Below are 115343 nucleotides of genomic sequence, written 5' to 3' on the forward strand. Positions count from 1 at the left end.
TAGGTATTCTTCCTTCATTAAATACACCCGATGATCGAGCATTGTTTACAACTGTTGATTATGCTTGGGCGGTTCATGAGACAACCGATGATCATAAAGAGATAACGGCCATACTTGTTAAGCCAAAGTCACTTCTTGGAGCACAATCGTTAAAAACAGAACTTGATCAATATGATAAGGTGCAAGCCGTTTATACTAGTAAAGCTGTTGCTGATGTTGTGAATTTAGTGGATAGCGGTGCACAAATTGTAAGTGTTGTAACTGGACTGTGTATTGTATTAGCGGCGATTTCTGTACTATTATCATTAATTGCTGCAGTAAATGAACGAACGAAGGATGTTGGTCTACTTCGGTTACTAGGGAAATCTAAGTTGTACGTATGGATGACTTTGATTGGTGAAGGAGTTCTTTTGACGACTACTGGGTTGATTATCGGACTGATCATGGGACATATAGGTGGGTTCGTGTTGAGAGAAGCGCTATTTGAGTATGGAGGAATTCAGATTAATCCATTGTTGTGGACGACTAGTCATATTTATATTGTTATAGGAACGATAGCCATTGGTTTACTGGCCTCAATCGGCCCAGCGTATAAGACATATCGGATGAATCCTCTCACATTGTTTAAAGCATAGGAGGCAGAGATGAAGAGATTTGGACTTTTAATGATGTTGTTAGTTACTTTATTTCTACAGGCTTGTGGTCAGTCCGCAAAAGGGGAAGAAACAGCACAATCATTTTCTTCTTTTACTCAAGAACTTTCAGTAGATGTAGGGATTGAAGATGAAGTAGTGGTAGAAGAGCAAGCTGTAGTTGAGCAAGTGATAGCCAAAGAAACATTAAAAGATGAAGAAATTATAGAAAAAACAGAAACTACCAAACCGAATGATATTGTAACAAATGAAGCTACAGACGAAGTAGTAGATGAAGCAATATCAAACGAAGTATCTAAGCAAGTAACTAAGCAAGCAACAACAGAACTAGTAAAGAAAGATGTGGTGAAACAGGAACTGACTGAAAATAAAGTGAGTCAAGATTCCAAGCTGACTGAAGATTCGGAATCGATAACGAAGGAAGAAGACATGATTGAGCCAAGTGACAAAGAGCAAACGGTATCTAAGAAAGAGATCCAATCTGGCGTAACCCCAATTGGTTGGTCGGAATTCTTTGACGGGGAAGATCAAACAACTCCTTCAGATCGATTCTGGGATTTGAAAGGTTCAACAGTGACGATCAAAGGGTTCATGGGCGAGGTACTTTCTTTCGATAAGCATTGGTTCCTACTCATTCCCGAACCCGGTGCTGAATGCCCGTTCGATAATGGAGATGAGACCTATTGGAACAAAATCATGATCGTATTTGTACCTGATGATGTGAAGCTAAGATATCATTCTGGACCTATAAAAATAACGGGCCGACTTGATACGGGGATCAAAATCGATGAATCAAGTTATAAGACAATGTTTAGAATTTATGACGCTACGTTCGAAGAGATTAAAGAGTAAATATTGGTGAGTATTTCCGTGAATATCAACAAGAAGCCCCGAGGTACGGATGATCCGTATCACGGGGCTTCTTGTATTGTGCTGAATACCTGGTATTAATATTGACCAATCATTTGATCTGTCTTACCTTGAAGTGTAACGAGTTTCATAATAACCGTAGCAGCCTGTGCTTTTGTGATTGTTTGTTGAGGATTGAATTTACCATTCTCACCTTCCAATAGACCTAATTTGAGGGTCAGAGCAACAGCACCTTTATTACTTATAGCTTGGGCATCACTGAATTGACTTACTGAAGTATCACTTTGTATATGTGAAGCCATTTTCTCATAATTCACAATGGATGTCAGCAGAACAGCAAGCTGTTCTTTTGTTAATTCCTTATCTGGTTGAAAAGAATTGTCGTTCTTAATCCATTGACGTTCCACTGCAAAAGATACAACGTTATAAATTGTATCGTCCGGATCAACGCCGGCAACGGATTTGTTTTCCATGTTATTATAATAACCTTGGCTCGCAATGTAAGGTGATATGGATTTTACCATCATAGATAACCAATCGCTGACAGTGATCACTTCATCGGGTTTGATGTTCCCCTCTTCATCAGGGGTTATAATACCATAATTCACGAGTGTAGTAAGTGCACTTTCTGCCGAGTGTCCTTTCAGATCTGTTGGTGTGATTGTATTGGTTGCTTGCCCCATGTAATCATATTGAGATACCCATTTACCTGTGACAGCATCTAGGACTTGATATGAAGTAATAAGATTGGTTGGTTCAGGAGTATATACTAGTTGTATCTCGGGTTTTATTTCTATATTACCAGTGTAGTACCCACCAAATTGTGAATATTGTAATTTCATTGTATACAGATTTCGGTATGACTCCAAAGCTTCTTCTTTGCTTACCTTAATGACAGGGTTATCTATGATTTTTTCTAATCCAGCGGTTCGATAGGCAGCATAGGATTGTAATCTTCCATACTGATCAAAGGTAATGGTTACTGTACTATCACCCACTGGAGTTCCTTTATAGAAACGTTGAAACTCATATCGATATTGATTATTTTCTTTGATGAAATTCCAGCTATCCTCATGATTGATTATCTTTAAATCACTGCTAGCGTTCGCATATAACTGGTTGACTAAGTCGATAGATCGTTGTTTGGCGGATTCTTTAGATAGCTTAGTAAGTCCTTTGGGGATCGTAGTATCCTGATTAGAAACAGCTCCGCCGTAATTATCAATTCGGAATTCTAATATCTCACCGGTGTCTGCGTCAACCTGAGCCGAGTAATGAATTTGATAGCCAGAATAGGGAGTACCCTTGCCCCAATTAAGGCTCCATGTTTGCTGATCAGGGTTGAAATAATATTTAGAGAGCGACTGGTTTTGCAGTTTGTAATCTGCTGGTAATGTTACGATTTTCTGTACCAGTTGCGCTGCTTCTTCACCAGTGAGTTGGGTCATATTGGTTCTTGTAATAAATTGGTCTTTCGTTTGTGGAATATCTGAATAAGTGACAGGTGAGGAAGGGACCGTTGTACCATCGTAGGAGATTCTCTTACCTGTTGATGCGTCCATGGAATAGGTAGAACTGCTATCTGGTCGATAACCTAGGATCCAGTCTGTAATCTGATTATTCTTCTGAATTGGAATATAGTATAATCCAACATCTAATTCATCTTTAAATTTCTTATTTGCTTCTGCTTCGCTAATCTTGGCAGTAGTTGATGGATAACTCAAAGCATTTGCAGATTTGGAGAAATGCATTATATCACCGTTAGAATTAATGCTAATATTCATTGCATCGGCTTGAGAGGGGATACCATTCTTATTTAATGTGAAATAGAACGAATACTGAACGGGGCCGAATAATGCTTGATTCGCATATCCATAATCCACATCATTGATTTTAAGATCTTCCACTGAAATCGATGTAACGGCTTTTGCAATGAATTTTTTGGCCTCAATTAAAGCTTGTTCTTTAGATAACTTCGGAGGATAATATGATTCTTCACTCTCAAGTGGGAAAGAGATATACGTACTGATTAAATCCCCTGTAATGGCATCTACTTGACTATTAAATCCATAACCGGAATTACCAATCTGATAATTCCACTGAATATCCCAGACCATCTGATTCTCAGGAGCAGGGTAGACATTGGTAATACCTAGAGTTGTATTAGACACTTCGGCATCTTGGAGTATTGGGAACAATTCTCTTACTTTTGCTACTGCCTTCTCTTTAGCAAATTTTACTTTTGCAGGATCTGCCGCTGTTGATGTAGATTCTGAACCTTGAATTTCACCTGAAGCGATGCGTAATTTCATTTGATCCGTCATGCTGACATCAGATGAAGCTACAGGTACAGACACAGATACCTTTGTAGCATCCGCAAAAACTAACCCGGATGGCATCAGCAGAGTGCAGGATAGCGCACCGAGTATAACCACTTTTGAACTGCGACGAATTGAACGAGTATACCTTTTTGACACAATTTCTCATCCTCTCAAAGTAAAATTTTTGATGTGAATCCAAGTTATATCTACATAAACGCTTCTCCCAGCAAATGGTTACGCCAAATGTATATATATTGTTAAAATATTTATGTATTCATGAATCAATAGATTCCGTGCAATTGAGAACAATTCTCATTTATTGTGACTGGAATCACAATAGGAATTTGATAAAACGGATATGATAAAATCAGATCATAAACAAACACTTATATACCTCATGAAGTTATGAAGAGTAAACAATAAATTGGAGGTTTTCAGCATGGAAAAGAAAGAACTACAACCCGTAAAAGAATACAATGAGAATAAATTTACAAAAAGAATATTGTTCAAATCAAGTGAAAGTGTAGTATTTGTACTGAACTTTATGCCAGGTCAAGAGCTTCCTAAACACCAACATCCTGGATCAGAACTGTTCGTGCTAGTAACCGATGGTAGTGGGATAGTCACAATTAATGGGGAAGATACTCTCTTAGTGAAAGATGATGTCATCTCTTGTGAGGGAGAAGAGCATTTCTCTTTCAAAAATACAGGCGACACTCCAACAAGTCTCTATGCTGTTCTTAGTAAAATTCCAAGTGAAGATTATGCTCAGAAGATTTAAAAATATAGCTAGACCTATGTAAGGGAGTATTATTAATACAACATGATGCCTTGAAGAATAGGTGTCATGTTTATTTTTATATCATCATGAAATGTTTGTGGAGGAAAATGGATGTCATTAAGGTGGATTCAACTAACATTTGCCTATTTACTAATTACCGCATGTGTCGGAGTTCTTATGAGAAGTATGGCTATTGTTCCAATACCAGTGATTGAATATGAAAGGGAGTTGTTATCCCAAGAAAGCACTTTTATATAGTTTATAGATTTCAGGAAAGAGATAAAGTGATTCCAGTCATATTAGGATGAATTGATGACAATGTTGGTCGTAGTATAAAATCCTGTATAATAGATATGATTTAGGAAATGGATGAATCTAATACAATGTACAGATAAGGAGAAACTATGTTCCTTCGTAGCGTTGAATTATTAAAAGACAAGATAGAGCAAGTGAATCAATACCCCTTCTCAATTCCTACCATTCAAACTATGGGGAAATTGATATTGAGTAGTAATGTAACTTTTTTGGTGGGAGAGAATGGTACGGGTAAATCTACATTACTTGAGGCTATAGCCTACCAATGTGGATTTAATACGGCTGGGGGTGGAAGGAATAATAACTATCAACTTGAGGCTTCGGGATCGGCACTAGGGGATCATATTCGAATGGCTTGGTTACCGAAAGTTACAAATGGTTTCTTCCTGAGGGCAGAATCGTACTATAACTTTGCTTCACATATAGACTCAGTAGGTGCGAATGAATACTATGGTGGTCGATCTTTACATGAACAATCACATGGTGAATCTTTTTTCAGTTTATTTATGAATCGATTTAATGATAAGGGTATTTATCTACTAGATGAACCTGAAGCAGCCTTATCCCCAGCAAGACAATTAGCTTTTCTTAGAGTTCTTTACGATCTACGGGATACTTCACAGTTCATTATTGCAACGCATTCTCCCATTATCCTGGGGTTCCCCGGCGCACAAATTCTTAGTTTTGATCATGCACGAATTCATGAGATTCAATATGAGGAAACAGAGCATTATCAGATCACTAGAAGATTTCTTGAGAATAAGAAGCAATATTTGAATGAGTTATTTGATGATGAACACTAGGTATGAGTAAGCTCATCTTTTGAGAATAGTTATGAAGTTGATATAATTAGGGCAATTTACCTGATTAATTATAATGAATCTTGCTGAATTTTTTTGGAGGGAATATGATGATTACTGAAATAGTAGTGCTTTTTATACTTATTTTATTGAATGCATTTTTTGCTGCATCTGAGATGGCGTTAATTACTTTAAATGACAATAAAGTTAAAGCAATGGCAAATTCAGGTCACAAGAAATCAATTCTTTTACTAAATCTATTGAGTGAACCAAGTAGGTTCTTAGCAACTATTCAAATCGGTATAACATTAGCTGGATTTATGGCGAGTGCCTTAGCAGCAGATAGTTTCGCTGGAAGATTAGCTGAATTTCTTAATGGAATTGGGGTACCAGTTCCTTTATCAGTCTTAGAGACCATCTCTCTTATTGTGATTACATTGGTTTTGTCCTACTTCACATTGGTCCTTGGTGAGCTAGTACCTAAGAGAATAGCTATGCAGAAGGCAGAACCTATTTCCATGTTTGTTGTAATGCCACTGACTATACTATCCAAGGTGACAGCTCCTTTCGTTAAATTTCTGAGTGTATCCACGAATCTATTCGTGCGTTTGCTTGGAATTGATCCTAACGCAGATAAAGAGCAGGTGACGGAAGAAGAAATCCGTATGATGGTAGAGGTAGGAAATGAGAATGGTACGATTCAAGGTATAGAAAAAATGATGATTAACAATATATTTGAACTCGATAACAAAATAGCATCTGATATTATGATTCATAGAAATCGTATTGTTTCTATTCCGCAACATTTCTCACTACATCAAATTGCCAATCTAATCAATATGGAGAAATATAGCCGGTTTCCTGTGTATGAACATGATATAGATAATATTATTGGAATTCTCCATAGTAAAGATTTGATTAGATATCTTGAAAAAGATGTAACTGATAACGAGCAAATTTTTGATATCAAGTCGATCATCCGTAAGCCATATGTCACGCTTGAATACAAGCATGCGGATGAATTATTTAGAGAAATGCAGATCAACAAAGCGCATATGGCTATTGTGATGGACGAATATGGTGGTACTGCAGGAATCATTACGATTGAGGATTTACTCGAGGAAATTGTGGGTAATATTTTGGATGAGCATGATGTGGAAGAAATACAAATCGAGCAAATTGACGAGAATAGCTTTATAATGAATGGGCTCCTTCACTTGAGAGAAGTAAGGGATTTCTTGAATGTGGAACTATCCAGCGATGAATATGATACCTTAAACGGTTTCTTGATTGGTCAATTTCATGGACTGCCAGATAAGGATGAGCGACCAAGCGTTGAACTAGAAGGGTTTATTTTTGCAGTAGAAGAAATGGATGACAAGATTATTAGCAAGGTGAGAGTGAGTAGAGTGGTGTAATTCGAAATGTTATTCCCTTAAAAAATTGAGATGACACCTTACAGGGTGTCTTTTTCAAAATAAAAGTAAGTGAATCAATTTTATAATTTCAAGCACCAAATCTTAGATATCACTAATTTACATATGATTTCCTTTCAAATTAACATGGTATTTTTGGTAAATATTATATGCTAATCTTAATTGGATAGCGCTTTCAAAGTATAAGAAGGTATTTTGAAAGCGTTTTCGAAACAACCTGTACTGCATTAAGGCTATTCATGAATTCAAAATTTATCTAACAAAGGAGAACTCAATGACTACGAAAATGAACAAATCTTTCTTATCACTCACCCTTGTCACTGCCCTTCTGCTATCTCTGTTCTCATCCGTTGCTGCCGCTGCTCCCAACGATGACCAACAAGTTGAAGTAGCACCCAAAAGTAAGATGCTAAAATATGTAGACAACATGCAACCTGGATGGAACCTTGGCAATACATTAGACGCAACAGGTGACGATGAAACATCCTGGGGTAATCCACGTGTAACCAAAGAGCTTATTAACAACATCTCCGCACAAGGCTATAAAAGTATTCGACTTCCCATCACATGGGATAATCACATCGGTGAGGCACCAGATTATACGATTGAAAAAGCCTACCTCGATCGTGTTGAAGAAGTGGTAGGCTGGGCGCTAGAAGCAGACTTGTATGTGATGATTAACATCCATCATGACTCTTGGTTATGGGTAAGCCATATGGAAGAGAAACATGATGAAGTTCTGGCACGTTATAACGCTGCCTGGACCCAAATTGCTGATCGCTTTAAGAGTCAATCGGACAAGCTGATGTTCGAGAGCATTAATGAGCCACGCTTCACTGATGGAGGAAGCACTGATGAGACAAAGATGGAAGAAATGCTAGTGGAACTCAATACATCCTTCTATACCATTGTCCGCAAATCTGGTGGCAACAATGCAGAGAGACCACTAGTTCTTCCTTCATTAGAAACTACTCCTTCGGAACCAAGAATGAATGCACTTTACAATACCATTACAGCGCTGAACGATCCAAATCTAATCGCAACCGTCCACTATTATGGCTTCTGGCCATTTAGCGTGAACATTGCGGGTCACACTACATTTGATAAAGATACAAAAACCGATATTACCCAAACTTTTGATAATGTATATAACACATTTATTGCTAAAGGTATTCCGGTAATCATCGGTGAGTTCGGTCTACTTGGCTTCGATGTAGATACAGGTGTTATTGAACAAGGTGAGAAGCTGAAATTCTTCGAGTACCTAACCTACTATGCCAAAGAGAAAAAAATTACGACAATGCTTTGGGATAATGGTCAGCATTTAAATCGCACGACTCATAAGTGGTCAGATCCTGAGTTACATAACATATTGATGTCAGGTTTAAAGGAACGTTCATCAACTCTTGAATCTGATCAAATCTTCCTTAACAAGAATTCTAAAATTAAGGACACGAATGTTAATCTCAATCTGAATGGTAATAAATTCAAAACAATTAGTGCTAATAATAAATATTTGATTGAAGGAAAAGATTACACCTTGAAGGGCGAAGCACTTACCTTAAAGGCAAGCAAGCTTTCTGCACTCACCGCTTCCAAGAAAATAGGTGAAGAGGTCATTTTTACTGTCAAATTCAACAAAGGCGTAACTTGGAAGCTGAAACTGATAGTGTCAGACACAATCAAATTAAGTAACGCAAAAGGCACAACCGAGGCTTTTGCCATTCCATCTACCTTTAACGGCAATCAGCTTGCGACTATGGAAGCAGTATATCCAGATGGAAGCAATGCAGGGCCACAAGACTGGACTTCATTCAAAGAATTCGGCTATACATTCACACCTTCTTATGACACTAATGAGATCAAGCTGCTCCCGAACTTCTTTAAAGATGTAAAAGACAGCGATGTGACTTTGAAATTCCATTTCTGGAATGGTGATGTTATTTCCTATAAGATCACGAAGAATGGAACGAACGTTGTAGGTACAGCTTTGTAATAGCAATTCATGCCAAGTAGAAACGGCAATGCCGTCCTTTTTCAAAGACGACATCCGTTTCAGCGGAAATATAAGGATTAGAGTATTAAGTGAAACTTATACTTTCTTATATTTGAACAAGTAAAAGGCGTTCTCCAGAGAGGTTTCTGGAGAACGCCTTTTTATTTAAGAATAGTCATGCCAATGAAATGTAGAATTTTCCTGTGGATTTTTTTATAATAGTAGAAGGTACATATAGAGAGGATGAGAAGTTCAATGAAATTTAATGAATATCCTTACGAGCGTCCAGATGCACAGATGATTGAACAGCAATTCAAGTCACTCTTGAATGATTTTAATGCGGCAGAAAGTTTCGAACAACAAGATTTGGTGATGGCATCCATAAACAAGCTACGTAGTGAGGTGGAGACACAGGGACAACTGGCCTATATTCGCCATTCTGTGGACACCAATGATGAATTCTACAAGGCAGAGCAGGATTTCATTGATGATTTCGAACCGATTTTCCAGGAGTACGTGACAGATTACTATCGAGCGTTAGTGAACTCGAAGTTCAGAGTCGATCTAGAGAAGAAATGGGGAAGTCAGCTATTTCAATTGGCAGAACTCTCGTTAAAGACATTTGCACCTGAAATTATTGAAGATCTGCAATTAGAGAATAAATTAACGACAGAGTATGCACAGTTGATTGCTTCCGCTAAGATTCTTTTCGAAGGGGAAGAACGTACACTACCTCAATTGGCGCCTTTTGAACAATCTACAGATCGTACAATGAGACAAAAAGCAGCAGAGGCAAGATACACATACATGGCCGAGAATGAAGAGAAGTTGAATCGTATTTATGATGATTTAGTTAAAGTACGTACGAAGATGGCGAAGAAACTAGGATATACTAATTTCACTGAGCTAGGCTATGCACGTATGGGTCGCACTGATTATAATGCGGAAATGGTCGCGAATTTCAGGAAACAAGTGCTCGAACAGATCGTTCCCGTTGCTACTAAGCTTAGAGAACGTCAAGCTCACCGAATTGGTGTTGACGAAATGCACTATTATGATGAAGTGTTTAGCTTTAAAACAGGGAATGCCACACCAAAAGGAGACCCGGATTTCATTCTTGCTAATGGTGTGAAAATGTACCAAGAATTGTCACCTGAAATGAATAAATTCTTTACCTTCATGGTAGATCATGAATTGATGGACTTAGTAAGTAAGAAAGGCAAACAAGGCGGAGGGTATTGTACTTTTTTGACTAAATATGGTGCACCATTCATCTTCTCTAATTTCAATGGGACTTCAGGTGATATTGACGTACTTACACATGAAGCGGGGCATGCTTTCCAAGTGTATGAGAGCCGACATTTCAGTGTTCCGGAATATAACTGGCCTACATCTGATGGAGCTGAGATTCACTCTATGAGTATGGAGTTTTTCACATGGCCTTGGATGGAATTATTCTTCAAAGAGGATGTAGATAAGTATCGTTTCAGTCATTTAGCCGAATCGTTACTCTTTATCCCGTATGGTGTGACTGTCGATGAATACCAGCATTACGTGTATGCTAACCCTGATGCAACACCAAGCGAGCGCAAAACTGCATGGCGTACTATTGAGAAGAAATACTTGCCACATCGTAATTACGAGAATAATGAGTATTTAGAGAGTGGGGGCTTTTGGCAGAAGCAATCACATATTTATCAAACACCATTCTATTATATTGACTATACATTAGCACAGATCTGCGCATTCCAATTCTGGAAGAAGATGAATGAGGATGCGCAATCAGCATGGGCTGATTATTTAAAACTATGTCAACAGGGAGGAAGTCAATCATTCTTAAACCTTGTGAAATCGGCAGGTCTAATCTCTCCATTCGAGGATGGTTGTATAGCTTCGGTTATTGGTGATATTGAGAACTGGTTGGATGGGGTAGATGACAATAATTTATAACTCTAGATAAATACTAAAAAACAATGGCTTGTATGCTTTGTGAACTTAAGTTAGATAAGAAAGGCGATTTTTCGTTCGATTACGAACAGAAGATCGCCTTTCTTTTAATCATTATCCGTTTAAGAATGGTGGAAAATATAGTAATTTATTGTACTCCGTTATCGTTGGTCTCACTAACAACTATTTTTTAACTTTTTCAGTTGGAATAGATAGGATATTGACGGAAATAGAATGGACATATATTATTAGGAATAATGATTTAAAGGTAAGGATTGATAGATTTCTGCCATAATACTTTAGTGCGTTGTACGGTAACAGCGGTGACGCTTAAGCGGATTATATTGGCAATGTTTATAGCTTGATGTGTAATGAAATTTAGATAATAAGGGGGATTTATATGTTTAAAAGAAAAATTGGACTGTCGATCATATTAACCGCAATTATGTTAACGGTTGTAGCCTGTGGGAATAACGCTGCCAAAGGCACGAATACCGTCAGTGAAGGTAGTAGCGAACCTACCGCTGACGACAAATCGTATACTATTGCCATCTCACAAATCGTAGAGCATCCATCGTTGGATGCCACTCGTGAAGGATTCTTGCAAGCACTTAAAGATGCAGGTATTACAGAAGGTGATAATCTTAAAATCGATTATAACAATGCACAGAATGATATGACGAATAATATGACGATTGCACAGAAGATTGAATCCAGTGATGCTGATCTAGTGCTTGCTATTGCTACACCTTCTGCTCAAGCGGTTGTACAACAAGTGAAGGATAAGAATATCTTATTCGCATCCGTTACCGATCCTCTTGATGCTAAGATTGTCACGAATCTAGAGAAGCCCGGTGGTAATGTATCTGGTGGTTCGGATACGAACCCAGAAGCCATCACTAAACTGATGGATTTCATTGCTGGAAGTTTTCCAGAGATTAAGAGTATTGGTTTAGTTATTAATGAAGGTGAGCCTAATGCGGTGATGATGTCTAAACTGGCAGAAGAAGCACTTTCTAAACATGATATCAAGTTAGTTAAGGCAGCTATTACGAATACATCTGAAGTGAAGCAAGCAGCGGAATCATTGATTGGTCGTGTAGATGCGTATTATATTACACTAGATAATTTTGTGGTAAGTGGTGCGGATACGATTATTCAAATTGCTAATGAAAAGGATATGCCGTTCTTCTCTAGTGATCGTGATACGGTTGAGAAGGGTGCTTTTGCAACTGTTGGATTTAAATATTTCGACCATGGTTATCAAGTGGGTGAAATGGCTGTTGATATTCTAAAGAATGGTAAGAAACCAGGTGACTTACCTGTAGGAATGCAAGAAAAATTAGATCTTATTTTGAATTTAAAAGCAGCGGCAGAACAGGGAATTGAAGTGACTGATGAAATAAAGGCGCAAGTGGAAGATGCAGAGACGAACATTATTCAGTAACAAATGTTTAGGGTACTACTCAGAAATTTACTTATGGAGTGGTCGATGTAAATCGTCCACTCCCTTGACGTTCAAGAGGAGGAAATCGTCATGTACGATTCGTTGTTGGGTGCAGTTGAATCAGGTTTACTATATGCCTTTATGGCATTAGGAGTATATATTACGTTTCGAATTTTAGATTTTCCTGACTTAACAGTAGATGGTAGTTTTACGACAGGAGCAGCCATCGCTGCGGTGATGATAACCCATGGATATTCACCTATCTTGGCGAGTTTATCAGGATTTGTAGGAGGTCTTATAGCAGGAGCTTGTACAGGTCTATTGCATACTAAGGGCAAGATCAATGGGTTAATGTCAGGTATTCTGATGATGATTGCGCTGTATTCCATTAATACGAGAATTATGGGAAAACCTAATATTTCTGTGTATGGAACAGATACGATCTTTACTTCTATTGAACCACTTGTGATTATACCGATTGTAGTTATTATCGTATTAGCACTATTAAATCGTTTTTTATATTCAGATATGGGCTTAGCACTAAGAGCTACTGGAGATAACGAGCGAATGATTCGAAGCTTTGGTGCAAATACCGATCTCACAAAGATTCTAGGTATTAGTTTGTCGAATGGATTGGTAGCACTTTCGGGAGCACTTATTGCTCAACAATCTTCTTTTGCCGATCTTAATGGTGGTGTAGGGATGATCGTCATTGGACTTGCTTCGGTAATAATTGGTGAAGCTGTGTTTGGGGCTAAGAACGTTATTCATCATACGATTTCCGTAGTACTTGGTTCAATTATTTATCGGATTGTCGTTGCCATTGCCCTACGAGTGGAATGGTTAGATGCTTCCGACATGAAATTGATAACGGCAATTATAGTTATTGTAGCTCTTGTGGTTCCATCCACCCGTCGAGTGATGAATCAGAAGAAAATGGCGAAGAAACGTTCTGCTGAAATATTGAATTTGAACCAAGATCAAACAATGGGAGGTGGCGCATAATGCTTCAACTAAACCATGTCGCTAAATTGTTTAATCCAGCTACACCGGATGAGAAAATCGCTCTGTTCGATATACAGCTACATTTAAAACCTGGAGATTTCGTCACTGTAATCGGAAGTAATGGCGCAGGGAAATCTACGCTAATGAATATTATTTCGGGTGTCATGAAACCAGATACAGGAAATGTAAGAATTGATAATGAAGACATTACTCACTTGCCTGAACATCGTCGGAGTCGTTGGATTGGTCGAGTATTTCAGGATCCCATGGCAGGGACAGCACCATATATGAGTATTGAAGAGAATCTTGCTATGGCCTATGCGCGTGGCAAAAATCGTGGATTCTCTTTAGGGGTGAAGTCGAGTAAACGCACCTTATTCCGTGACAAGATATCAAGTCTTGGCATTGGTCTTGAAGATCGACTTCATGCAAAAGTTGGAATGCTCTCAGGTGGAGAACGGCAGGCGTTGAGCTTGCTGATGGCTACCTTCACAAATCCTCAGATTCTTTTGCTAGATGAACACACGGCAGCATTGGATCCCTCTCGTGCAGAATTAATCACCAGATTAACAGAAAGTATTGTTAGAGAGATGAACCTTACTACACTAATGGTGACACATAACATGGAACAGGCTATTCGTCTAGGGAATCGACTTATCATGATGGATGGTGGACGGATTATATTAGATATAGATGAAGAGAAGAAGAAAGATTTAACTGTCGAACAATTACTAGGTGAATTCGAACAAATTAGTGGACATAAACTAGCAGATGACCGAGTGGTACTAGGTTAAGCTTATTGATGAGTAAAACTCTTTCACGATATGAAATCGTGAGAGAGTTTTTTTGTATTAATGAAACGGATAAATTTGCTTGACAACGCTATCATCGCATGAGAAAATGTACGCGCGTACATAAAGTTTGAGGGAGGTTATGTTATTACATCTCGCAAGGAGGTTGCTGATCTAGCACAGGTATCAGAAGCCACCGTATCAAGAGTTCTAAATAATGTTGGTTCGATGAAAGAAGAGACAAAGCATAAGGTGATTGCTGCAGCTAAGCAATTAAATTATTATCCCAGTGCTCTTGCACGAAGTCTTGCTATGAATCGTAGTGGGAATATAGGCGTGATCCTTCCTTATGTACCAAAAGTAAATTTGTTCTCAACTTATTTCTTCTCAGAAATATTAAGCGGAATTGGAAGTGCCTCTCGTGAATTTGGTTATGATCTATTATTGTTATTCAGATCCGATGATGACGAGTTGAATTATTCACAATTATTCCAAACGCGTAAGGTGGATGCATTAATTGTATTAGGTTCTAAAGATGATGATATAGAAATCGAAGCATTACGGCGGTTAAAAGAAGAAGATAGACTTTTCTGTTTAATTAATCAGCATTATGAGGGTGAAAATTTCAGCGAAATAGATGCCACTCATGTGAAAGGTAGCTATGAAGCGGTCACACACTTGATTCAACAAGGATATAAGAACATTGCTTTTATTAATGGGCCAATTTCATATTCGAATAGTAGAGATCGCTTAGAAGGTTACCAACGGGCGCTGCAAGATCATGGATTAGAAATTAAACCATCCTTGTTGTTCAAGGGTAACTTTAGTCGTAAGAGTGGCTATAAAATTGCATCAGCCATCCACAAGATGGGGAATCAAATAGATGCTGTCTTTGTATCAAATGATCGAATGGCTATTGGCTTACAACAGGGATTGAGAGAGTTTGGAGTATCGTGGGACCAGCTGCCAGGGATAATAGGATATGATGATTCAGATTCAGCAGAATTGACAGCGCCTTCACTGAGCAGTGTAAATGTACCTTTTTATGATATGGGTAAGCTAGCTGTTGAGAATTTATTGAACCGTCTGCCGAAAGAAACTTTAGAAGAACAGGATCATTTTCGTATTCAGTTGCCAACTGAACTGATCGTTAGAGAATCATCAATAATGCCAACTCAAAGGAGGAATTGAAATGAATCAACTTCGTATTGGAATGGTTGGTTACAAATTCATGGGGAAGGCACATAGTAATGCATATCGTGCACTGCCTATGTTCTTTCCAGATGCAAATCTTAAGCCGGCTATGTCGGTCATATGTGGACGTGATAAAGATGGGGTTAACAAGGCAGCGGAGCAATTTGGTTGGGCTGAAGTGGAGACAGACTGGCGGAAGTTAGTGGAACGTGAAGATATTGATCTTATTGATATTAATGCGCCTAGTAATGTTCATAAGGAAATTGCTCTGGCTGCAGTACAAGCAGGTAAACATATTTTCTGCGAGAAGCCACTGGCCTTAACACTAGCCGATTCACGTGAAATGTTGGCAGCTGCTGAAAAAGCTGGTGTTAAGCATATGATTGGCTTTAATTATCGCTTTACACCTGCAATCCAACTTGCGAAGAAGTTAATTGATAGCGGAAGATTAGGAGAAATTTATCATTTCCGTGCGTGGTTTCTTCAAGATTGGATTATAGATCCATCATTCCCTTTAGTATGGCGTCTTCAGAAAGAGATTGCCGGATCGGGTTCGCATGGTGATCTAGGCGCTCATCTTATTGACTTCGCTCATTATTTAGTAGGTGATATGGAAGAGGTTATAGGAATGAGTGAGACTTTCATACGTGAGCGACCTTTAGCTAGTGCGATGACAGGATTAACTGCCAAAGGAAGCAATGATGGACCAATGGGTGAAGTAACCGTAGATGATGCAACGTTGTTCATGACTCGTTTTGTAAACGGTGCTATAGGTTCGTTCGAGGCTACTAGGTTTGCTGCGGGACATCGAAGTACAAATTCATTCGAGATTAATGGTAGCAAAGGTAGTGTGAAATTCGACTTTGAGCGTATGAATGAATTAGAAGTATATTTCACAGATGATGATGAGGATGTACAAGGATTCAGACGTGTATTGGCAACGGATGCTGCACATGCCTACTCTCAAGCGTGGTGGCCTACGGGTCACACAATTGGGTTCGAACACACATTTACACATGAAATGTTAGAACTTATGAATGCGATCGATGAAGGACGACAACCTTCACCTAACTTCAATGATGGGGTGAAATGCCAAGCGGTGTTGGAAGCAGTTGAACGTTCAGTTGAACAACGGCGATGGGTATCGATATCCGAGATGTAAATATAATGATGGGAGTGTTCAAATATGAAAAAAGCGTTAATTGTATGGGGTGGATGGGATGGTCATGAACCTGAACAAGTTGCTCAATTATTTAAAGAGATCTTAGAAAAAGAACAATTTGAAGTTGAAGTATCGGATACGTTGGAAGCATTTGCTGATCTAGAGAAACTTCTAGGTCTGGATCTTATTGTACCTGCATGGACCATGGGAGAAATCGCTAATGGACTTGTAGAGAATGTTCTTACTGCTGTACAGAGTGGCGTAGGGATTGCAGGTTGTCATGGTGGTATGTGTGATTCTTTTCGTACGAATGTAGATTGGCAATTCATGACGGGTGGTCAGTGGGTGGCACATCCAGGTAATGATGGAGTGAAGTACACAGTTAATATGAAATATAGTTCCAGTATGTTACTTGAAGGAATTCAGGATTTCGAAGTGAAAAGTGAGCAATATTATCTCCATGTTGATCCAGCTGTGGAAGTGTTAGCTACAACAAAATTCCCGATTGTTCCTGGACCACACGCAGCGAATGGGGCGGTTGAGATGCCTGTTGTCTGGACAAAACGATGGGGGAGTGGGCGAGTATTCTACAACTCACTAGGCCATCATGCGGATATCATTGAGATGCCGGTGGTTAGCGAAATCATGCGTCGTGGTTTCCTTTGGTCAGCGGAAGGGAAAGAAGTAGCTGGACAGCAGAATACTGTCTCAGCGTCATATACAGGCATGGCTGATAATAACTACTGATGCATACGGGAGGCATTTATTAATGAACAAAGTAAAAGTTGGGATCATTGGTTGTGGGAAAATAAGTAGTATATATATGGAAAATTGCAAGAAATTTGAGGTTCTAGATCTCATAGCTTGTGCTGATATCGATATCGAACGTGCACAAGAAAAAGCATCGGAATATCAAATACCTAGAGTATATACACCGGAACAATTATTAGCAGATCCAGATATTCAGTTAGTCATTAACTTAACGATCCCTGCTGCACATGCCTCTGTATGTTTACAAGCTTTGGAAGCAGGTAAGCACGTATATGTAGAGAAGCCACTTGCCGTTACCCGTGAAGAAGGTCAAAGAGTGCTACAGGTTGCTAAGGAGAAGGGACTTCTTGTGGGTTGTGCACCTGAAACTTTCTATGGAGCAGGAATTCAGACAGCTTTACAACTCGTGAATGATGGCGTAATAGGTAAACCTGTAGCAGCAACTGCATTTATGATGAGTCGTGGGCATGAAGGCTGGCATCCTGATCCTGAGTTTTACTATCAGGCGGGTGGTGGACCCATGTTCGATATGGGACCGTATTATCTAACAGCACTAATTCAATTACTTGGACCGATTAAACGGATCACTGGAATCACTGGTAAGGCACTGGACGAGAGAGTTATCAGTAGCGAGAAGAAACGTGGGAAAGTCATTCCTGTTGAAATACCTACTCATGTTGCAGGTATGATGGAATTTGAAGCTGGAGCTATCGGTACTCTAATTATGAGCTTTGATATATTTGGAGGAAGCAGCCTTCCCCCAATTGAGATTTATGGAACGAAGGGTACTCTTCTTGTTCCTGATCCGAATAATTTCGGTGGTGAAGTGAAATACCGTCTAATCGGTGATTCAGAATGGACGACTCAGCCTTTATTATTCGGCTACGAAGAGAATACTCGAGGTATTGCAGCAGCTGATATGGCATACGCTATACAAAGTGGGCGTCCACATCGAGCGAATGGTGAAATGGCATACCATGTGTTGGAAGCGATGTGGGCATTCCATGATGCATCAGAGGAACAGAAGCACTATGATATGCGTAGCACATGTACTCGACCGAACCCTATGCATAAAGGACTCTCTCCCTATACATTGGATTTCTAACGCAAGTTTGATGATCTGAAAACAACTGATTGAAATAGTTTATCATGTGAATAATTAATATCAATGTAATGAAACGTAACATATAGACCTAAAATCTATAATTTGATGTTATAATATATAACAATCATAATCTTATATTATAACATTTCTTGTTATTTGGGCGGAGGGTCTATATGAGTAGAATTTTAATTAAAGGTGCACAAGTTGTGACGATGAACCAGCAGGAAGAGGTATTCATTGGTGATGTCCTAATTGAGGATAATGTTATCATTCAAATAGCTGGGCATATCGACGAATGGTATGATCAAATAATAGATGGTCATGGCAAAATGCTTCTACCAGGATTTATTCAGACTCATATCCATCTATGTCAGACTTTGTTTCGCGGAAGAGCAGATGATCTGGAACTGATGGATTGGTTAAGAACTAGAGTATGGCCACTTGAGGCAGCACATGATGAAGAATCGGTGTATTATTCTGCGTTACTTGGAATTGGTGAGTTGATCTCTAGTGGTACGACGACTTTGTTGGATATGGAAACGGTCCATCATACAGAATCTGCTTTTATGGCCATGGATCAAAGTGGTATTCGTGTCATTTCAGGGAAAGTGATGATGGACCATGGAACAGATGTCCCAACGGCATTACAAGAAAATACACTTGTATCTCTTCAGCAAAGTGTTGATCTTCTGGAGAAGTGGCATGGATATGATGGTGGGCGTATTCAATATGCTTTTTGTCCAAGATTTGTCGTTTCGTGTACAGAACATCTTCTAACCGAAGTACGTGACCTCTCTAATCAATATCAGGTGAAAATTCATACCCACGCTTCGGAGAATCGTGGTGAAATAGCAATGGTAGAGCAAGAGAGAGGTATGCGTAATATTGTTTACTTGGATCATATTGGACTAGCTACACCTCGTCTAATATTGGCTCACTGTGTATGGTTGAATGAAGAAGAGAAACAAATCATTCAGAAGCGAGGCGTGAAGGTGACTCATTGTCCTGGATCTAATATGAAGTTATCTTCGGGGATTGCAGAAATACCGGATCTTATGAAACGTAACATTAGCATCGGGATCGGAGCGGATGGTGCGCCTTGTAACAATAATCTAGATATGTTCCAAGAAATGAGAAATACAGCACTGATTCATAAAGTAGATCATGGTCCAACCGTGATGGATGCGAAAACAGTTCTTCGCATGGCCACTATGGGTGGAGCGGAAGTATTAGGACTTGAAAATGAGATTGGGAGTATTGAGGTAGGTAAAAAGGCAGACCTAGTGCTACTGGATCTCAATGATTTTCACACCTTTCCCTCTTTCGATACTGACGTATACTCACGAGTTGTTTATTCTACAACCCGTAGCAATGTAGACACTGTGATCATTGATGGTAAAGTGGTGTTGGAGAACCGTCGGATCAAGACGATTGATCGCGGTATTGTATTACGTGAATCAGATCGATCTATTGAGAGGTTACTGAAACGAATATAAAAGGAAACTCTCAGACAAATTTAAATAATGGATATTACTTAAACAACCTCACTGCGGACTAGTAACCGACGTGAGGTTGTTCGTATGAAGTGTGTCTTTTTATTTGTGAAACGTGTATTACACGGTATTTTCCGCTATAATGAATGAACTATGCATGAGGAGCGACAACCGATGTTCAGACGGAATAAAATATATTGGGTGTTTAGTTCTTTTTTCTTTTTTTACTTCTTCAGTTTCTCTTCCTCAATGTCTCTATTTGGTATATGGCTTGGTCAAGCAGGTGGCTTAGATGGAACAGGAAAAGGAATCGTATTCGCCATTAATTCAATAGGTGCTTTATGTATACATCCGATCTATGGATTTATATCTGATAAAATTGGTCTGAAAAAGCATCTACTATCTGTCATCATTGGCTTGTTAATTCTAGCGGGTCCTTTCTTTCAGTTCATATACAGCCCTCTACTTGCCTACAATATTTATATAGGGGCTATCGTGGGAAGTATTTATCTTGGAGCGGCTTTTACTTCAGGGAATGCGGCGGTTGAGACATTTATTGAGAAGATTGGACGGAAGTATAGTTTTGAGTATGGGGAATCAAGAATGTTTGGTTCACTAGGGTGGGCCGTAGCTACTTTCTTCGCAGGTCAGACTTTTAATATTAATCCTAATCTTAATTTCTGGGTTTGTTCGGGTTCTGCTGTTATTCTCGCTGTATTGTTGTTTATGTCTAAAGTTGAACGGTCGGATTCTAATATCAACTTAACTGCGCAAGAAGATAGCAGCAAGGTTGAACCTTTCAGCTTTAAGGAAGTTGTTAAGCTTGTGAGAAGCGGGAAGTTCTGGTCATTCGTTATGTATATTTTAGGGATTACATGTATCTTTACTGTGTATGACCAACAGTTTCCAGTGTATTTCGCATCACTATTCGATTCACCAGAGACGGGTAATCGAATGTACGGATATTTGAACAGTATCCAGGTATTTTTTGAAGCTGCATTTATGTTTATGGCACCCGTTATTGTGAATAGAATCGGAGCTAAGAAAGGCCTCTTACTAGCTGGTCTACTTATGTTTACTCGAATCACATGCTCGGGACTTGCTGATGGAATTCCAATGGCAGTAGCGGCGACTAAATTAATTCATTCATTAGAAGTTCCTGTCATGTTTATTTCTATATTCAAATACATACGTGTAAATTTTGATGCTAGAGTAACCTCTACGATGTACTTAGTCGGGTATCAATTCAGTGGAGCATTAGGTGCAGCAGTCATCTCTCCCATTGCAGGTCGATTATATGACGTGATTGGGTTCTCACAGACTTATCTATGGCTAGGGGCATATGTACTACTATTTACCGTGATATCTATGTTTACCTTGAGAAACACCAATAAACTATCCTAAAGATATTTACTATAACTCCTATAGTGGTTGAAATCCGATGGCAAAGCATATGCTTTCGAAGTAGCTTTCCTACGGAAAGCTTGTAGGCGACATTCCGTTTCTTCAGGACAATTCCGTTCTCTTCGCTACTTCGAGCTTAATACGTAATTCCGGTTTTCAGGCATCATTCACACGATCTGTTTGTGTGATCGATGCCTATTTTCGTATAATTAAGGTATTAAATCGCAATGCGATCCCCATTCGTATGTTAAAATATTTATATTTGAACTCTATTTTCGCTATATCCGATGTAGATATCGTAGAACGATCAAAATATGACATGTCTTTCAAAGGTCTCATAGATATGGCTACTGAAGCTGGGTTACTAATCCGAGTAGAGTGAATGCTTCAAGAAAAGGCAAAAGAGAACTATAAAATAGAAGGTTAAATAGTAAATTAAAACATAGACACAGCTATAATGTAATATCATCTTTCGGATCACAGTTCAGCTCAAACAGTATATGGATGGAGGTAGTGTGGAAATATGATACTCACTAAATCTCGTTCGATTGCTATTGGAACATTCGCTTTAACAATAATATTGTTTATCGTAGATGGATTTCTTATCCACAGCAATCAATGGTTCGATGGAATTGGAATAATGTCTACTAATGTAATACCACCAATTGGTATTGTTTGTGCTACTGTTTCATTAAAAAGAACTGGTTCCAACAAAGATATAGTTCTTATAACAATCAATACTATCGCCCTATTTTTATTTTTTATCTATATGTTCTTTGGAACATTACTTTTTGGCCCATAATTAATATGAACTCAATTTAAAATATATGGAATTATCCAATCGTTATTTTACCTTCTGGATATCGGAATGATTCCTTTTGTGGTTTAGGTGTTAGAGCATAAGCCAGTGTCAGAGGACCTAGTCGTCCTAAGAACATTAGGAATGTGATTGTGACTCTTCCTATGGAAGAGAGTTCGGGTGTGAGACCCATCGAGAGACCACATGTTCCAAACGCTGAAGTTACTTCGAATAGCAGGGTGAGAAATTGACGATCTTCTGTGACTGACAATATCATTGTAAAGGCAATAATAAGTAGAAAAGACAATAGTGTAAGAGTTATAGCCTTATACACGACATCCTTAGAAATTCGGTTACGGAAGAAAACAACATCATCTTTTCCACGTGCCATGGCTATCACTGCACCAATCAGAACAGCAAAGGTGGTAACTTTAATCCCACCACCGGTTGAACCAGGCGCTGCACCAATGAACATCAATATGATCATAAAGAACTGTGTGGACTGACGTAGCATAGGAACATCTAGTGTGGTGATTCCACCAGAACGTGCCGTGACAGATTGCATAGTTGAAGCGACAATTCTGTCGAGCTGATTAAGGGATTGTAATGTATGTACGTTTGTGAATTCAAAAATATAAATGACAATCGTTCCAACAACAACGAGTACAAGGGACACCGATAGAACTACTTTACTGTGAAGTGATAGTTTACGGGATTTACGAAATCCCAGTAGATCTGAGATGACTATGAAACCAATACCCCCTAGAAAGATCAGAAGAATAATGACTATAGAGACAAATGGGTCATTAACATAAGGATTGAAACTGCTGTAGGGTCCATGAATGGTTCCAAGGATATCAAGTCCAACGTTTGTGAAAGAAGATATGCTATGAAATAATCCGTAATACATAGCCTTCATGACAGGCATGTCCACAGAAAAACGAATAGCTAGAAGCACAGCACCAACAAATTCAATCGTAAGGGAATAGACTATCACTTTGCGCATCAACCGCACAATTCCCTCCATACTTCCATGGTTCATAGCTTGTTGTAACACTAACCGTTCTTTAATTGAAATCCGTTTGTTAAATACTAAAGCAATCAGAGTGGCCATTGTGGTAAAACCTAAACCACCAATTTGGAATAGACTAAGAATTACAATTTCTCCGAACAGAGATAATTCTGTACCAGGGTCGATTACAGCTAGACCGGTGACACAAGTTGCAGAAGTTGACATAAATAATGCATCAATGAACGATAAAGCTTCACCTGTTGAAGAGGCGATGGGTAATGATAAAAGGATAGCCCCTATAAAAATAATCAAAGCAAAGCCGATCACTAAGATCTTTGGAGGGGTTAATAGGTAACGTAATATTTTTTTGTTCTGAATTGTTTGCATAAATAAGCTCACCTTCTAAAATGTCATCTTTATATTATAGTGTACCCACGAAAGAGATAACAGTCCTTGACTCTTGTAATTTTCTTATGTAAATTAAATTATCAGATCATGGCATGAAGCTTGGAGGGATTTATAATGTTAAGACCAGCAACAAAAGAGGATGCACCAAATGCTTCACGACTGCTATATGACGCATTACATGATATTGCGCACCAATTAACTGGGCAGACAAGTGAGCTGGATGCGATTGATGTTCTAGGACAGTTTTTCATTCAAGAAGAAGGTCGCTTAAGCTATCATCAAATCATCGTTAAAGAATTGGATGGGGAGGCCGTCGGTATTGCCGTATCCTATGCAGGTTCAGATGCGAAAAGATTAGATCATCCGATTGTACAATACTTAAGGAATTTAAAAAATGATCCAAGTATTGAGCTAGATCAAGAGGCTGATGAGGATGAATATTATATAGATACTCTATCTGTATCTCCAATGTACGAAAGACAAGGGATTGGAACTGAATTAATGCAAGCAGTCGAGAATGAAGCGAGGAGGCTACATTTCACTCGAATTGCACTAGCAGTTCTTGAAGATAATATCGGGGCTTGTGCTCTATATCAAAGATCAGGATATAAAGTGAATAAGGATATTGTAATTAATGGTCGCATATACCATCATATGGTTAAGAGAATATCACATGAAGAACTAGATTAGAATTCCAATATTTGCACGTCATCATCTCTACTTTTATTTGATAGGATAGAGGAGTTATCTATTCTATGAATAAGAGTGGGGTTTTTATTGTGAGATTTATGACATTCTATAAGGTAATAACACTATTTATAATATCAACGATTATTATTGGATCTAACATTACAAACGTTGTTAAAGCAGAAACATTGAACAACAAATACCCTTTTGACGATATTGCCAATAGTTATGCTAAGAAGGAAATAGTAAATTTAGCTAAGTTAAACTTGATTAATGGTAGAGGAAACCGTAAATTTGAGCCTCTACAACCCGTAACACGTGCTGAATTTATTACGATGATTGATCGAATGTTACAGTTAGAACCGGTTAATAATGAGATTGCTTCCTTTATAGATGTTCGTAAGAGCAAATGGTATTATGGCTGGGTACAAGCTGGATTCAATTTAGGCATCATCGATGGGACTAGTCCTGGTGTATTCCAACCTAACGAACTGATTAGTCGCCAAGAGGCTGCAGCATTGATAGCTCGAGCTGTGAAGATAGTTGAAGTTGATAAAGCTGGAACACCAACATTTACTGATTCTGATGAAATTGCATCGTGGGCCACTTCCTATGTAATGATGATCCAAAAGAATAAACTCATGACGGGAAACGGAAATAAATTTCGTCCAAATGCTGATATTACAAGACAAGAAACAGCAGTCGTATTGAATCGAATTGTTGAAAGTGCATTCGGAGTGAAGGTAATGGATGGACAACAGGATACTACAATCCAGATGGGTTGGCAGTATGATAGCACCACAGCAGAATTCATAGACCATGTCAATCATTCCAATATCAATACGCTGACACCGAGATGGTTTTTCTTAAAGGATAAAGGTAGAATCTCAGATCAAGTGGATCCTGAACTCATTTCCTATGCTAAAAAATATAACAAGAAAATATGGGCTATGTTTGGAAATCTTTTCGATGCTGATCTTACGCATACGGTGTTAACTAATTCTGTGATGAGAAATTCGGTTGTGCAGCAAATTACCACTTATGTTCAGAAATATAATTTGGATGGTATCAATGTTGATTTTGAAAACGTAAAGCCAGTGGATAAAATTTATTTCACAGCTTTTATTATTGAGTTAGCAGAGGCATTACATGAGGTGAATGCTGTTCTGTCAGTTGACGTATCCCCAGACTTAGGGACGGATTGGACTGAAGCTTTTGACTATGTGAAACTGGGTAAGGCTGCTGACTATATTGTTCTGATGGGATATGATGAACATTGGAATGGATCACCTAAGGCAGGATCCGTTTCTTCACTGCCATGGCTAGAGCGCGCACTTAATAAATTACTAATTGCAGTACCTGCCGATAAAATAATTGCGGCATTACCCCTATACACTCGGGATTGGTATGATTCTTCCCTAGCCGTTCTATCAGAGGAATTAACGCTAGAACAGCAGAGTGCCCGCATTCTTACATCCAATATTAAATTGTCATGGAATGATACACTGGGTCAATATCTGGCAACCTATACGAAACAAGGAACTCAACACCGGATATGGTTGGAAGAAAGCCGTTCATTTACATTGAAAGATCAAATGATAAATTCGAAGAACATTGCTGGAAATGCTTATTGGTATACGGGAGCTGAAACAAGTGATATTTGGGTTGCACTACGGAATAGTGATAAATTTTCATCATACTAAAGAAACCATACTGCCAGAAAGTGAAAGGAAAAACGAATAAAATGTCATTAGAAAAACCTTCGTCACCCATTCCCATCATTATTCCGCTTTTGATCGGAGTCATTGCAGTTTCTTTTTCATCTATATTTATTAAATGGTCTAGTGCACCCGCATCAATCCAAGGAATGTACAGACTTCTCTTCACGGTAATTCTAATGTTACCCTTCGGTGTTCGACGAATTTCCGAATTTCGGAGGATTACGCCCAAGAATTGGCTCCTTCTAGGATTATCAGGATTCTTTCTAGCGCTACACTTTCTATTATGGATGGGATCATTGAAATATACGACGGTGGCTAGCTCGACGATTATATTGGCCCTTGAACCGGTATTCATCTGGTGTGGTGCATACTTTCTATTCAAAGAGAGAATTTCTACCATCGCGAAGTTTGGTATGTTCATTGCCGTTGTAGGAGCTGGCCTTATTGGGTGGGGAGACATCGGTATTTCAAGTACTAATCTATATGGTGATCTATTATCATTTATGGGTACAATAGCAGTTGCCATTCATATGCTTATTGGACAAAAACTACTTTCGCAAGTATCACCATACGTATATAATTTATCCGTCTTTTCCGTAGCAGTTGTCGTATTTGCAATTTATAATATTTCCTTAGGGGTGTCTTTTATAAATTATGCTGGCCGAGAGTGGGGAATATTCCTCTTGTTAGCGATCGTCCCGACGTTATTCGGACATATGCTATTTAACTGGCTTCTTCAATACATATCTGCAACTAGGGTATCTATGAGTATCCTGGGTGAGCCTGTTGGTGCGAGTATTTTAGCTTTCATATTATTGCATGAAAAGTTATCCATTATGCAAATCAGTGGAGGGGTATTGGCAATTGCTGGCATGATTTTATTCATGAAAGTAACCCGTTCGGATAACAAAGCCAGAGTCAAGGAAAATTTATGATTGATGATTAAAAAGAGTAATCAAATGGTGTCTTTTTTCAGATTTTTTGAATACTGTGGGAAATAGGAGTATAATTTTATATTAGCGGCTTTAATAATGTTCACCATTTTGGTAAGTCTAGTTATAATAAGTAGACCATAATAGAATGAGGGATCAGATAATGATTACAATTAAAACGAAAGAACAGATCCAGAAGATGAAACTTGCTGGCGAAATATTAGCAGCCTGTCATCGCGAAATTAGTAAAATGATCGTCCCAGGAATTACAACCTTAGAGATCGATCGATTCGCGGAGGATTTTATAATTAAGAATGGTGCTACTCCAGAACAAAAAGGATATAATGGTTATCGATTTGCTACTTGTGCATCTGTGAATGACGTTATTTGTCATGGATTCCCTACACATACTAAGCTAAAAGAAGGGGATATCGTGACCATAGATATGGTCGTAAATCTTAATGGTTGGCTGGCAGATTCAGCTTGGTCCTATCCTGTAGGTCAAGTATCTGAGCAATCACAGAAGTTACTAGATGTAACGAAGGAATCGCTTTACAAAGGGATTGAGATGGCGGTTGTTGGGAATCGAATTGGAGATATTTCACATAGCATTCAAGTTTTTGCGGAAGCGCAGGGCTTCTCTGTCGTTAGAGAATTCATAGGACATGGAATAGGTAAAGATATGCATGAAGAACCGCAAGTGCCACACTATGGTCCACCAAATGTAGGTGCAAGATTGAAAGAAGGCATGGTTATTACCATAGAGCCAATGATCAATACAGGAACTTATCGTAGTAAGATAGATGAGGATGGTTGGACGGCAAGAACACTTGACGGAGGATTGTCTGCACAATATGAACACACGCTAGCCATTACAGCTGATGGACCTATTATATTAACAGATCAAGGGTGAGATAGTTAATTACATGGTTCAATTGTAATATTGTACATCTCTAAAGAGGGTGTCTCTTCAGCCTATTATAGTGGCTAGAGATACCCTCTCTTTAGTTGATTTGTGATATATGCACAATGTGCTTTATAATAAGGTTTACTCATATTGAATTATTGGATGTAGAATAGAGAGGTGGAAGAGTATGCAACTTATAGATCAGGAAAAAGTACAACGAATCATTGATCAATTCATAGATCAAGATCTTTATATTCATCTTGAGATGACTACGGGAGCTTATGCTTCCCATAACGATAATACTAAGTTTACAGCGTCAACGTTTATCACCAATGGATTGGTTAAGTATTCTTTAGGTTCAATTGAAGGCGATGGACCCTTTCGTGTGGGGTTAAAGATGAATCAAGGATGGATATATTCCCAAGGATTAACGCACTGGGACGAGAGCAATGTTGAACAACTGATTCTCGCTGGGCATGATCAGGATGGTAAACTAGTAGTATCATTACAATTAAGTAGAGAACCGTTTTAACTATTGAGAGAAGGTGAATTCAAATGGAACGACATATATTAGTTGTATTTCCTCATCCTGATGATGAATGTTTCGGAACCTCTGGATCGTTAGCTAAGTATATTAGTGAAGGTACTGCAGTCACCTATGCTTGTCTTACTTTAGGTGAAAGAGCTAGAAACATGGGTAACCCAATCATGGCCAATCGAGTCTCGCTCCCACAGATTCGTAAATTAGAACTACATGAATCATGCCAACATATTGGAATAACCGACATTAGAATGATGGGTTATCTTGATAAAACAATTGAATTTGAAGATCATGAGAAATTAGACAAGCGAATTAATGATTTAATAACTGAATTGAATCCATCACTTGTGATTACTTTTCATCCTAAATATAGTGTTCATCCAGATCATGATGCTACAGGAGCTGCTGTGATCCGAACCATTGCTAAGATGCCGAAAGAACAAAGACCTACTGTACATTGTTTGGCGTTCACGAAAGGCTGTGAAGAAATATTAGGGAAACCAGATGTGATTACCGATGTATCTGCCTTCTTGAAACAAAAACTCGGCTCAATCCAATCGCATCGTTCTCAATGGCAATTGCCTGCGGATCCCCAAATGGTTGAAAGTGAAGAAATGAAGGAAAGATTCGGTACAGAACGATTTTGGACTTACTCTTTTGAATAATAATGAATACAATGCGGATCTCCTAATATGGGGGATTCGCTTTTTTTGCGGAAATAGGTAGAATATAAAGATAACAAGTTAGCTAATAAATCTAATTGAAATTGGTGATCGTTTGAGCGCAAAACGGAACAGTCAGCTACAAATCGTTATGATCTTCATATGCTTTATCACCCTTCTCAGTGGTTGTAATTCGACAACCCAAGATGAAACTAGTCAATCGAAGGATAATAATTTGGTAACTGAGGATCAAATAGTTGCTCCTATCGTTCCGACAGAACCAACTGAACCAACGGATACTGTACAAGATCTCTTGAATTCTATGAGTACGGAAGAAAAGATAGGTCAATTGGTTGTCGTTGGTATGGATGGAACGATGAACAATGAGGATAACCAAGCATTTATTGAAGACTATCATGTGGGTGGGTTTATATTTTATAAAGATAATATCGAGACAATTCAGCAAGCGCTAAGTTTATTTAATGAACTTAAGTTAGTGAATGAAGTTAATAAAATTCCACTTTGGATGAGCATAGATGAAGAAGGTGGTCGAGTAACACGGATGCCTGACGAATTTCTTGAATTACCTACGAATCAAGTGATAGGTAAGAAGAATGATCCGGTACTTTCTAATAAAATTGGACAGATTCTTGGACGCGAGTTACTAGGGTTCGGGTTAAATATGAATTTTGCTCCAGTGTTAGATATTCATAGTAATCCTAACAATCCCGTCATTGGGAATCGTTCATTTGGAGATGGGGCCGAATTGGTTAGTGCTTTGGGTATTGCAACGATGCAAGGGTTACAGTCACAAGGAGTGGTACCTGTAGTTAAGCATTTTCCAGGACATGGAGATACATCGGTTGACTCCCACATCGGCTTACCTGTTATTGAACACGATCTCGAGCGGTTACGTAAGCTTGAATTGATTCCCTTTCAAAACGCTATCAATGAAGGTGCAGATGTAGTTATGATTGCCCATCTTTTGCTCCCGAAAGTAGACGCAGATTACCCAGCTTCATTTTCTAAAATTGTTATTTCAGATATTCTTCGAGATGAACTGGGCTTCAATGGGGTAATCATCACAGATGATATGACGATGGGCGCGATCGCCGAGAATTATGATCTTGGACAAACCTCTGTTCAATCGGTACTTGCAGGTACGAATATTGTACTCGTCGGCCATGATGTGCAGAAAGTGATAGCCGTCATACAAGCTTTGACAGATGCTGTGGAGAACGGTAAAATTTCAGAAGATGTGTTGAACAATCGAGTCTATGCGATACTAAAGTTGAAGGAAAAGGTAGGAATAAATAATGATCCTGCCGTAGGGCCAGATGTCGAGAAGTTGAATAAAGACATTCGCAACATACTTGATCAGATGAAAGAATGAAAGGGAGGCATCATTAATGGAATCTAAATCAAAAGAGTTATTCGTTTTTGTAGGGTCATATGCCGAATCAGCAGATAACGGTGTATATGTATATACTTTCGATGAAGGTAAAGGACAGCTAAAACTTGTAGACACGGTTGCAGGGTTGAAGAACCCAACTTTTTTAAATGTAGATGCTGATTCACATAAATTATACGCTATATCAGAATCGCACTCTGCGGAGGGTAATAAGATTGGTGAGATTGTGGCGTTCGCAATTGATTCTACTTCTGGTGCATTGAACAAACTTGATCGAAAGGATAGCGTACAATCGACAACATGCCATATTCAACGAGATTCAGAAGGGAAGTTTCTCATTGTTACTAGCTATCACGGGGGAATGATTGGTCTGATCTCCATTAATGAAGATGGTACCTTAGGTGAAGTATTGGATGTACAACAGCATGAAGGGCATAGTGTACATCCGAATCAAGATCGACCGCATCCACATTCCTCTTTCTTTAGTCCGGATGGGAAGTTTCTATTTGTGCAGGATCTTGGGTTAGATATCATTCAAGCATACAGTCTTAACTCAGAGACCCAACAGTTGCTGAAAAAAGGGACAACTCATCTCCATCCAGGCGCTGGACCAAGACATCTTACGTTCCATCCGAATGGGAAGAATGCTTTTGTAATTAATGAACTTGATTCAACGATTACTTCCTTTTTGTATCAAGAAGGTGATGGTGTATTAGCTGAACTGGAGACGGTACCTACCCTGCCAATAAATTTCACTGAAGAGAATGGTTGTGCAGAAATAGTTATCTCGCAAGATGGGAAGTTTGTATATGGTTCCAATCGTGGTCATGATAGTATCGTCGTCTATGCCTTTGATGAAGTGGCTGGTAAATTAACTTTGGTGGAGCATGTTTCGGTTGAAGGGCAGCATCCGCGTCATTTCGCTTTTACTCCAAAAGGAGATTATCTCATTGTGGCTAATCGCGATACGAACAATCTGACAACATTCCGTGTCGATCAAGAATCAGGTAGATTACAATATACAGGAATTAGTGTATCGGTATCTAAGCCTGTGTGTGTTCAACCTTATTATTTGTAAATCAATATGATGATGAGAGTCTCTTAAGTTAGCTATAACTAAAGAGACTCTTATTCAATTTTTATTAATAAAAAGCTGTATTAAAGGTAAAGGTTGATTTAGAAAATAAATATATAAAAATTAGAAATGGATATTTATGCTAAAATAAATATGAGGTTGTGAAAATTTCAATTACACTAACAAAGCAGTTTGGTTGAAGAAGAATATAACTTTAAGAGGTGGTTTAGTGTTTTGGCAATTGTTTATTTTAATTGTAATAATTTGTTTACCTGGTGTATATTTTATGCTTCAAACAGAAAAGAAATTGATGGAAAATGAAGATATTACCTATAATCAGCGATTATTTGCTCATTTAATTTTGGTTGGAATATTTGGTGCAGTTGGAGCATTCACCGTACCGAAAATAAGTATTTTACCTACTGATATAGAATTTTATAATGTTTTAAAATATGGATTTATACTTGGAGTAACTTGTTCGGTAGGAAATATTTTATTGTATTATTTCTACTTGACCAAAAATATTTCATACCATGATTATCTCGCTATTGAAGAACATTACAGTAAAATGGGAATTTTAAGTCGTGTTTTTTATGGTGGATTTGTTGAAGAAGTCATGTTTCGTTGGGGGATAATGAGCTTGGTTTTATGGCTTTCACAACTGATATTAAAGCAGATTAATTTTCATTCTATATTCTTTGCTATTGGTATTTCCAGTATACTTTTTGCTTTGGTACATTTGCCCTCAATTAAGATGGTAATAGAAGAACCTAAGCCCTCAGTATATGTATATACAATTTTGGGGAATGTTTGGGTTGGTATTTTTACTGGTTGGGCATTTTTAGAGGCGGGTATATTTTCAGCTATTATTGTACATGTTTTGTTTCACTTACTATGGTATCCAATTCAAAAAATATCTGCAAATCGTAGACTTTCTTGTTGAATTAACGGGTGCTTTAGCATGGACAGTAAAATATTGTGATCTTAGAGATACATTCCCAAGTTCCGTGAACACTCGCTAAGATAATCATTAGTTTTTTTTGCTCAAATCGCTTTCCATTTTCCTATTGTCAAGGAACTGAAACCAAACTAAATAGAACTGCAAATACTTCGTAGATACGCCATTAAATCGACTCAACCAATTCTGTTTGCCACGGACATTTGAATTACCCCTTTTGTATTAATTACAATCAGGAAACAACAAATGATTATGATTTATTCAAAATCAACCAAGAACTATAACATAGCCTAATAAAATTAAATGGATGTGATACGATGCAAAGTTTTAACAAAAGTAAATTAGATGACAATCAGTTGAAGGACATCATGGATCATGCATTTGGTCAATCGATACAATCATCAGAAGAACTAACTGAAGGTTGGGCTAATGTGGCTTATGAGATTGTTTTGGCGGATGGAAGAAAGGTTGTCCTTAAAGTAGCACCTTCAAAAGATAAGCGATTGATGAGATGTGAGAAAAATAATATGAGGACTGAGGTTGAAGCATTAAGAATCGTCACACAAATAGGTGGGATTCCAGTGCCACATGTATATGTATATGATCCTTCTTGTACACTCATAGACTCTGAATATTTCATCATGGAGTATATTGAAGGAATATCTCTTAATAAAATCAAAGATTCTCTGTTGAGTGAAGAATTACAGAGTATTGAAAAACAATTGGGTGAATATAATGCGTTAATTAATTCTTGCAAAGGTGAGAAATTCGGTTATTTCCATGACGGTGATGATCTGACAGTTTCATGGGCAGTAGCATTTCGAAAACTAATTAATGATGTGCTGCAAGATGGGATTGAAGCGGGTATTGATCTTTCAATTTCTTATTCTGAGATCGAAATAGAGATAGACAAAAGGATCACTACGCTGAATGAAGTATCTGAACCTTGTCTTGTTCACTGGGACTTATGGCCAGGAAATGTATTTATCCATGAAGGGCGAATTTCTGGGATTATTGATTTCGAGAGAGCTTTCTGGGGAGATCCTTTGATTGAGTACTATTTCGGGAAATTTGCTCAATCCGCTGCTTTTGAAGAGGGATATGGTAAAGGGATTACTTCAGAAGGTGAGCGAAATAGACGAGCATTATATGATTTTTATTTAGACCTTGTTATGGTTATTGAATGCGATTATCGTCAATATGAGAATCAGGAACATATTCAATGGGCTTTTCGTAACTTTGAAGAAGGATTTAATAAATTTAAGAAACACCTATAAGGTGCATAATTTCACAAAATAAACCTACACAATGGAATCATCATGTATAATGGTCTCATGGACTATCACGAAGGTAATTATTGAGCGAATAAAGGTAATAATTATTTGATTGGTTCCATATAATCCAGCGAAAGGTGGTGAGATCAATGGAACTATGGGCAATTTGGCTCGTCATCGGAATCGCATTATTTGTTATTGAAATGCTGACATTAACATTTTATCTGTTATGGTTTGGGATTGGAGCAATTACGGCAGCATTAGTCGCTTTAATTGTACCTGATTTGTACCTCCTTCAAGTGTTAGTTGGGTGTATCGTGGCTCTTGTCTTAACATTCTTTACGAAACCTTTGACGAAATTTATGCGACAATCTAAAGGGTACAGTGATGTCATTGATGAATTAGTTGGCAAACAAGGGTTTGTTATTGAAGAGATTGATGTAGGTAAGAACGGAGTCGTTAAAGTAGGCAATGAAACGTGGAGTGCATCATCTGATCAGCTACTGCGTAAAGATGAGATGATCATTGTTATTCACCGTGGTACTACCGTATTAGAAGTCCAAAAATGGGAAGGGGTTTCTTAATGGGTCTTATAATTACTATAACAATTCTAGTTATCGTCGTTGTATTTATTTCGTTGACTGTCAAAATCGTACCGCAACAACGAGTAGGCGTTGTAGAACGTCTCGGTAAATTCCATCGCTTGTTAACACCTGGATTAAATATTCTTATTCCAATAATCGATCATGTAAGGGTATATCATGATTTGCGGATTCAACAAGCGAATGTTCCACCGCAAACGGTAATTACAAAAGATAACGTTCAAGTTGAAATCGACACGATTATATTCTATCAAGTGGTTGGACCAGATCAGGCTACATATGGAATTTCGGATTATGTCTATGGTGTGCGTAACATATCTACAGCAACGATGCGTCAAATTATCGGTAAGATGGAGCTAGATGAGACTTTATCTGGTCGTGAGAAGATCTCGATGGAGATCCGTGTTGCCTTGGATGAAGCAACAGAGAAATGGGGCGTTCGGATAGAGCGGGTTGAAGTTATAGATATTCAGCCACCGAGAGATATTCAAGAAGCGATGGATAAGCAAATGAAGGCTGAACGTAGTAAACGTGCTATCGTTCTGGAGGCAGAAGCTGCTAAGCAAGACATGATTTTACGTGCTGAAGGGGATAAGCAAAGTAAAATCCTCAAAGCTGAAGGGGATAAAGAAGCCCGGATTCGTGAAGCAGAAGGACTAGGTCAAGCTCAAGAACTAGAAGCTCTCGGTGAAGCTAAAGCGATTCTAGCAGTCGCTCAGGCGGAGAAAAATCGAATTGAATTAATTCGTGAAGCTGGATTAGATGAGAATGTCCTTGCGTATCGTTCATTCGAGGCATTAACTGAGATTTCTAAAGGACCTGCTAATAAAGTGTTTATCCCTTCCAATGCAATAGAAATTCTTGGTAGCTTGGGGGCAATTGGGGAAATATTTAAATCAAAAGAAAAGTAGAATGTAGAAGTATAAATATGTATTAACGAAAGAAGCCAACCATTTATATAAAGGGTTTGGCTTCTTTCGTTATATCTTGTTAATATAAGGAATAGTAACTATGAAGTGTGGTAAAAAACTGGAGGACATCCGACATTGATGAACATATTAGAAATATCCAAATTGTACAAAACATATGGAGATCAGACGATATTAAATGATTTGTCAGCTACTATATCGATCCCTGAAAGAATCGCACTATTAGGGAAATCAGGGCAAGGGAAGAGTACTCTTCTACGTATATTATGTCGTTTAGAGACACAAGATCTGGGTGGGATTTCGTTTCAGGGGCGTTCATATTTAGATATGGATGTGAAGGAATGGAGAAAAAAGATTAGCTATGTATCTCAACAATCCTATATGCTACAAGGAAGTGTGGAGGATAATTTAAGGACTGTCAGTCAATTACATAGAACAGACTTTGACATTGCGTTAGCTAAGCAACTGATGGCAGCTTTAAATCTGGAACATCTTGACTGGAACAAGTCATCGTCAGAATTATCTGGGGGTGAGAAACAAAGAGTAGCTCTCGCTCGAACTTTATTGTTGAAACCCGAAGTTATCCTTCTAGATGAGGTGACAGCCTCTCTTGATATGGAGAGTAAATACGCGGTTGAGACATTATTGATAGATTGGCAAAGGGAAAAAGGAAATACATTCATTTGGATCACGCATGATCTTGAACAAGCTGAAAGAATAAGTAATAGAATATGGTTCATCGAGGGTGGATCATTGGTAGAGGATGGGGAAAGCTAATGTCTTATTTAGCTCTAAGTTTTACGCTTATATTTGTGATCATTACGATGCTAGTCTCTATGTGGCAAAAGCTTGATTTAGAAAAGGATATAGCCATTGGAACGGTTCGTGCAACAATTCAATTACTATTAGTTGGATATGTGCTATTGTATGTGTTCGAATCTAAACAACCGATGTTAATCATATTAATCATTTCGGTAATGATCACGGTCGCTGCTTGGAATGCAGGTAAACGAGGAAAAGGGTTAAAGGGTATCCGCTGGCGTATAGCACTTGCAATTGGTTGTACGGAAATTCTAATGATGACTTTACTGTTAGGTCTACATATTATTGAAGCAACTCCACGCTACATCATACCGCTTAGTGGCATGACAATAGGAAATGCAATGGTCGTGTCTGGACTCTTTTTAAACTTTATGAAAAGAGAGGTAGAAACAAACAAGGGTGAAGTGGAAACTTTATTAAGTTTAGGTGCAACTGCTAGACAAGCTATTCAAGAATCACTTAAACGTGCGGTGAAATCAAGTATGATCCCAACCATTGATGGAATGAAGACAGTCGGATTAGTACAATTGCCAGGTATGATGACTGGGATGATTATTGCTGGTGCTGATCCTGTCGAGGCCGTTCGATATCAGATCTTAATTATGTTTGCTTTTACAGCCTCAGCAGCCATCACAAGTATTGTACTTAGCATCATAAGTTATCAATTATGGTTCACTAAAGATTTACGCGTTATTTCTTTATAAGTTATAATGATTATATGTTTAACTCACTAATAAAGGGAATGGTGTAGGTATGAAACGAATACCCGATGGAATAAAGAAACGTTCGGAGTTATTTTTTAAACAAAAGAAATTAATGTTTCTTTTCGTAACACTCATGATTGGGTTAATTATCTTAGTATTCAGTCAAATTTCTTACATTTTTACCCCTATTGGAATTATTATCGGAACGATGTCGATCCCGATTATATTAGCTGCAGTAGCTTATTATTTACTAAATCCACTGGTGGATTTCATGGAACGTAGGAAGATCAAGAGGGGATATTCGATCCTGATTCTATACTTGTTGATCATTGGATTACTGACGATCCTTATCGTGGGAATTATACCAGTCGTTCGCGAACAAATTATGGGGTTTGTTGAGAACCTCCCATTGTATAGTGAAGAAGCACAGACTCTTTTTGAGGATTGGATAGGCAGTGATTTGTTCACACAGATTCAACAAAACCTTGGTTTTAATGCACCAGAATTAATGAGCGAATTATCTTCGAGAGCGGCAACTTTTTTTAATAGTACTTTCAAGGGGATAGGGAATGTTGTTGGGGCCGTAACTGAAGTTATGTTATCTATCATCATAGCGCCATTTATACTAGTATATCTGTTGAAAGATGGGAAAAAGCTTGCTCCATTCCTACTCAATTTCTTACCAACAAAGACTAGACCACGTACATCAAAGGTCTTAGGAGAAATCAGTCATCAGATTAGTTCCTATATCCGTGGACAGATTATTGTTAGCTTCTGTATTGGAGTATTGCTGTATTTCGGATATTTGATCATTGGATTAGATTATCCAGTAGTACTTGCAATCATAGCTGCTTTTACTAGTATTGTTCCTTATTTAGGTCCTACGATAGCTATTACACCGGCTATTATTATTGCCTTAGTAACATCACCGTTTATGCTAGTTAAGATGGTTATTGTATGGACGGTGGTTCAATTGATCGAAGGAAAATTTATTTCTCCACAAATCATGGGAAAAACGCTAAGTATTCATCCCATTACTATTATTTTTGTTATTATTGTAGCGGGTAAATTATTCGGAGTGGTTGGAATCATACTAGCCGTTCCTGGCTACGCTATTCTAAAAGTAATCGCCATGAATTTATTCGATTGGTTTAAGTCAACTTCACATTGGTATGATCCTGTTCCAGAAGTAATTGATCAAGTAGATGCACCAGATGAAGGAGAAAGGATATGAACCCTGCGATAGATATTATTTATGAAGCGCCTTTGCCTGAAGAATATAATGAATTACGAGTGAAAGCTGGTTTGAGTGCAAAAGACATTGCAGGAGCAAGCATAGCATTGGGCAACTCAATTTTTTGTATTATATTAAGACAATCGAATGATCTGATAGGGATGGGGAGAATTATCGGTGATGGAGGATGCTTTTATCATATTGTTGATATCGCAGTAGATCCTTCATATCAAGGAAAGGGATTAGGAAAGTTGCTCATGGCAGAAATAACGCAATTTTTAGATGAAAATGCATTTAAAGATTCATATGTAAGTTTAATTGCAGATAGCCCAGCCGATCAATTATACAAAAAGTTTGGGTTTGAATATACATATCCTAAGTCTGTTGGGATGTATAAGAAATATTAATGTGTGATGTGATAAGTGAACGAGGAGTGCTCATAAAGGAGATTCATAATGTGAACAAATGGTATCACATTCGCTGGTGGAAGCTACTTATACTTGTTGTAGTCTTTATAGGAATTGGGATGGGAGTTTATTTGAAGCCCTATGCACCAGATGCCACAGCACTTGAAGCTATGAAGAGTAGTAATGGTGTAACAGTGATCGAACAACGCCAGTGGATTCAATTCGATCCAAATAATACTGTGGGTCCAAGTGTCATCTTCTATCCTGGTGGATTAGTGGAACCTGAGAGCTATGCACCTATGGCTAAAGAGCTTGCTATACAAGGGCATCGTACTTATATTGTGAAAATGCCGTTAAATCTTGCTGTAATAGGTGGAGATAGAGCGGATGCCATACTTACGGCGGAGCCTAATGAAACCTTTGTGATAGGTGGTCATTCATTGGGCGGTGTAATGGCTTCTCGTTTTGCAGCTAGTCACCCAGATCGCATCGCGGGAGTGTTCTTTTTAGCGGCATATCCTGATTCGAAAGGGAGCCTACAGGAAAAGGATGTACCTGTCCTATCTCTTATTGGATCAGATGATGGTCTTGTAGAAGAGGATACTTATGAAACAGCGAAACAGTATCTCCCGTTAAATACTGAATATTACGTAATAGAAGATGGTAACCATGCTCAATTTGGTAGTTATGGTCCACAAAAGGGAGACAATCCTGCAAAGATAACGTATGAAGAACAACTTCAAACCATGATAGAGAGATTAACAGAGTGGATGGATATATTAGAATAGTAAACAATAGTTAAAAGCGAGGGGATATTAATCATATCCTGCTCGTTTTTTTATAAGCAAAATTGATCTAAATCAATTAATAATGATAATCATTATCATATAATAAAATGGAAATGTAATAAAGAGATCAGAAGCTAATCTTTATAAAGGGAATTTCACTTTGTATGTGTATGTATCAGTACTAGGGGGGGGTAATGATGTTAGTTAAAAATCTTGGACAAACACGATTGATGCTACTAGATAGTATTAAAGAGTTAACTGATAAACAACTTAATCAAAAACAAAGCTCAGAAAAATGGAGCATTTCTCAAGTACTATTTCATTTATATACTACTGAGAAGGAAATTGCGTTACTTATTTTCAACTCTCTTAACTCAGGAAGCAAGAAAATAGCGGAGAGAGATTTATCAATACTTGTTGAAAATTCAGTGAAAAATATGACAACAAACGAACCACCAGAAGAGTACATCACGAAGAATGAATTGATTGGTCTACTAGAAGAATCTAGATTTCAATATGTACAGGCTATTTTTAATGAAGTTCATGCACATGTTCTATTAGAAAAATCAGTTGAGCATCCGGAATTTGGTTGGATTAGTTCACAAGATTTACTGGAATTCATCTGGCATCATGAAAAAGGATATATTAAGCAAATAGAAGAAATCAAACAAGGACTTAATTGAATAACTTTTCAACCAACTGATAACTAACATGAGGAGGAAGTAACGATGGTAGAACAATTTACGTGTCATTTTGCACTTAAATACACTGCACGATGGAATGAACTTTCGGACCAAGAGAAAAAGGTAGCAATTAATGAAGTAGTATTATTGTTTAAGAAGTATGAGGGGAAAGTTGGACTGCGTGGTTCTTACGTATCTCAAGCCTTTCAAGCACATACAGATATTTTATTATGGATGTATGCTGATCGTTTTGAAGATATACAAGATTTACAATTAGAAATTCGTCGTTCACCATTAGGAAAATCTGTGGATACACCACATGCGTTTACAGGAATGACTAAGTCATTTGAGTTCTCGGAACATCCAACATCCTTCCAAATGGGAATTCCACCAAGGGACTATCTATGTTTTTATCCATTTGTTAGAACGCCAGAATACTATCTATTGCCTAAATGGGAAAGAGGAGCCCTTCTTAAAGACCACGGGCAAATAGGTCATGAATTTGTTCCGGGTATTTTAACGAATGGAGTTCATGCTTTTGGATTGGGTGATTATGAATGGCTTCTCTCGTTTGAAACAGATGACTTAGGATTACTGGTAGATTGTGTCCGTAAATTAAGAGAGAGCAAATCAAGACTATATATGCAAAATGAAACGCCATTTATTGTTGGACGTCTGTTCGATCTTGAAGAAGCATTGTCACAATTTTAACTAGATTAATATGTTGAATATTTCAATTCGAGTAGCTACTAAACGTAGCTTGCTCGTTTTTTTTGCGTAAAGAATGAAATGTGTAATAAATACGATAAAGAGATACTATACTTTACTAAGTTAACTAGAGTGACTAAAACGATATATTAATGTAATATTTACTATTAATATAAAGGTTGACTGGTTTAGGAGGAATACTTATGGATTCGTATAAATCACTGAAAAAACTACATATTGGATTACTATTTATCTTTGGTTTCATGATAGTAGTAGCTTGGAAGTCAGGGCTATTCGCAATACTCAATGTGCCTGAGAATATTGCATTGCAATCTTTTAAGACAATGTTTATTAGTATCGTTCTGGAATCTATCCCTTTTATATTAATTGGAGTCGTGGTCTCATCCATATTACAAATCTTCGTATCGGAGAAATGGATCCAGAAGCTTGTTCCAAAGAACCCATTACTAGGCATTATTTATGCATGTGTATTAGGAATTCTTTTTCCTGTATGTGAATGTGGATTGATCCCCATTATGAGGAGATTAATTACGAAAGGGATGCCTTTATATGTTGCAGTCGTGTCTATTCTTGTTGGCCCAATTGTTAATCCTGTCGTGTATGTAGCAACCTTCTCAGCATTCCGTGGAAGACCAGAAATGCTATACGCTCGAATGGGACTGGCTATAGCTGTGGGTACTGTGATTGGGTTAATTGTGTATTTCTTTGTACATCAGAATCAATTACGTAATAGTAAGTTGACGCTCTATGCTGGAACAAATGAGGGGACTACAGAACATGAACAGCAACATCGTAAGGGGAATAAAATTTTTGCCGTCTTAGAGCATTCGGGAAGTGAGTTTTTTGAGATGGGGAAATATTTGATGTTGGGTTCAGTCATCACGGCTGCCATTCAGACCTTTGTTCCGAGAGCCGAACTTGTTGAGATTGGTCAGGGACCGATGGTGTCCCATATCTTTATGATGGGTTTTGCTTACATCCTGTCGATATGTTCAACATCGGATGCCTTTGTTGCTGCTTCATTCGTGAATAGTTTCTCTGTAGGCTCTTTATTAACCTTCTTGGTCTTTGGCCCGATGTTGGATTTCAAGAGTACATTGATGTTGCTGTCTGTATTTAAAACGAGATTTGTTCTCTTACTGGGTTGCTTAATTATCACTGTTGTCTTAGTAGGTTCATTAATTGTAGAGCGATTTTATTTCGGTTATTAAGTTAACTAACATAGAAAGGATGACTTTAGAATGGAAAAGGAACACTCCAACAAGGCTCATTATTGGATCCGTGCAGTCATCTTATTAGGCTTCACCTTCTATATTACTCATCTAGTGAGTACGGGGAATATTATTTATTACATTGCTCCACGCATGACACCCTATGTCAAATATGCCTCGATTCTTTTGTTTGGGATAGCTATTTTCCAAGTGTATTTAGCGCTTCAGTCAAATAGAGAAGAGAACGAAGAGTCTTGTGATTGCGTACATATACCATCTAGATCTTTGATCGTTAATATAGGAACGTATTCATTATTTATATTGCCATTAGTTATGGGGTTCATGATGCCAGATACAGCAATGGGAAGTAGTGTAGCATCGATCAAGGGAATGAATCTAAGTGCGGATCAATCCTTATTGCAGACTTTGTCTACATCGAAGACACCGAAGACTTCTGCTCCATTATCTGAAGAGGATACAGAACTTACGAAGTTATTTCCATCGGATGAATATACAGAAGATTATGCTTTATTAGGAATGAGGTTATATAAGAAAGAAATGATCACGATTGAAGAAGAAGGGTATATGGAGCTCTTAACTTCGATTGACCTATATATTGAGAATTTCATTGGCAAAAAAATAAAGATGACAGGATTCGTGTATCGTGAGGATGATATGCTCTCGAATCAGTTTGTGATTTCTAGACTTACTATGCAATGTTGTTCTGCGGATACTGCGCCATATGGTATAATGGTGGAATCTGTAGACGCGACTAATTTCGCTGAGGACACATGGGTTGAACTGACAGGGACCATTGGTCAGACGACATACAATAGCAACGAAATTATGAAAATAGATGCCATAAGTCTTACACCTACAGATGCTTCGGCAACACCTTATATTTATCCGTATTTCGATGATTTCAATCAATTAGGGAATTAATTATTAACTAACAATAAGCAATTTCGATGAGAAAGGAAAGAATAACATGACAGAGCATGAACATGAGCATGAGGATCGTAAATCAAGAGTTAATCAAATGATTCATGTGATGACGACAAGTGGATGGAGAATCACGGAACAACGACGGAAGTTAGCAGAGATATTTACGGATGCCAATGGATATTTATCTCCAAAAGATGTGTATGATCAAATGACAGTTCCATATCCAAGTGTAAGCTTTGATACGGTGTATCGAAATTTACGATTATTGAGCGAAATGGGTGCTTTAGAACAATTTTATTTCATGGAAGGCGGACTGAAATTTAAAGCAAGATGTTCTACACATCATCACCATCATTTAATTTGTGTGAATTGTGAGAAAACATTAACCTTTGATTATTGTCCGATGGAGCAATCCTTGAAATTACCTGGCTCGTTTAAAATAATCAATCATCGATTCGAGGTATATGGATTATGTGAAGAATGCCAAAAGGAACCTGTTAACTCTTAATTACATTTGTAAACAAGTATAAACGCCTTCGGCGTCCTTTTAAGGACGGTAAGTGTTTAAGCGAGAAATATAAGAAAGTATAGCGTAAAACTTATACTTTCTTATATTTGAGACAAAGAAGAAGCCCTCTGTGTGGGGCTTCTTCTTTATTTCTATATTAGATGGATTTCCAATCGGATAAGATACGATCAATGTCTAATTCGATACCAATAATTACGATGTAAGCATCACCTAAGTAGGATGTTTCCTCCCAATAAGTGCGTTTACCAGCATGTTGCATTAATAGTGTTTTATTTTGATTAGATAAATACATATAACCCTTGGCTCGCAGCAATTTATCTTTCCATCGTTGAAGGAATCGTTCAATGTTCTCTTGTGTTACTGCCGTTCGTGATTCAATAGGTAACGTTAATGACTGAACACGAGCGAAAGAGCGGTATTCTTCAGCATGAGAGTCATTCACCCGTGATACAGTTGATTTAGCTTGGCTTAGTGACGCCGGATTTATCATACGGAATCGTTGGATATTTACCTTTTGTTCACCTGTTGATTTCACAATGCCAGAAAGAATAGAAGTATGGTCCACCCGGCTATGTGTAGCAAAAGTAATAAGCGCATTTTCATTATGTTTCATAATCATATTCTTTACTTTCCGCAGATGCGATTCTTTGACAAGATCGGTTTTATTTACAATAATCTGATCAGCTACTTCGATTTGTCTTCGTAGTGTCTGTACAAGTTGTTTATCTGATGAGAATACACTGTTATAATCCAATACATTCTCAGCATCCAATACGGTGACGATCTGCTTCAAAGACATATGTTGTATGAGTCCAGGTTCAGTAATCGCGTCTGCGATTTCTTCCGGATTAGCTACTCCCGTTAGTTCTATGAGTATAACATCTGGCTTACTTTTAAGAAGGGTAGTTAGACTGGAAATGAGCTCACTTTTTTTACTGCAACATACACAACCATCCAAAAGCTTCTCCATCGTCTCCCCACTATGCTCGTCCAAAATGATTCCATCTACATCTGATTTACCTAGTTCATTCATTAAGATCCCGGGCTGCAAATATCGAGATCTAATTTCTTTCAGTAGATGTAGCAGGTACGTCGTTTTGCCACTCCCCAGAAAACCACTTATAACAATGACTGGAATCCTCAATCGATAACCTCCTTATATACTTCATGTAATAGATGGATATTCATATGGTGAAGATATGATGCCATTCAGGAGTAATTTTTACGTAAAAGTAACGACCGCTACGCTTCAACAAGACAAATTCATTTTAGCCTAAAAAATTATTTTGCTATTGACTAAAAAAAAGGTAACTGCTAAACTACTTTAAGTGTAATGATTACGAATAAATAATTGTCTGCGTATTAGTTTTTAGATTCTCTTTTTATTTAATCTATTATCGTAAAAATTACTAATTAATACTACAGATATATTAGGATCATGAGTTTGGTTTATCTGTTGATTCATGATTATTCAGAAGGGAAGAGTTAGTTCATGATAGTTGCGTCATTAGAAGAAGTTGTATTTGGATATAGTGATGTTCCTTGTATTGAGGATGCCAGTATGGATGTTCACTCTGGAGAATTTGTTGCGGTAACAGGCCCAAATGGAGCATCCAAAACTACATTGCTAAAACTTATGCTTGGACTGTTACAACCATGGGAAGGGAAGGTTCATCTAGCTGCTACAAATACTGAGGGAAGAAAACTTGTTGTAGGGTATGTGCCACAGCAGATTGCATCATTTAATGCTGGATTTCCTAGTACGATTATGGAATTTGTCCGATCTGGTAGATTTGTTCGAGGATCTTGGTTACGAAGATTAAACACAGAAGACCATGAATGGACTGAACAAGTATTACGTCAAGTTGGTATGTGGCAACATAGACATCGAAAAATAGGAGAGTTATCTGGCGGGCAGAAACAACGAATTTGTATTGCAAGAGCCCTCGCTCAAGAATCTGATCTACTCATTCTAGATGAACCAACAACTGGAATGGATTTGGAGAGCCGAATTGGGTTCTATGAATTGATGCATCGTCTAGTGAAAGACCAAGGTAAGACCGTGATTATGGTTACGCATGGACTTTCAGAAGTGAATGATTATTTGGACCGAATTATCGAGCTTGAACGGAAGGAGGAAGGAGGATGGAAATGCTGCACTATGACTTCATGCAGCGGGCATTTTGTGCCGGTGGGCTAATAGCTCTGATCGCCTCAGTATTGGGTGTATATCTGATGTTGAGACGTCAAGCGTTGATGGCGGATATGTTATCACATGTTTCATTAGCTGGTGTTGCAGCAGGAGTCTTCTTTAATATCAATCCAACATTAACAGGTTTCGTTGTGGCAGTGATTGGAGCAGTTGCTGTGGAAGTCGTGCGAAAATTCTATACAACATATAGTGAAGTTTCGATAGCCATCATTATGATTGGTGGGTTATCGTTGGCTGTTGTACTTATGAGTATGAACACAGGTGTTAGCAAGAGTTTCACATCCTACTTGTTCGGCTCAGTCGTTGCAGTATCACAAACCGAACTATGGTTGATGGTATTCGTAGCTTTGATCGGTGGGGTATTCTTTTATCTATTCAGGCGACCTCTATATCAAATGACATTTGATGAAGAAACCGCCAAGTCAGCAGGGTTACCCGTTCAATGGTTATCCTTAGGATTCAGTATTATGACAGGAATGATCGTTGCAGCAGCTATGCCCATAGTCGGTGTTCTCTTGGTGTCTTCTTTAATTGTTCTTCCTGCAGCTCTAGCGATTCGCATTGCACGCAGTTTTAATACTGCACTCATCATCTCGATGGTGATTGGATTGATTGGTGTTTTTTCTGGCCTAACTGCTTCTTATGAACTGGGTACACCACCTGGTGGAACGATCGCGTTGTTGTTATTCATGATACTTATTATAGGAATTATGGTGAAGAAAATCGTTAGAAAGATACATTAATTATAAAGGGGAAATGAAAATGAAATCATATTATAAAATATCACTCGTATTCGTAGCATTAGCAGCAATTCTTGTCACAGGATGTGGAAAAAACAATGTGGTCTCAACCAATGCATCGAATAATGCTTCAACGTCTGAGGGTACAGTTCAATCTGAGCAGAAATTGAAGGTCGTGACATCCTTTTATCCGATGTATGAATTTAGTAAACAGGTAGCAGGGGATCATGCAGAAGTGGTTGTTCTTGTTCCAACAGGAACAGAACCCCATGACTGGGAACCAAGTGCGAAAGATATGGCACTCGTATCGGATGCAGATATTTTTGTATATAACGGGATTGTTGAGGAATGGGCAGATAAGGCACTAGAGAGTGCTTCTAATGATAAACGTATTGTGGTTGAAGCAAGCCATGGTATTGATCTGATGGAAGGCGAAGCTCATGACCACGGAGATGGTGAAGAAGCACATGAACATGAGGAAGGAGAAGTCCATGCGGATGAGGAAGCCCATGATCATGAAGAGGGAGAAGTCCATACTCATGAAGAAGCACATGAACATGAGCATATCCTAGACCCACATGTGTGGTTGAGTCCAGTCCTAGCTCAGAAACAAGTAACTGCAATACTTGATGCGTTTGTCAAAGCTGATCCTGCTAATGAAGAAGACTATAGGAAAAATGCAGAGGCATATATAGCACAGCTTCAACAACTAGATGAAGAATTCGAAGCGGGGTTAAAGGATATTAAGTCAAAAGAATTTGTCACTCAACACGCAGCATTTGGATATTTAGCTAAGGAGTATGGATTAACACAAGTTGCGATTGCAGGTCTTTCTCCTGAAGAAGAACCATCTCCGGATAAGATGGTAGATATCGTAAAATTTGCGAAAGAACATAACGTAACAACGATATTCTTCGAAACACTAGCAGATCCCAAAGTAGCAGATACAATAGCTAAAGAGATGGGTGTAAGGACAGATGTTCTGAACCCGATTGAAGGGTTAACGAAAGACGAAACAGATGAACAAATGGATTATATTTCAGTGATGAAGAAGAATCTTGAGGGTCTGATTATTGCTTTAAATGGGTAGATTCCCCACGGTCGTATGCAATAATCATCACTCATTGCTAAATAAGGTTTGTCTTTCCAGATCTAAAAGCAGTGTCTTCATTTCTAATCCGCCACGATAGCCGGTTAATGATCCATTCTTTCCTACTACACGATGACATGGCACGGTGATTAATACTGGATTAGCCCCAATCGCCGCCCCTACAGCCCGAACAGCTGCTGGTTTATTTATCTCATTTGCAATGTCGGAATAGGACTTAGTCTGCCCGTATGGAATTTCACAAAGTGCGTTCCAGACTGCGAGCTGGAACGCTGTTCCATTGTATTCAAATGGAACAGTAAAAGTTTTTCGTTTTCCTTCTAGATACTGGGTGATTTCAATCGCATAGGGTTCAAGCTTTGCATCATCTGCAACAAGGGGACTTCCCGTAAAGCGTTTCTTAGCCCATTCGGACAATTCCTCGAATGGTTTGTTCTGTGAACCGACAAATACAAGTCCCTTAGATGTTGAAGCTATATAAATATTCAACTCATTAAACTTTAGCAAAGACCAATATAGTGTTGGTTTATTCTTTGATTCCATGTTACAATTCCTCCATTTTACTCATTTGACGAAGCCGACGATATTGTGCTGGTGTATGTCCGGTTTTCTTTTTAAACAAAGTAATAAAATAGGGCGTGTTAGGTATACCTACACAAATGGAGATTTCCGCAAGAGCTTTATTTGTTTGAATTAAATATTTTTTAGCCGTGTTTACTCTTACTTGTTGTATATACTCAACTGGCGTGATGCCTTTAATTTTTTTAAACGTTCGATGCATATGATAGGGACTCCCATGAGCAATAGTTGCTAACGTTTCTAGAGTTAATTTTTCTGTGTAATTCTTATCAATGTATTCAGTGATAAGAGCAACCCACTCACTATCTGGCAGTTTCTCATTAGTAGGCTTGCAACGTTTACAAGGGCGAAAGTTTGCATTGAGAGCTTGTTCTGCTATTAGAAAAATACGTACATTTTCCTTTTTCGGAACGCGAGATTTGCATGACGGTTTACAGAAGATCCCCGTGGTCCTTACAGCATAGAAAAATTGATTATTGTACGAAGTATCATTGTCAATAATTGCTTGCCATTTTTCATTTGTCATCATGTCCACATCATTCAAAATTCCATGATTATGACTCTCTTGAAATCCATTACTGATACTATACGGCATTAATTCACCTCTCCTTACATTATATCCTTTATTATCTCAGAACGAATGATTCTAGGGATGAAACAGCAAGATAACAAAATTAATCAAGATTATTATATGATAAAGTATAAACAAGAGGTGGATGAAAAAATGACATGGTATGAAGTCAATGATGATATCATTATTACATTACCTGAAGAGTTTGACATGAATGCTAACCTAGGCTATCTAACAAGGGAAAAAAATGAATGTATGTATGGAATCGAGAACGGCATCATTACAAGAGTCATAGCCATTGGGGAAATTCGGTCCTTGGTACAGGTAAGAGTAATCGATAATAAACAAATGGTTATTCAGTTCTTAAATGATTCCAGACCTAATGAAGAGTGGCAGCGGGAAGAGATTGTAAAATATATTCGTGAATGGTTTGATCTTGATAACGATTTAACCCCATTTTATGAATTGGCAAAAGCAGATCCATTACTTAAAATGCCTGTTGAAAAATTCTATGGATTGCGAGTCGTCGGCATTCCCGACTTATTTGAAGCTTTATGTTGGGGAGTTTTAGGACAACAAATTAACTTAGCGTTTGCTTACACATTAAAGAAGCAATTTGTAGAAGGATTTGGTGATTCCATCGAATGGAATGGTAAAAAGTATTGGGTATTCCCATCGTACAAACGAATTGCACAGTTAACACCTACCGACTTAGCAGATATTAAAATGACGGTAAAAAAAAGTGAATATATCATTGGAATTGCCAGATTAATGGAAAGTGGAGAATTATCAAAGGGAAAATTAATGGAAATGAACTTTAAAGATGCTGAAAAAGACTTAATAAAAATACGAGGAATTGGTCCTTGGACAGCTAATTATGTTCTAATGCGCTGCCTTCGGTTTGGGGCTGCCTTTCCAATCGATGACGTGGGTCTTATAAATTCGATTAAAATTTTACGTTATATGGACCGTAAGCCTACGAAAGATGAAATCTTAGAATTATCAATTCCATGGAAGAACTGGGAATCATACGCTACCTTTTATTTATGGCGTGTCCTTTACTAAATAATTACAATTTGATCTGGAATGTATTTATTAAAAAAAAGAGGCAGAACCACCCTGACCTACGGTCCTTAAGCCACCTGAACGTCAGGAATGTGGATTGTATTATAACCTCAATTTAAAACACAAAATAAAAACTAAATAAGAACACTTGTACGTAGATGTAAATAAAGGTAAAATATAACTCACATTAATAATAACAGCAAGAGAAAGTAAAAAAACCACCCTAAGATTTGAGGCAGAGGTGGGTTTTGTTCCTACGACTTAGAGGGGAATAAACCATCCAAGCCAATTGTATTGACCAAGTGTTAGCGTACTTGGTCTTTATTAAATATATATTAACATATTAGAAAAGATGTATCAAAGCACTAAATTTATTAACTAATTTAAACAGTTACTCCTGCCATAGCAGTGAATCGAAATTAGTCTTGGGTATTATCCCTTCTTCAAATGCCCGATTAAGTAATGCCTTAATCGCACCGTAACCATCTTCACCTAAATTTGCACTGAATTCATTTACATATAAATCTATATGGGCTTGTGCAACATCAGGAGACAGCTCTTGGGAGTGCTCTAGAACGTAATCTTGTGATTCATTCGGATGATCCCAAGCATATGTAACAGATTGTCGGATCCATTGTGATATCTGATTTAGATCCAAGGATTTTCGAGCAATAATTGCTCCTAATGGAATAGGGAGATGTGTATCTTCTTCCCACCAATTGCCTAAATCGGTCATGAGTTGTAAACCATACTCCGGATAGGTAAAACGTGCTTCATGAATAACAAGTCCAGCATCAATTAAGCCATCACGTACGGCAGGCATGATCTGGTCGAATGGCATAACAATAATCTCACCGATGTTACCGGGGATGTTCTGTGATGCCCATAAACGGAACAATAAATAGGCAGTAGAAGTCTCACTGGGCACAGCAACACGACGTCCTGCTAGTGATGCCGGATCATTCGTGATCTCATTCCTCCCAGATGTAAGAACTAACGGGCCACAACCCCTTCCAAGTGCACCTCCACAGGGTAGTAACGCATACTCTTCAGATACCCAGGGTAATGCCCCGTAAGATATTTTTAGAATGTCTGGGCCATCACTTCCTTGTGCAAGATGGTTTGTGATATCGATATCTGCGTATGTCACATCTAATTTGGGAGCCCCAGCAATTAAGCCATGTACCCATGCATGGAATATAAAAGTGTCATTCGGACACGGAGAAAAGGTGATCTTCATGTTAGTACCTCCAGTAGTATTGAGCTTGCGGCTTCTAGCGCCTCAAAAGCTTCTTTCATCTTCCAAGCAGCCCGATCACGAGGACCCACAGCATTGGATATGGTTCGGACCTCTAAGATTGGAATATTATGAATTTGTGCTGCAATAGCTACACCATAACCTTCCATCGCCTCGGCAGTAGCCCCAGGTACACGTTTCTGCAGTTCCATTGCACTCTCTGATGTACCTGTCACTGTTGAAACGGTAAGAACAGGTCCCGTATGAACAGATAAACCGGTATGATGAAGTGCTTCTTCTAATTGTGTGACTAGTGTAGAGTCTACTTGAACACGCGAAGATCCAAAGCCTAGTTCATCTACGCTACAGAAACCTTCCGCTGTCTCTGCTCCTAAATCTGCTGCAATAATCTCATTGGCTATAACGATTGAGCCAAGCTCTGCTTGTCCAATAAATCCGCCACCAATGCCTGCACTGATGACTAGACAATAATCCTCTGAACTAAGTATTGTTGCTGTATTTGCAGCCGCGGCTGGTGAACCAACTCCAGCTAATCGAACATCAAAAAGATTCGATCCTCGAATCCCTCTAATTACGGCATCTCTTTCCGCGGAGACTGCAGTCATGACAAGTATACGTTTCTTGGATAGTTTCTGATTCTCATTGCTCAATGAACACACCTCACTTAATTCCACATTATTCATGAATAATAATCATAACGATTCATTCTGTCAGTATATGGTTGCATCTAAATAGGTTTGCGTAATTATGAAATTGATTCATTGTAAACATCATTATGTACATAACTCCTATATATAAAGGTACAGCGAACTGAATTAGAAGTAAAGAGGAAGGAAACCTTCCTTGAAGAAGACAAGATAATCGTTGGAGAATAAGCATATAAGAAGAATTGGGTGAATACACTTGTTCCATTACGTGATCTTGGCAGAAACCTTGGACAAGGAGTTGACAGGTAGTATGAACATTCAAGAAAATTCAAACATTTCTATACTGGGCATAGGAACAGCTCTTCCTAACCATCGATTTGAACAGGGAGAAGTATTAGAGAAACTAGAGGAAGCATTACAGAATTCCCCAAATTCTGTGAGATGGGCAAAGCGAATTTTCAAACAATGTGGCGTTGCAACGAGATATACATGTGAGCCTAACCTTATTGCACATGGCTCGGGAAGTCGTTATCTACCAACTGAAGGATCGGAGGATATTCCTTCCACCGCAGAACGTATGAGTATATATAAGAGAGAATCGGTTCCTTTAGGAGTTCAAGCGGCGAAAGCTGCCTTACTAGATGCTCAACTCGATGGCTCAGAGATTACACATCTAATCACGGTTAGTTGCACAGGTCAATTTCTCCCGGGACTGGATGCTATTCTTGTTAAAACTTTGGAATTATCTCCTCGAGTAAATCGCATTCCATTAACCTTTCAAGGTTGTGCTGCTGGGTTGAAAGCCATTCAATTGGCACGTACGTTGGTGGAGGGACAATCTAGCAGACAAATATTAATTGTTTGTGTTGAATTATGTACACTTCACTTCCAGCCTTCAAGTGATCGGGAGGCTTTATTTGGTGCGTCTTTCTTCGGTGATGGGGCTTCGGCATGTGTTATTGGGATAACGGATCAACTTAAAAACAATCATGGTTTATTCCAATTAGGAGAGGGTCATTCGGTTCTACTTCCAAACTGCAGCGAAGAAATGATATGGGAAGTGGGGGATTATGGATTCGACCTGTATCTATCAACGAACATCCCAAAATTATTAGGTCAGTATCTAGCTGGGGAAATGGAATCGCTCTATAGAGAAGAACCTTCACCTTACTTATGGGCTATTCATCCTGGAGGTCGAGGAATTGTTGACGTTGTACAGCAAATGTTTGAGCTAAGTCATCAACAGGTTCATTATAGTCGAAGTATTCTACATGACTATGGTAATCTATCATCAGCTACCATTCTGTTTGTTTTACAAGCAATGCGTGAGGATCTTCATAGGAAGCAATCGGATACATCAAGTGGTGTCGCACTAGCATTTGGTCCCGGACTTACTTCAGAATTGATGAAGTTTACGTATCTACCTTCAACTACTGTACAAGACGGGATGTCCTAACATGTCTATCGTTAAAAAGTTAAAGAAAAGAGCAGAAGAACCTGAGCTCATGGATGATTTCAGTATGGGTGGGGATGAACTTCACGAAGCATTACGAGATTTGAGACTGCTGAATCAAATATTTGGAGCTTCGAGTCCAACGATTTATGGAATTCAAAGACTCTGGATTCTAGCGAACAGCCCTAAACATTTATCTATTCTTGATGTGGGAGCAGGTTCAGGAGATGTGAATAGACATGTTCTTAGGTGGGCAGATAAGAAAGGGATTTCGATATCCATCCAACTTGTGGATGTTACAGTAGAGGCTTGCGAAGAAGCACAACAATTTTTCCATGATGAACCCCGAGTTAAAGTCGAATTAGTTGATGTGAAGAATCTTCCAGAGTTATGTGTTGATATTGTTACTGGTTCTCAATTTATTCATCATTTCATAGGGTATGAGCTTCATACGATCGTATCTCATATGCATAAAGCAGCCAAAATTGGTGTTGTAATTAATGATATTCATAGGCAATGGGTTCCTTGGATGGCCGTATGGCTTGTTAGTAGAGTCGTATCCAGTAATCGATATATTCATCATGATGGCCCCTTATCTGTAGCTAAAGGGTTCCGTGCTGAGGATTGGATCGAGTTGAGAGAGAAGCTTGGTATCCCCCAACTGATCTATTCATGGCGACCTCTGTTTCGCTATGCAGTTGTGATTCCACAGAATGAATTATTGGGAAGAGAGGATAAGAAGTAGATGGATGAGATATTGGATGCGCTTGTTATTGGAGGGGGAATTGCAGGTAGCAGTCTTGCTAAGGAATTAGCAACTTTAGGATGGAGTACTGTTTTATTAGATCGCAAAGAGTTCCCACGTCATAAAGCATGTGGTGAATTTCTTTCTCCAGAATCACAAGAGATGCTAAGTAAACTTGGATTAAATGCCCTTATGGAATCGTTACAGCCTGAGATCATTTCAAGAGCTAGACTGATATTTGAGAATGGTGGAACAGTAGAGATCCCATTATTAGGTCGGGCAAAGGGTATAAGTCGATATACACTAGATGCTGCTCTTCACGAAGCTATTATTCATGTAGGTGGAGTGGTTCGTACAGGAATGAACGTGCAATCGATTAAGCAAGTTGATAAAGGATATGTGGTTATGGTGAAAAAGAATGGAAAAATGGAATCTCTTTATGCTCGAACGGTATTTGCAGCATGGGGTTCGCATCGTCATGATAGCATATTCGATGATCCTTACATATTGGAGCCAAGTAAAACGTCATATGTGGGTATTAAATCTCATTATTCGGGGATCGAGCATGAACCTGTGACTGAGTTATATTTCGTAAAAGGTGGGTATATTGGGATTTCTCCCATTGAAGGAGGTCATTATAACGTAGCTGCTCTGTTGGATAAAAAAGTTGTGAAGGGTAGCGGGACTACAGTTCCTACTATGCTTGATGCTGCTTCAAAAGCCAATCCTCTACTTGTGGAAAGAATGAGAAATGCAGGTGCAATTGAAGGAACCCAGACCTCCATTGCACCAGTACATTTGTCTCACGAAGCATTGGCTTGGCATGTCATTCCACACGTAGGAGATGCAGCCGTCGTTATTCCACCACTCTGTGGAGATGGGATGTCCATTGCGTTACGTTCATCGATGATTTGTTGTACACTTGCCGATCGTTATCTCCGAGGAGAAATTTCTCTTACTTATTGGGAAAAAGAATACACGCGCGCGGTTCGACATGAATTCAGAGGTCTAATCCGACGTGGGAGACTTGCACATTATTTATGTTCAATGCCTAGTGTGACGCGATGGTTCCCGAAGGTGGTCAAACTCTACCCACCTTTGGGCGAATATCTCGTAAAGGCAACGCGATTAAAGCCTCTAAGAGTGCAAAAAACTATCCCCTAGAATCTATCACGATAGGGACAGCATCAATCCAAGATTGCTAATGAACAGATGATTGCTCAATCTTGTTCAATAAATATTTTACTGAATTGATGACAACATCAGGTCTATGGTTCTGAATAGAGTGCCAACTATCTTCTACGATAATGTGTTGGGTAATTTCAGTCAGATGCAATAAATCCTCCTGACTCTTTTTCCAATCCTCCGGTTGTTTCCCAGCACTCAGCACGATAACAGGTAAGTCATTTCTCAACGGCTGTGCTTGTTCTAATTGGACGCTACTTTCTTTTGTATGCAGATATTCCGAATAAGCGGACTTATAAGCAGTAGTTCGATATCCCAAAGCTTGAACTTTTTTCTGCATATCAATGGGAAGTCGTTTAGATCCGATGTGCATTTTTAACAAACGAGGAATCGCAATGGGAGATAACAAATAACCGAGCCTAATAGTTTTCAAATACTGCTTGTGTTGCTGTCTTCGGGCTTGATTATTTGGATTATGTAAGTATCTATTCTCATGTGTGGAATCCACGAGAACCAGACCTATTACTTCTTCCGGATAAGTCACAGCGAATAATCTCATGATCATTCCACCATAAGAGTGACCCACAAGCAAGAACGGTGGCTTTCTATCGATTTTAGTCAACAACAAGTGCAAATCATCGACATATTGTTGGCAGGTTGGTGATGTAGGTGAAGGAGTACTCCAGCCAAATCCGGCACGGTCATAAGAAATAACTGTCGCCATTTCAGCTAGTTCAGATTGAACTTGGCACCAATCTAATGAGCAACCACCCATCCCTGATTCTAAAATTATGGTGGGCTTGCCTTGACCAGTCACATTTGCATGAATTAAATGTTGATCGAGCTGAACCATTTGTCCAATAGGTTTGTACTGATAAGACTGATATCTAGATGATGCCAACTGAAATAAGGACAATGGAAAAGCGAATATAGATAGTGCCTTACGAATGAATTGATCTTGAAAAGATATCATTGGTTTAACCACCCCTTCATCCATTAAAAGGTAAAACCAAGATGATATAAATAGAAACTTTTTTGGATATTTTTCCTATTTATAATTAGGTGATTCTTTGCTCGTTCTTTATTTGTTATGATAGAGTAGATATGGGATTATTTCCTAAATATTTTGTGAATCAAGAAAAGACTAAGGGAGAAGATGTGAATGAAAACAATTGGATTAATTGGTGGAATGAGTTGGGAGTCGTCTGCGGAATATTACCGTTTAATGAATGAACTGGTTAAAAAACGTCTTGGAGGGCTACATTCTGCGAAATGCATCTTATATAGTGTGGACTTTGCCGAAATTGAACTATGCCAACATGAGGGAAGATGGGTAGATGCTGCTGACATACTTGTACAAGCTGCACAATGTCTTGAAAGTGCAGGAGCTGACGCAATAGTCCTCTGTACAAATACGATGCACCGGCTTGCCAATGAAATTAAGAGTCAGGTGCATATTCCATTTCTACACATCGCTCATGCTGCCGTTGAGGAGATTCAATTAAAGGGAATCAAGAAGGTTGGTCTGCTTGGTACAAGATATACGATGGAACAGGAATTTTATCGGGGGGAAATTGAAAAGAACGGGATTGAAGTTGTCGTACCTGATAAGCATGGCCGAGAAGTTGTCCATAAAGTGATATATGAAGAATTATGCAAAGGACAAATCATCCCCAATTCTCGAGATCTATATATGCGGATTATGAATCAAATGGTTGTAGATGGGGCTGAAGGCATTATTCTCGGGTGTACGGAGATCACTTTACTTATTAAGCCGGAGCATGCTACAGTTCCGATATTCGATACTACTTTTTTACATGCAAATAAAGCTGTGGATTTCTCAATAACGACGGAAGATATCTTAGCATCTCATTCTTATTGAACATTGAATGAGATGCTAGATCATGGTTAGGTTGTTTGTTTCCATTTATTCTCCACACCTTGCGGAATATAATTCTCCATTTGCTGGATGAGATCCTTCGGATCGCTTGAGCTAACGAATAAGTTACGATTAGTTTCGTTAGAGAACCCTGCTTGAATACTGTGATTAACCAAATTCAGCAGGGGATCATAGTAACCATTAACATTTAATATCCCAATTGGTTTGTTGTGTATTCCAATCTGTGACCAACACAGAACCTCGAATAATTCTTCATACGTTCCAAATCCACCAGGTAAAGCTATAAATCCATCTGCTAATTTACCCATCGTAGCTTTACGTTCATGCATACCTTCTACTTCAATGAATTGCGTTAGTTTCAGATGAGCGATTTCGCTACTAAATAGGCCTCTGGGCATAACACCAGTCGCTTCACCACCATTTGTAAGAACAGTATTCGCAATCTCACCCATCAATCCCATGTTCGATCCACCATAGACTAGGCGATAATCTCGTTGTGCCATATAAAGGCCTAATTCAGCAGCTTTTAACTGATATTCTGGGTGATTTCCGAGATTGGAGCCTGCAAATACACAAATTGTCTTCATTCTATTCACTCCAAACGATATGAGATTCATTTTATTTAATTATTATACAGAAGAAGTTCGCTATAAATGTTAAATTTGCGTAATCCACTGAAACATTCGGTCAACCGCGGTAAGATGAGCCTGCTGTGGAAGGTGATGGTCGCAACCATCATATTGATGAAATTCAGTAGTAACGCCCAATTCAACAAGTTTATTATACATATTTTGCCCTTGACTGAAATCTACTTGGGTATCTTGGTTTCCGTGCATAATAAGTACAGGGCATTTGATTTTGTCAGCCAGATAGATTGGAGAACGTATTTGAAAAGATTCTGGTGTTTTATTTGGTGAGCCACCAATGACTCGTTTCAACATTTTACGAAGATCAATCCTTTCCTCATAAGTTTGCGCAAGGTCGGATACACCAGCCCACAGGATTAATTTATGAACTTCAGAGACTTGTGTTGCCGTTTGTGTTGCATTGATCGATCCTCGTGAAAATCCCATAATTGAAATACGCTTCTCATCCACAAAAGGAAGGTTAGCTAGAAGATGATAAGCAGATAGAACATCTTCCTGATCACTTCCTCCGAATTCATCGCGACCTTCGCTACCTTCATTACCTCGATAAGTAGGAGCAAAAATAATATGTTCAAAATTCGAAAATTCCTCGATCCACGTTGTTTTGACTCGTCCTACATTTCCAATACCTCCCCGACAATAGATGAATACAGGCCATTGTTGAGAACGAAGATCTCTCGATTCAGGTTGAATAGAGCTAGCAACTTCCGTAATTGTAAGCTCTGTTGAGCCATAAAATTGTCCAATTAAGGACTCTAAGTCGGAGGTAGGAAGATGGTACCCATAAGGAAGGCTAAGATATCCTTTTACCTTTAATCCATCGGATAAATATGTGACGTGAAAGATCATATGTGTTATCTGCTCCTAATTATGAGTTGGGTTAGTTAGGGTTAGAGTATACCCGCACATTTTCGTTGTCGTCAATGGTCGCTAATATGACATCTCTGATTTCAGAATAAGTAGGTCCTATCTTTGTTGAGAGCCAGTTAAGGTCTTTCCCGAATTCTCTAAGAAGGGAAACGTTGGCTTTACCTTCTATGATAATGGGTCTTATCAGAGTGAATGGTTGTGTCGCTATATTCATATCTATTGGTGTGACCGGTTGGTATTGTGTATCAATGAACACGGATATGGTTCCTCCTGGTTTGCTTTGGACAGGTTATGAAATTGGATCTGTCCATTCTTGACAAGAGTGATCGGCGATGGATCGAGATATCGTCTGAATAAGGGCCATTTCAGGCTCAACCAAGTCGCAGCTATATATAAAATGATTAAAGCGACAGTAGTAATCATTGAGCCTTTCAGGCCTAATTGCTCATCTGAAAGGGGATGGGCAATTATATTGATGAGCGTCATGGCGATAATGAAATCGAGGAACCTTAATTGAGAAATGGAACGCTGTCCCATTATTTTAGTTACCAATATCAAAAAGATAAAGCTGACGATGGCTCTAAGATCCATTCACTTCCTATGATCGATCTGACGGGTAAGACCCGCTCAGACCTCTATAATAATAGGGAGGATGATGGGTCTTCTTTTCGTATTCGTATACAAGTAGTTTCCAACAGACTCCTTAATCGTTTGTTTATAAATACTCCATTGTGTAATTTTGTTCTCCTGCAACTGGTTGATGGCTTTCAATGTAATAGCGTTAACTTCATCTATCAAACGCTCAGATTCACGCACATACACAAATCCACGTGAAATAACATCTGGACCGGATATGATTTTGCCATCCATTTTATTGAGTGTGATTACAACAATCAGAATGCCATCTTCGGATAGTAGTTTGCGATCTCGAAGAACAATCGTTCCGACATCTCCTATACCTAATCCATCAACGAGAGTATTCCCATTCGATACTTTTCGAGTTTGCCTAGCTTCTTGATTATGAATATCTACAACATCACCGTTATTCACGATGAAAATGTTATCTTTGTCTACACCCATAGTTTCAGCTAGCAATCGATGTTGATGAAGCATTCGAAATTCACCATGGATAGGTATGAAGTATTTCGGTTTCATGAATGCAAGCATTAACTTCATCTCTTCTTGACTAGCATGTCCAGATACATGCATACCGGTTACAGAGCCAGATCCGTAAATGACATTTGCCTTTAATTGGAATAGATTGTCGACAATTCGTGATACATTCCGTTCATTTCCTGGGATAGCTGTTGCAGCAAGAATAACGGTATCCCCTGCTAGAATTTCTAATTGTCTGTGATTGGAACTAGCTAATCGTGATAAAGCTGCCATAGGTTCGCCTTGACTTCCAGTACAAAGGACGACGATCTCATGTGGAGCATACTTATTCACTTCGTTTACATCAATAATCATTCCTTCGGGGGCATGTAAATAACCTAATTCGATGGCAATCGAGACAACGTTAACCATACTTCTACCCAGCAATGCGACTTTTCGATGTGTTTTTATGGAAGCTTCAATAACCTGCTGCAATCGGTGAACATTAGAAGCAAAGGTTGAAATGAATATTTTCTGTTTAGCTTTGGTAAAAGCATCCTCGATATGAGCTCCTACTATACGTTCAGAGGGGGTGAATCCCGGACGTTCCGCATTGGTGCTCTCTGACAATAGAGCTAATACACCTTTATGCCCGATCTCGGCTAATCGATATAGATCTGGATGTTGTTCATTCACCGGTGTTAAATCGAATTTAAAATCTCCAGTATGTACAACGATTCCTTCAGGTGTATCAAATACAATACCAACGCAATCAGGGATACTGTGATTAATTCTAAAAAAGCTAAGGCCAATTGAACCTAATGTAAAATTTAATTCAGGATCGATTGGGTTCAATTCAGTATTTCTAAGTAACCCATGTTCTTTCAGTTTAATCTCGATTAGTCCCAATGTTAATCTCGTTCCATATATGGGGACATTCATTTGTTTCAAAATGTACGGTATCCCACCGATATGATCTTCATGACCATGTGTGACAATGATAGCTCTAACCTTGTCGCTGTTCTCCAATAAATAAGATATATCAGGAATGATTAGGTCAATCCCCAATAAACTCTCATCAGGAAATTTGGAACCACAGTCAATCACAATAATATCATCCTCGTATTGAAGCACATACATGTTCTTTCCAATTTCATTCACGCCACCTAATGCAAAAATTGACAGTGCATTTCCCTTTGTGACCATTCGTGACACCTCCATATGAAAATATGGAAGTAGTATGTCCGCATTGACAATTATTATTACGAAATATTAGTAGTTTGGCCTATTTAATAATTGTAACAAATGTTTTATTTCATGTCGTAGGACATTCATCCCATTAATATATTATTGGTAAAGGAGGTTTTGCCAACTGGCACAATATATTTATCGCTGTATCATCATTACGATTATTTTTCTTTTTGGAATGTCCTTAATGATCGAGGAGGTGCATGCCAATCAGATTAATTCAGAACTGATCGTTGTCAACAAAAAAATTAACAAATTAGCTTATTTCAAAGATGGTGAACTAGTAAGGGAATTTGCAGTAGCCACGGGTAAAAGCCCAAGTCTGACCCCTGAAGGGAAATTTAAAATTGTAAACAAGATTAAAAATAGACCGTATTACAAAGAGAAAATTCCTGGAGGTGATCCGCGAAATCCGTTAGGTGATCGATGGATCGGGCTTGAAGTGAATGGAACACTTGGAACGACTTATGCGATTCACGGGAACAGTAACAAGAATTCAATCGGTAAATATGTAAGTGCAGGATGCATTCGTATGTACAATGATGAGGTTCATTGGCTTTTTGACCAAGTGAAGAAAGACACCTTTGTTGTCATTACAACATCTGAGTTAACATTTGAGGAAATTGCGATTAAGAATGGCTATCAGATGGGGATTGAATTATTTGAAGGGAAAGTGATCATTAACGGAGTAGAGCGTGAGTTAAGCCAACCACTTCAGATTGTTGATTCACAAATCTTTATTCCGATGAGGGAATGCTTAGAGTTACTAGGAGCTAATGTACAGTGGAGTAATAGGAGTCAAATGGTCACAATTAAAATGGGTAGCCGTACAATATCACATAAGCCACTGACGAATAAAGCAACGGTTAATGGCGAATCAATCACCATTACAGCATCAAGATATCAGGGTACGTCTGTTATGCTTCCACTTCGAAATATACTAGAATTATCAGCAGTAGAAGTAGAATGGGATAACAAGAATAAAGTTATAACTCTAACAAATGAGTAAATAGAAAAGTCACTATATGTGGCTTTTTTTTGCTATTACGAGCATGAATTCGTAGTGTCGAAGATTGTAAACATCGTAATTTAGCGTTAATATATAGTAAATTGATGAAATGGTAGGAAGAAGTGATATCGTTGAAGGGTATAAATTATTTAACAATAGCTATACTGAATTTGTTAGCCGCTGTTTTGTTTGTAATCACCGTGGTAATCTCAGATCATAGCAATTTAAAAGTGACCATCGGATTTTCAGTTGTTGCTTTATTGTTTTGTTTCTCAGGAATAGGAAATCTATTGAAGCATTTTAAGAAGAATTGATCAAGTTCGAATGAATTAGAGTATTCAACCCTCAAGTCACCATGATTGAGGGTTGTTCCTATTTCGGAAGATATCGTTTACTTTCCTACGATTTATAATATACTATAGATAGTAGGAATTCGACGTTATTCGACTTATTAAATCTAGATTCGACAAATATTCAAAATGAATATGTAAGAATAATATAATGAATGTTATTACGCTTAAGGAGACAAATTGATATGAAGATTAAAGTTATGCTAGGGATAGGAATATGTATTCTACTAGCTACTTGTCTGATTGTATATGATCAGATGATTAATCATTCAAGTCACAATTTCATGACAACCTACAAGACTTCAAATCAATATGGATTGGATATTCCCAATCATGATAATAAACGTGACTTAATCCAATTTGTTGATAATCAAATGTTAGGTGAATATGGTGTTTATACGAATTACCAGGATAGTGAACAAATGATGGACGTAGCAACGGGCCATGAAGTACTGAGTGAATCAGAAGGCTTACTGTTACGTTATTATGCGTTTACTAAGCAGCAGAATGCATTTGATATGGCATGGAAGCAAGCTCAACAAACGTTAAATCTATCATCCGGATTTAGTTATCGATATAGCCCTAAATTAGATCAACGCTACTCTCTGAATGCAGCTGTGGATGATTTGCGCATTATCCGTGCCCTTTATGAAGCTGGAGCGGTATTCGAGGATCAGAAGTATACAGAGGAAGCAGATCGCTATAGCGAACGATTCTACGAATATAACGTAAAAAGAAACTATATGTATGATTTCTACGATGAGAAGTATCGCGTTACCAACTCTTATATTACTTTATGTTATATCAATTTATTAACACTTCAAATGTTTCCGAATAATTTAGATCATGATGAACAATTGTATTCCAATATGCTAGAAATAATTCAGAATGGTTATCTATCCGACAAGTTCCCAATGTATGAAACTCGCTACCGATATGACACAAATTCCTACACCTCCGAAAATATTAATACCGTGGAATCATTATTGACCATTCTTGCTCTTTCTGAAGCGGAGCAGCAGAATTCGCATAGTATCCGCTATCTCAAAGAACAAATTAAGAGTGGAACATTATATGGACAATACACTCCAGAAGGAACTCCAACGAATGAAATTCAATCTACCGCCATCTATGCCATTACAGCCATGATTGGATCTGTGATCGGTGATAAAGAGCTCTACGAAGGAAGTATTCAGCGAATGCTAACTTATCAGATTCATGATTCGGCAAGTCCTTTGAATGGAAGTTTTGGGGATGTAAGGACACAAACAGTATATTCCTTTGATAATTTAATGGCTTTGTTAGCCTTTGTGTACTAGAAGGAATTCATGTAAGGAGGAAGGCACACTTCATGACAGGAAGTGCAGTTAAAGGAGTCATCTTTCACAAACTTGCTTTAATAAGTCGCTGGTTGTCTCCGGCTTGCTTGGCATCAGTTAGTGTTTTACTAATTACCATCATGGCATTATTTACAGCACCTTATATTGGTATGGCCGATAATGGAGATTATTTCCATATCCTCGATAGCAATGGCTTATATTTTAATATTTCTGATTACGATAGCTATTACTACTCTTACTTTATTAAAGAATTCGGGATATTTCAATATTTTAATGAAAATAGTTCAAGTGTGGTCACATCGCAATCATTGTTTATTCAGTTAGCGTTATCGCTTAATAAGCTATTTTATAGTCATGAAGTATTTGATATTCGTTTTCAAGCTGCAATATATACATTACTTTATACGATTGCAGTATATCTTTTAGTGGAGAGCCTCACATGGAAAATACCCAAGAAATATGGATATTGGATTGCTATATTAGCTATTTTCATATTTGGTGATACAGGCTATACAGCATATTTTAATTCCTTTTATGGTGAAAGTGTTGTCTTAATCATGATGGTGTTCATGCTGGGATCAGGTTTATTATTGTGTCGACATCGGTATAACGATTATATATTGATGGCCATATTTACGTTTAGTGGAATCATATTAACAATGAGTAAACAAGAGAATGCGCTTGTAGGCGTTATTGTTGCGTTGACATGTATCAGGATGATTTTTATACGGAAGCAACAAACATTTCGCATATTGATGTCTATTTCTCTCGTATTCTTGTTACTTGCTGGAGTAAGTACTTATATTTTGACTCCAAAGGAATTTGTAAATATGAATAAGTTTCATGCGATGACCCGTGGTGTACTTATGGAATCTAGTGACCCTGAAGCTGCCCTGAAATCCTTTGGTATCGATGAGCAATACGCGATCTTGGATAAAACTAATTATTATGAACTTAACACAACAATGGATGTGAATTCGGATATTTTAAAGAATGAGTTTTATAGCCGGTATGGATTTATTTCTGTTCTGAAATATTACATAATGCATCCTGGCCAAGCAGGTGAAATGTTTAATCTTGCAGCGGAAAATGCATTTATTATTCGACCATCAGAAATCGGGAATTATGAAATATCTGCGGGATATCCGGCTGGAACTCAGACGAATTTCTTTTCTGGATACAGCCAAATAAAGAAGACACTTATCCCTAGAACATTTGGTTTCATTGTTATATGGATTATGGTGATTGTTGGATTATATTTACCAGGTTTTATTACGGCAATAAAGGCAAAGAACATCCGTGAGAGCACCAGAATACCACTTATTATTATATTTATACTCGTTGGTCTATTAGGTATATTCGGTTCAGTTATTATTGCTGGGGATGCAGAATTAGGTAAGCATGTCTTCCCATTCACGGTAGCATTTGATCTCGTAACCTTCTTGTTCATTGCCGATATTGTAGGACGACATTTATTTCGTGGACATCAAGAATAGGGTGGATAATATATTGTATATTACAAAAATAGTAAAGATATGGATGGTATTCTTGGCACTCTTCATCGGGCTTCCATCTTCGAACTTGAGTGCGCAAGATCACGACTCAACTCATGTGCTATTTCTGTATGATAGTTGGGGAGTTGGGACATCTAAAGAAGGTAACGTAGAATCGTTACAAAAATTACTCGCATCTTATGGTGTGAAGGTGACTTCAATGTCTTTCGATGATTATAACCAAGGGGAACTAGCACAATATAACAAGGTGATCGGACTACGGAATGTTGACGATCTTCCTCTGACCAATAAAGATTTCAATAATGATTTCGAAAAGTATACAGGAGACTATTTCCACATTGGGTCGGCAATATCGACGCAGCTTCAAGAGGAAATGAACCTTCAGATCGAGTTCGTTGGAGAACAAGTCATTCATATTTCTATAGGTCAATTCTCAGAGTCAAGGATTCAAGCAAAGAATATGTCTTACATTATGCAAGCTGAAGGTACTCATTATGGAAGTATTACACCCGTGAGTGGGAAGATAGAATCCCCTTTTGGTGTTCAGAATGAGCACTATGGGTATGTTCCTTATTATGAGAAAGGTAACATGAGTGAATTAGCTCTAGCTTATGTGTTGAAAGATTGGTTGAATGTTACAGAAGAGGGACAAACCTATCTTGTTTTTAAAGAAATATATCCATTCTCAGATTTGGAGCTGTTAGCAGAAATGTCGTTTGAACTCTATGATGCAGGAATTCCATTTATGGTTAGCATCAGTCCTGTGTTTAGTAATACAGACTATCCTGCGATGAAGCGATATCTAGAAACATTGAAGTACGTTCAATCTCATAATGGCACGATCATCGTTAATGCCCCATTCGTTCTATCAACCGCTAGCCAGAATGAAGCAACCCTTCAATCGCAAATGGCGTCCTTTATTGATATTTTAGCTGATAACGGTATTGCTCCTCTAAGTATTGGAGCTGAGATATATTGGTCTCAAGCCGATACGTCTCGATCGTTCGAATCTTCAACATACAGTGTCTCACCTTTCATTGTTCAACAGTTTGAGCATTCAGCGATGAATAAATATAAGTTACCGATGAATTCAGCAGTGGCTTATGATTTCACTGATCAACGTGAGGACTTACATAAGATAGTTCAGACACTTATCGATTCATGGATGATGTTTGCAGATTATAAATATGAGTCTCATATCGTTCAGACTAAGGCGAATATTATTTCATCCCAGAATGGAATCCTCACAATTAATGGAAATGCAGTAGATATCAATAATTCACCTCAATTGGTCGATTCTGAATTTAATTATGGACAAGTAGAACAGAAGAGTTTCGAGACATTATTTCAGGTTCAGAATACGATATTTATGTTCTTAATTGTCGTCACTTTGATCGTATTCGGCTTTCTATTCATTATCGGAAGACGTCTGTATAGACGTAAATATATCAACCAGAGGAGAAATCTATGACATTCGCAGACATATTAATGCTGATCTCGGTGATCTGTATCTGGTCTCTGCTCCTTGTGAATGTCGTTCTAATCATTGCGGGTTATCTTTATTATGTACAAGTTGAGAACGAACCAGATATGGAATTAGAGGGGGAGTTGCCTTTCGTATCTATCATGGTTCCGGCACATAATGAAGGGATCGTTATTACCAAGACGGTTGAATCTCTCTTAGCTTTAGATTATCCCCATGATCGATATGAAATTATTGTTATTAATGATAACTCTACGGATGATAGCAGCGAGCTGTTGGGTCAGTTGCAAATAAGATATTCAAAGCGTCAATTAATCATCATGAATACGGATTCAGTTACAGGCGGTAAAGGGAAATCAAATGCACTAAATATCGGCTTTGCGCAAAGTAAAGGAGAACTTATTGCTATTTATGATGCGGATAACACTCCGGAGAGGAAAGCATTGCATTATTTAGTGGCAGAGATTATGAATGACGAGAAATTAGGAGCCGTTATTGGTAAATTTCGAACAAGAAATCGAGATGCTAGTTTATTAACACGATTTATTAATATAGAGACTTTATCATTTCAATGGATGGCACAAGCAGGACGATGGAGATTGTTTAAATTGTGTACTATACCGGGGACCAACTTTATAATCCGACGCCATATAATTGAGAAAATTGGCGGTTGGGATGTGAAAGCGATCGCGGAGGATACTGAGATTAGCTTTCGAATCTATATGATGGGTTATCGAATCAAATTTCAGCCGAAATCAGTTACATGGGAACAGGAACCACAGACTCTGAGGGTATGGTTCAAGCAACGAACACGTTGGGCTAAGGGCAATATATACGTTATCGTGAAGAATGTAAAATTACTTTTTGACCGCTCGGCAAAGCGTGTTCGTTTCGATATCTTTTATTTCATATCCATCTACTTTTTATTGCTGTCCTCATTAATTACTTCTGATATATTACTAATTCTAAATGCGCTAGGTTATGTCCAAACAACGATTGCAGGATTTAGTCTATCTCTATGGATGTTAGCAATTGTTCTATTTATAGTTGGAACCTTTTTAACGATTATGACGGAAAAAGGTGAGATGGGATTCTCTAACTTTCTGATCATCATCCTAATGTACCTATCGTATTGTCAGTTATGGATGGTAGTTGCAGCATATGGAATGTATACATTTGTAAAGGATCAAATATTTAAACGAGAAGTGAAATGGTATAAAACCGAGCGTTATTAAGATAGGAGTGAATCTCATGATTAAACGATTAATGGTTGTGATGATATTCTGTTTGTCATTGGTATTCGTACAGTCTGGACAAGTTCTTGCGCAAGGCGTTGAAACTAATGTTCTACAGAACTATGATTTATCCATTACGAGTACAAATGTTTCATTATCAGGAAGAATAGCATCAAAGGATTTCTTTTTTCAGGTGCCAGATTATTGGAAGGTTGATCATTTAAAGTTCAATTTAGACTATAAAGTTTCACCATTAATCCTTAATAATCAGTCTAGTGTAACATTAACAATGAATGGTACGCATTTCTATTCCTTCAGGCCTTCTGGCAATGAAGCAAAGGAACAACAATTATCAATCACAATACCGAATGATCTTATCATTGCAGGTACCAATACATTGTCAATCGAAGGTCATATTCAAACGTCAGATAAGGAATTGGATGTTTGTACCAACGAAGATGATCGAGATAGCTGGTTACAAATATATAATACTTCAAGTATTTCATTACAACATACTAATATAGCCTTGGATGGGAGTATTAGTGGATTTAATAAATACTTTACGGGAATGGATGTAATGAAGTCTGGCCAGAGTGCCATTGTTGTCCCTGAACAAAGTGAATCCACGGAGTTGGAGGCAGCAGTCTATGCTCTAACAGGATTTACTAAAGCGAATAGCTTGGAAGATAAGATGATCCCTATATTGTCATATAACTCAAAAGCAATTCCTAGCAAGAAGGCTGTAGTTGTTGTTTCTTTATACGATCATCTATCAGATCAATTGAAGAATCTTTTGACTGACCAAGATTTCAAACAAACGGCCTTGATTCAATTAGTGAATAAGGATAAACAGCCGACATTAGTGATTACTTCTCAGAATTCTGAGTTACTTGTTAAGGCTGGAAGATTTGTTGCCAACACCTCTTTGATGGAACAAATAGATAGTCATATGAAAGTCATAACTCAGGATACGGTTGTTGCAACTCCAGTAACTACTATAGATAGAAATGTAACTTTAACTGAAAACGGAGATACCTTAAAGGGATGGGGTCATCAAGAGATAAGTTATTTTGTCTCTTTGCCATCTAATCGTACAATTTCGGATGCTAGTAAGATTAGTATTGATTTACGATATGCACAGAATCTCGATTTTAATCGATCTATGGTAACGGTTCTTCTGAATGACATACCCATTGGTAGCAAGAAGCTAACGACAGAATTAGCTGAGGGAGATACGATCACCTTACCTATTCCGAAAAATCTAAATATTTCAGGTAACTTTAATATTACAGTTGCTTTAGATCTAGAACTATTAAATGAGAAATGTTTCAGGAATCAAGATCAGATGCCGTGGGCTTTTATTACGAGAGATTCGTTGTTAAAGCTAAATACGACGGAGCAAACAGAACTACTATTTAATAACTATCCGTATCCATTTATCCGAGATGGTAGCTATAACCGAGTGGCAGTTGTGATGCCTTCAGATCGAGATGATTTTACGTATCTAGCGGTTTCTAATATTTTTAATTTATTAGGAAGAAGTATCGAAGGGAATATGGGAGAAGTTCAATTCTTCGAAAATACGGCAGAGGCAAGTGATTTGTCTGATCGTAACATTATCACGATAGGAACTTATCAGAATAATAAAGTAATTGCTGATCATAACCAAAGTCTATATTTTAAATATGGATCGGATGGATCTGGTTTTCTATCTAATGAAAAGGTAAGTATAGATGTTGATTACGGTAAGCGTATCGGTACATTACAGTTAATTCAATCGCCTTACGAAGCAGGACATGGTTTCATGGCGGTGACAGGTCCAAGCTCGGATGTATACTATCTAGCTTCAAAATTGATCGCTACTGATGAAGAGATCTGGAAGATCTATGGTGATGCCGTACTCACAGATAAGGATGGCAACATTGACGCTTATCGATTCAAGACAGAAACGGCCCCAGTACAAACATCTTTATTGGATCAAGTGACACAACGAGCAGATATCGTAGGTTTTATGGTATCTATGATACTGGTTCTAGTATTAGTATTGGTTTCACTAATTCTAATCATTCGCAAACATAGAAAGAAAGGGAGCAGAAGATCATGAAAAGAAATCAAAGTAGTCTTCTATCTGATGTCGCCTTCCTCTTGCTGTTTATCATTTGTTTCATTTGTATTGTGTTCACCTCAGGTGACCCAGATCATTATATTCAAAATATAATATTTTTAAATATAGCTTTTTTAATTGCGATCGTAACTTATTTTACGAGCCTTACGTTGGGGCTGATTCTGAGTATTATATTTATATTCGGTTGTGGTACCTTTACGTTATACCAGAGTTTGATTCAAGGGGTGTCTGTTGGGTATGGGAATTACTTTTGGTTGATCATGACACCAGTGATCACCGCAGTCACGTCGATACTTACTCGCACCAATAAATTATTACAGGAAGAAAATGAACTTTTGTTAAAAAGCAATAATTCACTTGCAACGATGGATGAGAATACCAATTTAAAAAACAGTAGATCTTTTCAACAAGATGCGACTGTTTTCATGGCACTTTCTACTCGTTACAACATCCCACTAACCTTGTTAGTCATCAACGTGAAGTATTGGGACGAGTTGCGGCGTTTGACGAGTGAAGAAGAAATGACATCATTGATGTATGATGTTTCGGTATTAAGTCAAACAAGTATTCGTACGAATGACACATTGTATATTTTTGAGAAGGAGAATCCGATTTGGGGATTATTATTATTTACGGATCGTCAAGGAGCTAATATTGTGATTGACCGGATTAAGCAAAATGTAGAGAATTTAAATTCTGGAGACTACACCAAAAAATATTCTGTGGAGCTGAACCTTAAGGTGGGAGCCATGGAATATGATTCAGATAACATTCTTACACCACTTGATTTCATTGTGTCGGCAAGAAAGCAACTTGAGTTCGATGTATAATGAATTATCAATGGACTAGCCCCAACTATGGATATATTAATACATTCAGATAGCATCTTGAATGACTGTGATAGAACGATTACCCCCGACGTAGAGCTTATTGGTTACTGGGTTTAGAGTGATATTACCTGCGACTGTGGGAAATACAGCGATCCGCTTAAGTGAGCTTGCGTTATAGACGATTAGCCTATTCTTGTCGAAGTCACTGATTATCAAATGATTCGTAATCGGGTTCACGAATAAATTTGAGAAAGTCGGTAAAGTCATCGTGGTGACGATTTTGTTGGTATGTCCGTTTATAATGAAGAGTTTTCCCGGACCTTCAACTTGTGCGCTTGACACATAAATTTGGTTCATTCGAGGGTTAGCAACGATATCACTTTGCAGATGGCCTAAATGTATATTCTGCATTAACTTGTTAGTGCGACCGTTAATGACCGAGAGAAACTGGCTTAGGTTGTTAGCGACATAAATACGATTGGTGATGATATTGAGTGCGGGTGGAATAACAGGATTTTTGCCTACTTTTATGGACGTAATTACAGCTTGTGTGTTGCCATTAATGGTAGATACGGAGTTCTTTACTGTATTTGTTACATAAATGCGATTTGTCTTCTCATTGATGGCAATTTCGGAAGGGCGGCCACCGATTTGGATCGTGTTTCGTACTCGGTTTGTTTTCCCTTCTAGTACAGAAAGTCTCCCAGATGCCCTCGTCACATAAATTCGATTTTTGCGAATGTTGATACCCATCGTATCAGGTCGGTAGCCCACTTTGACTGTTTTGATGACACGGTTTGTACGCCCGCTTATTACAGAGACAGTCCCATCGCGAAAATTGGAAATATATATACGATTTGTTCGCGGATTGATTTCCAGATCAGTCGGCATTCTTCCTACTTTCACACGGGCGATGATCCGATTTCTGTTAGCATCTAGAACCCCAACAGTTCCCACACCAGCGTCCTGGTTGGTGAAATATACCATGTTGGTTATGGGATTTAATTTGATGGTTCCGATCTCTTCAGTTAGGCGAATTCTGGTAATCAATTTTAGTTGTGCCATTAGATAACACCCCTCTCAAACAAATGGATGTTCTATCCTATTTAGATGTTAGTCTAAAGGTGCCTTCACTAGTAAATTCTATATGATTAAAATCTAGATGATCTGGGTAACCAAATGATGTTATTATTTGGTTATAACGAATTAGTATTATGGGATCTATGGATACAGTAGAAATTAATATCATGTACTAGGAGGGTAGAGAGTGCGATGATGGATGAAGAAGCAGCAACTCAAGCTAAGAAAGGGAAGATAATCCGTATCGAGGCAGAGGAAGGCGTATTAACAGGTGTAAGTGTTGATTCAGAGGATGGTACTTCAGGTGGATCTTTCGTAAAAGGATTTGAGAAGGCAGGAGATTCTCTTAAGTTTACTACGAATCTTGAACAGGGAACCTATCGCATTACTATTCGCTACAAAACATATGGAGGGGATAAGCCTAATTTCTTAACATTCAATAATGAAGAATTAGGCGAATTTACATTTAAGAATTCATCGAATTGGAATGATGCCCTTGTTGGGCAATACGACGTGAACGGTGGAGAAAGTACTTTTGTCATTTCAACAAGTTGGGGTTGGGTAGGAATTGACTATATTGAATTTACAGGACCAGGAGGAACTGTGGATCAGATCACCTTAAGAGCCAATCCTTCGAACTCGCAATCTTTTGGTATTCCGGTTACATTAATGGCTACTGCGGATAATGCTGCTTTGTATCGATTTTTCATAAAGCCGGTTAATGGTGAGTGGGAGACAATGAATAGTTATAGTAGGGACTTATCTTATGTATGGCGTCCTTCTAAGGAAGGGGACTATGAGATTAAGGTGGAGGCTCGCGGATTAGATTCAACTGATGAGATGGAAGTGGAACAGACGATGAAATACACGGTGCTACCCTTACATGTCAACAAGCCACTCGTAAATCAAATGTTTAGTAGCGATATGGTATTTCAGCGTGATGTGAACGCGGAGATTTGGGGGTGGACTGAACCTGGAAGTTCAATCTCGGTTACAGTAAATGATCAGATGTTCACAGCAATCGGAGATGAAGACGGCAAATGGATAGCAAATATTGGCCTATATTCAGCAGGTGGCCCCTATACGATAACGATTGCTGATGGAAAATCTACTAATACCTTAACTAATGTAATGTTTGGTGATGTATGGCTCTGTTCAGGTCAATCTAACATGGAGTTTACGATGTCCAACATACTTAATGCTCCAGAGGAAATTCAGAACGCGACAAATTCAAATATACGATTCATAACCATACCAAACCGAACCAGTGCAGTTCCACTCACGACGATGGATGAATCTGTTAAGTGGCAGGTGGCTAGTCCAAATAACGTGGAGAATCTTAGTGCAGTTGGATATTTTTTTGCTAAGGAGTTAACGCAAGAGATGGATGTTCCGATTGGGATCGTGTTCGCTGCGGTAGGTGGAACAAAAGCAGAAAGCTGGACGAGTTATAATACGTTAAAAGATAATCCTAATTACAGCCACGCAGCAGAAGAAATCCATTCAGGTGTAGCAATAATTGAAACAACATCTTCACCAATCGCACTTTATAATGGGATGATTGCCCCAATTACGCCTTATCCACTAAAAGGAGTACTATGGTATCAGGGAGAATCTAATTGGGGAGAACCGACTTACAGCCAGCTTCTACCTGAACTGATTTCTGACTGGCGCAAAAGTTTTAATAATGCACAATTACCATTCGTAATCATTCAGATTGCAGCTTATGGAGCACTTCAGACAGAGGATAATCCAGCACAAAGCGACCCAGGTCTACCAGAAGTCCGTGAAGCACAACTCTATACAAGCTTGAATGACAATAATGTTGGATTAGTTGTAACAAGTGATCTAGGTGATCCCTCGGATATTCATCCGAAGAATAAACAAGATGTAGGTATACGGGCGGCGCGAAACGCTCTTGGTGAATTTTATAATAAAGAAATTGTCTATTCAGGACCGATCTATAAATCCATGAAGCTAGAAGGGGATAACATACGTCTGACCTTTGATTTCACAGGAAGTGGACTGTTTGCTGGAGTCAAGAACGGCCTAGAACCAGTAGCTGCATCTCCAGATGATAAGCTGAAAGGGTTCGCAATTGCTGGGGCAGACCATCAATATTACATGGCAGAAGCTGTAATTGATGGAGATTCAGTAATTGTATCATCCTCCTATGTGAATGAGCCTGTCTCGGTTAAATATGGGTGGAATGATTCTCCCATTGGTAACTTATACAATTTGGAAGGGCTGCTAACGTCCCCGTTCAGAACGGGAGAATGAATTAACAACATCCATCTAGTGAAATCAAATCTAGCCAAGTAGGTGCAGGTTATATGACTGCTTGTACTTGGCTTTTTAATATTCTATGAATAATCATAGACACTCAAATGGTTGTAGCATAAAATAGTAATCGTAGATAAGGTTCCATAAATACCCATAATAGGGAAGGTGATTAAATAATGCAGCAAACGTTAAGTGTTCATAAGGGGAAAGTGGATGTTACCCCTGATGAAGTTGGTTACGACCCAGCAATGCTGAATAGGTTAGATGATCATTACTCTAGATTAATTGGTAAGGGAACGATTCAAGCAGCAGGTTACATATTATCACGACATGGACAAATATTTGCTCATCGTACGTTAGGAAAGCTTAGACCTACGGAAGATAGCCCAGATTTAGAACCAGATTCAATTCGTAAAACATACTCTATCACGAAAGCGTTCACATCCGTTGCGATACATCAATTAATGGATCGAGGTCAGATATTTCTAGATCAGCAGGTCAGCAGTATTATACCTGAATTCGATACGGATAAACATCGTTCAATTACGATAGCTCAGTTATTAACACACACCTCAGGACTTAATGGTGATCCAGGTTTTTTTCAAGAACCATTTGCACTTCCTTGGTATGAATGGGCCGTTCGTGAGATTAAGAAGAGTGGCCATGATATTAGCTGGGTAAGAGCGGTGTTATCTGGTCCTTTACAGAACATGCCAGGTAAAGAATGGATCTACTCAACAGCTGGATTTGCCTTACTTGGAGAGATTATTGCGAAAGTATCGGGCATAGCATATGAACAGTACATTGCGGATGAAATACTGACACCACTAGGAATGTCGAAGTCGGGTTTCACAGTGGATGTAACTCAACATGAACAGCTGTGCTACGTAAATTCATGGGAATTAGAGTCCATAACACCAGTAGAAACCATCGATCGGGAGAGACCTCCTAAAGCAGGAAATGGATTGTATTCCACATTAGAGGAACTTTGTACATTCGGTCGAATGATGCTTGGAGGTGGCGAATGGAACGGTACTCGTATATTGTCTCGCCGTGCAGTGGAACTTCAGACATCTAACCAATTAAATGGTGTGCTATTTAACGGTTGGGGAGAACGAAGTAAGGATACTAAATACGGTCTTGGATGGTCACTTAATCATGATGACATTTGTAGTAAAGGAACGTACTCTCATGAAGGGTTTGGACATAGTGGGCTATATATCGATCCGGTAGAGGATCTTGTATTTGCTTTCTTTGTTCCTGGGTTAAAAGGATACACGAATGAGTCGGTCGTTATACCGCGAGCTATCGTGTGGTCAGGATTACTCTAGTTGGGTAAAACTTAAATGTTGAGATAATGGGAGGTAAGCATATGACCATAACAGAAGAGGTCTCAAGTAAATCACTGAAGGATGCTGGATTTGATCCAGCGGTACATCATCGACTTGAGGAGCATATCCAGAAATTAATTGGTGAGGATAAGATAAAGTGCGGATCGTATATGCTATCTCGTGATGGTGTCATATTAGCAGTAAATGCTTTTGGTCCTCTACGGCATGATGATACAACATCTATACTACAGACGGACTCCATTCGCGAGATTGCCTCAGTTACGAAATTATTTACGTCTGTAGCAATATTTCAATTAATAGAGCAAGGGAAGTTATTTCTACGTCAACCTGTAGCTGAATGGATCGCGGAATTCAACAATTCAACGTATAATAAAGTTCAAATATGGAATTTATTAACACATACTTCAGGTATACAAGCAGATCCTAATTACTATCTTGAACCCTATCCTATGGGATGGTGGGATATTATATTTGCTTTTATGCCTGAGTTAGAAGATAAAGATAATGTTGATGTTGAAGAATTGGAACGTCAACGCCAAACGGTATGGATTCGAGCAGTTCTATCTGGTAAACCGTTATCACAACCGGGTGAGGAGTGGAGTTATTCCTCGGCGGGGTTCGCCATCCTTGGGGAAATTATTGCACGTGCGAGTGGTAAGACTTATGAGCAGTATGTGATGGATGAGATCGTTCATCCGCTCGGGTTGACTCGTACCTTCTTCCAAGTACCAGAAAATCTACATCCTGAGGTCTGCGTTATAGATGATCATAATATAGAACGTTTGAATAGACAGCCACAAAAGTACCATCCTCCTAGTAGTGGCGGTGGTCTATATTCAACAATTCATGATGTGTTTCGATTCGGGCAAATGATGCTGAATGGTGGAATCCTTGATGGCGTTCGTATATTATCTCGCAAATCTATTGAGAAGATGACGCAAAATACGTTTGATAATAATCAGATCAGTGCTTATTGTTGGGGTGCCAATATTCCGAAGATGGATTATGGGATAGGTGCATCCATTACAGGACGAGGAGAGTGGATCCCTGAAGGATCGTATGGGCATGAAGGTGCAGGTCGATGTAAGTTAATCATTGATCCAACACATCAGTCCGTTGCAGTTTTCTTTGTCCCATCGAATGTGGATTGGTGCCCAGAGTCGATAACTGGCCTGCAAAATATCATCGGTTCGGGATGGATATAAAGAAGAAGATTAACTGGTTAGTATGATAGGAAGAATGATGTTCCCGAGATTATGGGGAGGATCATTTTTTTTGTGATAAATCTTATATATTTGAATCAATTTAGTTGACTGAATAAGATAGCTTATGCTATTTTCTATATTGATAATGATTATCAGCTTTAATTAATCGTGCTTTGCACTTTGTATTGAAACCTTAGGAGTATTTAGTAATAGAACTGGAGCAGAAGAGGTATAGAAGTCTGTAGAATATGACGGATACTTATAATATAGATCGTATGTATCTAACAAAATATCCGGATGCTAAGGCATCCGGATATTTCTATATGGTTATAGCAAACTATCGTACAATTCAGACAAAGTGATTTCTTGAATATGATCAGGAAATGCTTCCGAATTTGAACAAACAGACAAGATATGTGAGGAATCTATTCTGAAACTCTTGAAATGGAATCCTTTAGCTTCAGGTGAAAACCATTCCCCAATATTGTTACAAACGATAGAAAAGGAATCCAAAGGGATCGACAAACCTTTTCCGATAGCCTTCATATAGCTTTCTTTCAAGGTCCATAATTGATAGAAATAATCCAGTTGTCTCCCTCCGGAATAAGAAGCGAGTTTCCAATTCTCTTGTGGAGTAAAAAGATTTGCCGCGAATTGAAGATCCATTTGCTTGATCTCCTCAATATCAATACCTAAACATTGACCATGATTTCCCCACGCTATAGTAACCCATTTTCCAGAGTGAGATATATTGAAACAAATTTGTGGATAGTTACTTAACATAGGTTTGCCATACGAATTGTAGTCAAAACGAAGCTCCTTGTGACTTACATCCAACTGTCGAGATAATATAGTGCGAATTAATAGCTCACCTACCAAGGAACGGTACGCATCTTCTTTATGAATGAATCTTGTGAATTTCTGCCTGCGTTCCTCTGAGACGCTATCTAAGAAGAGAGTTAAATAATCCGGTCTGATGTCTGCCGGGATATGTACGATTGCAATAGACTGCATAATAAATCACCCGAACAAATAGTTCTACAACTGAATAGAGAAACCCTTTATTTGATATTTATTATGGTACGAATATATGTTCTATGCTAGAATAATTCGTATTCATTGAATATTTTCCCATTATGTAAGAAGAAAGAGATAACAAATGATCACACAATTAAAACAAATTCATCCTTTGTCATGGACCATTATTATTGGAACCATTTTTGGACGTATGGCTACGTCCATGAGTATTCCTTTTCTCTCGATTTATTTGATTAAAACGATGGGTGCTTCCCCATCACAGACCGGAATTGTTGTAGCGATTAGTTCTCTAATTGGAGTATTTGCTAGTTTCTATGGGGGTTACATCTCTGATATTATCGGGCGAAAAAAAGTGTTACTAATCTCTGTTTTTGGTTGGGCATTAGTTTTTATTGGGTTTGCGGTGGCAGATAAAATCTGGCTCTTTTTTGTGATGAATGCATTGAATGGTTTGTGTCGAGCGATGTTCGAGCCTACTTCTCGTGCATTATTGGCAGATATAACACCTCAGGAAAGCAAGCTTCTTGTTTTTAACTTAAGGTATGCTGCAATTAATTTAGGTGTTGTATTTGGGCCTATTCTTGGCTTACAAATGGGTGCTTCGGGCTCTAACTGGTCGTTTGCCGTTGCTGGAGTTGTCTACATCCTATATGGAGTAACGTTGATTATTCAATTTATCAGATACCCCGAATTGGGTGCTGCATCATCTAGTGAGGGTCGCGAGCGAGTGACACTTTCTATGGCATTCCAAACTACCAGTAGGGATCGAGTATTTCTATATGTTCTAATTGGGATGATCTTCTGCGTGCTTGGATACGGACATTTCAGTTCTACCCTAGCACAATATATGGAGATGACACCGAATATTGAAGATGGAGCTACCTGGTTTGGTTATATGTTATCTTTCAACGCTATCGTTGTGCTGATTTGCCAATTCCCCGTGGTTAAATATGCTAGTAAGTTACCACCTGTTATTCCGCTGATTATAGGAAGTGTTCTTGTTTCTTGTAGTCTCTTAATATTCGGAATTGCTCATTCATTCATTGGATTCATGCTCGGTGTAGTTATATTCACTATCGGAGAAGTTCTGATGTTCACTATGACAGATGTTCTTATTGACCGTATTGCTAAACCAGAATTACGAGGGACGTATTTTGGGATGATTGGTTTTAACAATTTGGGTAATGTGCTAGCGCCTCTACTTGGGGGGTTACTTTTAGATACATTAGGATTAGATTCATCAGTTCTTATTTTCGTTATTATTGCCGTAACAGCAGCTTTTGGAATCCCATTCTTATTATCTGCAAATAGGATGATGAGAAAAGAGAATCTAAAACGCATGAACCAGATACCAAACGAATTGTAACCAACTTATTAAAGTAACCCAGTCTAATGCTTTAACCAAAAAGTGACCCGAGAGAGGTCACTTTTTGGTTAAAGTGGCCGTCTTTCGGGTCTGTATTTTATTCCCTTTGAAGCAAGGCTGCACCTGCGATACCTGGGTTCGTCATTTGATATGGATCAAGTATGATATTTAGTTCTTCTTCTGATAATACATTATAGAGGAGACAGAGACTACGTACAGATTTACCTGTTGTTATGGCTTCACGTGCGATTCGGGATACCACTTCATAACCTAAATGAGGATTGAGAGCAGTAATAATACCTACGCTATTCTCAACATATTCACGGCAACGATCTTCGTTCGCTTGAATGCCTTCGATACAATGCTCTCTAAAAACACGGAACCCTTGATTCATGATTTCTAGTGACTGTAGTAAATTATAGACTAATACAGGTTCCATGACGTTAAGTTCTAATTGACCTGATTCTGATGCGAGGCATATGGTATGGTCATTACCAATGACTTGGAACGCAATTTGATTAATGACCTCACACATCACTGGATTCACTTTCCCAGGCATAATAGATGAACCTGGTTGACGGGAGGGGAGAGTAATCTCACCTAATCCAGCTCTTGGGCCAGAAGCCATCAGGCGAATGTCATTGGCTACTTTGGACATATTCATCATACATATTTTTAGAGCAGCAGAGACTTCTGTATAAGCGTCTGTATTTTGTGTTGCATCTACGAGATGTTCGGCAGGTTCCAAAGGAAATCCACTCAATTCTGCGAGAATCTCGGCGACTCGTTGAATATAACGTAAATCTGCATTAAGACCCGTACCGACGGCTGTTGCTCCCATATTAATAGTAAACAGGTTAGTTTTTGTAGCTTCTACTCGATGAATGTCTCGCTCTAGAACGCGAGCGTACGCTTGGAATTCTTGTCCAAGGCGAATGGGCACTGCGTCTTGGAGGTGGGTACGTCCCATTTTGATAATTCCGTCAAATTCTATAGCTTTATCACTAAATGCTTTATGTAAATCTTTCATGGTAATGAGGAGTTTCTCAATCATGGTTAGAACGGCTAAATGGACGGCAGTTGGAAAAGCATCATTCGTCGATTGAGCCATGTTCACATGATTATTGGGATTAATGTTCTCATAACTTCCTTTTTCTTCACCTATAAGTTCGAGTGCACGATTAGCAATGACTTCATTGGCATTCATATTAATCGATGTACCTGCACCACCTTGAATCGGATCAACAATGAATTGATCGAACCACCGTCCAACTATAATTTCATCAGCTGCTTTGACGATGGCTTCCCCTTTATTAATGCGTAACCGCTTGATCTCCATATTAGCAATAGCCGCACTTTTTTTCACAATGGCAATAGCACGAATGAGTTCGGGGTGAATACGCTGCCCGGTAATGGGGAAATTCTCCGCAGCTCGTATAGATTGTATGCCATAATAAGCGTCTGCAGGAACTTCCTTTGTACCAAGAAAATCTTTCTCTAATCTCATCATCATTTGAATACCTCCAAGTGTTAAAGTTAGAACTATAAATCTCTTAAATGTACAGTACCATCCATGCTCGCTATCATTATAGTTCTTTCTTATCGACTAATCCATTATTATCATAAAGCAAGCTGAAACGGCAATACCGTCCTTGTCAAGGAGTTTATCCTCGAAAAAAAACAAGGCTCGTCAAAAGCGAACCTTGCTTGATTGTATGAATGAAATTTAATTCGAGTGAGGAACCTGAATTTCCGGATTAACATCAGCTTCATAGTCGACACCGTCGATTTCAAATCCGAATAACTGGAAGAATTCTCGACGATAGCCTTCAAGATCTGCAAGTTCATTAATGTTCTCTGTGGATATCTGATTCCATATCTGGGTAACTTCAGCTTGTACATCTTCACGTAATTCCCAATCATCAATGCGAATACGTCCTTGATCATCGACAGGTACTCCATCATTACTATACAGACGTTCTGAGAATAATCGATAGGTTTGCTCAATACAGCCTTCATGAATTCCTTTTTCTTTCATCACTTTATATAGCGCGGAAATATATAAAGGTACGACTGGAATAGCAGAGCTGGATTGAGTTACAAGTGCTTTGCTTACACAGACATAGGCAGAACCACCAGTAACGCTAAGTTGTTCGTTCATGCGAGTGGCAGTTGCCTCAAGATGATCTTTGGCTTGACCAATGGATCCATCTCGGTAGACAGCTTTTGTAATTTCAGAACCGATATAGGAGTATGAAACCGTCATCGCATCATTAGCTAGAACGCCAGCCTCATGTAGATCATGAATCCACATTTCCCAATCGTCACCACCCATAACGGTGACCGTATCACGAATTTCATCTTCTGTAGCTGGATCAATTGTAATTTGGCTCACTTCACCTGTATGGAAATTGACAGTTTTGTTCGTGAATGGCTTACCGATAGGTTTAAGTACGGAATTTACCATTTCTCCAGTATGTGGATCAGTTCTTCTTGGAGAAGCAACACTATAAATGACAAGATCAATTTGTCCTAGTTCCGTACGAATAAGCTCGATCGTTTTTGCCTTGGTTTCCGGAGAGAAAGCATCACCTGTGACACTAAAAGATTTCAGACCTGCTGCCTCAGCTGCTGCTTCAAATGCTGCAGAGTTGTACCAACCCGACGAGGCCGTACGTTTCTCAGTTCCGCTACTAGGACGATACACACCAACGGTATTCGCATGAGCACCGAATGCTGCTACAATTCGCGAGGCCAATCCGTAACCGGTTGATGCTCCGACGACTAACACATTACGAGGGCCTTTCACTTCAGGTCGTGATTGTACATATTCTATTTGCTTCTGTACAAGACGAGCGCAACCAACAGGATGTGATGTCGTACAAATAAAGCCACGTGTTCTTGGTTTAATAATCATAAGTTTTTAATTCCTCTCTTTACAGAACATATCAATACATATTTAGTACCTGGTCATTAACCATTTAGGCAATTGTACCATAGACTGGTGGATATAAGAAAATATATAGTGGTTGCTCTGCATTCTTATAAAGGTATTCATTAATCCGATACAGCTTGAGTAAAGTAATTATGTTAAACTTAAACCTAATATGGATTACAGGTCAGATATTATTGTCATGATCATCCATCAATGTGTCATGTAATGCAAGGAGAGAGGTAATTATAATATGAAGCTGGTATCTTGGAATGTTAATGGGTTAAGAGCGTGCGTAACCAAGGGGTTTAATGATTACTTCCATGAGATGGAAGCTGATATATTTTGTGTGCAAGAAACTAAATTACAAGAAGGACAAATAGCGCTGGAGCTTGGTGAACAATATTCTCAGTATTGGAACTACGCTGTTAAGAAAGGGTATTCAGGAACAGCTATTTTCACGAAGATCCAACCTATTTCTGTGCGATATGGTCTGGAGGAAGATGAAGAAGTCGAGGGTCGAATCATTACGCTAGAGTTCGGAACTTTTTATCTGGTGAATGTATACACCCCCAATTCAAGACGAGATCTATCCAGACTTGAATTAAGATTGGAGTGGGAAGAACGCTTTCGTAATTATATTCTACAATTGGATTCAATGAAGCCGGTGATTATTTGTGGTGATCTGAACGTTGCTCATCAGGAGATTGATCTTAAGAACCCACAGTCCAATCGTAACAATTCAGGCTTCACATTAGAAGAGCGTAGTAAAATGACTCAATTATTGGAATCTGGTTTTACAGATACGTTCAGACATTTCTATCCGGATCAGACGGGTGCTTATACTTGGTGGTCCTATATGCCAAAAATAAGAGAGCGGAATGTTGGATGGAGAATTGACTATTTCCTAGTATCTTCAAGATTGACTCCTTCATTATTGGATGCTCAAATTGATTTTGAAATAAAAGGTAGTGATCACTGTCCCGTTATTCTGATGATGGATGAGAACGACATATGATAAAATAAGATTCAACATAGACGAATGATTTCATAACTTGAAAGAGGAGTACGGAAATGGACATCAATCAGGTTTACAATGAGTTAAAGACAATAATTCCGTTAGCGGAGATTCAATGTCATGAAACACTAAAAAATCATGTATATACTAAAATGGGTGGCCAAGCAGATATTCGAGTTCTGCCGTCATCGTACGATGAAGTTCAATCTGTCATTAAATATGCAAAAGATCATCATCTGACGATTACTATATTGGGTAATGGCTCTAATGTAATAATTAGAGATGGTGGCATCCGGGGAATTGTTGTGCAACTCACGAATTTACAGGAAATTATGATAGATGAACATACATTACGAGCTCATAGTGGTGCATCTATTATACAAGCATCACAGATAGCCCTACAGAACCAACTTACAGGGCTTGAATTTGCATGTGGCATTCCAGGTACTGTAGGTGGGGCACTCTATATGAATGCAGGTGCATACGGAGGAGAGATTGCAGATGTGCTGCAGGATGCACTTGTGGTAGATTCCAGTGGGAATTTGTTGACATTGCATCAAGATGACATGGATTGGGGATACCGACATAGTATTTTTGCAGGAGGACTTTATACGATTCTCGAAGCAAGATTTGCTTTGCGACCGGGAGTATATTCATCCATTAAAGATAAAATGGATGAATTAACATTTCTAAGAGAGTCGAAACAACCCTTAGAATACCCCTCGTGTGGAAGTGTTTTTAAGCGTCCACCAAATCGATTTGCAGGTCAATTGATTCAAGAGAGTGGCTTACAAGGTGTACGAATCGGTGGAGCAGAAGTCTCGACGAAACATGCAGGATTCATCGTTAATGTGGATAACGCAACGGCTAGTGATTATATTTCCTTAGTTTCTCATGTAAGAGATACGGTTAAAGGGAAATTCGGAATCGAATTGGAAACAGAAGTTAAATTTATAGGCGAAGAATAACGAAGTAACGCACGCAATGGATGAAAGTGCATAACAGAGTTCTCTATACTTTCATATTTAAATAAGCTATCGAAGTCTTCGATAGCTTATTTGTGAGTTTACTTATTTCAAAGATACTGTGTATTTTGCTCTTGCAGTATTCAGTTCTATTTCTTCATCACCGAAGTCGGTAATTGATAAATCTTCCGTAACAAGTTCATACGTGTCTTGTGGTAGTGGCTCCAAGTTACCGTCCCTGTTCATGGTACTGCCTGTACCTTTCAGGATGATGGCATTATCCTCGTAATCATCACTACCTTCTTCTGTTTGTCTAATATCGATTTGAGACAGCTTAATGTGAACCTGATCGATATCCTCCTGTTCTATCTTTTGGACGATGACGGTTTTATCAAGGTGTGTATTTAGCCAGTTTGTGACTTTCTTTACGTCTTGCACCACAATATCATTCCCTTTGTCAATGGTTTTGTATATGTTAGTATCTCCAGAATTCTTTCTGGAATTCTATTTTCGAAGAAAAATATTTTTTATTGTGGATTCATAGACTGGACCTTTTAATAGAAGAGGGTCAGTCTTTTTTGATATTAGTAGATTTGCCGTTACTGATATAAGAATTCTTCATATCCTATTAGTAGAGGGTGGAGGTGATAGTAATGGTAGAACGAGTGTTGAAAATTGCTTTGATTTGCACGGAAATGCTACCTGTTCCTCCAATTAGGGGTGGAGCTATCCAGATTCTACTAGGTGGAGTAATCCCCTATCTTGCTAGTAAATATGAGATAACGATCTATTGTAGATCTGATCGAGAACTAGCGGATCGGGAGACCGTAGAAGGTGTTTCATATATTCGCGTATCAGCAGATGATTACGTAGTTAACATCGCCAAGGAACTGGTTGCGGCACGCAAGGCAAATCATCATTATGACGTAATTCATGTCTTCAATCGTCCTAGTAATATACTGATCTATAAATCTGCAATGCCAATGAGTAGTTTTGTCGTAAGTCTTCATAATGAAATGTTTCGAGAAAAAAAGATTACTGAGAAATTGGGTCGAAAGAGCATCAAAGCAGTTGATGGAATTATGAGTATCAGTGATTATATTGGTGAAACTATTATTTCTAGATTCCCGATAGCGAAAAGTAAGGTAAGGACGGTATATTCGGGAATTGATTTGAAGCGATATTATCCAATATGGTCTGAAGAAGCATTAGCAATTCGTACTGAACTGCGGAAAACTCATGGAGTGGAACACAACAAAGTAGTCTTATTCGTCGGCCGTCTGACTAAGTCTAAAGGTCCCGATATCCTTATCCATTCAATGGAGCAAGTAATACGCGAGCATCCAGATGCAGTGCTCATGATCGTAGGTAGTAAATGGTTTCATGATGAGCGTATTGATAGATATGGTGAACGTATCCGTGAATTAGCAAGTGGTTTTGGTGATCAGATTCGCTTCACGGGCTTTATCCAGCCAAAAGAGTTACCAACCATATTTTTACTCGGAGATGTGTTTGTATGTAGCTCTCAATGGCAGGAACCTTTAGCTAGAGTCCATTATGAGGCGATGGGTGCTGGTCTTCCGATTATTACAACGAACCGAGGAGGTAATGCGGAAATTATTAAGCACAACGAGAATGGATTCGTGATTGACGATTATACGAACCCACAAGCTTTCGCCGAGTCAATCTCGTATCTATTTAATCATCCACATGAAGCTTCACGTTTAGCTAAAGCTGGTAGAGCGTTTGTAGAGATCAATCACGGATATGAGCATGTGGCTCGACGTCTTGAGTTACTCTATCTCGATGCGTTGAATAAGTCTATCTAAATGGATGAAAGAGGGGGAAAAGCATGGATACCACGTTTTCAGAAATTGTGAAAAAGGTCATGGGTTATTATCCGATGAAGGTTAAGAACATCTATTTGATATCTTTCAAAGGCAAAAAGGCAGTCTGGTCAGTAGATACTGACATTGGCGAAGTGATCATGAAGAAGGTGCCCTTCGAATTAGTCGGTCTTGAATTCATGACCTTTGCGATAGATTATTTGCGGAATAATGGGATACACACACCAGGAGTATACAAGACAACTAATGGGGAAAGTTGGGTGGATCTAGAAGGGGAATATTTCGTCATCTTTGAATCCGTCCATGGACGTTCACCTGAATATGAACACAAAGAGGAATTGCGGATGATCATGCATGGTATGGCATCATTTCATAAAGCCTCAAGTGGGATCAATTCACCGACGGACGAATATCCTTCATTTCTCCTAACGGAGTGGGAGAAAGATATGACCAAGCGAAGCGATCGATTAGAAGCATGGAAGGTGGAAATCGCGCAGAAAGCGGATAAGAACACATTCGATCAGATCTTTCTGCAACACATTGATGAGTTTTTGGTACAATGCAAATCTTCGCTAGCTATGTTCGAGCAAAGTGGGTTCACGAATTGGGTAGAACATACGAAGATTACGAAGACGTTATGTCATCAGGACTATGCTGCGGGAAATCTGGCAATTGGGAGCGACAATCACCTATACGTGTTCGATATGGATTCATTGACGGTGGATGTCCCCATTCGAGATATGCGTAAAATTCTGAACAAAGTAATGAAGAAAAGAGAGTCGGGTTGGGATTTAGAGCTGATGTTGACCATGATGAAAGCGTATCAGGAAGTGAATCCATTAACTAAAGAGCAATATCACGCGCTAGTGGCTGACTTGCTGTATCCACATCTGATCTACGGCCAAGTGAATAAATATTATGGGCATCGTGAGGAGCAGTGGACGGAGAAAAAACACATTGAGCGCCTAAAGGATATGATCGCAACGGAGAAAAGCAAGGGCATCGTACTTCAAGCTTTTCTATCCCGCCTAGATGAGGTGGTTGCTCATGGGTAATAAGGATATCATCTCGCAGCAAGATCTGAGCGTTGGTTTACAATTGATGTCAGAGCAGTATCCTCATATTAAAGTACATGAAGCTGCAGTCATTCAAGATGGTGGAATTAAAACGATCTGGAAGCTTGAGACGTCAGAAGGTACAGTGTGTCTGAAAAGAATTCGTAAATCACTACCGATTGTCGACTACACGACAAAAGTCCAGACCTATTTATTCAATAAAGGAGCTCTTGTCGCAGAGATCATTCCAACGAAAGATAGTGAACTCTATTTCGTTCTCGATGGATATGGACTGGTGCTTTACCGTTGGATCGTGGGTAGCGATTTAGATATGGAGGGAATTCCAGAGCATTTAGAGCACGGGTTGTCTGGATTAGCTCAATTCCATCTACAAACGGTTGGATTTGTTCCTCCACCTGGCAGCCAAGTGTACAATCGAATGGGCGTATGGCCGGACAATTATACTAGCATGTTGGAAGAGTTCCTGAAATGGAAGAGTATAGCGGTAAGTGAAACAAGTGAGTTTCATAAGAAATATCTAAATCATATCGACGAGATCATCGCTATGGCTGAGTATAGTATCGAACTTCTAAATAAATCCTGTTATGCAGAATGGGTAGAGTCGATTGGTGACTACGGATATATGTGCCATCAGGATTATGGAAAAGGAAATGCACTCCTTACAGAACAAGGGGTCTATGTACTCGATCTCGACAATCTCGCTTATGATATCCCGCTAAGAGATGTTCGTAAGCTGATCATGAAACGGATGAAAGAGGTGGGTGAGTGGAAGGCGAATGAGTTGAATCGATGGGTCTGCGCTTACGCGGCTGTACTACCGTTGTCTGCTGATCAGAAGCGGATACTATATATCGATCTATTATTCCCGCATGAATTCCATGGGACATGTAAAAACGTATTTAACAAAGGAAAGCCAGGAGAATTGAAAAAGATTAATCAAAGTTATTTGGCCGAAACAGCAAAGCTACCAACATTGAATCTTGTTTTAAAATAAACGAAAGTGAGTTGTCAGTATATGAAAATAGAAGAAGAATATGTAGGTCGTGGACCTGAATTTGCTAGCTTGTTACGAAGCATCGCTGATCGTATAGATGGTAATAACCTTACGGTGAGAGGCAACCCTGTTATTCTACCAGAACAAGATTTGGAATATAAAATTAATTTGAAAACTGACCTGGGTAAGAATAAATTTAATATTTCGATTGAATGGTTGGATAAATAAAAGAAATGCCAAGCCATATGGATTCACATTTGGTTTGGCATTTTTGTTAAAAATATAAGAAAGTATAAGTTTCCACTTCATACTCTATTCCTTATATTTCCGCTGAAACGGGTGCCGTCTTTGAAAAAGGACGGCATTGCCGTTTCTACTTGATAAGACAATTCCCATCATCACATTGGTTACCAGCTTCACCAACAAAGCTGATTGGGTGAGCTTCATTCCAAGCTTGACGAATGGCTTGGAGGAACACATCTGCTGATTGAGCACCAGACACACCATATTTCTCACCTACAAGGACAAATGGAACACCAGATATGTTCAAAGAATGGGCACGATTCTCATCTGCTCGTACTTCATCTGTGTACATATCACTCTCGAGAACGTTCCGAGTTTCAATCGGTTCTAAGCCAGCCTTTACTCCAATTTGGATCAATGCTTCAACATCTCCAACAGGCAACCCTTCCGTGAAATAGGAATGATATAAAAGTTCACTCACTTCTTCTATTAGTCCCTTAGAATTCGCAAAGTGGATTAGCCGATGTGCATCAAGCGTATTTCCTGATTTCATAATATCGAATCGATATTCCAAGCCTTCTTGTGCAGCTAATGCAGTGATTTGTTCTGTCATTTGTTTCACTTCTTCGATTGATCTGCCTATCTTCTTGGATAAACCCTCTATAATATCTCCACTCAATCGAGGGGAGGAAGGATCTAATTCGTAACTACGCCAGATGACTTCTACCTCTGCTTGATGTTCAAATTGAGATAATGCTTTCTCGAATCTTCTTTTTCCAATATAACACCATGGACATACAATGTCGGACCAGAATTCTATTTTCATATATATCATTGCCTCCTTATATTAATCTTATCTATCATGATAATGGTTACAGTTATAAAATGCAATCTTTCCACTAATCAACCTGAAATAACATTGACAAGCTATTTTTTATAAACTAGAATTTCGGCAGTAGCGATTATGGAGTCATGCGAAAGAAGGTTTACATTAATGAAATGGATGTATATACATAGCTTAGTGTCACGTTCTTTTTTAAAATGGCTATTCTATGGTGGAGTTGTAGGCCTACTTTCCGGGAGCGCATCAGCTATATTCTTGAAAAGTCTGGACTATGTTACGGATATCAGATTAATGAATCCTTGGGTGTTATACCTATTACCATTAGGTGGTGCGATTGTAAGTTACCTTTATTATAAGTTTGGACTGAATAGTTCCAAAGGCAATAATCTGATTATTGAACAAATCCAACAACAAGAACATGAACCTGTTCCATTTAGAATGACACCTCTCGTCTTATTTGGGACATTAATCACGCATTTATTAGGTGGTTCCGCTGGTCGAGAAGGTACAGCTGTACAAATGGGTGGAAGCCTAGCAGAGCAATTCGGTAAATGGATCAAAGTCGGACCCGTGGATAGGCAAATATTGTTAATGTGTGGTATTAGCGGTGGATTTGGTTCGGTATTCGGTACTCCGATTGCAGGTGCTGTCTTTGCCCTAGAGGTGATCGTTTTAGGTGTGATCCGTTATGATGCATTAATTCCATGTTTTGTAGCTAGCTTCACAGGAAATCTTGTCGCAATGAATTTATGGGGAGTTACCCATGCTCATTATCAGATGGGGGTTGTTCCTGAACTAACACTAATAGTGTTGCTGAAAGTTGTTATTGCTGCTGTATGTTTTGGATTAACAAGTATGGTCTTTAGTGAGTTAACTCATTTCCTCAAAAAAACATTTGTTGTAGTCTTTCGAAATCCGCTGATCAAAAGTGCAGTTGGTGGCTTGCTGATCATTCTCATGGTTTATCTGATTGGATCACGAGATTATTTAGGGTTGGGACTTCCATTAATTGAACAATCCTTTGAAGAAGATGTTCATCCCTTAGCCTTTCTTGGGAAGTTGATTTTTACAACCGTTACATTAGGTGCAGGATTTCAAGGCGGAGAGGTAACACCCCTGTTCGCTATCGGAGCTACATTGGGAAATTCATTAGCAGGAATACTACAAATATATGCGCCATTTTTAGCTGCTTTAGGGTTCATTGCCGTATTTTGCGGTGCTACGAATACACCTCTGGCTTGTTTTCTAATGGGTATTGAGTTATTTGGTTCCGAAGGTGCAATATATATGTTCATTGCGTGTTTGATCAGCTATTTATTCTCCGGGCATACAGGCATATATACCTCTCAATTGATTAGCGTATCGAAGTTGCGTGACTATGATACACTGAAATAGGAAGTAGTTGTTTTACATATCGATTAAGGTTGGAGGAAAGCAAATGACAAAGTTTAATGTGATGTTAGAGAAATATGCTGAGTTGGTTGTGAAAGTGGGAGTTAACGTTCAACCTGGACAAGTTCTGATCGTTCAAGCGCCATTGGAAACGGTAGATCTTACAAGATTAATTGTTTCTAAGGCCTATGAATCTGGAGCCAAATATGTTCAGGTAGAGTGGGAAGACGAAGGAATTACACGGATTCGTTATGAAAAGGCACCGGATGAATCCTTTGATTATTATCCGAAATGGCAAGCTGAGATGATGGAACAGTTAGCAGAAGGTGGCGGTGCCATTCTACATATAAAAGTGCCAAATCCTGAATTATTCCGTGGTATTGATCCGACAAAAGTATCAAGATCGGTCAAAGCTTCTGCCGTTGCGCGTGAGAAATACCAGCATTATGTACGTAACAATAAGTTTAGTTGGTCACTGATTAAGGCTCCTACACGTGATTGGGCAAACAAAGTATTCGCTGACCTTCCTGAAGATGAGCGTGTACAAGCGATGTGGGATGCGGTATTCCTCATGAATCGTGTCGAAGCAGATGGAACGCAGGATCCGGTCGCAGCATGGCGTGAACATATTGAGCAACTTAAAATCACGCAAGAGAGAATGAATTCCAAACGATACAAGAGTTTACATTATCGTGCACCAGGAACAGACCTACATGTTGAAATGCCTGAAGGGCATTTATGGCGCGGTGGAGGTGGAGAGAATCAAGACGGGGTGTATTTTGTTGCGAATATGCCAACAGAGGAAATATACACAATGCCACATCGCACAGGGGTGAATGGGAAAGTGACAAGTACACTTCCATTGAATCTCAACGGACAGTTGGTCGAAGGGATGACTCTAACCTTTAAAGAAGGAAAAGTGATCCAGTACGACGCAACATCGGGACGTGAATATTTGACAGCACTTCTAAATACAGATGAGGGTGCTTCGTATCTTGGAGAAATGGCATTAGTTCCGTTTGATTCACCTATATCCCGGTTGAATCGGATTTTCTACAATACGGGAATCGACGAGAATGCATCATGTCATTTTGCATTGGGTAGTGCTTATCCAGTAAACATTGAAGGCGGTACTAAACTCAGCAAAGATGAACTGCTAGCTAAAGGTGCCAATGTGAGCTTAACACATGTCGATTTCATGATTGGTTCGGATCAATTAGAAATTGACGGTGAGTTGGCGGATGGAACGGTAGAAGCTGTATTCCGAAATGGGAATTGGGCCTAAATTGAATATCATTTTGACATTGATAATGATTATCACTAGAATAGGTTTAACTCCCCAATGGGATGTAGTGATATTATCGAAATTAATGGAGGGATTCATTTTGCTTATTCAAACAAGAACGATTGTGGTAGAGAAAGGTAACGCTGAGAAAGTGGTTGAGAGATTCAGCCAAGAAAGTCCAGTTGAAGGCATGGAAGGACTTATAGATATTACTGTTATGGTCAATAAGAGAAGCAAAGAAAATGAAGAAGTTGTCGTGATGATTCGCTGGGAATCGGAAGAGGCATGGAAGAATTGGGAGAAAAGCGATGTACATATTCAGGGTCATCGGCAAAATAAAGGAAAGACATCTCCGGAGTTCGTTCTAAGTACAACAGTGAATATGTACGTAACACAGAAAATCAAACAAGGGAAAGCTTTTAATAATCAATGATATTACTTATTTCCCTCGACGATACACTAGTGTTGCGTTAATCTCTCCTCCAACTAGAATAATCATTGAGCTAATATATAACCAGGTAAGTAGAACCATTACGCCTCCAAGGCTGCCATATGTTCTAGTGAAGTCTCCAAATTGGTTAACGTAAATGGAAAAGAGCCCTGTTGTGGTAATCCAACCAAAGGTTGTGAATATCGCTCCAGGTAGTGCTTCTCTGGTTGACATTTTCCGATTTGGAGCAATCCAATAGAGCATTGTAAACACAATGATCATGATAAGTAGTGGGAGCGCATACTGAACTAAATTCCATAGTTGATAGAATATATAAGGTATAGGAAAGAGATGAAACACTTGATCTTTCAACCAACTACCGAATACAAGAAGTAATGTGCTTAATAGAATGACTAGACCGATGAATAATGTGCCCATGAGCGAAATAGCTCGTACTTTCCAAAAAGCTCTATCATCTTCGATATCATATGCCTGATTCAACCCTTTAAACGTAGCGTCTATGCCTTTGGAGGCTGCCCATAATGTAGCTAACATCCCGAATGAGAGCAATGCTTGACTTCTTCCCTCAGCGACTTCCTTAACAATTTCCTGCATAATCAATATAGCTTCTGCCGGTAGTATTTCCGCTAAATCTAGGATGCGATCCTCCATAGAAATATTCGCATAACCCACTAAAGTCATGATAAATATAAGAAAAGGAAATAGGGAGAGAATGAGATAAAAGGATAATTGAGCGCTGACAGCTTGAACATCGTCATTCTTAATCTTTTTAAATAATTGTTTGAAAAAATCAATACACCAAGCCACTTTTCCTTTCTTCATTAATACCTCCCCTTTAAATAATAACTTTCTATTATTGTAACATTTTATGGTAAATACGCTTTCCACAACAAACCTATTTGGATATATTAACACAAAAGGTGAATTGGCAATCCCATGTAATTATATATATGCAGGGAAATTCACAGAAGGTGTTGCCCATGTAACTATATCTGATTCAAATGACGAGGTTCTTATTGATAGAACAGGTAAGATTACAACGAAGTTATTAGAAAAATATATTTCAGACTTTACATTTTTAGAGGGACTATCTGTGGCTTATGCTCCTACAGGAAATAAAATAATCTTCGAATGAAGAATAGAGGGGAAGGTATTACTCCCTTGTCAAGGGTAGTGCAACACAATGGATCCCGCCGCCTAGTTTTAATATTTCATCGACAGGGACTGGAATAACTTCTACTTTGTGGCGAGCAAGCAAGTCAATGGTTCGATTTCCACTAGCGGAGATGATGACTCGCCCTGGTGCTACAGTTAAGGCATTAATGGTAAGCGGTGGGTCCTTCGGGTCGACATGGAGCAACGTAATCTTACGTCGATGAAGCTCGTCTAAGAACCAATAAGGTAGGAGAGTCGTATCTACAAGTGCCATATCATGATTAATCATAATAAAAGCATCATCCAGATGGATGATGGTTGAAGGTAAGTCAATAACTATTAGCTGAATATTTTGAATGGAGAGAATGTATTTGATCTGCTCCATTCCCAGTCGATTAACCCGCTCGGATAGACCGATAACGGCTGTTGTTTCATCAAGCATCATAAAGCTTCCTCCCTCTGCGAAGCCATTCCCGTGGACTAAACCAAGAATAGGAACTCCGTGCTGTGCGCATGTCTGTGCAGCCAGACGACTCTCACCGTATCGGAGATATAAGGCTAGTCGAGAAATGATTAGCCCACAAGGAATGACCATTCCTAAGTCTCTTGTGAACAGTCGCTCCGGCATACTTTTCGATTCTCCCTCTAGATGCAGAATCTTTATGCCCTCATTCATTAGAATTTGGACTAAATTATCATATTGTGATTGTAGTAACTCTAGATCCAGTGAGGTATGCTTTTGATTCTCAAGATTAGAGTTTCCTTTTACATAATTAGTGAATAAAGGGCTAGCTTCTATCTCGCTTGCGTGGTCATGTAATAGTAACACCTCCTTATTAGGGCGATGCATCAAGACTTTACCAATCCTTCCAATATCATTAGATACCCCCCAATGATCTCCCCAAATATCACGAAGTATCTCCTTATCATGAAAAGGCTGATTCACAGGGCTTCTAGATAAATATCGTGTGGTCAAGTTCATATGAATTCACTCACTTCCTATGTCTATAGTTGACATTGTAGCCAGACATAGAAGCAGTCAAACATAACCATGAGACAGTAATATAAAAAGCCCGTACCACAGTACAAAGGCGATACTTATTGACATTGATAATCATTATCACTTATCATAAAGTAAATAATCTTTATTTAAGAGGTGGAAACACATGCAAGATAAATTTGCTATCATTTATGCCAGTCTATCGGGTAATACAGAAAAAATGGCCCAACACATTGCCAAAGGAATTCGACAATCTGGTGCAGAGGTTGATCTAAAGATGGTTGAAGATAGTAGTGCCATTCAACTTTCTGAATATACAGGATTTATATTAGGGACATATACTTGGGGGGATGGAGAATTGCCGTATGAATTCATGGATTTTTGCGATGAAATGGATGAGATCAACTTAAATGGAAGCAAGACAGCTATATTCGGAAGTGGATGTCATAGTTACGAAACCTATTGTGGAGCTGTAGATGTTCTAGAGAATAAGTTAAGTGAGTGCGGCGCAAAGTTGCTTCAAGAAAGTCTTAGAGTAGACAATGATCCAACTGCAGAGGATGAGGTTTTATGCCAACAATTTGGAAAATGCTTTGCTGAAGCCTTTATAAAGGTTCTCTAAAATAAATCAGATATTAAGATGGGGTGTTATGAAATGAATCGTCTATTAGAAGTAAATGATTTATGTATCTCTTTCAATACTCACCAAGGAGAACTACAGGCTATTCGGGGTGTTAGTTTTCATGTCAATAAAGGAGAGACACTTGCTATCGTTGGAGAGTCCGGTTCAGGGAAAAGTGTTACATCTCAAGCCATTATGAAACTACTACCTACCCCACAAGCAACGTATAGAAAGGGTCAGATTCAATTCGATGGGCAAGAAATATTAAGGAAGACTGAAAGACAAATGACGAAAATCCGTGGTAAAGAGATTGCTTATATATCTCAAGATCCTATGACTTCATTGAATCCGATGATGAAAGTAGGTAAACAAATCACAGAAGTACTTCATAAGCATGAGAAAATGCCGAGAAATGCAGCAACGAAGCGAGCAATTGAACTATTAACACTTGTTGGAATACCGATGCCTGAAAAGCGCTTCAGCCAATATCCACATGAATTTAGTGGTGGTATGAGACAAAGAGTTGTTATCGCGATGGCGTTGGCTGCTAATCCTAAGTTACTGATCGCTGATGAGCCAACTACAGCTCTAGATGTTACTATACAAGCGCAAATATTAGATTTAATGAAAGAACTACAACAGAAATTTGATACATCTATTATCTTTATCACCCATGATCTAGGTGTTGTGGCGAAGGTAGCGGATCGAGTAGCTGTAATGTATGCCGGACAGATTGTAGAGACTGGAACGGTAGAGGATATATTCTATGATCCTAGACATCCATATACTTGGGGACTACTAGCATCTATGCCAAGTCTGGATAGTAAGAATGATGAGAAACTTACGGCAATACCAGGTACACCACCAGATTTATTACATCCTCCAATAGGAGATGCCTTTGCACTACGAAGTACGTATTCTATGAAAATAGATATTGAGAAAGAACCACCGTTATTTAGAGTATCAGATACACATTATGTTAAGTCTTGGCTCATGCACCAACATGCTCCGAAAGTAGAACCTCCAGCTGTCGTGAAGAATAAAATTCGTAAATTAAATGGCGTATACGATCAACCTATTGTTGTGTAAATAAATCGTTACAAGTTACTCACCTCCCAATCCTAGTCATAGATTGTGAGGTGAGTTTGTTATCAAATGAAATGTTATTTTTTTACAGCATGGATATAATGAATGGTTTCGAATGCAGACAAATAATCCGTTCGATTACTAAAAAAAAGATCATTTATCGTAGCTGGAGATAAATGTTCATAAATGAGTAAATCAGCCCTTTCTAACATCCACTCAATTTATAATAAGTGAAACATGATTTCATTGGTTCCCCACTTGCAGATGCTATTTTCAGCATATTTTCAACCCTATTAGACAGACCTTTTTCTTCAAAGAGTTCTTCGTCTGCATAATCAAAAACGATAGAACTTCCTGAAGGGACCTTGGCAAATAAATTATTTTGTCAATAATTAAATTTAGTTATCATAGTCGTAACCTATTATAGCTATCAGTTCTAGGTATTTCTATTAGTCACAGATTAGCTGTAATATACAGGTAAACTTGAATCGAAGTAAGACTGATTTCTTGAAAGGGAGGAGTTCTTTGATGATGAATGACATGATTAGAAAGAAATTTGATGAAGTGGCACAGAGTTATGATCAACAACGTCGGCAACTAATCCCCTGTTTCGATGATTTCTACGGTACAGCTATGATGTTGGTCAATCTGGAGAAGAAAGCTCCTAAAGTATTGGATTTAGGTGCAGGAACAGGACTCTTCGCATCTTATGTTCGACAACAATACCCTGAAGCAGAATTGACATTAATTGATTTAAGTGAAGAAATGATTAATCAAGCGCGGATCAGGTTCGGAGACGATTCTAAGGTGGAGTATATTGTAGCAGATTATACGACGTATTCTTTCGGTGAGAAAAGATATGATGCTGTTATTTCTTCACTATCCATACACCACCTATCACATCAGGCGAAGAAAATCCTTTTTCATAGCGTTTATAAGCTCTTACTGGATACGGGTATTTTCGTTAATGCCGATCAAGCAGCTGGTTCGTCGTCCTACTTCGACAATCGTTACAAACAACAATGGGAAGAAGCAATTCTAAGAAACGGATTACCCACTCAAGTAGTAGAATCTGCCATCGAACGAAGAAAGCTAGATATTAATGCAACAGTAGCGGATCAACTACTGTGGTTGCGCGAGGCTGGGTTTGTAGAAACAGATTGTATCTATAAGAATAATGAATTTGCTGTTTTTTTCTCGCAAAAATGATCGTTCATCTACTTCATCTAGCTAATGATATGATAGTATAGATAAGAGTTTCGAAGAAATATATATCATATCAAATTGTACTCATACTAGACCTAGTTGAAGGGACGTAACAATGATGACTTATAAAATGATTGTACTTGATCTGGACGATACGCTTCTTATGGATGACCATACCATCTCACCACGCACTAAAAAAGCGTTAATGGATGCACAAGACGCGGGCGTAAAAGTTGTACTTGCATCAGGCCGCCCGACATTTGCTATGACGCATATTGCGAAGGAATTGGAGCTTGAGAAATACGGTAGCTTTATTCTATCTTTTAACGGAGCTACCATTACGAATTGTGCAACGAATGAGCAGTTGTTTAGTAGCACGTTGTCACCAGAAACGGTGCATGAGTTATACCATATTAGCAAGGAAGAAAAAGTATGGATTCATACGTATGTGGGCGATGATATCGTAACTCCAGTCAATAACGAATATACCGATATCGAAGCAGTTATTACGGGAATGCCAATAATTCAAGTAGATCTATTTGATGAAGCTATTCATGAGCCTGTTGTGAAAGTGTTAATGGTAGAAGCACCAGAGAAACTTGTTATTCTGGAAAAGAAATTGCAACAACAACTCGTGGGGAAATTGAATGTTACGCGTTCGAAACCTTATTTCTTAGAGTTCACAGAGGTTGGGGTAGATAAGGGAACAAGTCTACACCAACTTATTCAGAAACTGAACATTAAACAAGAAGAGGTCATTGCTATAGGAGATAGTTACAACGATCTAGCGATGATTGAATTCGCCGGACTAGGTGTTGCTATGGGTAATGCACCAGACGATATTAAGGCAATCGCTAACTTTGTAACGGACACGAATATGGAAGATGGCGTAGCAAAGGTAGTTGAGACTTATATTTTAAATAAATAGTGGCCCAGAATCTATGTGTGAATCATTTATCCCCGAACTTCAATTTCGAGTTCGGGGATATTTTTGTACCCAAAAGGACAAAACAAAGAGAACAAACAAAGAGATCGCTATCTTAATTATAGTAAGGAGGGAATGACAATGATTATGAAACAAAGATTAATGATCATGCTGTTGATCATGCTAATTGTATTAACAGCTTGTGGAAACAATACTAATGTGGATCCTGATACGACAGAAGATGCAAATAATCAAAGCAGCTTGGATACCATTAAAGCAAGTGGAAAGCTGCGAATCGGTACTGAAGGTACATACGCACCATTTAGCTTTCACGATGATAATGGCAAACTTACCGGCTTCGATGTTGAGATTGCAGAGGAAATTACTAAGCGTCTGGGACTTGAACCAGAATTTGTTGAAGCACAATGGGATGGTCTTTTTGCAGGTATGGATGCAAGTCGATTCGATGTTGTTTTTAATGAGGTAGCGATTAATGATGAGCGCAAAGAGAAATACGACTTCTCCGATCCTTATATTGTTTCAAGGGCAGCATTGATTGTAAGCTCCGACAATGAAGATATTAAGACCTTTGCTGATTTGAAAGGTAAGAAATCTGGTCAATCTCTAACAAGTAACCTTTCTGAAATTGCTCGTGAGAATGGTGCAGAATTTGTAGCTACCGATGGATTCAATCAGTCTATTGATTTACTAACCTCTGGACGGATTGATGCAACTATTAATGACAGCTTATCATTTCTGGATTTGAAGAAACATAAACCGGACGTAAAGGTTAAAAAAGTAGATGAAATAGAGAACGGATCTCAAAGCGCAGCGGTATTCCTGAAGGGAAACGATGAACTGATCCAAGCGGTCAATGATGCGCTTACTGATATGAAGAATGATGGAAAGTATCTTGAAATCTCAAAGAAATATTTTGGCACAGACGTTTCCATATAAAAGAAGGACCAAGGATGTTCACTTTCCAACATGTCCAAAAAGGATGATTAGCTCATGGATGACCGTACAATACAGATATTAATCGATTCTTTGCTACCCTTGCTTAAGGCTGGGGTAGCTTTTACCATTCCGCTGAGTTTAATTTCATTTGTATTTGGATTGTTGCTGGCTTTATTAACTGCACTAATTCGTATTTCAACGTGGACAATTCCAAAGTTAATCGCGAGGTTCTATGTCTGGGTCATTCGGGGTACTCCACTATTGGTGCAGTTATTTATCTTATTCTATGGATTACCTGCCATCGGCGTAACACTGGAACCATTGACAGCTGCTATTATTGGTTTCTCTCTTAATGTAGGAGCATATTCTTCAGAAATATTACGAGCTGCCATTCTTTCGATCCATAAAGGTCAATGGGAAGCTGCATTCTCAGTAGGTATGACACGGGGTCAGGCTTTACGCCGAGTTATCCTTCCTCAAGCCACACGTGTATCCGTACCACCGCTAGCTAATACTTTTATAAGTCTGGTTAAGGACACGTCACTAGCAGCAAGCATAACGTATATGGAAATGTTCAGAACTGCGCAACAGATCGTAGCGACAACCTACGAGCCACTGCTATTATATTGCGAGGTTGCAGTGATTTATTTAGTTTTTTGTTCCGTTCTATCCACTCTGCAGAATTATCTGGAGAAACGATTAGCTAAATACTCAGCAAGTTAAAGGAGAAGATACACTTGATTGAGATACTTAATTTACATAAATCTTTTGGATCATTAGAAGTGTTAAAAGGAATTGACCTGAAGCTTGATCATGGCAAAGTTCTCGTGATTATTGGTCCATCAGGTTCGGGGAAAACAACGTTGTTACGCTGTTTTAATCTATTGGAAATACCTGATGACGGGAGTATTGTCATAGGGGATACAAGGCTTAGCTTCAAAGAATCTAAGAAGGTTCCGACATCGGATGTTATATCCATACGTCAAAAAACAGGTATGGTCTTTCAATCATATAATTTGTTCCCACATATGACGGTGATTGGCAACGTGATGGAGGGACCTGTCACAGTGCAGAAGCGTTCGAAATCTGATGCACGAAAGCGTGCATTAGTATTACTAGAAAAGGTTGGGCTTGCTGAAAAGGCGGACTCCTATCCCCATCAGCTATCTGGTGGTCAGCAGCAGCGGGTAGCGATTGCTAGAGCGATGGCAGTTGAACCTGAGGTATTACTATTCGATGAACCAACATCTGCACTTGATCCAGAATTGGTAGGAGAAGTTCTTAAGGTTATTAAACAATTGGCAGCAGAAGGTATGACGATGATTATCATCACCCATGAGATGAAATTTGCAGCTGATGTGGCGGATAAGATTATTCTGATGGACGATGGTTATATCTTGGAAGAAGGATCTCCACTGGAAGTGTTGGAGCAACCTAAGAGCACTCGGGCTCTACAATTTCTTAATCGGCTGAGCGGTGAAGAGTGATTGGTGTGCGATAAATAGTGATCCATATAAGGAAAAAGTCGAGGCCTCTGAGAAATCAGAGGCTATCATTATGAGATTTTTGCAACATTTTATTAATTAATCCGTCTATGAATATGTAGATCATTTCCAACAGACAACAAACTTATTTAAAAACATTGGAGGAATTTCATATGAAAAATAAAAACATGTTTAAAGTGTTAGCGACTGCATCTATTCTAGCCATGGCAACTATGCCGATCATGACAAGTGCCCAAGTTGCAACGCCCGTGGCAATAAATAACGAACCAGGTATCATTGTAAATAAGATGAAATCATTAGCAGGGACTATGGGGCAAATTACAGAATTCGTAAATGATAGAACAGGTAAGTTCATTACCGTAACAGGACATGGCCTAGCTCCGTCAGATCAAAGCGAAATTATTCTATCCATCACCAAAGATACGAAAATCATAGATTCTAAAGGAAATAGAGTTCCTCTAAAATCAATTATTGATGAGCAAAAGGTGGTAAAGGCATTCTATTCTGCTAACATTACGAAGAGTCTTCCAGCTCGAGGTATTGCATTAACCCTAGTTGTTCAAGACCAAAGCTTTACAGCAATTGATGGTACCGTAACTGATGTGTTAGAAGATGGAATAATGGTGGAGGGCTTAGATATCTATTCATCATATGAAAATAATGTTTTGTTAAGATTTGCTGATAATGCACAGATTATTGATCAAAATGGCCAAGCAATCAAAGCAAGTGAAATTCAAAAAGGGATGATTGTCAGAGCTTTCTACGGTCCAGCAGTCACGATGAGTCTTCCACCTCAAGCAACAACAAATTATGTTGTAGTTAATACGACAATCGAAGATCCGATAAAAGAGACAAAGCCAGGAACAGATGGCGTGATCACAAATATAGCAGATCATAAGATTACTGTGATGGGCAACCCAACAGAAAACGGTGGAGTTAATTACGTTATTCTCACAGTTGATGAAAACACACAGATTATCAGTCAAGATGGAAGCTCACTAGATATAGAAGATTTGAAAGAAGATATTCAAGTTACTGCAACATATGGTGAGATGATGTTGGCTATTTTCCCTGCGCAAACACATGCTGATAAGATCGTTATCAAAGAAACGAAAAGTCATAAAGTTGAGGGAACAATCGTAGCATCGGATAGAATTTCAGATGGACAAGTCTATGTTAATGTGGGCTCGGATGAATCCACAACTAACGATGTGGTTCTTAATATCTCTGAAGATACAAAAGTGGTCTCTATGGATGGTGGAGAAACAGAATTGAAAGCAGGCATGATCATCAAAGCCTACCATTCTCCGCAAATGACCAGATCACTCCCTGGTATTACGAACGCAGAAATTGTTGTAATAATGAATTAAGGTTCTCAAATCAACCCAATTATTGTATATTAATGAAAAATGCCTAAATCCTATCTTGAGGCATAGCTAAGGGGTTGGCTATACGTGTGGAGAATGATCCGTAAAACTATGCTTACTATGCTTGCTATTGTAATTGTTATGGCAGGTGTTGGATCAGTGTATCAGTGGGTGGGCTCATCGAAGGATAAGAAATTATACCAGCCAGTCGGCAAGTTGTATGATGTTACGGATCATAAAATGCATTTATACTCAGGTGGGCAAGGTGCCACGACAATTGTATTCGCTTCAGGTTGGGGGACAGTAAATCCATATGCTGATTTCTATTCTTTATACGAACGATTAGAGCCACATGCAAAAGTTGCTGTATATGATCGTTTCGGTTATGGATTCAGTGATACGACCGGCAGAAAACGTGATATTGATACGATCACGGATGAAATTCACGAGTTATTGCACGTTTCTGGACAGAAACCTCCATATATCTTCGTAGGCCATTCACTAGGGTCACTAGAAACTATTCGTTATGCCCAACGGTTTCCAGACGAAGTTAAGGCTATTCTGCTAGTGGATGGAGGTAGTCCTGAGTATTACGAATCCAGTGTTGTACTAACATTCTTTCCACTTATATCTCGTGTGCTTCGGACGACAGGTGCTATGAGGGCATTGTATCATGTAGATGGATTCGCGGAATGGATGAATGATGGTAATAACGAAGATCTACAATTACCTGAAGAATTGCAGGAGCTTATCCGCAAAGGCACACTACTAAAGATAGGTAATCGTGATATGACGGATGAAATGCGTCGAAGTAAAAAAAATGCAGGAGTTGTACTTAACGGACAAAAACCATTAGACATCCCTATAACGGTCTTAACCGCCGATTACTTCGGTAAGTTAAGCGAGGATAAAAGGTGGATGGATAGTGAAGCCAAGCTTCCGAATTGGTCCGTATCTGGTAAGCAGATCATTGTACCTGACAGCTCGCACTACATTCACAACTACCAACCTGATCTAATTGTGCAAGAATTGATAGAACTAGTTAAGCGTAAATAATGATAGTAAAGAAACCTATTCAATTATAACCCCTATTAATAATATGACCAGAGGACACCTTATTGTGTCTTCTGGTCATATTTTTCATTGAAAGTCTCGTTCATTCATGATATTATATACTGAACGAACGTTCAGTATATAATAAACGTTTGATGGATAATAGAGTGAATCGGAGTGGGAGCGTGTGAACAAAAAGAAGATACAAAGCGATGAAACCAAAAAGCGAATTGCAGACGCAACTAAAATGCTATTTGTCCAAAAAGGGTACAAAGCAACTTCTATTGAAGATATTGTGGGTGCAACAGGAAGTAGTAAGGGGAATATTTATTATCATTTTAAGAGTAAAGAAGGTTTGTTCCTTTATCTAATCAATGAATGGGATCAGGAATGGGAACATCAATGGAAAGAAAAAGAATCACAGTATAAAAATGTGACTGATAAGTTGTATGGTGTAGCTGAGCAAATGGTTCTTGAAGATTTAAACCATCCTCTAACCAAAGCTGCGGATGAATTCTTTAATAATGAGGAGAAGGCCAGCGATGTTGAAGAACGAATAACAGAAATGGTGAACGGACATCTTACATTTTATCAGAATTTAATTCAACAGGGTGTTGATAGCGGAGAATTTAAAGATAGCGATGTTAAAGGTCTATCTATTATTTTTGAAAGTTTGACGATGGGTTTAAGTCAAATGTCTCGAAAATTAAATCAGAAAGAAGCACTAAAATTATATCAATCAGCGATCAACGTATTTTTGTATGGGATTGCCAAAGAACAAAAATAAGATAATACCAATTATCATCAAGGTAATAGACAACTCGGAGGACTTTTTATGAATTTATTGTTAAGAAATAGGGGAGCTTTATTACTCCTTATGATCAACGTATTTTTAGTATTCACTGGAATTGGCCTAGTCGTTCCGATCATGCCTACATACATGACGGAATTAAATATAAGTGGAAGTATTGTCGGGTTGCTTGTTGCTGCTTTTTCATTTACTCAACTTATTTTTTCACCAATGGCTGGACGCCTATCTGATTCGATGGGTCGGAAAAAAATTATTGTTTTGGGGATGGTTATTTTTGCAGTCTCCGAATGGCTTTTTGGTGCTGTAAGTGACACATACCTACTATTTATAGCAAGAATGTTAGGAGGAATTGGTGCTGCGTGCATTATGCCTACAGTTATGGCCTATACGGCAGATGTTACATCATCTGAAGAGAGAGCCAAGGGAATGGGGTTTATTACAGCAGCAATTACTACGGGATTCATCATTGGGCCAGGAATTGGTGGGATATTAGCTGAATATGGTATTCGTGTACCTTTCTATGCAGCAGCAATAGCGGGGGCGGTAGCAGCAGTCATCACTGCGCTGATTCTTCCTGAATCATTACCTGCATCTAAACGTAACAAATCCAAGACTGTTGAGAAACAGAAATTATCTGTTCAGCTAATGAAATCCTATAGAGAACCTTACTTTTTAAGTTTGATCATTGTGTTTGTATCGGCATTTGGTTTAGCTAATTATGAGACGGTTTTCGGTTTGTTTGTGGATCATAAGTTCGGATTTACACCCAAAGATATAGCTTATATCATTACATTTGGTTCTATATCTGGTGCTGTTGTACAAGCTACGATATTCGGTTGGATATTGAATCGTTTTGGAGAGAAGAATGTGATATCTTTCAGTATAATCATTGCGAGTCTATTCATATTCTTAACACTTTTCGTACACAAATACTGGATGATTGTTGTGGTTACTTTCATCGTATTCTTAGCCATGGATGTATTACGCCCGGCAATCAGTACTCAGATGTCTAAGGTAGCCCCTGAACAGCAAGGATATGTAGCAGGATTGAATTCTGCCTTTACGAGTTTAGGGAATATTGCTGGACCCATCGTTGCAGGATTTCTGTTTGATATAGATATTAATTATCCCTATTTATCGGCAGCAATCGTCCTGATGTTATGTTTTGTTTTGTCTATGAGGGCAAGAAATAGTCAGGTCAGTGAAAGTATAAGTTAGAATTTAAAATAATCAGTTAGATAGATAAGTCGCTCTTATGAGTGGCTTTTTTTTGTTTCGTAGAAAATGACAGGGTACAAATGAAAAAGAGGAAAGTTTAAGTAAACTAAAATTATACCTTCCCTAAAAACTTACAATCATCCATAATTAGACATATGTGAGAAAGGTAGTAATAGGTCATTTTAAGGATTATTCGTATTGAATGGAGGATTTCACATCGTGATTAGAACCAAAGCATTTTTGATTTCGCTCTTAATATGTTTAACATTATTAGGCTGCACAGGGAATGGCTCTACGACTTTAAATTCTCAAGAGGCCGAGAAGACCAATCTTTCTGAACAAGTAAAGCAACTTGAAGAAAGACCAAGTGATGCATTTATGATGGATCTTAGAGAAACGATGAACTTATCTTTGAAGATTTTTCATGCGATGGAGAACGATGATTATACTTACTTAGAATCAGTTTCTGCCTCAGGTGTAGTAATCAATAAGGATGATAACCAGGTCGTGTATTCTGCGTACGAACAAGAGATTAGGATAAATTTTTTGAAGGGACTTCAATTTGATAATTTAGAATATTGGAGTTCTGGATATATCAACAGTGACAAGGAATTTCAGCTTGGATTCGCTCAGTTCTATGAAGATACACACGGTACAATCTACATAGATTTTATTAGAGAAAACGGTCAGTGGTTGTTCAATGGGTTCATGACGAACGCTTGAAATTAAAGAGAAATGAGCGTTCAGAAAGGAGGGAAACGAAGATGTTAGATATGCCAGTGACACACGCTATTATTTCATCTGATGCATTAATATCCGTTGTTGAAGATGAGTATGAGATAGGTACTGTCAGTGATTGTCATCTTCTAGGAAGTGGGTTGAATGATACTTATACGGTTAAATCTTCTATCGGTACATATATATTAAGGATTTATAAGACACATTGGCGTACTTTAGATGATATTACTTTTGAAGTGGAGCTACTCAAACATTTGCAGAATAATAATATTCCCGTTTCTTACCCGATTACTAATATTAATGGGAATTATTGGTTTGGGATTAATGCACCAGAGGGAGAACGTTACGCTGTTCTGTATTCTTTCGCAGAAGGGAAATACCTAGACACCGAAGAGTCCGCCATCCTTTATGGACGAGAGTCTGCCAAAATGCACATTAGTATGGATGATTTCAAACCAACTAGAGAGCGGTTCATGATTGACTTGTACCATCTGCTTGACCAACCATTGGCATCCATTAACAAGGCGTTAGCACATCGACCGAATGATATTTCGTATCTGAAATCTTTATCCGACTTATTAAGGAATAGGATCGAATCCATTTCAAATGACTTGGAGTGGGGGATATGCCATGGTGATCTTCATGGAGGAAATGTACACTTTTGTGATAATGGTACACTAACTCATTTTGATTTTGACTGTGGAGGATATGGATGGAGAGCCTATGATATTTCTGTATTTCAATGGGCGAAAGTTAGAGGGAAACCCAAAGAGCAATTTGAGAATAACTTATGGGATAAATACCTTGAATCTTATCTAGAATTCAAACAACTAGGGGAGGGTGATCTGCAAGCAATTCCATTGTTTATTGCAATTAGAGAAATCTGGTTGATGGGTCTTCATACTGGTAGTTCGCACATATGGGGGAATGGATGGCAGAATGATCATTATTTCGATACCAATCTTCAGTTTCTAAGGGATTGGTGTGAGGTTCATTCAATAATGTAATTGAAATTCAGATATATTCTAGAATAACACGCTTTGTGAAAGGATAATGTCATCGACCGTCAATTTCCACAATGCGTGTTTTTAATATTCTATTAAATAAACTCAAGCCAATCCAAATCAACTTGACCATGAAGTATACGAATGATGATGCGAACTTTTCCTTTATCAATACTAATGTTTCTAATAAGTGATTTTTCTTGCCACTCCGTACCATCCATCTTGCATGACATCGGCTCATGACCCTCTATTTCTATGGATATTAATGCTTGCGGTGTTCCCACTTGTAACCGAACTTTGAGATCGAATAGTTGACCCGCAACACATATGGCATTATGGTGAATCATTACGAATTAGCCGGCAGATTCATCACATTACTAATTCGATTACAAACCCTACGTTTTTGAGTATTCGCATCGATCTTGTGTTTCCTCATTATGAAACTGATCAATCGCTTATTACGTATAGTAAAAAATAAACAGTATTTTTAACGAGTGGGGGAGTTGTAATTGCATCTTATCATAGATGATATTGTCAAACAGTTTGCTGGAAAAGAGGTGCTCAAGGGAGCTAGCTATACCTTTGAGAAAGGGAAAATTTACGGTCTGTTGGGGCGAAATGGCGCAGGTAAAACGACGTTGTTCAACTGCTTGAGCGGAGAGATGGCCATGGATGGCGGGAAAGTGTTATTGGAGGAGAATGGAGTTGTTCGGGAGTTGAGTGAGCAGGATATCGGATATGTCTATTCACTGCCGATTCTTCCCGAGTTCCTGACAGGGTATGAATTCGTAAAGTTCTTTATGGATATTAACCGTGATAAGCTGCACATGGATCAAAGTATCGATGATTATTTTGACTTGATGAGTATGTCAGTGGAGGATAGGCACCGGCTTATTAAAGGTTACTCTCACGGAATGAAGAACAAGCTACAAATGTTGATGTTCCTCATTACGAAACCGCTCGTAATATTATTAGATGAGCCACTTACCTCTTTTGATATCATCGTTGCGTCGGAAATGAAGGAAATGTTACGAGAGATGAAGCGGAATCATATTCTGATTTTCTCCACACATATTCTGCAATTAGCCTCCGATCTATGCGATGAGTTGGTCGTGTTGAACAATGGGCAGTTGTCTGCAGTCCCGACAGAACTGTTGCACAGCGAGGAATTTGAACAAAACATTATTAAACTGCTGAAGGATGAGAGCCATGATGAGAACTCTTAATACGCTTCTTGTGGTTAGGACATCAACAGTAACGAATCTATTCATTTATTACATCCAGAAGCTACCGGTGATGGGGAAATATGTGACGGACAGTATCTATGCTAATGCAGACTTAAAAAAGGTCATTTCCATAATCGTATTTCTCATAAACCTACTATCGGGATTTGTAAATAGATTAGTCTATGTAGGTTTGCTCATTTACTTGCCTGTAGTCGGATTAGGTAGTGACCTCTCAGCTGAAGATCAGTTCAAGTATTTTGTACATATTTATTTTTTACTCAGTTTTGTGGTTGCAGGTGTCAGTAGCGCCACCATATTGGAGCCAAAACGAGAGAAATACGTAGCTGTGAAGCTAATGAGACTGTCTCCTACAAAATATATGAAGGCTACTCTTGTTTACCGATATGTTACGTTCATGGTCTATTTATTACCTGCGATGATTATATTCGCATCATTGCTGGGAGCCTCCATCACAGAGTCTATTTTGTTGGTAGCGTCTGTTACCTTGTGGAGGATTCTTACGGAGTATCTGCATCTTAAGCTCTTTGATACAACGGGTATGGTCTTGATAAAAAATACTGTGATTGTCTGGACCGTCATCGGAATTGGCTATGCTGTTGCTTATATGCCACTACTGTTCGATCTGGTACCAGTGACCTTATCGTTTCTGCTGAGCTTGCCTATCTGTATCGTACTCTTGGGCGGAGGGATCTTCGCAGTTGTTCGACTTAGCCGAAATTCCAACTACAGAGGGGCAGTCGATGCCGCAACTAAGAGGGACGATCTCTTGTTGGATTTTGGGCGTATGATGGCGGAGGCGGAGAAAACAAGTGTGAAATCGAAAGAAAGCGACTATGCCTTGAAAGGGAAGCATCAGGAAAAGATCGGAAATAAGGTAGGCTACGATTATCTCAATGTTCTGTTCTTCTCCAGACATCGGAGTCTTATTAACGAACCGGTATACAAGAGGATGGCTATCACTGGAGCATTTGGTTTGGTGGGTGTGGTAGTTGTGATGATGCTCTCACAGAGAAGTGAATTCACAGCGCCAGATCTTGGAGTTACGTTTCCCTACCTGGTTTTTGTTATGTATCTCTTATCCGTGGGAGAAAAAATGAGCAAAGCCATGTTCTATAACTGTGACAACAGCCTTTTACGGTATAGCTTCTATCGAGCCTCGGCTTCCGAGCATTTCCGCATTCGGCTTATTAAAATTATGAGTCTGAATCTAAGGATTGCAACAGTTCTGGCTGCGGCATTAACAGCTATTACGATAGTAGCGGGTGGAGAATGGTTAACCAAAGAGCTAATCTTGATGTGGGTGTGTATACTCTCGTTGTCCGTCTTTTTCTCCATTCATCATCTGTTTATGTACTATATCTTTCAACCATACACTTCGGAAATGAATGTGAAGAATCCGCTATATTTTGTTGTCAACATGTGTGTATCGATTGCAAGCGGTATTAGCATTGTCCTACGTGCACCAGCAGGCATCTTCACTGCTATTATTGTTACACTTACGCTATTATACTTATTCACTTCACTTAATCTCGTTCGAAAATACGGTAGTCACACATTCCGTGTGAAATAAACCTTTTTGAACACAAAACGAGGCTTGCGTTCTGTAGTGTAGCTAGTAAACCTACTAAACAACCGATAACTGAACTCCTCTGTCATACATAGTCCGCGTCTCAACGCGGGCTTTTTTTGTGCACTTAGTTAATGAAACGCGGAAATGTATGGACTTTAGAGCGCCAAATGAAATGACTTTTAAAATGGCAAGAATTTATTGGAAAAATGACTTAGGGACTACTTGGTATCAAGACCGATAAAGTAAAAGGTTCATCAGATTTGGTCTTCCCCAGAAGAATATTTCCGTCGTTCGTCCAGCCACGAAAAATATTTTCTCTTAATTGTCTATGATAAGGATCAGTAGCAACCAAAATAAGAATGGAGATGACAACGGAGGAAAGATTCATTAAACATATTCTCTACCTTGATCACCTTGTATTATTTATCCATAATTGAAAGAAGGAACAAGTACACAGATTGGGTAGTTAGAAATGAGAGATTGTACTAAAATTTAATGAAATGAGGAAATATTTATGGCGAAAACAAAACGTGGGCATGCGTTATGGAACCTACCATCACGTGGCCGTGGCACCTGTCCAGTCTGCCAGAGCACACGAATTAAGCTGCTTTATCCAAGAACCAAAAGTGATGGGACGGCTGTAAAGGTATGTAAACGCTGCGACAAGGCACCACAAGTAAAAGTGGATGCCAGTACTATTCATTAGCATTAGAAAGACTGTATGAGTGGATCATTTGAGTATCATCTCAGTTATTATTCATTTAACCTTCATGTTGCATAAAAATTGATATCTTAAGGTAAAGAAATCAAAAAAACCAATAAACCAACAGGGTATTCTGTTGGCTTATTGGTTTATTTACGCTCATTTCTACATATCGTAGAAAAAGAAAGAGGAGACTCGCGTGATAAGGGCAATTACTGTTATCATTTGGCCCATGGCAGTTATTATCTTTCTAATATTGGGTTTTGTCTTCAATCAATGGAGCACGTCCTTCCATGCTACGCTAAGGGTAGTATTCTTCAACAACCGTCACAGAAGGAGATGTTGATTCCATGGACTTGGAAGAACTAAGGGTATGGAGTGAGAATCTCAAGTCTTTAAATGAAATAATTTTAAACCCCCAAAAACATACACAAGCCATTCAACTATTTCTTTCTCTGCATGCTTGGTTACATTCCTCATCCGTTGGGAATTTATCCGACCTAACATTACATGATGCCGTAATAAAAAATTTGGACGAACAAACCTTCAGAAAGTACCCCTTGAACCTTTCAGATACGAAAAACTCGATTGCATGGCATCTTTGGCATAGTGCCCGACTTGAGGATATGACCATGAGTATTCTAGTGGCTGATGATCAACAAGCTCTTTATTCTGGAAATTGGTTCGAAACAATGAATACTAGATTTACCCACTCTGGTAATGAGATGAGTGAGGAAGAAATTGCCGAGTTAAGTTCAAGTATAAGTTTTGAATCATTATTGGCTTACAAAACTGCCGTTGGTAAGCAAACAAGACAAATCATATCGATGTTGAAGCCAGGACGGTTTATAGACAAAGTTGAACAAAACAGAATCAATCGATTGTTCGATGAAAATGCTGTTGCTCAAAACGCGAGTAGTCTAGCCGATTACTGGAGTAAAAGAAATATAGCTTGGCTAGTACTGATGCCTGCAACAGAACATATCTTAATACACTTGAAAAAATGCATTCATATAAAGGAAAAGCTTAATTGACCAAAGAGAAAGTCACTTCAAAGAGTAGAGGTGACATTGCTAATGCGAGTCGATAAATCAGGTTGAAAACTTGTAAACAACATTCAACAGGCTGCAAATAACAACGTTGCAGCCTGTTCTTGTCCCATCCCCCCTTTTTTTGTTTTATAACCATTCAAACATGGGGGCTCGTGGGGCTGTGGTCAAATAATAATTCAAGAGCAAGCAAGAGAATCCAAGCAATCACCCATGCTTGTGGCTGAATCTATGCTTGCTCTTGCTGTTGTTTGCAGGTTGTTGATTGTTTTTTGCAAAACAGCTGAATGCTTTCGTATCCATTAGGTTAATGAATCCGTTAGCTACCGCTGTGAATATATATCATGTTAATCAAACAAAGTATTAAAACTAAAATAGTACATTGACAGTAACAGTACTATGCCGTATTATACAAATACGGAGGTGATTACATGAGCGAGAACAAAATTACATCCGACCTGCTACGAGGACATACCGATACGATGATTTTACGGCTCTTATCCGAAGCTGACCGCTACGGGTACGAGATTGTCAAGCTGATTGCCGAACGCTCGGGTGGTGAGTATGAATTAAAGGAAGCCACCATGTACTCGAGCGTTCGTCGGCTTGAGGCGGATGGTGATATCGAGTGGTATTGGGGAGATGAATCTCAGGGCGGACGACGTAAATATTTTAGGATTACCGAAAAGGGAAAGACTGTTTACGCCCGCAACAAAAACAACTGGGAGTACGCAAAGCGTGTGCTTGAAGACTTATTATAAGGAGGTTGGATGTTATGAATGAGAAATTGACCAGCTATTTAAACGGCGTTTTCGCACCGTACGATGGGGTGAAAAGCGCCGCCGAATTAAAGGACGATCTGCTCACTGATTTGCAGGAGCGGTATCGTGAACTTAAAGCCGACGGCAAAGACGATGAAACAGCGTTTAAGATGACCATTGAGGGCATCGGCGACATCGAGGAAACGATACAGGAGGTTGCTAACCTCTCCCGCTCGCTGGAGCGGCAGGTGGTGACGAACTTTATCGGTAGCAATCTAGCTGATAGCGACTTTGCAGACGTTACGGCCCATAAAGGACAGTTTAAAGGGAGTGCGCTTCACGGTTCAGACTTTTCGGGCGCAGATTTGACCGGCAGCACGTTTGCGAGCAGCGATATTCGCGAAGCAAACTTTGACGGCGCGAATCTGACGGATTGCAGCCTGTCCGGTCTTGACCTTACGAATGCAAGCTTCCATAAATCGATCCTTGTACGCACCAACTTCAGCTCGTCGATGCTAGACGGTGCAAAATTCATAGGTGTAAAACTGACCGACGTCAAATTGAACACGACCTTCCTCAGTAAAACAATCTTTGAAAACTGTATCTTTGACGGTGTGGAGTTCAATTCTTCCGCTCTGGGAGGGCTGTGTTTTGACGGGCAAACCTTTATCGGCGTTAAGTTTGACAAGTCGGCATTAAACGAAGTCTCGTTTAAAGGTGCGACACTCAAGAACGTGTCTTTTCCGACCTCTTCGTGGTCTAAAAAGTATTATCGTGTCATCAAAACCGTCTGCTTTGACAGAGCCATGATGGATAAGTTGACATATGCCTCCCTTAAAGGCATGGGTGCCGATTTGTCGGGGGTTACGATTATATAAGGAGTGTTGATGTTATGAATGGGAAATTAACGAACTATGTGAACGGCGTTTTCTCACCCTACGATGGGGTCAAGAGCGTCACCGAATTAAAGCATGACCTGCTCACCGATTTGCAGGAACGGTTCCGCGATCTGAAAGCCGAGGGCAACGACGATGAAACAGCTTTGGAGATGACCATTGACAGCATCGGCGACATTGAGCAAACCGTACAGGAGGTCGCTAACATCTCCCGCTCGCTAGAGCGGCAGGTGCAGATAAACCTCGGTCCGATCGATCTGCAAGAGAGTGACTTCGCGGGCGTTATGTTACACAAAGGAAAATTCAAAGTGACCGCGTTGCGCGGAGCTGACTTTGCCGGCGCCGATTTGACCGGCACCTCGTTTGAAGTCAGTAATGCGCGTGAAGCCAATTTTGACGGAGCAAATCTGACAGACTGCAACTTTCCCATCACTGACCTTACGGATGCGAGCTTCAATAAATCGATCCTTGTACGCACCAACTTCAGCATGTCGGGACTGGACGGAGCTAAATTCACAGACGTAAAACTGACCGACGTTACGCTAACCAAGACTGACCTTAGAAAAACAATCTTTGATCGTTGTCTCTTTACCGGCGTGGATTTCAAAAAATCTGATCTGCGAGGAATGCATTTTGACGGGCAGACCTTCATCGGTGTCAAGTTTGACAAGTCTGCACTGAATGACGTTTCGTTTAGGGGAGCGACACTCAAGAACGTGTCATTCCGTCTGCCACTATCCGTGACTAACAAATCTTACAATGCCTTCAAAACCGTCTGCTTTGACGGCGCTACGATGGATAAGCTGACTTATGCTGCGCTTAAAGGCCTATGGGTCGTCGATTTGTCAAAAGTAACAGTTATATAAGGAGGGGAAAATATGAAAAATAAGTCAATTCAAGTGATTGGGCTGCAAAAGTCCTACAAGCAGCTTCAAGTCCTAAAGGGCGTAGATTTCGAGGTGGAAGAGGGCAGTGTTTTCGCCTTGCTCGGCTCCAACGGGGCGGGCAAGACAACGGTTGTCAAAATCCTCACTACGCTGCTCAAACAAGATAGCGGAACCGCCACCGTCAACGGATTCGATGTTGTGTCACAGCCCGACAATGTACGGCAGGCGATCAGTCTGACCGGGCAATTTGCCGCCGTTGACGAAGTTTTGACCGGACGGGAAAATCTGATTATGATTGCCAAACTGCGTCACCTCAAAAATCCGCGTCAGGTTGCGGACGACTTGCTTAAACGCATGGGCCTGACAGACGCTGCCGACCGCAGGGCGTCTACTTATTCGGGCGGTATGCGCCGCAGACTTGACATCGCCTTGAGTCTTGTGGGAAAACCGCAGCTTATTTTCCTCGACGAGCCAACCACTGGGCTTGACCCCGAGGCACGCATTGAGACTTGGAAGATTGTCAAGGAGCTTGCCGACGGTGGCACGACGGTATTCCTGACCACGCAGTATTTGGAGGAGGCTGAGCAGCTTGCCGACCAAATTGCCATTCTGCACGAGGGCAGGATTATCGCTAGTGGCACGCTCGCGGATCTAAAAAAGCTATTCCCATCCGCAAAGGTGGAGTATGTTGAAAAACAGCCGACATTAGAAGAGATTTTCCTCTCAATCGTCGGCAAAAAGGAGGTAATGTAAATGGAGACGGCAAAGAACCACTTTTTCAGCGATATGGGTGTTATGCTTGGACGTTCCATGCGTCATATTTTCCGCAGTATGGACACTATCATCACGGTCTGCATCACTCCGATTGCAATGATGCTACTGTTCGTCTATGTGTTTGGAGGCGCAATCCAAACCGGTACTGATAACTATGTGAACTACTTGTTGCCCGGTATCCTGCTGATTGCGATTGCAAGCGGTATATCCTATACTGCTTACCGCCTGTTTCTGGATAAGCAACGGGGCATCATAGAGCGGTTCCACACCATGCCGATTTCACGTTCCGCCGTGCTGTGGGGGCATGTCCTGACCTCGGTAGTATCCAACATTATATCGGTCATCGTAATCATTCTCGTAGCACTCATTATGGGCTTTCGCTCTTCGGCGGGGGTACTGCCTTGGCTTTCCGTAGCCGGTATACTCGTGCTGTTTACGCTGGCTTTGACTTGGATCGCGGCAATCGCCGGATTGTCTGCCAAATCGGTGGAAGGTGCAAGCGCGTTTTCCTATCCGCTTATCTTCCTGCCATTTATCAGCTCGGCATTTGTACCCACCGAATCGATGCCGTCAGTCGTTCGCGCATTTGCCGAAAACCAGCCGGTAACCTCGATCGTGGAAGCCATCCGTGCACTACTGTCAGGTCAGCCGGTGGGCAATGATATTTGGGTCGCTCTTGCGTGGTGCGTCGGGATTTTGCTTGTAGCCTATTTCTTTGCAATGAGGGTATATAAAAAGCGGGTGTGAAAGTATCCTCTACAAACTAGA

At 38.9% G+C, this 115343-nt stretch carries 112 protein-coding genes and 2 pseudogenes (1 of these 114 running past the window's edge); 91 read left to right on the forward strand and 23 right to left on the reverse strand.

Going from position 1 to position 115343, the window contains the following annotated elements; genetic code table 11:
* Together LPB68_RS20575 and LPB68_RS23495 are read left to right on the forward strand one after the other, a co-directional pair.
* Nucleotides 1-635, forward strand: partial view of an ABC transporter permease gene (locus LPB68_RS20575; protein WP_068655467.1) — the 3' portion only. The gene continues 598 nt to the left of window position 1, outside the view; only the last 635 of its 1233 coding nucleotides appear in the window; the start codon falls outside the window, past its left edge; the stop codon is at nucleotides 633-635.
* A gap of 9 nt (nucleotides 636-644) precedes the next feature.
* Nucleotides 645-1505: a hypothetical protein gene (locus tag LPB68_RS23495; RefSeq protein WP_232510159.1), complete on the forward strand. Its 861-nt coding sequence runs from the start codon at nucleotides 645-647 to the stop codon at nucleotides 1503-1505.
* A 95-nt stretch (nucleotides 1506-1600) separates the two neighbouring features.
* On the opposite strand, the gene LPB68_RS20585 is transcribed toward LPB68_RS23495, so the two are convergent.
* On the reverse strand, nucleotides 1601-4000 hold the full coding sequence (locus LPB68_RS20585) for an S-layer homology domain-containing protein (RefSeq protein ID WP_157756155.1): 2400 nt from the start codon (nucleotides 3998-4000) through the stop codon (nucleotides 1601-1603).
* A gap of 283 nt (nucleotides 4001-4283) precedes the next feature.
* Between LPB68_RS20585 and LPB68_RS20590 the strand changes: the two genes are divergently transcribed.
* The 16 genes from LPB68_RS20590 (at nucleotide 4284) to LPB68_RS20660 (ending at nucleotide 22293) form a co-directional block, all read left to right on the forward strand.
* Nucleotides 4284-4625 carry a cupin domain-containing protein gene (locus LPB68_RS20590; protein ID WP_068655463.1) on the forward strand — a complete coding sequence of 114 codons (342 nt, stop codon included), beginning with the start codon at nucleotides 4284-4286 and terminating at the stop codon, nucleotides 4623-4625.
* A gap of 111 nt (nucleotides 4626-4736) precedes the next feature.
* Nucleotides 4737-4883, forward strand: a complete 147-nt coding sequence (locus LPB68_RS22905; protein WP_157756154.1) for a hypothetical protein — start codon at nucleotides 4737-4739, stop codon at nucleotides 4881-4883.
* Between the two features lie 146 nt (nucleotides 4884-5029).
* Entirely contained in the window at nucleotides 5030-5743 is a 714-nt protein-coding gene (locus LPB68_RS20595) for an AAA family ATPase (protein WP_068655461.1), read from the forward strand.
* Nucleotides 5744-5847: 104 nt separating this feature from the next.
* Complete coding sequence (locus LPB68_RS20600) at nucleotides 5848-7158, forward strand: hemolysin family protein (RefSeq protein WP_332455165.1); 1311 nt, start codon at nucleotides 5848-5850, stop codon at nucleotides 7156-7158.
* A 292-nt stretch (nucleotides 7159-7450) separates the two neighbouring features.
* Nucleotides 7451-9172, forward strand: a complete 1722-nt coding sequence (locus tag LPB68_RS20605; RefSeq protein ID WP_068655457.1) for a cellulase family glycosylhydrolase — start codon at nucleotides 7451-7453, stop codon at nucleotides 9170-9172.
* 255 nt (nucleotides 9173-9427) lie between these two features.
* A complete protein-coding gene (locus LPB68_RS20610) occupies nucleotides 9428-11122 on the forward strand; it encodes a M3 family oligoendopeptidase (protein WP_068655455.1) in 1695 nt (564 codons plus the stop codon).
* Nucleotides 11123-11519: 397 nt separating this feature from the next.
* Nucleotides 11520-12566, forward strand: a complete 1047-nt coding sequence (locus LPB68_RS20615) for an ABC transporter substrate-binding protein (protein ID WP_068655453.1) — start codon at nucleotides 11520-11522, stop codon at nucleotides 12564-12566.
* 90 nt (nucleotides 12567-12656) lie between these two features.
* Entirely contained in the window at nucleotides 12657-13571 is a 915-nt protein-coding gene (locus tag LPB68_RS20620; RefSeq protein WP_068655451.1) for an ABC transporter permease, read from the forward strand.
* On the forward strand, nucleotides 13571-14365 hold the full coding sequence (locus tag LPB68_RS20625; protein ID WP_068655449.1) for an ABC transporter ATP-binding protein: 795 nt from the start codon (nucleotides 13571-13573) through the stop codon (nucleotides 14363-14365). Before LPB68_RS20620 ends, LPB68_RS20625 begins: the two co-directional genes overlap by 1 nt.
* Before the next feature lie 144 nt (nucleotides 14366-14509).
* On the forward strand, nucleotides 14510-15553 hold the full coding sequence (locus LPB68_RS20630; protein WP_068655447.1) for a LacI family DNA-binding transcriptional regulator: 1044 nt from the start codon (nucleotides 14510-14512) through the stop codon (nucleotides 15551-15553).
* Between the two features lies 1 nt (nucleotide 15554).
* Nucleotides 15555-16718 (forward strand): Gfo/Idh/MocA family protein, encoded by a 1164-nt coding sequence (locus LPB68_RS20635; protein ID WP_068655445.1) that lies wholly within the window; start codon nucleotides 15555-15557, stop codon nucleotides 16716-16718.
* 24 nt (nucleotides 16719-16742) lie between these two features.
* Nucleotides 16743-17465, forward strand: coding sequence for a ThuA domain-containing protein (locus LPB68_RS20640; protein ID WP_068655443.1), 723 nt, complete (start codon nucleotides 16743-16745; stop codon nucleotides 17463-17465).
* A gap of 22 nt (nucleotides 17466-17487) precedes the next feature.
* Nucleotides 17488-18594 (forward strand): Gfo/Idh/MocA family protein, encoded by a 1107-nt coding sequence (locus tag LPB68_RS20645; RefSeq protein WP_068655441.1) that lies wholly within the window; start codon nucleotides 17488-17490, stop codon nucleotides 18592-18594.
* A gap of 173 nt (nucleotides 18595-18767) precedes the next feature.
* Nucleotides 18768-20090 (forward strand): 5'-deoxyadenosine deaminase, encoded by a 1323-nt coding sequence (locus tag LPB68_RS20650; RefSeq protein WP_068655439.1) that lies wholly within the window; start codon nucleotides 18768-18770, stop codon nucleotides 20088-20090.
* A 171-nt stretch (nucleotides 20091-20261) separates the two neighbouring features.
* The gene (locus LPB68_RS20655; protein ID WP_068655437.1) at nucleotides 20262-21491 is read left to right on the forward strand and encodes an oligosaccharide MFS transporter; all 1230 of its coding nucleotides are present in this window, start codon (nucleotides 20262-20264) and stop codon (nucleotides 21489-21491) included.
* A gap of 523 nt (nucleotides 21492-22014) precedes the next feature.
* Nucleotides 22015-22293, forward strand: a complete 279-nt coding sequence (locus LPB68_RS20660; RefSeq protein ID WP_068655435.1) for a hypothetical protein — start codon at nucleotides 22015-22017, stop codon at nucleotides 22291-22293.
* A 31-nt stretch (nucleotides 22294-22324) separates the two neighbouring features.
* Here the strand turns inward: LPB68_RS20660 and LPB68_RS20665 are convergent, their stop codons facing one another.
* Nucleotides 22325-23689 (reverse strand): TrkH family potassium uptake protein, encoded by a 1365-nt coding sequence (locus tag LPB68_RS20665; protein ID WP_068655433.1) that lies wholly within the window; start codon nucleotides 23687-23689, stop codon nucleotides 22325-22327.
* A gap of 135 nt (nucleotides 23690-23824) precedes the next feature.
* Here LPB68_RS20665 and LPB68_RS20670 point away from each other — a divergent pair, with 135 nt between their 5' ends.
* The 9 genes from LPB68_RS20670 to LPB68_RS20710 all read left to right on the forward strand — a co-directional run bounded on the left by LPB68_RS20670 (nucleotide 23825) and on the right by LPB68_RS20710 (nucleotide 32589).
* A complete protein-coding gene (locus tag LPB68_RS20670) occupies nucleotides 23825-24400 on the forward strand; it encodes a GNAT family N-acetyltransferase (protein WP_068655431.1) in 576 nt (191 codons plus the stop codon).
* A 65-nt stretch (nucleotides 24401-24465) separates the two neighbouring features.
* Entirely contained in the window at nucleotides 24466-26100 is a 1635-nt protein-coding gene (locus LPB68_RS20675; RefSeq protein ID WP_237087901.1) for an S-layer homology domain-containing protein, read from the forward strand.
* A gap of 41 nt (nucleotides 26101-26141) precedes the next feature.
* Nucleotides 26142-27053 carry a DMT family transporter gene (locus LPB68_RS20680; protein ID WP_068655429.1) on the forward strand — a complete coding sequence of 304 codons (912 nt, stop codon included), beginning with the start codon at nucleotides 26142-26144 and terminating at the stop codon, nucleotides 27051-27053.
* Between the two features lie 160 nt (nucleotides 27054-27213).
* On the forward strand, nucleotides 27214-27963 hold the full coding sequence (map, locus tag LPB68_RS20685; protein ID WP_068655427.1) for a type I methionyl aminopeptidase: 750 nt from the start codon (nucleotides 27214-27216) through the stop codon (nucleotides 27961-27963).
* A 181-nt stretch (nucleotides 27964-28144) separates the two neighbouring features.
* Nucleotides 28145-28489: a YojF family protein gene (locus tag LPB68_RS20690; protein ID WP_068655425.1), complete on the forward strand. Its 345-nt coding sequence runs from the start codon at nucleotides 28145-28147 to the stop codon at nucleotides 28487-28489.
* Nucleotides 28490-28512: 23 nt separating this feature from the next.
* A complete protein-coding gene (bshB2, locus tag LPB68_RS20695; protein WP_068655423.1) occupies nucleotides 28513-29163 on the forward strand; it encodes a bacillithiol biosynthesis deacetylase BshB2 in 651 nt (216 codons plus the stop codon).
* Between the two features lie 112 nt (nucleotides 29164-29275).
* Entirely contained in the window at nucleotides 29276-30553 is a 1278-nt protein-coding gene (nagZ, locus tag LPB68_RS20700; protein ID WP_232510158.1) for a beta-N-acetylhexosaminidase, read from the forward strand.
* Nucleotides 30554-30569: 16 nt separating this feature from the next.
* The gene (locus LPB68_RS20705) at nucleotides 30570-31649 is read left to right on the forward strand and encodes a lactonase family protein (RefSeq protein ID WP_068655421.1); all 1080 of its coding nucleotides are present in this window, start codon (nucleotides 30570-30572) and stop codon (nucleotides 31647-31649) included.
* Nucleotides 31650-31875: 226 nt separating this feature from the next.
* Nucleotides 31876-32589: a CPBP family intramembrane glutamic endopeptidase gene (locus tag LPB68_RS20710; RefSeq protein WP_068655419.1), complete on the forward strand. Its 714-nt coding sequence runs from the start codon at nucleotides 31876-31878 to the stop codon at nucleotides 32587-32589.
* Between the two features lie 13 nt (nucleotides 32590-32602).
* Here LPB68_RS20710 and LPB68_RS22915 read toward each other — a convergent pair.
* Nucleotides 32603-32793 (reverse strand): annotated as a pseudogene (locus LPB68_RS22915) (IS1595-like element ISSpps1 family transposase); the annotation flags it as partial.
* A 128-nt stretch (nucleotides 32794-32921) separates the two neighbouring features.
* Between LPB68_RS22915 and LPB68_RS20715 the strand changes: the two are divergent.
* The 13 genes from LPB68_RS20715 (at nucleotide 32922) to LPB68_RS20775 (ending at nucleotide 43440) form a co-directional block, all read left to right on the forward strand.
* The gene (locus LPB68_RS20715; RefSeq protein WP_068655417.1) at nucleotides 32922-33881 is read left to right on the forward strand and encodes an aminoglycoside phosphotransferase family protein; all 960 of its coding nucleotides are present in this window, start codon (nucleotides 32922-32924) and stop codon (nucleotides 33879-33881) included.
* A 146-nt stretch (nucleotides 33882-34027) separates the two neighbouring features.
* Nucleotides 34028-34462 (forward strand): NfeD family protein, encoded by a 435-nt coding sequence (locus LPB68_RS20720; RefSeq protein ID WP_068655415.1) that lies wholly within the window; start codon nucleotides 34028-34030, stop codon nucleotides 34460-34462.
* Nucleotides 34462-35391, forward strand: a complete 930-nt coding sequence (locus LPB68_RS20725) for an SPFH domain-containing protein (protein WP_082865596.1) — start codon at nucleotides 34462-34464, stop codon at nucleotides 35389-35391. The genes LPB68_RS20720 and LPB68_RS20725 overlap by 1 nt, the downstream gene beginning before the upstream one ends.
* 138 nt (nucleotides 35392-35529) lie before the next feature.
* A complete protein-coding gene (locus LPB68_RS20730; RefSeq protein ID WP_068655411.1) occupies nucleotides 35530-36186 on the forward strand; it encodes an ABC transporter ATP-binding protein in 657 nt (218 codons plus the stop codon).
* A complete protein-coding gene (locus LPB68_RS20735) occupies nucleotides 36186-36935 on the forward strand; it encodes an ABC transporter permease (protein ID WP_068655409.1) in 750 nt (249 codons plus the stop codon). Before LPB68_RS20730 ends, LPB68_RS20735 begins: the two co-directional genes overlap by 1 nt.
* Nucleotides 36936-36984: 49 nt before the next feature.
* Complete coding sequence (locus tag LPB68_RS20740; RefSeq protein ID WP_068655407.1) at nucleotides 36985-38169, forward strand: AI-2E family transporter; 1185 nt, start codon at nucleotides 36985-36987, stop codon at nucleotides 38167-38169.
* Nucleotides 38166-38576, forward strand: a complete 411-nt coding sequence (locus tag LPB68_RS20745) for a GNAT family N-acetyltransferase (protein WP_068655405.1) — start codon at nucleotides 38166-38168, stop codon at nucleotides 38574-38576. Before LPB68_RS20740 ends, LPB68_RS20745 begins: the two co-directional genes overlap by 4 nt.
* Before the next feature lie 50 nt (nucleotides 38577-38626).
* Entirely contained in the window at nucleotides 38627-39364 is a 738-nt protein-coding gene (locus LPB68_RS20750) for an alpha/beta fold hydrolase (RefSeq protein WP_232510156.1), read from the forward strand.
* Nucleotides 39365-39558: 194 nt separating this feature from the next.
* The gene (locus LPB68_RS20755) at nucleotides 39559-40047 is read left to right on the forward strand and encodes a DinB family protein (protein ID WP_082865594.1); all 489 of its coding nucleotides are present in this window, start codon (nucleotides 39559-39561) and stop codon (nucleotides 40045-40047) included.
* 45 nt (nucleotides 40048-40092) lie between these two features.
* A complete protein-coding gene (locus LPB68_RS20760; RefSeq protein WP_068655401.1) occupies nucleotides 40093-40758 on the forward strand; it encodes a chlorite dismutase family protein in 666 nt (221 codons plus the stop codon).
* A gap of 200 nt (nucleotides 40759-40958) precedes the next feature.
* Nucleotides 40959-41987: a permease gene (locus LPB68_RS20765; RefSeq protein ID WP_068655399.1), complete on the forward strand. Its 1029-nt coding sequence runs from the start codon at nucleotides 40959-40961 to the stop codon at nucleotides 41985-41987.
* Between the two features lie 30 nt (nucleotides 41988-42017).
* Complete coding sequence (locus LPB68_RS20770) at nucleotides 42018-42929, forward strand: TIGR03943 family putative permease subunit (RefSeq protein WP_068655397.1); 912 nt, start codon at nucleotides 42018-42020, stop codon at nucleotides 42927-42929.
* A gap of 46 nt (nucleotides 42930-42975) precedes the next feature.
* Complete coding sequence (locus LPB68_RS20775) at nucleotides 42976-43440, forward strand: Fur family transcriptional regulator (protein ID WP_068655395.1); 465 nt, start codon at nucleotides 42976-42978, stop codon at nucleotides 43438-43440.
* Nucleotides 43441-43597: 157 nt separating this feature from the next.
* Here LPB68_RS20775 and LPB68_RS20780 read toward each other — a convergent pair whose 3' ends face one another.
* Complete coding sequence (locus tag LPB68_RS20780) at nucleotides 43598-44605, reverse strand: CobW family GTP-binding protein (protein WP_068655393.1); 1008 nt, start codon at nucleotides 44603-44605, stop codon at nucleotides 43598-43600.
* Between the two features lie 348 nt (nucleotides 44606-44953).
* Between LPB68_RS20780 and LPB68_RS20785 the strand changes: the two genes are divergently transcribed.
* From LPB68_RS20785 to LPB68_RS20795, 3 genes are read left to right on the forward strand one after another with little or no spacing between them, the layout of a single operon-like run.
* Nucleotides 44954-45661 carry a metal ABC transporter ATP-binding protein gene (locus LPB68_RS20785; RefSeq protein WP_068655390.1) on the forward strand — a complete coding sequence of 236 codons (708 nt, stop codon included), beginning with the start codon at nucleotides 44954-44956 and terminating at the stop codon, nucleotides 45659-45661.
* Nucleotides 45607-46416 carry a metal ABC transporter permease gene (locus tag LPB68_RS20790; protein WP_068655388.1) on the forward strand — a complete coding sequence of 270 codons (810 nt, stop codon included), beginning with the start codon at nucleotides 45607-45609 and terminating at the stop codon, nucleotides 46414-46416. Before LPB68_RS20785 ends, LPB68_RS20790 begins: the two co-directional genes overlap by 55 nt.
* Before the next feature lie 19 nt (nucleotides 46417-46435).
* Complete coding sequence (locus tag LPB68_RS20795; RefSeq protein ID WP_068655386.1) at nucleotides 46436-47503, forward strand: metal ABC transporter substrate-binding protein; 1068 nt, start codon at nucleotides 46436-46438, stop codon at nucleotides 47501-47503.
* 27 nt (nucleotides 47504-47530) lie between these two features.
* Here LPB68_RS20795 and adaB read toward each other — a convergent pair whose 3' ends face one another.
* Together adaB and LPB68_RS20805 are read right to left on the reverse strand one after the other, a co-directional pair.
* The gene (gene adaB / locus LPB68_RS20800; protein WP_068655384.1) at nucleotides 47531-48064 is read right to left on the reverse strand and encodes a methylated-DNA--[protein]-cysteine S-methyltransferase; all 534 of its coding nucleotides are present in this window, start codon (nucleotides 48062-48064) and stop codon (nucleotides 47531-47533) included.
* A gap of 1 nt (nucleotide 48065) precedes the next feature.
* Nucleotides 48066-48695 (reverse strand): bifunctional transcriptional activator/DNA repair enzyme AdaA, encoded by a 630-nt coding sequence (locus LPB68_RS20805; RefSeq protein WP_068655382.1) that lies wholly within the window; start codon nucleotides 48693-48695, stop codon nucleotides 48066-48068.
* A gap of 129 nt (nucleotides 48696-48824) precedes the next feature.
* On the opposite strand from LPB68_RS20805, the gene LPB68_RS20810 reads away from it, so the two are divergent.
* Nucleotides 48825-49736 carry a DNA glycosylase gene (locus LPB68_RS20810; RefSeq protein WP_068655380.1) on the forward strand — a complete coding sequence of 304 codons (912 nt, stop codon included), beginning with the start codon at nucleotides 48825-48827 and terminating at the stop codon, nucleotides 49734-49736.
* Nucleotides 49737-50127: 391 nt separating this feature from the next.
* Here the strand turns inward: LPB68_RS20810 and LPB68_RS20815 are convergent, their stop codons facing one another.
* Together LPB68_RS20815 and LPB68_RS20820 are read right to left on the reverse strand one after the other, a co-directional pair.
* Complete coding sequence (locus tag LPB68_RS20815; protein WP_068655378.1) at nucleotides 50128-50976, reverse strand: 1,4-dihydroxy-6-naphtoate synthase; 849 nt, start codon at nucleotides 50974-50976, stop codon at nucleotides 50128-50130.
* On the reverse strand, nucleotides 50973-51677 hold the full coding sequence (locus LPB68_RS20820) for a futalosine hydrolase (protein ID WP_082865593.1): 705 nt from the start codon (nucleotides 51675-51677) through the stop codon (nucleotides 50973-50975). The genes LPB68_RS20815 and LPB68_RS20820 overlap by 4 nt, the downstream gene beginning before the upstream one ends.
* Nucleotides 51678-51951: 274 nt before the next feature.
* Between LPB68_RS20820 and LPB68_RS20825 the strand changes: the two genes are divergently transcribed.
* Genes LPB68_RS20825 through LPB68_RS20835 form a run of 3 tightly spaced genes read left to right on the forward strand, consistent with a single transcriptional unit; the run spans nucleotide 51952 to nucleotide 55003 of the window.
* Nucleotides 51952-53097, forward strand: coding sequence for a type III polyketide synthase (locus tag LPB68_RS20825; protein ID WP_068655376.1), 1146 nt, complete (start codon nucleotides 51952-51954; stop codon nucleotides 53095-53097).
* A gap of 1 nt (nucleotide 53098) precedes the next feature.
* Entirely contained in the window at nucleotides 53099-53839 is a 741-nt protein-coding gene (locus LPB68_RS20830) for a methyltransferase domain-containing protein (RefSeq protein WP_068655373.1), read from the forward strand.
* Nucleotides 53840-55003, forward strand: a complete 1164-nt coding sequence (locus tag LPB68_RS20835; protein WP_068655371.1) for an NAD(P)/FAD-dependent oxidoreductase — start codon at nucleotides 53840-53842, stop codon at nucleotides 55001-55003.
* Nucleotides 55004-55040: 37 nt separating this feature from the next.
* Here the strand turns inward: LPB68_RS20835 and LPB68_RS20840 are convergent, their stop codons facing one another.
* Nucleotides 55041-55997, reverse strand: coding sequence for an alpha/beta fold hydrolase (locus tag LPB68_RS20840; protein ID WP_068655369.1), 957 nt, complete (start codon nucleotides 55995-55997; stop codon nucleotides 55041-55043).
* Between the two features lie 189 nt (nucleotides 55998-56186).
* On the opposite strand from LPB68_RS20840, the gene LPB68_RS20845 reads away from it, so the two are divergent.
* Entirely contained in the window at nucleotides 56187-56906 is a 720-nt protein-coding gene (locus LPB68_RS20845) for an aspartate/glutamate racemase family protein (protein ID WP_068655367.1), read from the forward strand.
* 26 nt (nucleotides 56907-56932) lie between these two features.
* On the opposite strand, the gene LPB68_RS20850 is transcribed toward LPB68_RS20845, so the two are convergent.
* From LPB68_RS20850 to LPB68_RS20865, 4 genes are all read right to left on the reverse strand, one after another.
* A complete protein-coding gene (locus LPB68_RS20850; RefSeq protein WP_068655365.1) occupies nucleotides 56933-57511 on the reverse strand; it encodes an LOG family protein in 579 nt (192 codons plus the stop codon).
* A gap of 69 nt (nucleotides 57512-57580) precedes the next feature.
* Nucleotides 57581-58420 (reverse strand): alpha/beta hydrolase family protein, encoded by an 840-nt coding sequence (locus tag LPB68_RS20855; protein WP_068655363.1) that lies wholly within the window; start codon nucleotides 58418-58420, stop codon nucleotides 57581-57583.
* 31 nt (nucleotides 58421-58451) lie between these two features.
* Nucleotides 58452-58697: a DUF421 domain-containing protein gene (locus LPB68_RS23505; protein ID WP_082865592.1), complete on the reverse strand. Its 246-nt coding sequence runs from the start codon at nucleotides 58695-58697 to the stop codon at nucleotides 58452-58454.
* Between the two features lie 371 nt (nucleotides 58698-59068).
* Nucleotides 59069-60742, reverse strand: coding sequence for a ribonuclease J (locus tag LPB68_RS20865; protein WP_068655361.1), 1674 nt, complete (start codon nucleotides 60740-60742; stop codon nucleotides 59069-59071).
* Between the two features lie 229 nt (nucleotides 60743-60971).
* Between LPB68_RS20865 and LPB68_RS23710 the strand changes: the two genes are divergently transcribed.
* From LPB68_RS23710 to LPB68_RS20900, 7 genes are all read left to right on the forward strand, one after another.
* Complete coding sequence (locus tag LPB68_RS23710; protein ID WP_269466228.1) at nucleotides 60972-61793, forward strand: L,D-transpeptidase family protein; 822 nt, start codon at nucleotides 60972-60974, stop codon at nucleotides 61791-61793.
* Nucleotides 61794-62328: 535 nt separating this feature from the next.
* Nucleotides 62329-63462 (forward strand): glycosyl hydrolase family 8, encoded by a 1134-nt coding sequence (locus LPB68_RS20875; protein ID WP_068655357.1) that lies wholly within the window; start codon nucleotides 62329-62331, stop codon nucleotides 63460-63462.
* 32 nt (nucleotides 63463-63494) lie between these two features.
* Nucleotides 63495-64979 (forward strand): glycan biosynthesis hexose transferase WsfD, encoded by a 1485-nt coding sequence (gene wsfD, locus LPB68_RS20880; RefSeq protein WP_068655355.1) that lies wholly within the window; start codon nucleotides 63495-63497, stop codon nucleotides 64977-64979.
* A 13-nt stretch (nucleotides 64980-64992) separates the two neighbouring features.
* Nucleotides 64993-66468: a hypothetical protein gene (locus LPB68_RS20885; protein ID WP_068655353.1), complete on the forward strand. Its 1476-nt coding sequence runs from the start codon at nucleotides 64993-64995 to the stop codon at nucleotides 66466-66468.
* Entirely contained in the window at nucleotides 66465-67715 is a 1251-nt protein-coding gene (locus LPB68_RS20890; protein WP_068655351.1) for a glycosyltransferase family 2 protein, read from the forward strand. The genes LPB68_RS20885 and LPB68_RS20890 overlap by 4 nt, the downstream gene beginning before the upstream one ends.
* Before the next feature lie 16 nt (nucleotides 67716-67731).
* A complete protein-coding gene (locus tag LPB68_RS20895) occupies nucleotides 67732-69819 on the forward strand; it encodes a cellulose biosynthesis cyclic di-GMP-binding regulatory protein BcsB (RefSeq protein WP_068655349.1) in 2088 nt (695 codons plus the stop codon).
* The gene (locus LPB68_RS20900; RefSeq protein WP_068655347.1) at nucleotides 69816-70670 is read left to right on the forward strand and encodes a diguanylate cyclase domain-containing protein; all 855 of its coding nucleotides are present in this window, start codon (nucleotides 69816-69818) and stop codon (nucleotides 70668-70670) included. The genes LPB68_RS20895 and LPB68_RS20900 overlap by 4 nt, the downstream gene beginning before the upstream one ends.
* A 45-nt stretch (nucleotides 70671-70715) precedes the next feature.
* Here LPB68_RS20900 and LPB68_RS20905 read toward each other — a convergent pair whose 3' ends face one another.
* Nucleotides 70716-71735 (reverse strand): YncE family protein, encoded by a 1020-nt coding sequence (locus LPB68_RS20905; protein WP_068655345.1) that lies wholly within the window; start codon nucleotides 71733-71735, stop codon nucleotides 70716-70718.
* Between the two features lie 207 nt (nucleotides 71736-71942).
* Here LPB68_RS20905 and LPB68_RS20910 point away from each other — a divergent pair, with 207 nt between their 5' ends.
* From LPB68_RS20910 to LPB68_RS20920, 3 genes are all read left to right on the forward strand, one after another.
* The gene (locus tag LPB68_RS20910; RefSeq protein ID WP_082865589.1) at nucleotides 71943-74030 is read left to right on the forward strand and encodes a sialate O-acetylesterase; all 2088 of its coding nucleotides are present in this window, start codon (nucleotides 71943-71945) and stop codon (nucleotides 74028-74030) included.
* A 179-nt stretch (nucleotides 74031-74209) separates the two neighbouring features.
* On the forward strand, nucleotides 74210-75364 hold the full coding sequence (locus tag LPB68_RS20915; RefSeq protein WP_068655343.1) for a serine hydrolase domain-containing protein: 1155 nt from the start codon (nucleotides 74210-74212) through the stop codon (nucleotides 75362-75364).
* Between the two features lie 41 nt (nucleotides 75365-75405).
* Nucleotides 75406-76590 (forward strand): serine hydrolase domain-containing protein, encoded by a 1185-nt coding sequence (locus tag LPB68_RS20920; protein WP_068655341.1) that lies wholly within the window; start codon nucleotides 75406-75408, stop codon nucleotides 76588-76590.
* 327 nt (nucleotides 76591-76917) lie between these two features.
* Here the strand turns inward: LPB68_RS20920 and LPB68_RS20925 are convergent, their stop codons facing one another.
* Nucleotides 76918-77604, reverse strand: a complete 687-nt coding sequence (locus tag LPB68_RS20925) for a 4'-phosphopantetheinyl transferase family protein (protein WP_068655339.1) — start codon at nucleotides 77602-77604, stop codon at nucleotides 76918-76920.
* A 145-nt stretch (nucleotides 77605-77749) separates the two neighbouring features.
* Between LPB68_RS20925 and LPB68_RS20930 the strand changes: the two genes are divergently transcribed.
* Nucleotides 77750-78994 (forward strand): MDR family MFS transporter, encoded by a 1245-nt coding sequence (locus LPB68_RS20930; protein WP_068655337.1) that lies wholly within the window; start codon nucleotides 77750-77752, stop codon nucleotides 78992-78994.
* Between the two features lie 97 nt (nucleotides 78995-79091).
* On the opposite strand, the gene aspA is transcribed toward LPB68_RS20930, so the two are convergent.
* Nucleotides 79092-80501, reverse strand: a complete 1410-nt coding sequence (gene aspA / locus LPB68_RS20935) for an aspartate ammonia-lyase (RefSeq protein WP_068656631.1) — start codon at nucleotides 80499-80501, stop codon at nucleotides 79092-79094.
* Nucleotides 80502-80720: 219 nt separating this feature from the next.
* Nucleotides 80721-81911, reverse strand: coding sequence for an enoyl-ACP reductase FabV (gene fabV, locus LPB68_RS20940; protein WP_068655336.1), 1191 nt, complete (start codon nucleotides 81909-81911; stop codon nucleotides 80721-80723).
* A gap of 268 nt (nucleotides 81912-82179) precedes the next feature.
* On the opposite strand from fabV, the gene LPB68_RS20945 reads away from it, so the two are divergent.
* Nucleotides 82180-82944, forward strand: coding sequence for an exodeoxyribonuclease III (locus LPB68_RS20945; protein ID WP_068655334.1), 765 nt, complete (start codon nucleotides 82180-82182; stop codon nucleotides 82942-82944).
* A gap of 56 nt (nucleotides 82945-83000) precedes the next feature.
* Nucleotides 83001-83912, forward strand: a complete 912-nt coding sequence (murB, locus tag LPB68_RS20950; protein WP_068655332.1) for a UDP-N-acetylmuramate dehydrogenase — start codon at nucleotides 83001-83003, stop codon at nucleotides 83910-83912.
* Nucleotides 83913-84014: 102 nt separating this feature from the next.
* Here murB and LPB68_RS20955 read toward each other — a convergent pair whose 3' ends face one another.
* A complete protein-coding gene (locus LPB68_RS20955; RefSeq protein WP_068655330.1) occupies nucleotides 84015-84350 on the reverse strand; it encodes a protein YmzB in 336 nt (111 codons plus the stop codon).
* Nucleotides 84351-84562: 212 nt separating this feature from the next.
* Here LPB68_RS20955 and LPB68_RS20960 point away from each other — a divergent pair, with 212 nt between their 5' ends.
* Genes LPB68_RS20960 through LPB68_RS20975 form a run of 4 tightly spaced genes read left to right on the forward strand, consistent with a single transcriptional unit; the run spans nucleotide 84563 to nucleotide 88054 of the window.
* Complete coding sequence (locus tag LPB68_RS20960) at nucleotides 84563-85738, forward strand: glycosyltransferase family 4 protein (protein WP_232510155.1); 1176 nt, start codon at nucleotides 84563-84565, stop codon at nucleotides 85736-85738.
* A gap of 23 nt (nucleotides 85739-85761) precedes the next feature.
* A complete protein-coding gene (locus LPB68_RS20965) occupies nucleotides 85762-86811 on the forward strand; it encodes a CotS family spore coat protein (RefSeq protein WP_068655328.1) in 1050 nt (349 codons plus the stop codon).
* A complete protein-coding gene (locus LPB68_RS20970) occupies nucleotides 86804-87826 on the forward strand; it encodes a CotS family spore coat protein (RefSeq protein ID WP_068655326.1) in 1023 nt (340 codons plus the stop codon). The genes LPB68_RS20965 and LPB68_RS20970 overlap by 8 nt, the downstream gene beginning before the upstream one ends.
* A gap of 21 nt (nucleotides 87827-87847) precedes the next feature.
* The gene (locus LPB68_RS20975) at nucleotides 87848-88054 is read left to right on the forward strand and encodes a hypothetical protein (RefSeq protein ID WP_068655324.1); all 207 of its coding nucleotides are present in this window, start codon (nucleotides 87848-87850) and stop codon (nucleotides 88052-88054) included.
* 145 nt (nucleotides 88055-88199) lie between these two features.
* On the opposite strand, the gene LPB68_RS20980 is transcribed toward LPB68_RS20975, so the two are convergent.
* Nucleotides 88200-88895, reverse strand: a complete 696-nt coding sequence (locus tag LPB68_RS20980; RefSeq protein ID WP_068655322.1) for a DsbA family oxidoreductase — start codon at nucleotides 88893-88895, stop codon at nucleotides 88200-88202.
* Nucleotides 88896-89063: 168 nt separating this feature from the next.
* On the opposite strand from LPB68_RS20980, the gene LPB68_RS20985 reads away from it, so the two are divergent.
* From LPB68_RS20985 to LPB68_RS20995, 3 genes are all read left to right on the forward strand, one after another.
* The gene (locus LPB68_RS20985) at nucleotides 89064-90308 is read left to right on the forward strand and encodes a voltage-gated chloride channel family protein (protein WP_082865586.1); all 1245 of its coding nucleotides are present in this window, start codon (nucleotides 89064-89066) and stop codon (nucleotides 90306-90308) included.
* Between the two features lie 43 nt (nucleotides 90309-90351).
* Complete coding sequence (locus tag LPB68_RS20990) at nucleotides 90352-91590, forward strand: aminopeptidase (protein ID WP_068655320.1); 1239 nt, start codon at nucleotides 90352-90354, stop codon at nucleotides 91588-91590.
* 100 nt (nucleotides 91591-91690) lie between these two features.
* Nucleotides 91691-92023: an antibiotic biosynthesis monooxygenase gene (locus tag LPB68_RS20995; protein WP_068656627.1), complete on the forward strand. Its 333-nt coding sequence runs from the start codon at nucleotides 91691-91693 to the stop codon at nucleotides 92021-92023.
* 6 nt (nucleotides 92024-92029) lie between these two features.
* Here LPB68_RS20995 and LPB68_RS21000 read toward each other — a convergent pair whose 3' ends face one another.
* Nucleotides 92030-92863 carry a YihY/virulence factor BrkB family protein gene (locus LPB68_RS21000; protein ID WP_068655317.1) on the reverse strand — a complete coding sequence of 278 codons (834 nt, stop codon included), beginning with the start codon at nucleotides 92861-92863 and terminating at the stop codon, nucleotides 92030-92032.
* Between the two features lie 46 nt (nucleotides 92864-92909).
* On the opposite strand from LPB68_RS21000, the gene LPB68_RS21005 reads away from it, so the two are divergent.
* The gene (locus LPB68_RS21005; RefSeq protein ID WP_082865585.1) at nucleotides 92910-93176 is read left to right on the forward strand and encodes a WG repeat-containing protein; all 267 of its coding nucleotides are present in this window, start codon (nucleotides 92910-92912) and stop codon (nucleotides 93174-93176) included.
* Between the two features lie 18 nt (nucleotides 93177-93194).
* Here LPB68_RS21005 and LPB68_RS21010 read toward each other — a convergent pair whose 3' ends face one another.
* Nucleotides 93195-94178 (reverse strand): dimethylarginine dimethylaminohydrolase family protein, encoded by a 984-nt coding sequence (locus LPB68_RS21010; RefSeq protein ID WP_068655313.1) that lies wholly within the window; start codon nucleotides 94176-94178, stop codon nucleotides 93195-93197.
* Between the two features lie 184 nt (nucleotides 94179-94362).
* On the opposite strand from LPB68_RS21010, the gene LPB68_RS21015 reads away from it, so the two are divergent.
* A complete protein-coding gene (locus LPB68_RS21015) occupies nucleotides 94363-94818 on the forward strand; it encodes a flavodoxin (protein WP_068655311.1) in 456 nt (151 codons plus the stop codon).
* A gap of 33 nt (nucleotides 94819-94851) precedes the next feature.
* Nucleotides 94852-95907, forward strand: coding sequence for an ABC transporter ATP-binding protein (locus LPB68_RS21020; protein WP_068655309.1), 1056 nt, complete (start codon nucleotides 94852-94854; stop codon nucleotides 95905-95907).
* 74 nt (nucleotides 95908-95981) lie between these two features.
* On the opposite strand, the pseudogene LPB68_RS22460 reads toward LPB68_RS21020, so the two are convergent.
* A pseudogene (locus tag LPB68_RS22460) lies at nucleotides 95982-96286 on the reverse strand (class I SAM-dependent methyltransferase); the annotation flags it as partial.
* 146 nt (nucleotides 96287-96432) lie between these two features.
* Between LPB68_RS22460 and LPB68_RS21025 the strand changes: the two are divergent.
* The 11 genes from LPB68_RS21025 to LPB68_RS21075 all read left to right on the forward strand — a co-directional run bounded on the left by LPB68_RS21025 (nucleotide 96433) and on the right by LPB68_RS21075 (nucleotide 106691).
* Nucleotides 96433-97113 (forward strand): class I SAM-dependent methyltransferase, encoded by a 681-nt coding sequence (locus tag LPB68_RS21025; RefSeq protein ID WP_237087902.1) that lies wholly within the window; start codon nucleotides 96433-96435, stop codon nucleotides 97111-97113.
* 115 nt (nucleotides 97114-97228) lie between these two features.
* Nucleotides 97229-98038 (forward strand): Cof-type HAD-IIB family hydrolase, encoded by an 810-nt coding sequence (locus LPB68_RS21030; protein WP_068656623.1) that lies wholly within the window; start codon nucleotides 97229-97231, stop codon nucleotides 98036-98038.
* A gap of 144 nt (nucleotides 98039-98182) precedes the next feature.
* Nucleotides 98183-98992, forward strand: a complete 810-nt coding sequence (locus tag LPB68_RS21035; protein ID WP_068656621.1) for an amino acid ABC transporter substrate-binding protein — start codon at nucleotides 98183-98185, stop codon at nucleotides 98990-98992.
* Between the two features lie 54 nt (nucleotides 98993-99046).
* Nucleotides 99047-99715 (forward strand): amino acid ABC transporter permease, encoded by a 669-nt coding sequence (locus LPB68_RS21040; protein WP_068655306.1) that lies wholly within the window; start codon nucleotides 99047-99049, stop codon nucleotides 99713-99715.
* A 14-nt stretch (nucleotides 99716-99729) separates the two neighbouring features.
* Nucleotides 99730-100479 (forward strand): amino acid ABC transporter ATP-binding protein, encoded by a 750-nt coding sequence (locus LPB68_RS21045; protein WP_068655304.1) that lies wholly within the window; start codon nucleotides 99730-99732, stop codon nucleotides 100477-100479.
* Nucleotides 100480-100649: 170 nt separating this feature from the next.
* Complete coding sequence (locus tag LPB68_RS21050; RefSeq protein WP_068655302.1) at nucleotides 100650-101867, forward strand: peptidase; 1218 nt, start codon at nucleotides 100650-100652, stop codon at nucleotides 101865-101867.
* Between the two features lie 93 nt (nucleotides 101868-101960).
* Nucleotides 101961-102920 (forward strand): alpha/beta fold hydrolase, encoded by a 960-nt coding sequence (locus LPB68_RS21055; protein WP_068656620.1) that lies wholly within the window; start codon nucleotides 101961-101963, stop codon nucleotides 102918-102920.
* 184 nt (nucleotides 102921-103104) lie between these two features.
* Nucleotides 103105-103704 (forward strand): TetR/AcrR family transcriptional regulator, encoded by a 600-nt coding sequence (locus tag LPB68_RS21060; RefSeq protein WP_068655300.1) that lies wholly within the window; start codon nucleotides 103105-103107, stop codon nucleotides 103702-103704.
* Between the two features lie 48 nt (nucleotides 103705-103752).
* Nucleotides 103753-104946 carry an MFS transporter gene (locus LPB68_RS21065; protein WP_068655298.1) on the forward strand — a complete coding sequence of 398 codons (1194 nt, stop codon included), beginning with the start codon at nucleotides 103753-103755 and terminating at the stop codon, nucleotides 104944-104946.
* A gap of 219 nt (nucleotides 104947-105165) precedes the next feature.
* Nucleotides 105166-105669 carry a hypothetical protein gene (locus tag LPB68_RS21070; protein ID WP_068655296.1) on the forward strand — a complete coding sequence of 168 codons (504 nt, stop codon included), beginning with the start codon at nucleotides 105166-105168 and terminating at the stop codon, nucleotides 105667-105669.
* 41 nt (nucleotides 105670-105710) lie between these two features.
* Nucleotides 105711-106691, forward strand: a complete 981-nt coding sequence (locus tag LPB68_RS21075; protein ID WP_068655294.1) for a phosphotransferase enzyme family protein — start codon at nucleotides 105711-105713, stop codon at nucleotides 106689-106691.
* A gap of 92 nt (nucleotides 106692-106783) precedes the next feature.
* Here LPB68_RS21075 and LPB68_RS22920 read toward each other — a convergent pair whose 3' ends face one another.
* Nucleotides 106784-107035, reverse strand: a complete 252-nt coding sequence (locus LPB68_RS22920; protein ID WP_157756153.1) for a hypothetical protein — start codon at nucleotides 107033-107035, stop codon at nucleotides 106784-106786.
* A gap of 162 nt (nucleotides 107036-107197) precedes the next feature.
* Here LPB68_RS22920 and LPB68_RS21080 point away from each other — a divergent pair, with 162 nt between their 5' ends.
* The 9 genes from LPB68_RS21080 (at nucleotide 107198) to LPB68_RS21115 (ending at nucleotide 115322) form a co-directional block, all read left to right on the forward strand.
* On the forward strand, nucleotides 107198-107914 hold the full coding sequence (locus LPB68_RS21080; RefSeq protein ID WP_068655292.1) for an ABC transporter ATP-binding protein: 717 nt from the start codon (nucleotides 107198-107200) through the stop codon (nucleotides 107912-107914).
* Nucleotides 107898-109505 carry a hypothetical protein gene (locus LPB68_RS21085; protein WP_068655290.1) on the forward strand — a complete coding sequence of 536 codons (1608 nt, stop codon included), beginning with the start codon at nucleotides 107898-107900 and terminating at the stop codon, nucleotides 109503-109505. The genes LPB68_RS21080 and LPB68_RS21085 overlap by 17 nt, the downstream gene beginning before the upstream one ends.
* A 514-nt stretch (nucleotides 109506-110019) precedes the next feature.
* Nucleotides 110020-110211, forward strand: a complete 192-nt coding sequence (locus tag LPB68_RS23520) for a hypothetical protein (RefSeq protein WP_082865583.1) — start codon at nucleotides 110020-110022, stop codon at nucleotides 110209-110211.
* Nucleotides 110212-110558: 347 nt separating this feature from the next.
* Nucleotides 110559-111242 (forward strand): hypothetical protein, encoded by a 684-nt coding sequence (locus LPB68_RS21090; protein WP_068655288.1) that lies wholly within the window; start codon nucleotides 110559-110561, stop codon nucleotides 111240-111242.
* A gap of 446 nt (nucleotides 111243-111688) precedes the next feature.
* The gene (locus tag LPB68_RS21095; RefSeq protein ID WP_068655286.1) at nucleotides 111689-112018 is read left to right on the forward strand and encodes a PadR family transcriptional regulator; all 330 of its coding nucleotides are present in this window, start codon (nucleotides 111689-111691) and stop codon (nucleotides 112016-112018) included.
* Nucleotides 112019-112032: 14 nt separating this feature from the next.
* The gene (locus LPB68_RS21100) at nucleotides 112033-112896 is read left to right on the forward strand and encodes a pentapeptide repeat-containing protein (protein ID WP_068655284.1); all 864 of its coding nucleotides are present in this window, start codon (nucleotides 112033-112035) and stop codon (nucleotides 112894-112896) included.
* Nucleotides 112897-112910: 14 nt separating this feature from the next.
* The gene (locus LPB68_RS21105; RefSeq protein ID WP_068655282.1) at nucleotides 112911-113780 is read left to right on the forward strand and encodes a pentapeptide repeat-containing protein; all 870 of its coding nucleotides are present in this window, start codon (nucleotides 112911-112913) and stop codon (nucleotides 113778-113780) included.
* A 12-nt stretch (nucleotides 113781-113792) separates the two neighbouring features.
* Nucleotides 113793-114554 carry an ABC transporter ATP-binding protein gene (locus LPB68_RS21110; protein ID WP_068655281.1) on the forward strand — a complete coding sequence of 254 codons (762 nt, stop codon included), beginning with the start codon at nucleotides 113793-113795 and terminating at the stop codon, nucleotides 114552-114554.
* Nucleotides 114555-115322 carry an ABC transporter permease gene (locus LPB68_RS21115; RefSeq protein ID WP_068655279.1) on the forward strand — a complete coding sequence of 256 codons (768 nt, stop codon included), beginning with the start codon at nucleotides 114555-114557 and terminating at the stop codon, nucleotides 115320-115322.
* Nucleotides 115323-115343: the final 21 nt, after the last annotated feature.

Source organism: Paenibacillus crassostreae (assembly GCF_001857945.1).
Classification (GTDB): Bacteria; Bacillota; Bacilli; order Paenibacillales; family Paenibacillaceae; genus Paenibacillus_AQ; species Paenibacillus_AQ crassostreae.

Bases quoted from the DNA above. Each gene is read 5' to 3' on its own strand.
- LPB68_RS20920 (WP_068655341.1), top strand. From the start codon at position 75,406: ATGACCATAACAGAAGAGGTCTCAAGTAAATCACTGAAGGATGCTGGA.
- LPB68_RS21050 (WP_068655302.1), top strand. From the start codon at position 100,650: ATGAAAAATAAAAACATGTTTAAAGTGTTAGCGACTGCATCTATTCTA.
- LPB68_RS20645 (WP_068655441.1), top strand. From the start codon at position 17,488: ATGAACAAAGTAAAAGTTGGGATCATTGGTTGTGGGAAAATAAGTAGT.
- LPB68_RS20790 (WP_068655388.1), top strand. From the start codon at position 45,607: ATGGAAATGCTGCACTATGACTTCATGCAGCGGGCATTTTGTGCCGGT.
- LPB68_RS20985 (WP_082865586.1), top strand. From the start codon at position 89,064: ATGAAATGGATGTATATACATAGCTTAGTGTCACGTTCTTTTTTAAAA.
- LPB68_RS21100 (WP_068655284.1), top strand. From the start codon at position 112,033: ATGAATGAGAAATTGACCAGCTATTTAAACGGCGTTTTCGCACCGTAC.
- LPB68_RS20655 (WP_068655437.1), top strand. From the start codon at position 20,262: ATGTTCAGACGGAATAAAATATATTGGGTGTTTAGTTCTTTTTTCTTT.
- LPB68_RS20825 (WP_068655376.1), top strand. From the start codon at position 51,952: ATGAACATTCAAGAAAATTCAAACATTTCTATACTGGGCATAGGAACA.
- adaB (WP_068655384.1), bottom strand. From the start codon at position 48,064: ATGGAATCAAAGAATAAACCAACACTATATTGGTCTTTGCTAAAGTTT.
- LPB68_RS20720 (WP_068655415.1), top strand. From the start codon at position 34,028: ATGGAACTATGGGCAATTTGGCTCGTCATCGGAATCGCATTATTTGTT.
- LPB68_RS20670 (WP_068655431.1), top strand. From the start codon at position 23,825: ATGTTAAGACCAGCAACAAAAGAGGATGCACCAAATGCTTCACGACTG.
- LPB68_RS20905 (WP_068655345.1), bottom strand. From the start codon at position 71,735: ATGGCACAACTAAAATTGATTACCAGAATTCGCCTAACTGAAGAGATC.
- LPB68_RS20795 (WP_068655386.1), top strand. From the start codon at position 46,436: ATGAAATCATATTATAAAATATCACTCGTATTCGTAGCATTAGCAGCA.
- LPB68_RS20715 (WP_068655417.1), top strand. From the start codon at position 32,922: ATGCAAAGTTTTAACAAAAGTAAATTAGATGACAATCAGTTGAAGGAC.
- LPB68_RS20650 (WP_068655439.1), top strand. From the start codon at position 18,768: ATGAGTAGAATTTTAATTAAAGGTGCACAAGTTGTGACGATGAACCAG.
- LPB68_RS20930 (WP_068655337.1), top strand. From the start codon at position 77,750: ATGATCACACAATTAAAACAAATTCATCCTTTGTCATGGACCATTATT.
- LPB68_RS21010 (WP_068655313.1), bottom strand. From the start codon at position 94,178: ATGAACTTGACCACACGATATTTATCTAGAAGCCCTGTGAATCAGCCT.
- LPB68_RS20680 (WP_068655429.1), top strand. From the start codon at position 26,142: ATGTCATTAGAAAAACCTTCGTCACCCATTCCCATCATTATTCCGCTT.
- LPB68_RS20915 (WP_068655343.1), top strand. From the start codon at position 74,210: ATGCAGCAAACGTTAAGTGTTCATAAGGGGAAAGTGGATGTTACCCCT.
- LPB68_RS20640 (WP_068655443.1), top strand. From the start codon at position 16,743: ATGAAAAAAGCGTTAATTGTATGGGGTGGATGGGATGGTCATGAACCT.
- LPB68_RS21110 (WP_068655281.1), top strand. From the start codon at position 113,793: ATGAAAAATAAGTCAATTCAAGTGATTGGGCTGCAAAAGTCCTACAAG.
- LPB68_RS21000 (WP_068655317.1), bottom strand. From the start codon at position 92,863: ATGAAGAAAGGAAAAGTGGCTTGGTGTATTGATTTTTTCAAACAATTA.
- LPB68_RS20970 (WP_068655326.1), top strand. From the start codon at position 86,804: ATGGGTAATAAGGATATCATCTCGCAGCAAGATCTGAGCGTTGGTTTA.
- LPB68_RS20840 (WP_068655369.1), bottom strand. From the start codon at position 55,997: ATGATATCTTTTCAAGATCAATTCATTCGTAAGGCACTATCTATATTC.
- LPB68_RS21090 (WP_068655288.1), top strand. From the start codon at position 110,559: ATGGACTTGGAAGAACTAAGGGTATGGAGTGAGAATCTCAAGTCTTTA.
- LPB68_RS20665 (WP_068655433.1), bottom strand. From the start codon at position 23,689: ATGCAAACAATTCAGAACAAAAAAATATTACGTTACCTATTAACCCCT.
- LPB68_RS20820 (WP_082865593.1), bottom strand. From the start codon at position 51,677: ATGAATAATGTGGAATTAAGTGAGGTGTGTTCATTGAGCAATGAGAAT.
- LPB68_RS20895 (WP_068655349.1), top strand. From the start codon at position 67,732: ATGATTAAACGATTAATGGTTGTGATGATATTCTGTTTGTCATTGGTA.
- LPB68_RS21085 (WP_068655290.1), top strand. From the start codon at position 107,898: ATGATGAGAACTCTTAATACGCTTCTTGTGGTTAGGACATCAACAGTA.
- LPB68_RS20990 (WP_068655320.1), top strand. From the start codon at position 90,352: ATGACAAAGTTTAATGTGATGTTAGAGAAATATGCTGAGTTGGTTGTG.
- LPB68_RS20815 (WP_068655378.1), bottom strand. From the start codon at position 50,976: ATGAAGATCACCTTTTCTCCGTGTCCGAATGACACTTTTATATTCCAT.
- aspA (WP_068656631.1), bottom strand. From the start codon at position 80,501: ATGAGATTAGAGAAAGATTTTCTTGGTACAAAGGAAGTTCCTGCAGAC.
- bshB2 (WP_068655423.1), top strand. From the start codon at position 28,513: ATGGAACGACATATATTAGTTGTATTTCCTCATCCTGATGATGAATGT.
- LPB68_RS20660 (WP_068655435.1), top strand. From the start codon at position 22,015: ATGATACTCACTAAATCTCGTTCGATTGCTATTGGAACATTCGCTTTA.
- LPB68_RS20945 (WP_068655334.1), top strand. From the start codon at position 82,180: ATGAAGCTGGTATCTTGGAATGTTAATGGGTTAAGAGCGTGCGTAACC.
- LPB68_RS21095 (WP_068655286.1), top strand. From the start codon at position 111,689: ATGAGCGAGAACAAAATTACATCCGACCTGCTACGAGGACATACCGAT.
- LPB68_RS20730 (WP_068655411.1), top strand. From the start codon at position 35,530: ATGAACATATTAGAAATATCCAAATTGTACAAAACATATGGAGATCAG.
- LPB68_RS21030 (WP_068656623.1), top strand. From the start codon at position 97,229: ATGACTTATAAAATGATTGTACTTGATCTGGACGATACGCTTCTTATG.
- LPB68_RS20960 (WP_232510155.1), top strand. From the start codon at position 84,563: ATGGTAGAACGAGTGTTGAAAATTGCTTTGATTTGCACGGAAATGCTA.
- LPB68_RS20910 (WP_082865589.1), top strand. From the start codon at position 71,943: ATGATGGATGAAGAAGCAGCAACTCAAGCTAAGAAAGGGAAGATAATC.
- LPB68_RS20600 (WP_332455165.1), top strand. From the start codon at position 5,848: ATGATGATTACTGAAATAGTAGTGCTTTTTATACTTATTTTATTGAAT.
- LPB68_RS20875 (WP_068655357.1), top strand. From the start codon at position 62,329: ATGAAGATTAAAGTTATGCTAGGGATAGGAATATGTATTCTACTAGCT.
- LPB68_RS20850 (WP_068655365.1), bottom strand. From the start codon at position 57,511: ATGAAGACAATTTGTGTATTTGCAGGCTCCAATCTCGGAAATCACCCA.
- LPB68_RS20965 (WP_068655328.1), top strand. From the start codon at position 85,762: ATGGATACCACGTTTTCAGAAATTGTGAAAAAGGTCATGGGTTATTAT.
- LPB68_RS23520 (WP_082865583.1), top strand. From the start codon at position 110,020: ATGGCGAAAACAAAACGTGGGCATGCGTTATGGAACCTACCATCACGT.
- wsfD (WP_068655355.1), top strand. From the start codon at position 63,495: ATGACAGGAAGTGCAGTTAAAGGAGTCATCTTTCACAAACTTGCTTTA.
- LPB68_RS20975 (WP_068655324.1), top strand. From the start codon at position 87,848: ATGAAAATAGAAGAAGAATATGTAGGTCGTGGACCTGAATTTGCTAGC.
- LPB68_RS20980 (WP_068655322.1), bottom strand. From the start codon at position 88,895: ATGAAAATAGAATTCTGGTCCGACATTGTATGTCCATGGTGTTATATT.
- LPB68_RS20745 (WP_068655405.1), top strand. From the start codon at position 38,166: ATGAACCCTGCGATAGATATTATTTATGAAGCGCCTTTGCCTGAAGAA.
- LPB68_RS20620 (WP_068655451.1), top strand. From the start codon at position 12,657: ATGTACGATTCGTTGTTGGGTGCAGTTGAATCAGGTTTACTATATGCC.
- LPB68_RS20675 (WP_237087901.1), top strand. From the start codon at position 24,466: ATGAATAAGAGTGGGGTTTTTATTGTGAGATTTATGACATTCTATAAG.
- LPB68_RS20725 (WP_082865596.1), top strand. From the start codon at position 34,462: ATGGGTCTTATAATTACTATAACAATTCTAGTTATCGTCGTTGTATTT.
- LPB68_RS20835 (WP_068655371.1), top strand. From the start codon at position 53,840: ATGGATGAGATATTGGATGCGCTTGTTATTGGAGGGGGAATTGCAGGT.
- LPB68_RS20690 (WP_068655425.1), top strand. From the start codon at position 28,145: ATGCAACTTATAGATCAGGAAAAAGTACAACGAATCATTGATCAATTC.
- LPB68_RS21055 (WP_068656620.1), top strand. From the start codon at position 101,961: ATGATCCGTAAAACTATGCTTACTATGCTTGCTATTGTAATTGTTATG.
- murB (WP_068655332.1), top strand. From the start codon at position 83,001: ATGGACATCAATCAGGTTTACAATGAGTTAAAGACAATAATTCCGTTA.
- LPB68_RS20615 (WP_068655453.1), top strand. From the start codon at position 11,520: ATGTTTAAAAGAAAAATTGGACTGTCGATCATATTAACCGCAATTATG.
- LPB68_RS20845 (WP_068655367.1), top strand. From the start codon at position 56,187: ATGAAAACAATTGGATTAATTGGTGGAATGAGTTGGGAGTCGTCTGCG.
- LPB68_RS21065 (WP_068655298.1), top strand. From the start codon at position 103,753: ATGAATTTATTGTTAAGAAATAGGGGAGCTTTATTACTCCTTATGATC.
- LPB68_RS21115 (WP_068655279.1), top strand. From the start codon at position 114,555: ATGGAGACGGCAAAGAACCACTTTTTCAGCGATATGGGTGTTATGCTT.
- LPB68_RS20755 (WP_082865594.1), top strand. From the start codon at position 39,559: ATGATGTTAGTTAAAAATCTTGGACAAACACGATTGATGCTACTAGAT.
- LPB68_RS21005 (WP_082865585.1), top strand. From the start codon at position 92,910: ATGGTAAATACGCTTTCCACAACAAACCTATTTGGATATATTAACACA.
- LPB68_RS22905 (WP_157756154.1), top strand. From the start codon at position 4,737: ATGTCATTAAGGTGGATTCAACTAACATTTGCCTATTTACTAATTACC.
- LPB68_RS20610 (WP_068655455.1), top strand. From the start codon at position 9,428: ATGAAATTTAATGAATATCCTTACGAGCGTCCAGATGCACAGATGATT.
- LPB68_RS20625 (WP_068655449.1), top strand. From the start codon at position 13,571: ATGCTTCAACTAAACCATGTCGCTAAATTGTTTAATCCAGCTACACCG.
- LPB68_RS20855 (WP_068655363.1), bottom strand. From the start codon at position 58,420: ATGATCTTTCACGTCACATATTTATCCGATGGATTAAAGGTAAAAGGA.
- LPB68_RS20805 (WP_068655382.1), bottom strand. From the start codon at position 48,695: ATGCCGTATAGTATCAGTAATGGATTTCAAGAGAGTCATAATCATGGA.
- LPB68_RS22920 (WP_157756153.1), bottom strand. From the start codon at position 107,035: ATGATTCACCATAATGCCATATGTGTTGCGGGTCAACTATTCGATCTC.
- LPB68_RS20635 (WP_068655445.1), top strand. From the start codon at position 15,555: ATGAATCAACTTCGTATTGGAATGGTTGGTTACAAATTCATGGGGAAG.
- LPB68_RS23495 (WP_232510159.1), top strand. From the start codon at position 645: ATGAAGAGATTTGGACTTTTAATGATGTTGTTAGTTACTTTATTTCTA.
- LPB68_RS20900 (WP_068655347.1), top strand. From the start codon at position 69,816: ATGAAAAGAAATCAAAGTAGTCTTCTATCTGATGTCGCCTTCCTCTTG.
- LPB68_RS20735 (WP_068655409.1), top strand. From the start codon at position 36,186: ATGTCTTATTTAGCTCTAAGTTTTACGCTTATATTTGTGATCATTACG.
- LPB68_RS20890 (WP_068655351.1), top strand. From the start codon at position 66,465: ATGACATTCGCAGACATATTAATGCTGATCTCGGTGATCTGTATCTGG.
- LPB68_RS20830 (WP_068655373.1), top strand. From the start codon at position 53,099: ATGTCTATCGTTAAAAAGTTAAAGAAAAGAGCAGAAGAACCTGAGCTC.
- LPB68_RS20595 (WP_068655461.1), top strand. From the start codon at position 5,030: ATGTTCCTTCGTAGCGTTGAATTATTAAAAGACAAGATAGAGCAAGTG.
- LPB68_RS21075 (WP_068655294.1), top strand. From the start codon at position 105,711: ATGTTAGATATGCCAGTGACACACGCTATTATTTCATCTGATGCATTA.
- LPB68_RS20865 (WP_068655361.1), bottom strand. From the start codon at position 60,742: ATGGTCACAAAGGGAAATGCACTGTCAATTTTTGCATTAGGTGGCGTG.
- LPB68_RS20775 (WP_068655395.1), top strand. From the start codon at position 42,976: ATGACAGAGCATGAACATGAGCATGAGGATCGTAAATCAAGAGTTAAT.
- LPB68_RS20605 (WP_068655457.1), top strand. From the start codon at position 7,451: ATGACTACGAAAATGAACAAATCTTTCTTATCACTCACCCTTGTCACT.
- LPB68_RS21035 (WP_068656621.1), top strand. From the start codon at position 98,183: ATGAAACAAAGATTAATGATCATGCTGTTGATCATGCTAATTGTATTA.
- LPB68_RS20705 (WP_068655421.1), top strand. From the start codon at position 30,570: ATGGAATCTAAATCAAAAGAGTTATTCGTTTTTGTAGGGTCATATGCC.
- LPB68_RS21020 (WP_068655309.1), top strand. From the start codon at position 94,852: ATGAATCGTCTATTAGAAGTAAATGATTTATGTATCTCTTTCAATACT.
- LPB68_RS21025 (WP_237087902.1), top strand. From the start codon at position 96,433: ATGATGAATGACATGATTAGAAAGAAATTTGATGAAGTGGCACAGAGT.
- fabV (WP_068655336.1), bottom strand. From the start codon at position 81,911: ATGATTATTAAACCAAGAACACGTGGCTTTATTTGTACGACATCACAT.
- LPB68_RS21015 (WP_068655311.1), top strand. From the start codon at position 94,363: ATGCAAGATAAATTTGCTATCATTTATGCCAGTCTATCGGGTAATACA.
- LPB68_RS21105 (WP_068655282.1), top strand. From the start codon at position 112,911: ATGAATGGGAAATTAACGAACTATGTGAACGGCGTTTTCTCACCCTAC.
- LPB68_RS20925 (WP_068655339.1), bottom strand. From the start codon at position 77,604: ATGCAGTCTATTGCAATCGTACATATCCCGGCAGACATCAGACCGGAT.
- LPB68_RS20740 (WP_068655407.1), top strand. From the start codon at position 36,985: ATGAAACGAATACCCGATGGAATAAAGAAACGTTCGGAGTTATTTTTT.
- LPB68_RS20785 (WP_068655390.1), top strand. From the start codon at position 44,954: ATGATAGTTGCGTCATTAGAAGAAGTTGTATTTGGATATAGTGATGTT.
- LPB68_RS20810 (WP_068655380.1), top strand. From the start codon at position 48,825: ATGACATGGTATGAAGTCAATGATGATATCATTATTACATTACCTGAA.
- map (WP_068655427.1), top strand. From the start codon at position 27,214: ATGATTACAATTAAAACGAAAGAACAGATCCAGAAGATGAAACTTGCT.
- LPB68_RS21040 (WP_068655306.1), top strand. From the start codon at position 99,047: ATGGATGACCGTACAATACAGATATTAATCGATTCTTTGCTACCCTTG.
- LPB68_RS20770 (WP_068655397.1), top strand. From the start codon at position 42,018: ATGGAAAAGGAACACTCCAACAAGGCTCATTATTGGATCCGTGCAGTC.
- LPB68_RS20590 (WP_068655463.1), top strand. From the start codon at position 4,284: ATGGAAAAGAAAGAACTACAACCCGTAAAAGAATACAATGAGAATAAA.
- LPB68_RS20760 (WP_068655401.1), top strand. From the start codon at position 40,093: ATGGTAGAACAATTTACGTGTCATTTTGCACTTAAATACACTGCACGA.
- LPB68_RS23710 (WP_269466228.1), top strand. From the start codon at position 60,972: ATGATCGAGGAGGTGCATGCCAATCAGATTAATTCAGAACTGATCGTT.
- LPB68_RS20765 (WP_068655399.1), top strand. From the start codon at position 40,959: ATGGATTCGTATAAATCACTGAAAAAACTACATATTGGATTACTATTT.